At 32.7% G+C, this 115,343-nt stretch carries 105 protein-coding genes, 1 tRNA gene, 6 rRNA genes and 1 other RNA gene (2 of these 113 running past the window's edge); 62 read left to right on the forward strand and 51 right to left on the reverse strand.

What is annotated here, in order from left to right:
- The 8 genes from MEVAN_RS06150 to polC all read left to right on the forward strand — a co-directional run.
- Nucleotides 1-564, forward strand: the 3' end of a protein-coding gene (locus MEVAN_RS06150) for a ferrous iron transporter B (protein ID WP_012066007.1). 1,257 nt of this gene lie to the left of the window's left edge; the window shows 564 of its 1,821 coding nt (coding positions 1,258-1,821); its start codon lies off the left edge, out of view; it ends in the stop codon at nucleotides 562-564.
- 845 nt (nucleotides 565-1,409) lie between these two features.
- Nucleotides 1,410-3,194 (forward strand): KamA family radical SAM protein, encoded by a 1,785-nt coding sequence (locus MEVAN_RS06155; RefSeq protein ID WP_012066008.1) that lies wholly within the window; start codon nucleotides 1,410-1,412, stop codon nucleotides 3,192-3,194.
- A 315-nt stretch (nucleotides 3,195-3,509) separates the two neighbouring features.
- Nucleotides 3,510-4,976: ribosomal RNA gene (locus MEVAN_RS06160) — 16S ribosomal RNA — on the forward strand.
- Between the two features lie 56 nt (nucleotides 4,977-5,032).
- Nucleotides 5,033-5,105, forward strand: a tRNA-Ala gene (locus MEVAN_RS06165).
- A gap of 96 nt (nucleotides 5,106-5,201) precedes the next feature.
- Nucleotides 5,202-8,170, forward strand: a 23S ribosomal RNA gene (locus MEVAN_RS06170).
- A gap of 57 nt (nucleotides 8,171-8,227) precedes the next feature.
- Nucleotides 8,228-8,342: ribosomal RNA gene (gene rrf / locus MEVAN_RS06175) — 5S ribosomal RNA — on the forward strand.
- The 16S, 23S and 5S rRNA genes sit together here with 1 tRNA gene alongside, the layout of an rRNA operon.
- A 35-nt stretch (nucleotides 8,343-8,377) precedes the next feature.
- Nucleotides 8,378-8,617: RNase P RNA component (gene rnpB / locus MEVAN_RS08815), an RNA gene on the forward strand.
- A gap of 183 nt (nucleotides 8,618-8,800) precedes the next feature.
- Nucleotides 8,801-12,196, forward strand: coding sequence for a DNA polymerase II large subunit (polC, locus tag MEVAN_RS06180; protein WP_012066009.1), 3,396 nt, complete (start codon nucleotides 8,801-8,803; stop codon nucleotides 12,194-12,196).
- A gap of 116 nt (nucleotides 12,197-12,312) precedes the next feature.
- Here the strand turns inward: polC and MEVAN_RS06185 are convergent, their stop codons facing one another.
- Nucleotides 12,313-13,428: an AAA family ATPase gene (locus tag MEVAN_RS06185; RefSeq protein WP_012066010.1), complete on the reverse strand. Its 1,116-nt coding sequence runs from the start codon at nucleotides 13,426-13,428 to the stop codon at nucleotides 12,313-12,315.
- A gap of 184 nt (nucleotides 13,429-13,612) precedes the next feature.
- On the opposite strand from MEVAN_RS06185, the gene MEVAN_RS06190 reads away from it, so the two are divergent.
- Both MEVAN_RS06190 and MEVAN_RS06195 read left to right on the forward strand, forming a co-directional pair.
- Entirely contained in the window at nucleotides 13,613-14,464 is an 852-nt protein-coding gene (locus MEVAN_RS06190; RefSeq protein ID WP_012066011.1) for an SDH family Clp fold serine proteinase, read from the forward strand.
- Nucleotides 14,433-14,774, forward strand: a complete 342-nt coding sequence (locus MEVAN_RS06195) for a DUF192 domain-containing protein (protein ID WP_012066012.1) — start codon at nucleotides 14,433-14,435, stop codon at nucleotides 14,772-14,774. Before MEVAN_RS06190 ends, MEVAN_RS06195 begins: the two co-directional genes overlap by 32 nt.
- A gap of 3 nt (nucleotides 14,775-14,777) precedes the next feature.
- On the opposite strand, the gene MEVAN_RS06200 is transcribed toward MEVAN_RS06195, so the two are convergent.
- A complete protein-coding gene (locus MEVAN_RS06200; protein WP_012066013.1) occupies nucleotides 14,778-15,653 on the reverse strand; it encodes an MJ0548 connectase family domain-containing protein in 876 nt (291 codons plus the stop codon).
- Between the two features lie 106 nt (nucleotides 15,654-15,759).
- On the opposite strand from MEVAN_RS06200, the gene nikR reads away from it, so the two are divergent.
- Complete coding sequence (nikR, locus tag MEVAN_RS06205) at nucleotides 15,760-16,185, forward strand: nickel-responsive transcriptional regulator NikR (RefSeq protein ID WP_012066014.1); 426 nt, start codon at nucleotides 15,760-15,762, stop codon at nucleotides 16,183-16,185.
- Between the two features lie 87 nt (nucleotides 16,186-16,272).
- Nucleotides 16,273-16,497, forward strand: a complete 225-nt coding sequence (locus tag MEVAN_RS06210; RefSeq protein ID WP_012066015.1) for a DUF2798 domain-containing protein — start codon at nucleotides 16,273-16,275, stop codon at nucleotides 16,495-16,497.
- Nucleotides 16,498-16,517: 20 nt separating this feature from the next.
- Here MEVAN_RS06210 and MEVAN_RS06215 read toward each other — a convergent pair whose 3' ends face one another.
- Nucleotides 16,518-17,360 carry a helix-turn-helix transcriptional regulator gene (locus MEVAN_RS06215; protein ID WP_012066016.1) on the reverse strand — a complete coding sequence of 281 codons (843 nt, stop codon included), beginning with the start codon at nucleotides 17,358-17,360 and terminating at the stop codon, nucleotides 16,518-16,520.
- A 106-nt stretch (nucleotides 17,361-17,466) separates the two neighbouring features.
- Here MEVAN_RS06215 and MEVAN_RS06220 point away from each other — a divergent pair, with 106 nt between their 5' ends.
- The 4 genes from MEVAN_RS06220 (at nucleotide 17,467) to truD (ending at nucleotide 21,194) form a co-directional block, all read left to right on the forward strand.
- Nucleotides 17,467-18,531 (forward strand): radical SAM protein, encoded by a 1,065-nt coding sequence (locus MEVAN_RS06220; RefSeq protein ID WP_012066017.1) that lies wholly within the window; start codon nucleotides 17,467-17,469, stop codon nucleotides 18,529-18,531.
- A 179-nt stretch (nucleotides 18,532-18,710) separates the two neighbouring features.
- On the forward strand, nucleotides 18,711-19,202 hold the full coding sequence (locus MEVAN_RS06225) for a PUA domain-containing protein (RefSeq protein ID WP_012066018.1): 492 nt from the start codon (nucleotides 18,711-18,713) through the stop codon (nucleotides 19,200-19,202).
- 13 nt (nucleotides 19,203-19,215) lie between these two features.
- Complete coding sequence (locus MEVAN_RS06230; RefSeq protein WP_012066019.1) at nucleotides 19,216-20,016, forward strand: hypothetical protein; 801 nt, start codon at nucleotides 19,216-19,218, stop codon at nucleotides 20,014-20,016.
- Between the two features lie 8 nt (nucleotides 20,017-20,024).
- A complete protein-coding gene (truD, locus tag MEVAN_RS06235) occupies nucleotides 20,025-21,194 on the forward strand; it encodes a tRNA pseudouridine(13) synthase TruD (protein WP_012066020.1) in 1,170 nt (389 codons plus the stop codon).
- Between the two features lie 33 nt (nucleotides 21,195-21,227).
- Here truD and argH read toward each other — a convergent pair whose 3' ends face one another.
- Nucleotides 21,228-22,673 (reverse strand): argininosuccinate lyase, encoded by a 1,446-nt coding sequence (gene argH / locus MEVAN_RS06240; protein ID WP_012066021.1) that lies wholly within the window; start codon nucleotides 22,671-22,673, stop codon nucleotides 21,228-21,230.
- Between the two features lie 48 nt (nucleotides 22,674-22,721).
- Nucleotides 22,722-23,159 carry a CoA-binding protein gene (locus MEVAN_RS06245; RefSeq protein WP_012066022.1) on the reverse strand — a complete coding sequence of 146 codons (438 nt, stop codon included), beginning with the start codon at nucleotides 23,157-23,159 and terminating at the stop codon, nucleotides 22,722-22,724.
- A gap of 115 nt (nucleotides 23,160-23,274) precedes the next feature.
- On the opposite strand from MEVAN_RS06245, the gene MEVAN_RS06250 reads away from it, so the two are divergent.
- The 3 genes from MEVAN_RS06250 to MEVAN_RS06260 all read left to right on the forward strand — a co-directional run bounded on the left by MEVAN_RS06250 (nucleotide 23,275) and on the right by MEVAN_RS06260 (nucleotide 27,071).
- Nucleotides 23,275-24,084 (forward strand): AIM24 family protein, encoded by an 810-nt coding sequence (locus tag MEVAN_RS06250; protein ID WP_012066023.1) that lies wholly within the window; start codon nucleotides 23,275-23,277, stop codon nucleotides 24,082-24,084.
- Nucleotides 24,085-24,166: 82 nt separating this feature from the next.
- Complete coding sequence (locus MEVAN_RS06255; RefSeq protein WP_012066024.1) at nucleotides 24,167-25,276, forward strand: hypothetical protein; 1,110 nt, start codon at nucleotides 24,167-24,169, stop codon at nucleotides 25,274-25,276.
- 10 nt (nucleotides 25,277-25,286) lie between these two features.
- Nucleotides 25,287-27,071 carry a DNA-directed DNA polymerase II small subunit gene (locus tag MEVAN_RS06260; protein WP_012066025.1) on the forward strand — a complete coding sequence of 595 codons (1,785 nt, stop codon included), beginning with the start codon at nucleotides 25,287-25,289 and terminating at the stop codon, nucleotides 27,069-27,071.
- Between the two features lie 16 nt (nucleotides 27,072-27,087).
- Here the strand turns inward: MEVAN_RS06260 and MEVAN_RS06265 are convergent, their stop codons facing one another.
- The 3 genes from MEVAN_RS06265 to MEVAN_RS06275 all read right to left on the reverse strand — a co-directional run bounded on the left by MEVAN_RS06265 (nucleotide 27,088) and on the right by MEVAN_RS06275 (nucleotide 29,775).
- Nucleotides 27,088-27,852: a geranylgeranylglyceryl/heptaprenylglyceryl phosphate synthase gene (locus tag MEVAN_RS06265; protein ID WP_012066026.1), complete on the reverse strand. Its 765-nt coding sequence runs from the start codon at nucleotides 27,850-27,852 to the stop codon at nucleotides 27,088-27,090.
- 395 nt (nucleotides 27,853-28,247) lie between these two features.
- Nucleotides 28,248-28,643, reverse strand: coding sequence for a hypothetical protein (locus tag MEVAN_RS06270; protein ID WP_012066027.1), 396 nt, complete (start codon nucleotides 28,641-28,643; stop codon nucleotides 28,248-28,250).
- Between the two features lie 46 nt (nucleotides 28,644-28,689).
- Nucleotides 28,690-29,775 (reverse strand): 3-dehydroquinate synthase II, encoded by a 1,086-nt coding sequence (locus MEVAN_RS06275; RefSeq protein WP_012066028.1) that lies wholly within the window; start codon nucleotides 29,773-29,775, stop codon nucleotides 28,690-28,692.
- Nucleotides 29,776-29,892: 117 nt separating this feature from the next.
- On the opposite strand from MEVAN_RS06275, the gene MEVAN_RS06280 reads away from it, so the two are divergent.
- The 3 genes from MEVAN_RS06280 (at nucleotide 29,893) to MEVAN_RS06290 (ending at nucleotide 33,635) form a co-directional block, all read left to right on the forward strand.
- Nucleotides 29,893-31,479: a DUF2254 family protein gene (locus MEVAN_RS06280; RefSeq protein ID WP_012066029.1), complete on the forward strand. Its 1,587-nt coding sequence runs from the start codon at nucleotides 29,893-29,895 to the stop codon at nucleotides 31,477-31,479.
- 111 nt (nucleotides 31,480-31,590) lie between these two features.
- Nucleotides 31,591-32,469: an RIO1 family regulatory kinase/ATPase domain-containing protein gene (locus MEVAN_RS06285; protein WP_012066030.1), complete on the forward strand. Its 879-nt coding sequence runs from the start codon at nucleotides 31,591-31,593 to the stop codon at nucleotides 32,467-32,469.
- Nucleotides 32,470-32,543: 74 nt separating this feature from the next.
- Nucleotides 32,544-33,635 (forward strand): 2-oxoacid:acceptor oxidoreductase subunit alpha, encoded by a 1,092-nt coding sequence (locus MEVAN_RS06290; RefSeq protein ID WP_012066031.1) that lies wholly within the window; start codon nucleotides 32,544-32,546, stop codon nucleotides 33,633-33,635.
- 10 nt (nucleotides 33,636-33,645) lie between these two features.
- Here MEVAN_RS06290 and MEVAN_RS06295 read toward each other — a convergent pair whose 3' ends face one another.
- Complete coding sequence (locus tag MEVAN_RS06295) at nucleotides 33,646-34,719, reverse strand: TIGR03576 family pyridoxal phosphate-dependent enzyme (RefSeq protein ID WP_012066032.1); 1,074 nt, start codon at nucleotides 34,717-34,719, stop codon at nucleotides 33,646-33,648.
- Between the two features lie 38 nt (nucleotides 34,720-34,757).
- Entirely contained in the window at nucleotides 34,758-35,042 is a 285-nt protein-coding gene (locus MEVAN_RS06300) for a DUF2098 family protein (protein ID WP_012066033.1), read from the reverse strand.
- A gap of 253 nt (nucleotides 35,043-35,295) precedes the next feature.
- Here MEVAN_RS06300 and MEVAN_RS06305 point away from each other — a divergent pair.
- The 4 genes from MEVAN_RS06305 to MEVAN_RS06320 all read left to right on the forward strand — a co-directional run bounded on the left by MEVAN_RS06305 (nucleotide 35,296) and on the right by MEVAN_RS06320 (nucleotide 41,973).
- Nucleotides 35,296-36,762 (forward strand): 16S ribosomal RNA (locus MEVAN_RS06305).
- Nucleotides 36,763-36,911: 149 nt separating this feature from the next.
- Nucleotides 36,912-39,880, forward strand: a 23S ribosomal RNA gene (locus MEVAN_RS06310).
- Nucleotides 39,881-39,937: 57 nt separating this feature from the next.
- A 5S ribosomal RNA gene (gene rrf, locus MEVAN_RS06315) occupies nucleotides 39,938-40,052 on the forward strand.
- A gap of 223 nt (nucleotides 40,053-40,275) precedes the next feature.
- Nucleotides 40,276-41,973, forward strand: coding sequence for a cation:proton antiporter (locus MEVAN_RS06320; protein ID WP_012066034.1), 1,698 nt, complete (start codon nucleotides 40,276-40,278; stop codon nucleotides 41,971-41,973).
- Between the two features lie 11 nt (nucleotides 41,974-41,984).
- Here MEVAN_RS06320 and ablB read toward each other — a convergent pair whose 3' ends face one another.
- The 3 genes from ablB to MEVAN_RS06335 form a co-directional block, all read right to left on the reverse strand.
- Nucleotides 41,985-42,815 carry a putative beta-lysine N-acetyltransferase gene (gene ablB, locus MEVAN_RS06325; RefSeq protein WP_012066035.1) on the reverse strand — a complete coding sequence of 277 codons (831 nt, stop codon included), beginning with the start codon at nucleotides 42,813-42,815 and terminating at the stop codon, nucleotides 41,985-41,987.
- A complete protein-coding gene (gene kamA / locus MEVAN_RS06330) occupies nucleotides 42,815-44,116 on the reverse strand; it encodes a lysine 2,3-aminomutase (RefSeq protein WP_012066036.1) in 1,302 nt (433 codons plus the stop codon). Before kamA ends, ablB begins: the two co-directional genes overlap by 1 nt.
- Nucleotides 44,117-44,389: 273 nt before the next feature.
- Entirely contained in the window at nucleotides 44,390-45,112 is a 723-nt protein-coding gene (locus tag MEVAN_RS06335) for a hypothetical protein (RefSeq protein ID WP_012066037.1), read from the reverse strand.
- A gap of 104 nt (nucleotides 45,113-45,216) precedes the next feature.
- Between MEVAN_RS06335 and MEVAN_RS06340 the strand changes: the two genes are divergently transcribed.
- Both MEVAN_RS06340 and MEVAN_RS06345 read left to right on the forward strand, forming a co-directional pair.
- On the forward strand, nucleotides 45,217-46,575 hold the full coding sequence (locus tag MEVAN_RS06340; protein ID WP_012066038.1) for an MATE family efflux transporter: 1,359 nt from the start codon (nucleotides 45,217-45,219) through the stop codon (nucleotides 46,573-46,575).
- A gap of 148 nt (nucleotides 46,576-46,723) precedes the next feature.
- On the forward strand, nucleotides 46,724-47,950 hold the full coding sequence (locus MEVAN_RS06345) for an aldo/keto reductase (protein ID WP_012066039.1): 1,227 nt from the start codon (nucleotides 46,724-46,726) through the stop codon (nucleotides 47,948-47,950).
- 44 nt (nucleotides 47,951-47,994) lie between these two features.
- On the opposite strand, the gene glyS is transcribed toward MEVAN_RS06345, so the two are convergent.
- Genes glyS through MEVAN_RS06360 form a run of 3 tightly spaced genes read right to left on the reverse strand, consistent with a single transcriptional unit; the run spans nucleotide 47,995 to nucleotide 51,188 of the window.
- Nucleotides 47,995-49,719, reverse strand: coding sequence for a glycine--tRNA ligase (gene glyS / locus MEVAN_RS06350; RefSeq protein WP_012066040.1), 1,725 nt, complete (start codon nucleotides 49,717-49,719; stop codon nucleotides 47,995-47,997).
- A gap of 18 nt (nucleotides 49,720-49,737) precedes the next feature.
- Nucleotides 49,738-50,619 carry a triphosphoribosyl-dephospho-CoA synthase gene (locus MEVAN_RS06355; RefSeq protein WP_012066041.1) on the reverse strand — a complete coding sequence of 294 codons (882 nt, stop codon included), beginning with the start codon at nucleotides 50,617-50,619 and terminating at the stop codon, nucleotides 49,738-49,740.
- Nucleotides 50,620-50,627: 8 nt separating this feature from the next.
- Nucleotides 50,628-51,188, reverse strand: a complete 561-nt coding sequence (locus MEVAN_RS06360; RefSeq protein WP_012066042.1) for an XTP/dITP diphosphatase — start codon at nucleotides 51,186-51,188, stop codon at nucleotides 50,628-50,630.
- A gap of 110 nt (nucleotides 51,189-51,298) precedes the next feature.
- Here MEVAN_RS06360 and MEVAN_RS06365 point away from each other — a divergent pair, with 110 nt between their 5' ends.
- Nucleotides 51,299-51,709 carry a winged helix-turn-helix domain-containing protein gene (locus MEVAN_RS06365; protein WP_012066043.1) on the forward strand — a complete coding sequence of 137 codons (411 nt, stop codon included), beginning with the start codon at nucleotides 51,299-51,301 and terminating at the stop codon, nucleotides 51,707-51,709.
- 35 nt (nucleotides 51,710-51,744) lie between these two features.
- On the opposite strand, the gene MEVAN_RS06370 is transcribed toward MEVAN_RS06365, so the two are convergent.
- Complete coding sequence (locus tag MEVAN_RS06370; protein WP_012066044.1) at nucleotides 51,745-53,835, reverse strand: heavy metal translocating P-type ATPase; 2,091 nt, start codon at nucleotides 53,833-53,835, stop codon at nucleotides 51,745-51,747.
- 44 nt (nucleotides 53,836-53,879) lie between these two features.
- A complete protein-coding gene (locus MEVAN_RS06375) occupies nucleotides 53,880-54,224 on the reverse strand; it encodes an ArsR/SmtB family transcription factor (RefSeq protein WP_012066045.1) in 345 nt (114 codons plus the stop codon).
- Nucleotides 54,225-54,926: 702 nt separating this feature from the next.
- Here MEVAN_RS06375 and MEVAN_RS06380 point away from each other — a divergent pair.
- The 5 genes from MEVAN_RS06380 (at nucleotide 54,927) to hemL (ending at nucleotide 59,547) form a co-directional block, all read left to right on the forward strand.
- Entirely contained in the window at nucleotides 54,927-55,856 is a 930-nt protein-coding gene (locus MEVAN_RS06380; RefSeq protein WP_012066046.1) for a manganese-dependent inorganic pyrophosphatase, read from the forward strand.
- Between the two features lie 243 nt (nucleotides 55,857-56,099).
- On the forward strand, nucleotides 56,100-57,449 hold the full coding sequence (locus tag MEVAN_RS06385) for a sodium:solute symporter family protein (RefSeq protein WP_232179325.1): 1,350 nt from the start codon (nucleotides 56,100-56,102) through the stop codon (nucleotides 57,447-57,449).
- Between the two features lie 175 nt (nucleotides 57,450-57,624).
- Complete coding sequence (locus MEVAN_RS06390; RefSeq protein WP_012066047.1) at nucleotides 57,625-57,864, forward strand: hypothetical protein; 240 nt, start codon at nucleotides 57,625-57,627, stop codon at nucleotides 57,862-57,864.
- Between the two features lie 10 nt (nucleotides 57,865-57,874).
- Nucleotides 57,875-58,150, forward strand: a complete 276-nt coding sequence (locus tag MEVAN_RS06395; RefSeq protein ID WP_012066048.1) for an EMC6-like membrane protein — start codon at nucleotides 57,875-57,877, stop codon at nucleotides 58,148-58,150.
- Nucleotides 58,151-58,263: 113 nt separating this feature from the next.
- The gene (hemL, locus tag MEVAN_RS06400) at nucleotides 58,264-59,547 is read left to right on the forward strand and encodes a glutamate-1-semialdehyde 2,1-aminomutase (RefSeq protein WP_012066049.1); all 1,284 of its coding nucleotides are present in this window, start codon (nucleotides 58,264-58,266) and stop codon (nucleotides 59,545-59,547) included.
- 30 nt (nucleotides 59,548-59,577) lie between these two features.
- Here hemL and MEVAN_RS06405 read toward each other — a convergent pair whose 3' ends face one another.
- From MEVAN_RS06405 to nrdD, 4 genes are all read right to left on the reverse strand, one after another.
- A complete protein-coding gene (locus MEVAN_RS06405; RefSeq protein ID WP_012066050.1) occupies nucleotides 59,578-60,330 on the reverse strand; it encodes a DNA alkylation repair protein in 753 nt (250 codons plus the stop codon).
- A gap of 178 nt (nucleotides 60,331-60,508) precedes the next feature.
- Nucleotides 60,509-61,513 (reverse strand): iron-containing alcohol dehydrogenase, encoded by a 1,005-nt coding sequence (locus MEVAN_RS06410; protein ID WP_012066051.1) that lies wholly within the window; start codon nucleotides 61,511-61,513, stop codon nucleotides 60,509-60,511.
- A gap of 8 nt (nucleotides 61,514-61,521) precedes the next feature.
- Complete coding sequence (queC, locus tag MEVAN_RS06415; RefSeq protein ID WP_012066052.1) at nucleotides 61,522-62,223, reverse strand: 7-cyano-7-deazaguanine synthase QueC; 702 nt, start codon at nucleotides 62,221-62,223, stop codon at nucleotides 61,522-61,524.
- 111 nt (nucleotides 62,224-62,334) lie between these two features.
- Nucleotides 62,335-64,641 (reverse strand): anaerobic ribonucleoside-triphosphate reductase, encoded by a 2,307-nt coding sequence (gene nrdD, locus MEVAN_RS06420; RefSeq protein ID WP_012066053.1) that lies wholly within the window; start codon nucleotides 64,639-64,641, stop codon nucleotides 62,335-62,337.
- A gap of 257 nt (nucleotides 64,642-64,898) precedes the next feature.
- On the opposite strand from nrdD, the gene MEVAN_RS06425 reads away from it, so the two are divergent.
- Entirely contained in the window at nucleotides 64,899-66,068 is a 1,170-nt protein-coding gene (locus MEVAN_RS06425; protein WP_012066054.1) for a tRNA (guanine(10)-N(2))-dimethyltransferase, read from the forward strand.
- A gap of 149 nt (nucleotides 66,069-66,217) precedes the next feature.
- Here the strand turns inward: MEVAN_RS06425 and MEVAN_RS06430 are convergent, their stop codons facing one another.
- Complete coding sequence (locus tag MEVAN_RS06430) at nucleotides 66,218-66,904, reverse strand: HDIG domain-containing metalloprotein (RefSeq protein ID WP_012066055.1); 687 nt, start codon at nucleotides 66,902-66,904, stop codon at nucleotides 66,218-66,220.
- Between the two features lie 191 nt (nucleotides 66,905-67,095).
- Here MEVAN_RS06430 and MEVAN_RS06435 point away from each other — a divergent pair, with 191 nt between their 5' ends.
- The 11 genes from MEVAN_RS06435 (at nucleotide 67,096) to MEVAN_RS06485 (ending at nucleotide 76,784) form a co-directional block, all read left to right on the forward strand.
- A complete protein-coding gene (locus MEVAN_RS06435; RefSeq protein ID WP_012066056.1) occupies nucleotides 67,096-67,464 on the forward strand; it encodes a cysteine-rich small domain-containing protein in 369 nt (122 codons plus the stop codon).
- A gap of 12 nt (nucleotides 67,465-67,476) precedes the next feature.
- Nucleotides 67,477-68,517, forward strand: a complete 1,041-nt coding sequence (locus MEVAN_RS06440; protein WP_012066057.1) for an A24 family peptidase C-terminal domain-containing protein — start codon at nucleotides 67,477-67,479, stop codon at nucleotides 68,515-68,517.
- 1 nt (nucleotide 68,518) lies between these two features.
- Nucleotides 68,519-68,902 (forward strand): class III signal peptide-containing protein, encoded by a 384-nt coding sequence (locus MEVAN_RS06445; RefSeq protein WP_012066058.1) that lies wholly within the window; start codon nucleotides 68,519-68,521, stop codon nucleotides 68,900-68,902.
- A 134-nt stretch (nucleotides 68,903-69,036) separates the two neighbouring features.
- Nucleotides 69,037-70,185, forward strand: coding sequence for a DUF515 domain-containing protein (locus MEVAN_RS06450; RefSeq protein WP_048059168.1), 1,149 nt, complete (start codon nucleotides 69,037-69,039; stop codon nucleotides 70,183-70,185).
- Nucleotides 70,186-71,043, forward strand: coding sequence for a hypothetical protein (locus MEVAN_RS06455; RefSeq protein WP_012066060.1), 858 nt, complete (start codon nucleotides 70,186-70,188; stop codon nucleotides 71,041-71,043).
- Nucleotides 71,044-71,088: 45 nt separating this feature from the next.
- A complete protein-coding gene (locus MEVAN_RS06460) occupies nucleotides 71,089-71,505 on the forward strand; it encodes a class III signal peptide-containing protein (protein WP_012066061.1) in 417 nt (138 codons plus the stop codon).
- A complete protein-coding gene (locus MEVAN_RS06465; RefSeq protein ID WP_012066062.1) occupies nucleotides 71,483-71,935 on the forward strand; it encodes a hypothetical protein in 453 nt (150 codons plus the stop codon). Before MEVAN_RS06460 ends, MEVAN_RS06465 begins: the two co-directional genes overlap by 23 nt.
- Nucleotides 71,936-72,028: 93 nt before the next feature.
- On the forward strand, nucleotides 72,029-72,517 hold the full coding sequence (locus MEVAN_RS06470; protein WP_012066063.1) for a hypothetical protein: 489 nt from the start codon (nucleotides 72,029-72,031) through the stop codon (nucleotides 72,515-72,517).
- A gap of 1 nt (nucleotide 72,518) precedes the next feature.
- Complete coding sequence (locus tag MEVAN_RS06475) at nucleotides 72,519-74,393, forward strand: DUF2341 domain-containing protein (protein WP_012066064.1); 1,875 nt, start codon at nucleotides 72,519-72,521, stop codon at nucleotides 74,391-74,393.
- A gap of 9 nt (nucleotides 74,394-74,402) precedes the next feature.
- Nucleotides 74,403-74,927, forward strand: coding sequence for a hypothetical protein (locus tag MEVAN_RS06480; RefSeq protein ID WP_012066065.1), 525 nt, complete (start codon nucleotides 74,403-74,405; stop codon nucleotides 74,925-74,927).
- 9 nt (nucleotides 74,928-74,936) lie between these two features.
- On the forward strand, nucleotides 74,937-76,784 hold the full coding sequence (locus tag MEVAN_RS06485; RefSeq protein ID WP_012066066.1) for a DUF2341 domain-containing protein: 1,848 nt from the start codon (nucleotides 74,937-74,939) through the stop codon (nucleotides 76,782-76,784).
- 22 nt (nucleotides 76,785-76,806) lie between these two features.
- On the opposite strand, the gene MEVAN_RS06490 is transcribed toward MEVAN_RS06485, so the two are convergent.
- The 10 genes from MEVAN_RS06490 to psmA all read right to left on the reverse strand — a co-directional run bounded on the left by MEVAN_RS06490 (nucleotide 76,807) and on the right by psmA (nucleotide 81,786).
- Nucleotides 76,807-77,079, reverse strand: a complete 273-nt coding sequence (locus MEVAN_RS06490; RefSeq protein WP_012066067.1) for a hypothetical protein — start codon at nucleotides 77,077-77,079, stop codon at nucleotides 76,807-76,809.
- Nucleotides 77,080-77,088: 9 nt separating this feature from the next.
- Entirely contained in the window at nucleotides 77,089-77,469 is a 381-nt protein-coding gene (locus MEVAN_RS06495) for a dihydroneopterin aldolase family protein (RefSeq protein WP_012066068.1), read from the reverse strand.
- Between the two features lies 1 nt (nucleotide 77,470).
- Nucleotides 77,471-78,475 (reverse strand): DHH family phosphoesterase, encoded by a 1,005-nt coding sequence (locus MEVAN_RS06500; RefSeq protein WP_012066069.1) that lies wholly within the window; start codon nucleotides 78,473-78,475, stop codon nucleotides 77,471-77,473.
- A gap of 45 nt (nucleotides 78,476-78,520) precedes the next feature.
- A complete protein-coding gene (locus MEVAN_RS06505; protein ID WP_012066070.1) occupies nucleotides 78,521-78,862 on the reverse strand; it encodes a prefoldin subunit beta in 342 nt (113 codons plus the stop codon).
- 56 nt (nucleotides 78,863-78,918) lie between these two features.
- Nucleotides 78,919-79,188: a KEOPS complex subunit Pcc1 gene (locus MEVAN_RS06510; RefSeq protein WP_012066071.1), complete on the reverse strand. Its 270-nt coding sequence runs from the start codon at nucleotides 79,186-79,188 to the stop codon at nucleotides 78,919-78,921.
- Nucleotides 79,189-79,196: 8 nt separating this feature from the next.
- The gene (locus MEVAN_RS06515) at nucleotides 79,197-79,688 is read right to left on the reverse strand and encodes an rRNA maturation protein (protein ID WP_012066072.1); all 492 of its coding nucleotides are present in this window, start codon (nucleotides 79,686-79,688) and stop codon (nucleotides 79,197-79,199) included.
- Nucleotides 79,688-79,828, reverse strand: coding sequence for a DNA-directed RNA polymerase subunit P (locus tag MEVAN_RS06520; RefSeq protein WP_012066073.1), 141 nt, complete (start codon nucleotides 79,826-79,828; stop codon nucleotides 79,688-79,690). Before MEVAN_RS06520 ends, MEVAN_RS06515 begins: the two co-directional genes overlap by 1 nt.
- A 55-nt stretch (nucleotides 79,829-79,883) precedes the next feature.
- A complete protein-coding gene (rpl37A, locus tag MEVAN_RS06525; RefSeq protein ID WP_012066074.1) occupies nucleotides 79,884-80,174 on the reverse strand; it encodes a 50S ribosomal protein L37Ae in 291 nt (96 codons plus the stop codon).
- A 29-nt stretch (nucleotides 80,175-80,203) separates the two neighbouring features.
- On the reverse strand, nucleotides 80,204-80,908 hold the full coding sequence (locus MEVAN_RS06530; protein WP_012066075.1) for a ribosome assembly factor SBDS: 705 nt from the start codon (nucleotides 80,906-80,908) through the stop codon (nucleotides 80,204-80,206).
- Nucleotides 80,909-81,006: 98 nt separating this feature from the next.
- Nucleotides 81,007-81,786 (reverse strand): archaeal proteasome endopeptidase complex subunit alpha, encoded by a 780-nt coding sequence (psmA, locus tag MEVAN_RS06535; RefSeq protein WP_012066076.1) that lies wholly within the window; start codon nucleotides 81,784-81,786, stop codon nucleotides 81,007-81,009.
- A gap of 171 nt (nucleotides 81,787-81,957) precedes the next feature.
- Here psmA and MEVAN_RS09065 point away from each other — a divergent pair, with 171 nt between their 5' ends.
- Nucleotides 81,958-82,254, forward strand: coding sequence for an iron-sulfur cluster biosynthesis family protein (locus tag MEVAN_RS09065; protein WP_255296112.1), 297 nt, complete (start codon nucleotides 81,958-81,960; stop codon nucleotides 82,252-82,254).
- Nucleotides 82,255-82,370: 116 nt separating this feature from the next.
- On the opposite strand, the gene MEVAN_RS06540 is transcribed toward MEVAN_RS09065, so the two are convergent.
- Nucleotides 82,371-84,491 (reverse strand): acetate--CoA ligase family protein, encoded by a 2,121-nt coding sequence (locus MEVAN_RS06540; RefSeq protein WP_012066078.1) that lies wholly within the window; start codon nucleotides 84,489-84,491, stop codon nucleotides 82,371-82,373.
- Nucleotides 84,492-84,711: 220 nt separating this feature from the next.
- Between MEVAN_RS06540 and MEVAN_RS06545 the strand changes: the two genes are divergently transcribed.
- Nucleotides 84,712-86,229, forward strand: coding sequence for a bifunctional ADP-dependent NAD(P)H-hydrate dehydratase/NAD(P)H-hydrate epimerase (locus MEVAN_RS06545; RefSeq protein WP_012066079.1), 1,518 nt, complete (start codon nucleotides 84,712-84,714; stop codon nucleotides 86,227-86,229).
- A 20-nt stretch (nucleotides 86,230-86,249) separates the two neighbouring features.
- A complete protein-coding gene (locus tag MEVAN_RS06550) occupies nucleotides 86,250-87,137 on the forward strand; it encodes a PHP-associated domain-containing protein (RefSeq protein ID WP_012066080.1) in 888 nt (295 codons plus the stop codon).
- Nucleotides 87,138-87,206: 69 nt separating this feature from the next.
- On the opposite strand, the gene hisH is transcribed toward MEVAN_RS06550, so the two are convergent.
- From hisH to MEVAN_RS06585, 7 genes are all read right to left on the reverse strand, one after another.
- Entirely contained in the window at nucleotides 87,207-87,818 is a 612-nt protein-coding gene (hisH, locus tag MEVAN_RS06555) for an imidazole glycerol phosphate synthase subunit HisH (RefSeq protein WP_012066081.1), read from the reverse strand.
- Between the two features lie 12 nt (nucleotides 87,819-87,830).
- Nucleotides 87,831-88,376: a TATA-box-binding protein gene (locus tag MEVAN_RS06560; RefSeq protein WP_012066082.1), complete on the reverse strand. Its 546-nt coding sequence runs from the start codon at nucleotides 88,374-88,376 to the stop codon at nucleotides 87,831-87,833.
- A 127-nt stretch (nucleotides 88,377-88,503) separates the two neighbouring features.
- Complete coding sequence (gene rpl12p / locus MEVAN_RS06565; RefSeq protein ID WP_012066083.1) at nucleotides 88,504-88,803, reverse strand: 50S ribosomal protein P1; 300 nt, start codon at nucleotides 88,801-88,803, stop codon at nucleotides 88,504-88,506.
- Between the two features lie 74 nt (nucleotides 88,804-88,877).
- Complete coding sequence (locus MEVAN_RS06570) at nucleotides 88,878-89,888, reverse strand: 50S ribosomal protein L10 (protein ID WP_012066084.1); 1,011 nt, start codon at nucleotides 89,886-89,888, stop codon at nucleotides 88,878-88,880.
- 12 nt (nucleotides 89,889-89,900) lie between these two features.
- Entirely contained in the window at nucleotides 89,901-90,542 is a 642-nt protein-coding gene (locus MEVAN_RS06575; RefSeq protein WP_012066085.1) for a 50S ribosomal protein L1, read from the reverse strand.
- 161 nt (nucleotides 90,543-90,703) lie between these two features.
- Nucleotides 90,704-90,991, reverse strand: coding sequence for a DNA-directed RNA polymerase subunit L (locus MEVAN_RS06580; protein WP_012066086.1), 288 nt, complete (start codon nucleotides 90,989-90,991; stop codon nucleotides 90,704-90,706).
- Nucleotides 90,988-91,605, reverse strand: coding sequence for a DUF2067 family protein (locus tag MEVAN_RS06585; RefSeq protein WP_012066087.1), 618 nt, complete (start codon nucleotides 91,603-91,605; stop codon nucleotides 90,988-90,990). Before MEVAN_RS06585 ends, MEVAN_RS06580 begins: the two co-directional genes overlap by 4 nt.
- Nucleotides 91,606-91,782: 177 nt before the next feature.
- Between MEVAN_RS06585 and MEVAN_RS06590 the strand changes: the two genes are divergently transcribed.
- Complete coding sequence (locus MEVAN_RS06590) at nucleotides 91,783-92,712, forward strand: tyrosine--tRNA ligase (RefSeq protein WP_048059169.1); 930 nt, start codon at nucleotides 91,783-91,785, stop codon at nucleotides 92,710-92,712.
- A 23-nt stretch (nucleotides 92,713-92,735) separates the two neighbouring features.
- Nucleotides 92,736-93,794 (forward strand): mechanosensitive ion channel family protein, encoded by a 1,059-nt coding sequence (locus MEVAN_RS06595; RefSeq protein WP_012066089.1) that lies wholly within the window; start codon nucleotides 92,736-92,738, stop codon nucleotides 93,792-93,794.
- Nucleotides 93,795-93,902: 108 nt separating this feature from the next.
- On the opposite strand, the gene MEVAN_RS06600 is transcribed toward MEVAN_RS06595, so the two are convergent.
- Genes MEVAN_RS06600 through truA form a run of 3 tightly spaced genes read right to left on the reverse strand, consistent with a single transcriptional unit; the run spans nucleotide 93,903 to nucleotide 96,076 of the window.
- Nucleotides 93,903-94,541, reverse strand: a complete 639-nt coding sequence (locus MEVAN_RS06600) for a MarC family protein (RefSeq protein WP_012066090.1) — start codon at nucleotides 94,539-94,541, stop codon at nucleotides 93,903-93,905.
- Between the two features lie 24 nt (nucleotides 94,542-94,565).
- Entirely contained in the window at nucleotides 94,566-95,282 is a 717-nt protein-coding gene (locus MEVAN_RS06605; protein WP_012066091.1) for a hypothetical protein, read from the reverse strand.
- A complete protein-coding gene (truA, locus tag MEVAN_RS06610; RefSeq protein ID WP_012066092.1) occupies nucleotides 95,279-96,076 on the reverse strand; it encodes a tRNA pseudouridine(38-40) synthase TruA in 798 nt (265 codons plus the stop codon). Before truA ends, MEVAN_RS06605 begins: the two co-directional genes overlap by 4 nt.
- A 185-nt stretch (nucleotides 96,077-96,261) precedes the next feature.
- Here truA and larC point away from each other — a divergent pair, with 185 nt between their 5' ends.
- Complete coding sequence (larC, locus tag MEVAN_RS06615; protein ID WP_012066093.1) at nucleotides 96,262-97,479, forward strand: nickel pincer cofactor biosynthesis protein LarC; 1,218 nt, start codon at nucleotides 96,262-96,264, stop codon at nucleotides 97,477-97,479.
- Nucleotides 97,480-97,543: 64 nt separating this feature from the next.
- Here the strand turns inward: larC and MEVAN_RS06620 are convergent, their stop codons facing one another.
- From MEVAN_RS06620 to comA, 4 genes are read right to left on the reverse strand one after another with little or no spacing between them, the layout of a single operon-like run.
- Nucleotides 97,544-98,200 carry a (Fe-S)-binding protein gene (locus MEVAN_RS06620; protein ID WP_012066094.1) on the reverse strand — a complete coding sequence of 219 codons (657 nt, stop codon included), beginning with the start codon at nucleotides 98,198-98,200 and terminating at the stop codon, nucleotides 97,544-97,546.
- A 1-nt stretch (nucleotide 98,201) separates the two neighbouring features.
- Entirely contained in the window at nucleotides 98,202-98,906 is a 705-nt protein-coding gene (locus MEVAN_RS06625) for a GTP-binding protein (RefSeq protein ID WP_012066095.1), read from the reverse strand.
- Nucleotides 98,907-98,925: 19 nt separating this feature from the next.
- Nucleotides 98,926-99,714, reverse strand: coding sequence for an ATP-binding cassette domain-containing protein (locus MEVAN_RS06630; protein ID WP_012066096.1), 789 nt, complete (start codon nucleotides 99,712-99,714; stop codon nucleotides 98,926-98,928).
- Between the two features lie 18 nt (nucleotides 99,715-99,732).
- A complete protein-coding gene (gene comA / locus MEVAN_RS06635) occupies nucleotides 99,733-100,488 on the reverse strand; it encodes a phosphosulfolactate synthase (RefSeq protein WP_012066097.1) in 756 nt (251 codons plus the stop codon).
- Nucleotides 100,489-100,724: 236 nt separating this feature from the next.
- On the opposite strand from comA, the gene hypE reads away from it, so the two are divergent.
- Both hypE and MEVAN_RS06645 read left to right on the forward strand, forming a co-directional pair.
- A complete protein-coding gene (gene hypE, locus MEVAN_RS06640; RefSeq protein WP_012066098.1) occupies nucleotides 100,725-101,729 on the forward strand; it encodes a hydrogenase expression/formation protein HypE in 1,005 nt (334 codons plus the stop codon).
- Nucleotides 101,730-102,051: 322 nt separating this feature from the next.
- On the forward strand, nucleotides 102,052-104,547 hold the full coding sequence (locus tag MEVAN_RS06645; protein WP_012066099.1) for a NosD domain-containing protein: 2,496 nt from the start codon (nucleotides 102,052-102,054) through the stop codon (nucleotides 104,545-104,547).
- A gap of 42 nt (nucleotides 104,548-104,589) precedes the next feature.
- On the opposite strand, the gene MEVAN_RS06650 is transcribed toward MEVAN_RS06645, so the two are convergent.
- Nucleotides 104,590-105,732 (reverse strand): TraB/GumN family protein, encoded by a 1,143-nt coding sequence (locus MEVAN_RS06650; RefSeq protein ID WP_012066100.1) that lies wholly within the window; start codon nucleotides 105,730-105,732, stop codon nucleotides 104,590-104,592.
- 73 nt (nucleotides 105,733-105,805) lie between these two features.
- On the opposite strand from MEVAN_RS06650, the gene MEVAN_RS06655 reads away from it, so the two are divergent.
- The 4 genes from MEVAN_RS06655 to MEVAN_RS06670 are packed head-to-tail and all read left to right on the forward strand — an operon-like array spanning nucleotide 105,806 to nucleotide 109,640.
- The gene (locus tag MEVAN_RS06655) at nucleotides 105,806-106,267 is read left to right on the forward strand and encodes a CBS domain-containing protein (RefSeq protein ID WP_012066101.1); all 462 of its coding nucleotides are present in this window, start codon (nucleotides 105,806-105,808) and stop codon (nucleotides 106,265-106,267) included.
- 12 nt (nucleotides 106,268-106,279) lie between these two features.
- Nucleotides 106,280-107,257: a beta-ribofuranosylaminobenzene 5'-phosphate synthase gene (locus MEVAN_RS06660; RefSeq protein ID WP_012066102.1), complete on the forward strand. Its 978-nt coding sequence runs from the start codon at nucleotides 106,280-106,282 to the stop codon at nucleotides 107,255-107,257.
- An 11-nt stretch (nucleotides 107,258-107,268) separates the two neighbouring features.
- Entirely contained in the window at nucleotides 107,269-107,679 is a 411-nt protein-coding gene (gene hisI, locus MEVAN_RS06665; protein ID WP_012066103.1) for a phosphoribosyl-AMP cyclohydrolase, read from the forward strand.
- 56 nt (nucleotides 107,680-107,735) lie between these two features.
- On the forward strand, nucleotides 107,736-109,640 hold the full coding sequence (locus MEVAN_RS06670; RefSeq protein WP_012066104.1) for a PINc/VapC family ATPase: 1,905 nt from the start codon (nucleotides 107,736-107,738) through the stop codon (nucleotides 109,638-109,640).
- A 36-nt stretch (nucleotides 109,641-109,676) separates the two neighbouring features.
- Here the strand turns inward: MEVAN_RS06670 and purE are convergent, their stop codons facing one another.
- The gene (gene purE / locus MEVAN_RS06675) at nucleotides 109,677-110,147 is read right to left on the reverse strand and encodes a 5-(carboxyamino)imidazole ribonucleotide mutase (RefSeq protein WP_012066105.1); all 471 of its coding nucleotides are present in this window, start codon (nucleotides 110,145-110,147) and stop codon (nucleotides 109,677-109,679) included.
- Entirely contained in the window at nucleotides 110,144-110,929 is a 786-nt protein-coding gene (locus MEVAN_RS06680) for an EFR1 family ferrodoxin (RefSeq protein ID WP_012066106.1), read from the reverse strand. Before MEVAN_RS06680 ends, purE begins: the two co-directional genes overlap by 4 nt.
- A gap of 148 nt (nucleotides 110,930-111,077) precedes the next feature.
- Here MEVAN_RS06680 and MEVAN_RS06685 point away from each other — a divergent pair, with 148 nt between their 5' ends.
- The 4 genes from MEVAN_RS06685 to MEVAN_RS06700 form a co-directional block, all read left to right on the forward strand.
- Nucleotides 111,078-111,500 carry a nucleoside-diphosphate kinase gene (locus MEVAN_RS06685; RefSeq protein ID WP_012066107.1) on the forward strand — a complete coding sequence of 141 codons (423 nt, stop codon included), beginning with the start codon at nucleotides 111,078-111,080 and terminating at the stop codon, nucleotides 111,498-111,500.
- Between the two features lie 314 nt (nucleotides 111,501-111,814).
- Complete coding sequence (infB, locus tag MEVAN_RS06690; protein ID WP_012066108.1) at nucleotides 111,815-113,611, forward strand: translation initiation factor IF-2; 1,797 nt, start codon at nucleotides 111,815-111,817, stop codon at nucleotides 113,609-113,611.
- 131 nt (nucleotides 113,612-113,742) lie between these two features.
- Complete coding sequence (locus MEVAN_RS06695; protein ID WP_012066109.1) at nucleotides 113,743-115,206, forward strand: DHH family phosphoesterase; 1,464 nt, start codon at nucleotides 113,743-113,745, stop codon at nucleotides 115,204-115,206.
- 33 nt (nucleotides 115,207-115,239) lie between these two features.
- Nucleotides 115,240-115,343: the start of a DUF504 domain-containing protein gene (locus MEVAN_RS06700; RefSeq protein WP_012066110.1), read on the forward strand. Its footprint extends 145 nt past the window's final position; 104 of the gene's 249 nt are visible here — the first part of the coding sequence; the start codon lies at nucleotides 115,240-115,242; the stop codon falls past the right edge of the window.

Here is a 115,343-nt window from a genome sequence, read left to right on the forward strand (position 1 = left end):
ATCGCACTTTTTTTAGTGTATGCTTTTTCACTAGTACTTTTGATAAGTTCAGGATTACTTTTAAATAAACTACTGCCTGGAAAACGGCATCCTACAATAATGGAGATACCTGAACTTTTAATTCCCAAAAAAGAAGTTATACTTAAAAAAGTCTGGCTTCGAGCAAATCAGTTTTTAAAAGAAGGGGCACTACCAATGATGGGCATGATTGGATTAGCGGCATTACTTTATGAATCAGGAATAATGGATATAATTGGAAGGTTAATGAGTCCCTTGGTAGTTGGAATATTAAAACTACCTGCTGAAGCATCTGTCCCATTAATATTGGGAATTTTTAGACGGGAATTTTCAATTATTCCACTTATTGAAATGGAATTAACGACGATTCAGCTATTTACTGGTGCAATTGTTGGTTTACTTTATGTCCCATGTATCGCAATAATTGCACTACTTGCAAGGGAATTTAATTTAAAGGTTTCAATAATGGTTACATTACTTACAACTATTTCCGCATTTGTAATTGGTGGATTTATCGCTAATTTTGGCTCTCTTTTAATTAGATAATACTATAACGTAAAATACAAAATTAATATTTTTTAATTTTTAATTTTTTTTATGTTATCGCCTTAAACTTTAAAATATAAAATTTTTAAAATAGGAAACTTTATATAGTTTAAATGCAATTATAATATTTAAGCATACTTAAAAAGATTAAGAATGCTTAAAGACCACATGCAATATACTATAAAGACACACTTAGCAAGTAAGGTAACAATTAAAAAAAGGTAATATACATGGGATTAATAAAAATCGCATTTGACAGAAAACGAGAAAATTATTTAAAAAACTATTGAATTAAAATAACTACCAAAAACAGCTTTGATAAATAGATATCATAAAACCTTTAAAATACGTCTCTTTCAAAATAAGCCTATTGCCTCTATATACCATACTAAATTTCTTAAATCATTTAGGATATGCATTAATTACATTAAAAATGGTAACTCGATCCAAAGAATGTATTACATAACCACCAGACAACCTCTTTTAAAATTAAGGTTTTTTCCCCCAGATAACCTTAAATATACTTACCCTATAACTTGGGCTATTTTTAAGTATTAAATAAATTTTTAAAGCATTTAATAGCTATTGTTATTTTATAGAATTTATTTTAAAGCTTTTTATGATTATTATATAGCTATTATGTAGTAGTATATTTTTAATGGCAACTACAAAAATGTGAAAAATAACAATTTTTATATATTTTTTTAGAATATTATTATCTAGAATATGTTTTCAATTAATGTCGTTTGTTTTAGTAAAATTTAACAAAATTGGAAAAATTTAAAAATTTTATTAAATTTAGAATTTTTTTTAAATGGCCCTTTTTTAAATTTTGAGGTGAAAATATGCAAAACGACCATTTTCAATTAAAAATGGAACAATTACTTAAAACCGACACTAAATTTTACTCTATTTTGGTTAAAAGCAATGATTTAAACGATCTAAGGCATGAAGTTTATAAATATTTAAATTCCATTGAAAAAACACTCTATTTTGAAAATACGGAATTTCCAAAACTTGAAATAATTAATATGAAAGAATGCATTAAAGTTTTTAAAAATATTATTTCTCCAAAAAATGAAAAATTAGCAGAATTTTCTGCGATAAATGCACTTTGGAACATTTATAAGGGGGAAACCACTGGAATTTCACTTGGATTTTTAAATGAAATGATATATTTACTTCGGGGAATTAATGGAAAGTCCGGAATATATTCTAAAGATTTTCCAGAATTTCTAAAATTAAATGGGCGAAAAGCTGCAATAAATAGGTCTTTCGAACTGGATAAGCTGTCAAATCGTGCTGAACATTTTATAGGGCGTTATCCTTCTGGAATATCTAAAAAAGTTTCAAAAACAAGGGAGGACAATAAAAAAAGAATTTTGGATTATTTTAATGTTGGAATTAATGAATGGAATGATTGGAAATGGCATATTAAAAATATTGTTACAGATTCAAAAACTCTTGAAAATTTGGTTAGGGTATCTGAATTAGAGAAATATTCCATTGAAAAAGCACGTGAAAATAATATTCCATTTGGAATAACTCCTTATTACGTTTCATTAATGGATAATTCTTTAGATCGGAGAAACGACCATGCTGTACGGGCCCAAGTAATTCCTCCGGTAAGATATGTGGAAAAAACAATTGAAGCACGAAGCAGTGGCAAAAATCTTGATTTTATGGGTGAAAGTGATACTTCACCAGTTGACCTTGTAACTAGGCGATACCCGATGATTGCAATAATGAAACCATACGAAACTTGTGCCCAGATATGTGTTTATTGCCAGAGAAATTGGCAAATTAAAGATGTATTTTCAGATAATGTATTGGCTTCAAAAGAATCAGTAAATAATGCTATAAACTGGTTTAATGAAAATGAATGTATAAAGGAACTACTTTTAACTGGAGGGGATCCTGCAATACTTTCTAATGAATATTTAGATTATTTATTATCTGAATTTTCAAAAATAAAGCATTTAGAACGGATAAGGATCGGAACAAGAACTCCCGTAGCTCTTCCTCAAAGAATAACTAATGAATTTTCGGAAATTCTTGGAAAATATAATAAACCAGGAGTTCGAGAAATAGCAATATCTACCCATGTAGAGCATGTTTATGAGGTCACAGCAGATTTAAGGGATGCGATATCTAGGCTTAAAAATAGCGGAATAACAGTATATAATCAACAGGTATTTACAATAGAAAATAGTCGTAGATTTGAAACTTCAGCACTTAGGAAAGTTTTAAAATTAATTGGAATTGAGCCTTACTATTTATTTAATACAAAAGGAAAAGAAGAAACTACAAATTATCGTGTCCCAATAGCAAGGGCATTACAGGAGAGAAAAGAAGAAGCAAGGCTTTTACCTGGGTACTGTAGGACAGATAGTACTGTATTTAATGTTCCAAAACTTGGTAAAAACAATCTTAATTTCTATCAGGATCACGATGTTATAATGATAATGAATGATGGAAGCAGAGTTTATGAGTTTCACCCATGGGAAAAAAATATTTCACTTACAAAAACGTACATCTATAAGGATGTTCCAATTTATAATTATCTTTGCGAATTAAAAAGCCGTGGGGAAAAAGTTGAAGATTACAGTTCAATATGGTATTATTTTTAACATTAAATGAAGTTATTTTGATGTGATAACTTCTATTTTTTTTAATTAATATGTTTAACTTTATACGTTATTAGGATAAAAGTTTAAAATAAAACTCTAAAAAATTATTGTTACATACCTAAAAACAATACATATTACAACACGTTTTCATATTATGCAAATCAAAGTGATCGCCTGAACTAAATCACTCAGGTGTGATGTAAGCCCACAATCTAGGTGAAACCTAGATAGCGACCAAATAAAATGTCATTTCCTTTAATGTAAAAATGACGTACTCCACGAGAGTGTGAGCGTAAAATTCTTTTACGCCACAAAATTCCGGTTGATCCCGCCGGAGGCTACTGCTATTGGGGTTCGACTAAGCCATGCGAGTCTATGGTTTCGGCCATGGCGGACGGCTCATTAACACGTGGTTAACTTAACCTCAGGTGGAGCATAACCTTGGGAAACTGAGGATAATTCTCCATAAGAAAAGCAGTCTGGAACGATTCTTTTCTGAAAGCATATGCGCCCGAGGATAGGACTGCGCTCGATTAGGTAGTTGGTGGGGTAATGGCCCACCAAGCCTACGATCGATACGGGCCTTGAGAGAGGGAGCCCGGAGATGGGGACTGAGACACGGCCCCAGGCCCTACGGGGCGCAGCAGGCGCGAAACCTCCGCAATGCACGAAAGTGCGACGGGGGGACCCCAAGTGCTCATGCACAGCATGGGCTTTTATCAAGTGTAAACAGCTTGAGGAATAAGGGCTGGGCAAGTTCGGTGCCAGCAGCCGCGGTAATACCGACGGCCCGAGTGGTAGCCACTCTTATTGGGCCTAAAGCGTCCGTAGCCGGTCCAGTAAGTCCCTGTTTAAATTCTCTGGCTTAACCAGAGGACTGGCAGGGATACTGCTGGACTTGGGACCGGGAGAGGACAAGGGTACTCCAGGGGTAGCGGTGAAATGTGTTGATCCTTGGAGGACCACCTATGGCGAAGGCACTTGTCTGGAACGGGTCCGACGGTGAGGGACGAAAGCCAGGGGCGCGAACCGGATTAGATACCCGGGTAGTCCTGGCCGTAAACTCTGCGAACTAGGTGTCACCTGGGCCTCGAGCCCAGGTGGTGCCGAAGGGAAGCCGTTAAGTTCGCCGCCTGGGGAGTACGGTCGCAAGACTGAAACTTAAAGGAATTGGCGGGGGAGCACCACAACGGGTGGAGCCTGCGGTTTAATTGGATTCAACGCCGGGCATCTCACCAGGAGCGACAGCATGATGACGGCCAGGTTGACGACCTTGCCTGAAGCGCTGAGAGGTGGTGCATGGCCATCGTCAGCTCGTACCGCGAGGCGTCCTGTTAAGTCAGGTAACGAGCGAGACCCGTGCCCTATGTTGCGACTACTTTCTCCGGAAGGTAAGCACTCATAGGGGACCGCTAGCGCTAAGCTAGAGGAAGGAGCGGGCAACGATAGGTCCGCATGCCCCGAATCTCCTGGGCTACACGCGGGCTACAATGGCTAGGACAATGGGCTGCTACCCTGAAAAGGGACGCGAATCTCCGAAACCTAGTCGTAGTTCGGATCGTGGGCTGTAACTCGCCCACGTGAAGCTGGAATCCGTAGTAATCGCAGTTCATAATACTGCGGTGAATGTGTCCCTGCTCCTTGCACACACCGCCCGTCACACCACCCGAGTTGGGTTCAGGTGAGGCCTTGGCCTTTGGCTAGGGTCGAACCTGGGCTCAGCGAGGGGGGTGAAGTCGTAACAAGGTAGCCGTAGGGGAACCTGCGGCTGGATCACCTCCTAAAAAAAGAACATTTTGGTCGCTACTAGGCACTAAATGATTGTGGGCTTTAGTTCCGGGCCCGTAGCTCAGTTGGGAGAGCGCTGCCCTTGCAAGGCAGAGGCCGTGGGTTCAAATCCCGCCGGGTCCACTTTATGCAGTCTATGATATTTGATATTATAGATCAAGGACCAGATATTAATGATGGTCGTGCACAAGCTTTCATATCTGGTGTTATCCAGATGTCTAATTTTATCTATTACCCTACCTGGGGAATGGCTTGGCTTGAAACGCCGATGAAGGACGTGGTAAGCTGCGATAAGCCTAGGCGAGGCGCATACAGCCTTTGAACCTAGGATTTCCGAATGGGACTTCCTACTTTTGTAATCCGTAAGGATTGGTAACGCGGGGGATTGAAGCATCTTAGTACCCGCAGGAAAAGAAATCAACTGAGATTCCGTTAGTAGAGGCGATTGAACACGGATCAGGGCAAACTGAATCCCTTCGGGGAGATGTGGTGTTATAGGGCCTTCTTTTCGCCTGTTGAGAAAAGCTGAAGTTGACTGGAACGTCACACTATAGAGGGTGAAAGTCCCGTAAGCGCAATCGATTCAGGTTTGAAGTGTCCCTGAGTACCGTGCGTTGGATATCGCGCGGGAATTTGGGAGGCATCAACTTCCAACTCTAAATACGTTTCAAGACCGATAGCGTACTAGTACCGCGAGGGAAAGCTGAAAAGCACCCTTAACAGGGTGTGAAAAGAGCCTGAAACCAGGTAGGTATGGAATGGCGTGGCCCCAAAGGCAACTGTTCTGAAGGAAACCGTCGCAAGGCGGCTGTACGAAGAACAGAGCCAGGGTTGCGTCCTCCGTTTCGAAAAACGGGCCGGGGAGTGTATTGTTGTGGCGAGCTTAAGATCTTCACGATCGAAGGCGTAGGGAAACCAACAAGTCCGCAGAATCTTTAGGGACGGGGTCTTAAGGGCCCGGAGTCACAGCAATACGACCCGAAACCGGGCGATCTAGGCCGGGGCAAGGTGAAGTCCCTCAACTGAGGGATGGAGGCCTGCAGAGTTGTTGCCGTTCGAAGCACTCTTCTGACCTCGGTCTAGGGGTGAAAGGCCAATCGAGCCCGGAGATAGCTGGTTCCCCTCGAAGTGACTCTCAGGTCAGCCAGAGTTCAGGTAGTCGGCAGGGTAGAGCACTGATAAGATGGTTAGGGGAAGAAATTCCTCGCTGTTTTGTCAAACTCCGAACCTGTCGTCGCCGTAGGCTCTGAGTGAGGGCATACGGGTAAGCTGTATGTCCGAGACGGGAATAGCCGAGACTTGGGTTAAGGCCCCTAAATGCCGATTAAGTGTGAACACGAAGGGCGTCCTTGGTCTAAGACAGCAGGGAGGTTGGCTTAGAAGCAGCCACCCTTTAAAGAGTGCGTAACAGCTCACCTGTCGAGATCAAGGGCCCCGAAAATGGACGGGGCTAAATCGGCTGCCGAGACCCAAGGGCACCGCAAGGTGATCCCGTAGGGGGGCGTTCTGCGAGGGCAGAAGTTCGGCTGTGAAGTCGAGTGGACCTCGTAGAAATGAAGATCCCGGTAGTAGTAACAGCATAAGTGGGGTGAGAATCCCCACCGCCGAAGGGGCAAGGGTTCCACAGCAATGTTTGTCAGCTGTGGGTAAGCCGGTCCTAACTCTCGAGGTAACTCCTTTGAGGGGAAAGGGAAACAGGTTAATATTCCTGTGCCATCTAGATACGCGTGGCAACACAAGGTTAGTTTCCAACGCTTCTGGGTAGGCTGAGTGTTCTTGTCTGGACATTCAAGCTTATAAGTCCGGGGAGAGTTGTAATAACGAGAACCGGATGAAAGAGTGATGAGCTCTCCGTTAGGAGAGTTCGGCCGATCTCTGGAGCCCGTGAAAAGGGAACTAGCAAGGATTCTAGATGTCCGTACCCAGAACCGACACTGGTGCCCCTAGGTGAGTATCCTAAGGCGTAGCGGATGAATCTAGTCGAGGGAAGTCGGCAAATTGGCTCCGTAACTTCGGGAGAAGGAGTGCCAGTGATCTTGTTTAAATATGGGATCGCTGGTCGCAGTGACCAGGGAGGTCCGACTGTTTAATACAAACATAGGTCTTAGCGAGCCTGAAAAGGTGTGTACTAAGGCCGACGCCTGCCCAGTGCTGGTACGTGAACCCCGGTTCCAACCGGGCGAAGCGCCAGTAAACGGCGGGGGTAACTATAACCCTCTTAAGGTAGCGAAATTCCTTGTCGGGCAAGTTCCGACCTGCATGAATGGCGTAACGAGACCTCCACTGTCCCCGACTAGAATCCGGTGAACCTACCATTCCGGCGCAAAGGCCGGAGACTTCCAGTGGGAAGCGAAGACCCCGTGGAGCTTTACTGCAGCCTGTCGTTGGGGCATGGTTGTGAGTGTACAGTGTAGGTGGGAGCCATCGAAACCTTTTCGCCAGGAAAGGTGGAGGCGATCCTGGGACACCACCCTCTCATGACCATGTTCCTCACCCTTTTAGGGGACACCGGTAGGTGGGCAGTTTGGCTGGGGCGGTACCCTCCTAAAAATGCATCAGGAGGGCCCAAAGGTTGGCTCAAGCGGGTCAGGACTCCGCTGTTGAGTGTAAGGGCAAAAGCCAGCCTGACTTTGTTGCCAACAAAACGCAACGAAGAGGCGAAAGCCGGGCCTAACGAACCCCTGTGCCTCACTGATGGGGGCCAGGGATGACAAAAAAGCTACCCCGGGGATAACAGAGTTGTCGCGGGCAAGAGCCCATATCGACCCCGCGGCTTGCTACCTCGATGTCGGTTTTTCCCATCCTGGGTCTGCAGCAGGACCCAAGGGTGGGGCTGTTCGCCCATTAAAGGGGATCATGAGCTGGGTTTAGACCGTCGTGAGACAGGTTGGTTGCTATCTGCTGGATGTGTAGGCTGTCTGAGGGAAAGGTGGCTCTAGTACGAGAGGAACGGGCCGTCGGCGCCTCTAGTCGATCGGTTGTCTGACAAGGCACTGCCGAGCAGCCACGCGCCAAGAGATAAGAGCTGAAAGCATCTAAGCTCGAAATTCATCCTGAAAATAGACAGCCGTTTCCTTCGGGAACGAGAACTCCCGTAGAAGACGGGTTTGATAGGCTAGGGGTGTACGCATCAAGGTTCTTCCGAGATGTTCAGCCCGCTAGTACTAACAGTTCGAGAGATAATTTAGGCATCTGGACACTTAAAGATATGAAAGCTAAAATGCACTTTTAATTTAACACTTTGACATAACGGTCAAAGCGGAGGTGTAACATCCGATCCCATCCCGATCTCGGAAATTAAGCCCTCCAGCGATTCTTTAAGTACTGCTATCTAGTGGGAACAAAGTGACGCCGTTAGTCACTTTTTTAAATGTCTCAAAATTACCCTTTTTATGGTAAGGGGGCTGGTGACTATCCAACTGGGAGGAAGCTCTGCCCACTCAATTACGTAGATTTCCTGAGAAGGAATAAACAAAGTATAGAAACGACACGGTTCCAAAAAATATGACTATGATATTTTAAAATTGAGGATTTTTGGAAAATCGATGAAACGACTTTGTTTTGCGTGAGTGCAAGCATTATGCGCTAAGCTGAATGTCACCGAAATTACAGAAGGCAGGCTATAGCCCCGATGCCATTTTAATAAAATTTAAAGGCGAATATCCTATTTTTCGGATTTAGAATTTTTTAATTATATTTTTGTTTTTAAATAAAAATCACTGTCAATTTTTTTAACATTTTTTGTTAATTGTTAAAGGTATATATGTTTTTAAACCCTATTTTATCTATAGAATTTAAGAAATGGTTTGTGATAATTTATGCTCCATGTTTCAGCTTCAAAAAATATGACTGAATATTTTAAATCGATTTTAAATGATGTGAATAACCTGTATTTTATTGCGGAAGAATGTAGGAAACTTGGATATGATGTAGTGGATAAAGTAGAGATTCCCTTGGCAAAAGACATGGCAGATCGGGTTGAAGGTATTGTGGGGCCTCCAAAAGTTTCTGAAAGAATACGGGAATTGGTAATGGAACTTGGAAAAGAACCTGCAGCACTTGAAATTGCAAAAGAAATTGTAGAAGGTAGATTTGGAGAATTTGGGAAAGAAGAAGGTGCTGAACAGGCAGTAAGGACAGCTTTAGCAGTAATTACCGAAGGAATTGTTGCAGCACCTCTTGAAGGTATAGCCCACGTTAAGATAAAAAAAAATCATGACGGTACGGAATATCTTGCAATATATTTTGCAGGACCCATAAGGAGTGCAGGGGGAACTGCACAAGCTTTAGCGGTTCTTGTTGGGGATTATGTTCGGAAAAATATGAACTTAGATAAATTTAAGCCAACAGACGATGAAGTTGAGCGTTATGGTGAAGAAATAGACCTTTACCAATCCGAAGTCACTACTTTTCAATACCAGCCAAAAATAGAAGAAATAAGAACTGCTGTAAGAAATATTTCTGTTGAAATCACAGGTGAGGCAACAGACGATGTTGAAGTTAGTGGACACAGGGATTTAGAACGGGTTGAAACAAACCAAATTCGTGGAGGAGCCCTTTTAGCACTGGTTGAAGGAGTACTTTTAAAAGCACCTAAAATCTTAAGACACGTTGATAAACTTGAAATTGAAGGCTGGAATTGGTTAAAAGAACTTAAAAATAAAAAAGAAGAAATTAATGAAGATATTAAAGATGAAAAAGAAGATTTTAACTACGAAGAAGAAGAGGACTTATCTCAATACGATGACTGTGAAATAGAGGAAGTTACGAAATTTATCGGGGAAGTTATTGCCGGAAGGCCAGTATTTGCACACCCTTCAAAAAAAGGCGGATTTAGATTGAGGTACGGTAGAAGCAGAAATACAGGATTTGCAACTGATGGGTTTCATCCTGCAATAATGTATTTAGTAGATGATTTTATGGCAGTTGGGACCCAGTTAAAGACTGAACGTCCTGGAAAGGCAACATGCGTTGTTCCTGTTGATAGTATCGACCCTCCGATAGTTAAATTAAATAATCATAGTGTTTTAAAAATTGATACTGTAGAAAAAGCTATCAAGTATAGAAAAGACGTGTTAGAAATCTTATTTTTAGGAGATATTCTCGTAAACTATGGGGATTTTTTAGAAAATAACCACGTAATGCTTCCAAGTAGTTGGTGCGTTGAATGGTACGAAAAAATACTCAAAGTTAATAATATACCCTATTCAACAGAATTCATAAGTAATCCTAGCCCAAAAGAAGCGGTAAAGTTTGCAATAACGACAAAAACACCGCTTCATCCAGTTTATACTTACCATTGGCATGATATCTCCAAAGAAAATATTTATTCGCTTAGAAATTGGATTTTAAGAGGTAATTTTAATAAAAATAGTGATAAATGGGAGATTTCTTATGACCTAGAAAATCCTGAAGATATATCAAATAAGAGATTTTTAGAACTAATTGGGTGCTGTCACGAGGTAGTTGACGGTAAAATTTTTATTTTAGAATATTATCCATTACTCTATTCTTTAGGCTACGATTATGAAAATAGTTTTGATAGTGTAGAAAATCTTGAAGAAAAAGTTTCCAATGCCAAAAACAACATGCACCTAATAAACCTGCTTTCGCATTTTGAAATTCGAAGAAATACTTATATTTACGTGGGTGCAAGAATGGGTAGGCCAGAAAAAGCGGCTTCCCGTAAGATGAAACCGCCTGTAAATGGATTATTTCCAATTGGGAATGCAGGGGCACTCGTAAGGCTAATAAATAAGGCAGTTGAAGGGGGAAAAACTGACGAAATTGAAATTTCAAATGTAATGTGCAGTTGTGGAAAAGTTAGCCTTTATAAAAAATGCCCGTTTTGTGGAAAATCTGTTATTCCAACAGGCCCAACAAGAATAAAACTTCCAATAAAAGATTATTGGTACAATGCACTTGAAAATTTAAAAATAAATAAGCCAGGGGATGTAAAATGTATTAAAGGAATGACCTCAAAAGATAAAATAATAGAGCCCTTAGAAAAAGCAATTTTACGAGCTGTAAATGATGTTTATGTATTTAAAGATGGTACTACCCGATTTGACTGTACGGATGTTCCTGTAACTCACTTTAAACCTTGCGAAATTAATGTTAGTGTAAATCGGTTAAAAGAACTTGGTTATTTAAGAGATATAAATGGCAACTCATTAGAAAATGACAAACAGGTATTGGAATTAAAAGTACAGGATGTAATAGTTCCTGAGTCGTGTATGGATTATTTTTTAAACGTTTCAAAATTTATAGATGATTTACTTGAAAAATACTATAAAAAAAATAGGTATTATAACTCTTCAAATAAAGAAGACTTAGTTGGACACTTGATTATAGGAATGGCTCCTCACACTTCTGCAGGAATGGTTGGAAGAATTGTAGGATACAGTAAAGCAAATGTAGGATATGCACATCCTTATTTTCACGCATCAAAACGTAGAAACTGTGATGGGGATGAAGATGCATTTTTCCTGTTACTTGATGCATTCCTCAATTTTTCAAAAAAATTTTTACCTGATAAAAGAGGGGGGCAAATGGATGCTCCACTAGTACTTACAACGATATTGGATCCAAAAGAAGTTGACGGTGAAGTTCACAACATGGATTCAATGTGGGAGTACCCTCTTGAATTTTATGAAAAATCCTTAGAAATGGTTACTCCAAAAGAAATTAAAAAATTGATGGAAACAGTAGAAGATAGACTAGGTAAAGATGAACAGTATGAAGGAATTGGCTATACTCATGAAACTTTAAAAATTGATGAAGGGCCACTCATATGTTCATATAAAACCTTAGGTTCAATGATGGATAAAACTTCGGCTCAACTTGCAGTTGCAAAAAAGATACGTGCAACTGATGAACGGGATGTTGCAGAAAAAGTTATACAGTCCCACTTTGTACCTGATTTGATAGGTAATTTACGGGCATTTTCAAGACAGGGGGTAAGATGTAAATGTGGTGCAAAATATCGAAGAATACCTCTAAAAGGAGTATGTAGGAAGTGCGGCAGTAGGTTAATTTTAACAGTTTCAAAAGGGGCAGTTGAAAAGTACATGAATGTTTCACAAACCATGGCTGAAAAATACAATGTAAGTGACTATATAAAACAGAGATTAGAAATTATACGAAGTGGAATTGATAGCCTCTTTACAAATGATAAGAGAAAGCAGGTTAAAATTGAGGATTTTTTTAAATAAATTAAATTCTTTAAATTTAAAAAAAGGTGGGTTTATGATAGGTTAAATTTAAACAATAAAAACCTTTTTAAATAATTTTTATCTAATTTTTAAAATTTAAAAAAAGAATTAAGAAGTTACATGTAAAGATTTGTCGGTAACTCTGTTCTAATAATCTTTTTCAGCACTTCATCAAGATCTGCTTCTTCTATGGTATCTCTATCTTCAAGAATTGCTTTATGAAGGGCAGGCTTTAAAAATTTTTCTTTTATTGTTCTACCGTTCATATTTTTGGTTTTTTCAACGTATTTTTTAAAATTTACGTTTAAAGATATGGGCATTTTTTCAGCATAAAGTTCCATTATCTTGAGTCTTTCACTGTCATCGGGCATTTTAAATTCTATTTCTTCTTCAAATCGGCTTCTAATTGCAGAATCTAGCATTTCAGGGTTGTTTGTTGCAGCAATAGTTACAATTCCTTCGTTACTTTTGATACCGTCAAGTTCCGTTAAAAGTGCATTTACGACTTCAGAAACATCTCCTCTTAATGATTGAAACTGTCTGCTTAATGCAATTGCATCGAGTTCGTCAATAAAAATTATACAAGGGGCATTTTCTAAAGCTTCTTCATATAAACTTTGAATCTGTTTTGAACCGTCGCCAACATGGTCTCCAATAAGCTCAGTAGCTTTTATTAAATACAGGGGAACATCAGTTTCAGTTGCAAGGGCTCTTGCAAGTAATGTCTTACCTGTTCCCGGGGGCCCATAGAATAAAATATTTTTTGGAGCCCATTCTCCGAAAATTTCCGGATTTTCAAGATATTTTATTATAATTTTACACTTTTTCTTTGCTTCAAATTGCCCTATAACTTCTTCAAAACTGGTCTCTCTAAATTTAGGGTTTTTTTGTTTATCTAAGCTATTTTCAAGTTTGAAGAGAGTATCTTTTGTTATGATGCCTCCTTCTTTAGGATATAGTGAAATTACTTTAAATGCGTAATCGGGAATAATCGTACTGTCAAATAAGTAACTACCTTCTTTTACGCTCTCATTTTCCCACTGTTCTCTCGCATATGAATTGAAAAGCATATGGTCTTCTACACTAACCTTTAAATTCTCGCCATTAACCCTTATTGGAAATCCAACTGGTTCTAAAATTACGTATTTTAAACACATAGCTTCTTCAGGAATAACTGGTGATTTTTGCTGATTTTTTTTGAGTTTCAGGCTACTGATATTAATGTTGCTCATCAGTGCACCTCTTCTTAAATGTTAAAAAATTGTATACTTAAAAAAAGTATATTCTTACTATGGTAGTTTGTTATATAAGGTTAAGTAACTATGCCGATTTAATATATAAAGCATATATATTATGATATAGTAGATTATATAAAGAATTTTGACTAAATCGGCATTTTAGTGGAGGTAACTAAAAATGGATCCTTCTTCATTAATTTGGATATTTTTTATATTTATGTTTTTTTACCCTCAGGTATTATTTAGATATAAGCTTCTACAAAGGTACAAATTTATAAAAAACTTTGAAACGTCCCGAAAAGCAAGGGCAATTGTTATGATACACAGGCAAGAACAGCTTGCACTATTTGGAATTCCATTTTACCGATTTATAAACATTGAAGACAGTGAAGAAATTTTGCGTGCAATTAGGATGACTCCTGGGGATATGCCGATAGATTTAATACTCCATACTCCCGGAGGCCTTGTTCTTGCAAGTGAGCAGATTGCAACTGCATTAAAAGAACATAAGGCAAAAACAACAGTTATTATCCCCCATTATGCGATGAGCGGTGGAAGTTTAATTGCACTATCTGCTGATGAAATTATAATGGATAAAAATGCGGTAATGGGCCCAGTGGATCCTCAAGTTGGCCAGTATCCTGCAGCGTCAATTATAAGTGCAATAAATACAAAATATGTAGATGAACTCGATGATGAAACGTTAATTTTAGGAGATATTTCTAGAAAGGCAATAGATCAGGTAAAAGAGTTTGTTTACGACATATTAAAAGACAAACTTGGCGAAGAAAAAGCAAAAAATTTATCTGAAACTCTTTCAAGTGGAAAATGGACTCATGATTATCCATTAACTATTAAAAAATTAAAGGAACTTGGTGTTGAAGTAACTACTGATGTTCCAAAAGAAGTTTATGAACTTTTTGACCTGTACCGGCAACCTGTAAATCAAAGACCTTCTGTACAATATGTTCCCGTACCTTATAAGGGTGGATTTAAAGATGAAAAATCAAAAGGTAAACCTAAACGGTAAATTTTATTCAATTAAAATTGCAGATAATTTCTTTAAACGTGCTTTTGGACTGATGTTTAAAGATATTAGAAATAATGAAGGTCTTTTATTTAAATATGGAAATAGAAAACTCCATATCCATACTTTTTTCATGAAATACCCCATAGATGTAATTTTTTTAAAGGATGATTTTGTGGTGGATATTGTATCAAATTTAAAACCGTTTAAAACATATAATTCAAAAGTAAAATCCAATAAAATGTTTGAAATAAAGTCTGGAGCTTTAGATATTTCTAAACTACTTGGGAAAAAATTAGAATTTAATGATTAATTTTTAACGATTACATATTATTTTTTGAACAGAAACATAATTATTCGTTCCTTTAACAGTTAATTCCCCGTTTTGGATTTCAATAAGATCTCCTTCTTTAAAATTACCGTTTATATCTATTTCAGAGTAGATTTCGGGGTTTAAACAAATTTTATCAATTGCAAGGAAACTTTCATTTAAAACTAAGCTACCATTTTTTATAATTCCAATTTCGCCTGATTTTGCGATTTTGTTTACAATAGTCATTAATTTCTGCATTTCCGCCATTTTTATCGATAGTTCTTCCCGATATTCACGTAAATCATTTAAATCTTTTTTAATTATGCTTTCAATATCTTTTTCAGCATTTTGACAGTATAAAAAATCATAACCTTTACTCAATGTCGGGTTTTCAATTCCAACTAATATTTTTTCAAAAATTGTTCTGATTTTTAAAACATCCATCTTTGAAATTTCGGATAAGTATTTTTTAAGTTCTAATTCAACAATTTTTTTCACGTATTTATTCCCAAAAACAACTATTCCGGTTCCGGTTTTTACTGATTTTTTTACAATATTGTCGTTTTCAATATCGAGTATTACACAAATGTCCTTTGAAAGATACATTTTTTTTCGCTTTGAATCTTTTCCAATAGTTCTTACTTCACCAATAAGGGTATTTTCAAGCTGTTTAATTTTTTTCTGGTCATCAAGAATATGGACTTTTACAGAAAATTCGGCTGATTTTTCTGATAAATCATCATCGTTTTTTATTTTTCCAGAATAAAGAAGTTCTTCAAGCATTTCACGTTTTTTTTCTTCGCCATTAAATAAAATGGTTCTTTTATCTCCTGCAATCACTACGCCGTTTTTTCCATAGTAACCGATGATTACGCTCATGATTTTCACCTTTTTATTATATAATATTTAAATATAACTTCCATAATATTATTAAATATTACGAATACATTAACTACAACACCTAATACATATTTGGAGGTAAAACATGGTAGACATGGACAGAATAAGTATTTCGCTACCAACAAATCTTCTTGCAGAATTCGATGATATAATTGCTGAAAGGGGTTATGCAAGCAGGAGTGAGGCAATAAGAGATTCAATTCGTGATTACCTTATAAAACACAAGTGGATTCATAGTTTAGAAGGTTCAAGGGCTGGAACAATAAGTATTATTTACGACCACCACTCTACAGACGTAATGGAAAAACTGACAACTATTCAACACGATTACGAGAAAATTATCGTTGCAACAATACACATGCACCTTGACCACGACCACTGTATGGAGGTAGTTCTTGTAAGGGGCGATGCATCAAACATTAAAGAATTAACAGACAAACTTACATCACAAAAAGGCGTAAAGCAGGTAAAACTTACGGTAATGGTTCCAGGAGGAAACATTCCCCAATAATTATTCATACTATTTTAACTTTTTATAAGTATAAGTCTTACTTACTGATTTTATTTTAAACAAAATTTATACTAAAAAGGGACAACAATGGTAATTTCTAAAAAACATGAACAAATAGTTTTTGCACTTTTAATGTCATTTTCAATGGCATTTATAATATCCCTTGTAATGACACTAGTTAATAATGGATTTAGGTTAAATAGTTTATTATTTTGGCCAAAATCATTTTTAATAGGATATATTGTGGCATTTCCAACAGCGTACTTTTTATCACCCGTTATTAGAAAAATAACTTTAAAACTAATACGGTAGAATTTAGGGGCCCTAAACTATTATAATATTGGTTCAAAACCAGCCGATTTTATTTCATTATGTTTTTTCAAAACTAAATCTTCAAAATTTTCTTCAAAATTTTCTTCATTTGAAATAAAATTTATTGTATATTTCGTTTTTTCATAAAAATTGGGAGTTTCTATATTATACTCTTTTTTAACATATCTTAAAAGACATTTATTTATAAACATGCTATATCCTTCTTCAAGGAGGTCTATCGCATAAAATGGATTTTTTACGACTTTTGAAACCCTAAAATCAATTTTTTCATTTTTTAACGTTTTCCAAACGATTCTATGGGCAGAAAAATTTACTCCAAGCAAATTTTTAAAGTTGAAGTCGCCTTTTGATACCATTAAAAAATGGTCGTATGCAACAGGTATCGGGTCTCCAATTCGGTAACTCCAGTACGGGTCGTCAATTCCAATTGTATCGGTAAGATTTGATTTATGTAGTTTTAAAATATTTGAAAATGAAGAAACAAGCACATCATCAAAAAGAATTTTTCCAACCTCCCCACTTACAAACCCACACGCAATAAACTTTGTTTTAGAAACCCTTTCTTTAATGGCAGTATAATATTTTACAATTTGGTAAGCTTCTTCTGAAAGAACAGTTCCTGCAGGAGAGGCATACGCTAGATTAACTCCTAATTTAGCCTCTAATCTTTTCAACTGTATATTTACCGTTGATGGGGGGATATCAAGTAGTTGTGCAACTTTATTTTGTGATTTTGTTTCAAGTATTAACTTCAAAATTTCAGCTTGAGATGGAGTAATTACTTTATCCCTATAGTTTATATTCAATGTTACACTTAAATCAGATTCGTTTAGTTTATTCAAAAAATATCCCTTTTAAAACCAAATATTAGCAGTATAATTTTAAATAAATTTACATAATCTACATAAATATTATAAATTCAAGTATTTTAAACTATCAGGGGAAAATATGGATTCAGTAGCCACTTTAGAAAATTCAATAAAAGCATTTAAGTTAACAGAAAAATACCATGGAGATGCCGTTAGTTTAGAACGTGCTCTTTTTTTAGGATGGTATTGCAGTTTAAACGACCCTTGTAAGTTCTGTTTTATGTCGACACAAAAACAAAAGATAAAAGAACCATTAAGGGCAAGAAGGCGAATTGAAAGCATTTTGGCAGAAAGCATAATTATGAAAAGAATCGGATGGAAATTAGAGTTTATTTCTGGAGGATACGGATATACTACGGAAGAATTAAATGATACAATAGAAATGGTTTCTTATGTTCAAGGGTCAAAACAATACTTAAACGTTGGAATAATTGATTTTGAAAACATAAACTTGGAAAATATTGAAGGAGTAGTTGGGGCTGTTGAAACAGTAAATGAAAAACTACATAAAGAGATATGCCCTGGAAAACCAATTGATAAAACAAAGGAAATGCTTATCCATGCAAAAGATAATGGGTTAAAAACCGGAATTACCATAATATTGGGATTAGGTGAGTCTGAAAAAGATATTGAAACCCTTTTAAACATGATTGAGGAACTTGAACTTGATAGAATTACATTTTATTCATTAAATCCCCAAAAAGAAACTATTTTTGAAGGTAGTGCTTCAATAACAACTCTTGAATACATGAACTGGATTTCATCAGTACGGCTGAATTTCCCAAAAGTGAAAATTGCAACTGGTACATGGGTTGATAAACTAACAAACATCGGGCCTCTTATAATGGCAGGTTCAAACGTAATTACGAAGTTTCCATTATTTTCACTTTATGGTAAAAAGGAAGGTAAAACAGTTGAAAACGAAATTTATTCAACAGGCAGAAACTTATATGGGAGTTTTTCAGATATTGACGCACTAAAAGGCCTAAAACTTGCAAAAAACACGAAATATGTGGATGAAAAAATAAGTATTTCTAGCAAAAATTTAGATGCCGTTGAACGGATGAAAAAAGATGTTGACAAAAAAATTGAAGGATATATTAAAAAGGCTTTAAAAACTCCTTTTTCAGATTTTGGTGAATAATATTTTATTTATTGAACGCAAAATACACATTCTATTTTATATACAAACATGAAATATAAAATAGATAATTAAATTCTTAACTTTACATGTTAAACTTTACATGTTAAACTTTACATCTTTAAATTTTAAATATTAACTTTTAAACTTTAAATTTTAAATTTTAAATATTATGGGATACTATGAAACACAGAAAGCTTGAAGAAAACGAAAAATTGGCAGTAAGAAACGCCATTTCAAGATACATTGGAAAAAAAGTTGAAGAACTTGAATACAGTAATTTTTTAATCCTAAAAGGAAAGGCAAAAAATGTAATCTATGTAAGTACTGAAGTTTTAAAAGAACTCGATAAATTTGACGATATTTATAGTGCCGGAATAAATATCGGTGAATTGGAAGAAATTTCGGGCAAAGAAAAGTTTTTACCATCATTAGAAGGAGTTACATTAGTTTCAAGAGATATAGTTAAAAATTACGCAGTCATTAACCAAAAAGGCGAAAGTTTATTCTTGTATAATAGGGATGTATTTGACACGTCAATAATTGAAATTGTTGGTGACGGAAAAGTTGTAATTTTTAACGAAAATCGAGAACTACTTGGAATTGGAAAATATGATGGGAAAATTATAAAAAATACTATGGATCGTGGCTGGTACCTAAGACACGGCGGATAATACGGTGACTATAATGAATTCTAAGAAATTATTAAGGCAAATTTTAGTGGATATTTATAAAAATCTTGATGAATATTCAAAAGATCTCATAATGGCCGAAAATTTAGAAGTTGAATTTAAAGGGCTTAACATACAATCTTTAGATGGTAAAAGGCATTTTATAAAAAACCTCCACGATTCTGAAGAACTCTCTTCTTTTGAATCGGTAGTTCGCAAATACCATTTAAGAAAAGTTAACTTAAAAAATTCAGATGACGGACTTATTATTATTCATTTAACCTCAAGAAAGGCAAACACATACTCGTTTGAATTAGACAATGCATTTGAAGTTGTTAAAAAAACGTATGCAAATGTTTCATTTGAGCATAGGGATAGAATTATACAATGGAACGAACTTGAGGATGAACAATTAGATAAGGAACTTTCAAGATTTGATGTTAATTCTGAAAAAATTGTAAACGAGGTAATTGAAAATACTAAAATAAATGAAGTTTTAGTATACATTGATGTTTTCATGGACTTGGAAAAAATAGAAAATTTTATTGAACGAGAAGATGGTAAAATAATATTATGGATTCATCCAACTTTTTTATTCTCAAAAGAACCTGTTTTAATTGGACTTATAGCTTACGAACTTTCAAGATATGATTACGTGCTATTGGAACGAAATTATCAGAATATACTCGAATACTGTAAGGAATATCGGGAATTATGTAATAAAAACCTGAAAATAATTGAAAAAATTAGGGAAATAGCAGTTAAAAGAAATGATTCAGATGTTATAAAAGAAATTGACCGGCTAACTATGATTTAAGTGACAGCATGAAACTAAGACAAAAACCCGAAGACTTTATCGTAAATGAGATTTTAGAATATAAACTTGTAGATTATGGAAATTACTCCCTTTATAGGCTTAAAAAATTAGGGATAGAAAATTTAGCTGCAATTTCATATATTTCAAAGAATTTTAAGATTCCGTTAAATGATATTGGTTACTGTGGTTTAAAAGATAGACACGCAATCACAACCCAATATATAACTATTCCAAATGAATACGGCAGGATATCATTAGATGAAGAGAATTTAACTTTAGAATATGTAGGAACTATTGAAAAACCATTAAAAATAGGGGAACTTTTTGGAAATTCGTTTGAAATTGTTGCAAGGAATATCGATAAAAATGATTTTTTAAAATTTGCTGAAAATATCGACACTTTAAAGGACGGAATTCCAAATTATTTTGATGAACAGCGTTTTGGAAGTGTTTTTAATGGTAAATTTATAATAAAAGAAATTATCAATGAAAATTATGAAAGTGCAGTTAAAATACTACTTACCAATTATACAAAAAGTGAAAAAAAGTCATTAAAAGATTTAAAACGGTTCATAGCTAAAAATTGGGGGAATTGGGATGCATGCATAAAATACATTGAAAAAAAACAGATAACAAGCAAAATGTTTAAAAATATGATAAAGTCCCTTAAATATGAAAATGACTTTAAAAAATCATTTTATTACGTGGATAATCGATTAAAAGAACTTTTTATTTCCGCTTACCAGAGTTATATCTGGAATGAATGTTTAAAGGAAATTTTAAAAGAAAAACTCCAAAAAGATGACAGAAAATACATTGATTACTCTTGTGGAACATTTTTATTTTACAAAAATTTGGAAAAAGATGTTTTTGAAGATATTGCTAAAATCGAGTTTCCAACAATTGCAATTGATAAAGAATACGAGGAATTTGAAAATAGGATAATAAATTCAGTCTTAAAAAAAGAACGGATTAAAATTGCTGATTTTAAGAAGATAACCTTTGGAAAATTGAAATATTCAAAAAGGCCAATTATTTCAATCCCTAAAAATGTAGAAATAGGTAATTTTAAGTCTGACGAGCTAAATATAAAAAAATATAAACTTAATTTAAAATTTACACTTAATAAAGGAAGTTATGCAACAATGGTCGTCAAAAAAATATTTGAAACGTTTTAATATTAAAAAGTATATTTTAAAAATAACAGGTATTCAATTTAGCAAATTTTCCTCAACTGCTTCAATTGAACGCATTTTATCGTTTAAATTTTTTGAATGTAACTCCATTTTGTTTTTAAATGATAAAACTGCTCTTTCTACTTCTTTTGGAGCTGGACCCCCAATTACATCTCTTAATTTTACGTTTTCATAAGGGTCTAGTGCAGAGTCTATTTTTTCCTTTGATAAATGAAGCCCATTGGCCTTAAAGACATCTAAAATTATATCTTTAATTTCAACTTTTTCTTCAATCGAAGTCCTTACAAGTTCCCCAACGATCCCATGAGCCATTCTAAATGCAATATTACATTCCCTTACAAGGGTATCTGCAAGTTCTGTTGCGGTAGCATAATTTTTTTCTGCATTTTCTTTCATTCTTTCTTTATTTACTTTAATAGTTGAAACCATTCCATCAATCATTTTAATACAGTCTATTATGGTATAGGTGCTTTTCCAAAGATGTGGCGATATTTCTTGCAAATCTCGATTATATGTATTTGGAAGGGCTTTCATAATTGTTAAAACAGTTATAAGATTGCCATTTAGTGTTGAGAGCTTTGCACGGGCAATTTCTGCTACATCCGGATTTTTCTTTTGGGGCATTATCGAAGACGTGGACGTGTATTCATCTGCAATTTCAACGGTCTTAAATTCTGCAGTAGAGAATAAAATGAGTTCTTCACAGATTTTTGAGAGGTTTGTTCCAAGCATTGAAATATTTGCCATTGTTTCTACAATAAAGTCTCTTGAAGATACTCCATCCATTGAATTTTCGATTAATTCGTAAAATCCTAAAAGTTCCATAGTTCTTTTTCTATCGATATTAAATCCTGTTGTGGCCATTGCACCGCAACCTAACGGGGAGATGTTAATCCTGTTATATGCATCAAAAAATCTTGAAATATCTCTTTCAACTGCTGAAACGTGGCTTAAAATTTGATGTCCAAAGGTAACAGGCTGTGCCTGCTGCAAATGGGTATATCCAACAGTTATAGTTTCGCTATGTTCTTTTGCAAGGGAGAGCATATTTTCTTCCATGTCTATTAAGAGTTTTACTATTTCAAGAACTTTTTTTCTTAAAGAAAGTCTTAAATCTGTTGCAACTTCATCATTTCTACTTCTTCCAGTATGCATTCTTCCAGCAACGTCTTCACCTAATTTTTTTATCAGTTCACTTTCAATTACCATATGAATATCGTCAAGAGAAGGGTCTAAATTTAAGCTATCCATTCCTACTTTAGCTATTTTTTTAAGTTCTTCAATTACTTTTTCACCAAACTCTATGGAAACAATTTTTTGCTCCATAAGCATTGTTGTATGTGCAATATCACATAAAATATCGCTTTGAAAGATTTCTTTATCAAATTCAAGGCTAGTTGTAAATTTCATCACGTCTTCTTTAACGCTACTTCCAAGTCTTCCACGTCTTAAAATATTCATGTTTTATTCACCTAAACGGACTTTTTACTTTAAGATTAGACATCCAAACTATAAAAATTTTTGATATTCAGACATCATGCACCGTTCAAGCACTACGTTAAAATTATTTTTTAAAAGATAATCTACTGTAGACTCAAACGAAGTTCCTGGCTGAAACCATATTACGGGCTTTTTATCGCCAATATTTTTTAAAACATCGAAAGTTTTTTCAGGACTTATAAATACTGTAACAATATCAATATTATCGCCTATATCTAATAAATCTTTATAAACTGTCTTTCCAAGTATTTTTTCCCCAAAATATTTGGGATTTATAAGGTATATATTAAATCCCGCATCTTTTAAATATTTTGAAACGAAATAACTTGGTTTATCCTTATTTTTAGAAATTCCTATGATTGCAACGTTTTTTGAAGTTTTAATGATTTTTTCAATCATTTTACTATTTAATAACTGACTTTTGGTAGATTTAGCTGTAATCTTCATTTTATGACCTTAATTCTAATGTTTAAGTCCAATTTACTTATTCAGTGAATTTAAATAATATATTACATATACCAAAAGGCGAATAAATATTATTAATAAGTAACAGGTGGGATTAATGAACAATCTAAAAACCATAGATATGCTCGAAAATGATTCTATTAAAGTTGAAATTGTAACACATGAGAGTCTTAGCGGTTCAAAAACGGGACGGGGTGCCAAAACAATTTATTATCAGGAAAAAGCAGGAATAAAATTAAAAAATGTGAAGATAACTTTAAAAGGTGGTTCAGTAGCAATCGAAGCAGGCGCCCTTTACTTTATGAAAGGAAATATTGAAGTTAAAAGCGCAGTTGGAAAAGGATTCATGAAAAACCTTGGAACCAGCCTTCTTAGCGGTGAAAAACTCTTTAAACCAGAATATACTGGAACCGGAGAGATATGGCTTGAACCCTCTTTTGGCCACTATGCAATAGTTGAATTAGAGGATGATGAAATTATAGTTGACAAGGGTTTATTTTATGCATGTCAAAACACCCTTGAAGTTTCGGCAGTATCTCAAAAAAACATATCTTCAGCACTTTTTGGTGGTGAAGGGCTTTTCCAAACAAGAATTAAAGGTTCAGGAATAGCTGTTCTTTCAATCCCCGTTCCACAAAATGAATTGATAATCTATAAGTTGGAGGATGACACTTTAAGTGTAGATGGAAATTTTGCAATACTTAGAAAAGGAAAAATTGATTTTACCGTAAAACCTATCTCTAAAGGTTTAGGAACAATGGCTTCAGGTGAGGGACTGGTTCAAACATTTAAGGGAACCGGAGAAGTATGGCTTGCACCAACCCAGATAGTATACGAATTACTTGATATGGGATACCCTTTAAGTTCAATAAGTGGAGCTGGAAGTTCTAACACGAAAACAAAATAATTTAAAAACTTTTTTTATTTTTTAAATAACTATTTAATGGATATTTTATATAGTATGATAATTAAATTTTCACGTGTTTTTAATGTTTTTGGATAATTTAGACAGTATTCGGGATTTAGACTTAATTGAAGAAATTACTGATAGTTCCAACTTTAAACTGGTTAAACATCGGCTAAAATTATTATTTTGGAATAAAAATGAAAATAAAAATTTAGAATTATTAAATGAAGGATATTCAACGTATTTAAGGGAATATTATAATATTTTACATGTTTATAGCCCCTATAACACGCAAGAATTTGAAGATAAAATTGATTATTTAACACTGATTTTTGCATCGAATTCAAAATACCATAGTATATACATTAAAAAACTTGCAGAAGAGTATTCTATAAAAATTCCACTAGAAGAAGGTGAATCAAAGGTAAATGTTTGGGATTTTATCGATATTGCAGCAAATTCTAGAAACAATGATTTACACCTTGAAAGGATGATTCTTGAAGGAAATAATGTACTATTAAATGAAAAACGTCAAAAAATATTTAATTTTGAGAAAATACGGCTTAAAATTAAAAATTACGTTGAAAAAGTAAGAAACGCAGAAATGCCTAAGGAAATTAAGGAAATGCTTTTAAAAAAATCTGAAGAAATTTTTTTAGATATAAATGTGGACTTTAATGTAGAAAGCGGAATAAAGCTAAAAACAAAGGAATTTTCTGGAAATATTCCCGAAAATTGGCATCCTCCATGTATGCAGGAGATTTTAAATGACGTACTTTCAGGCGGTTCTCCTTCTCACTACGCTAGAAGAAGTTTCGTAGTTTATCGGTTTGTTTCCCAATTTGACCCTAATTTACGACCTATTTTGGATGGGACCCTGGTAAATAAAAATGCACTTGATATAGCGACTGAATCTGAAATTGAAGGGTTTTTAAATAATATAGTAAATATTTTTAAATCAATTGGGGATTTTGACGTTGAAAAAACTAAATACTATATAAGCCATAATATTGGGTATCGAGTTACAAACCACATAACTCACTCTGAATACTGTAAAAACTGGCGTGACGACGGCGGAAAAGGTCTTGGATACTACTGTAGGCCTGATTCAATATGTATGAGAAAAGATGTAATTCACCCACTTGATTATCTTTGCCATAATATCAATAAAAATTTAAAAAAAACAGACTAACAGTGAAATTATGATAACTAAATTTCTAGATATTGAGATTATATTATCCCCTGAATCGTATGAACGGATGAATGAACTTGATAAAAACGATTTTTCAGAATTATTTAATAAAGTAGTAGAATTTAAGAAGAAAAAAGATGAATTTTTACTTTTAGACTCTCATTTTTTAGATATTTTTTTAGGGAATAATCTAAAGTATATTTTAGAAACTTATGGAAACTTTGATTTTTTAGCTTACTATACATCAGGCGATTTTTTAAAATTGGAGAATAATACTAAGTTTGACACTAACGATTATGAAGTAAATAATATTGAAAACAACAACTTAGGGGCATCTAAAAAAGAAAACGTTAAAACTGAAATGGTTATTTACGACAGGGATTTTGATAGTGAACTAGAAGTTTTAACTGTTCCAATTAATGAAAATTTGCTAAAACTACAAGAAGAGCGTAAAAAAAGGATTTTTGAAATTAAAAGACTGAAAGAAGGCATAAATACTCGAATAAAGTATATTGCAAAGGATATTGAACCCCAAATTCATATTTACGATGAATATGATGTTACCGGAAAATCCACGTGTGAAGGGTCGCTTGATGATTTTGTAAAATATTTTAAAGACCGGTTTAATACTATAAAAAAAATAATAGAGTCAAAATTACAAAAAAAAGCATACCCTTTAAATCAACTTTCAAGGCGTAAAAAAGAAACAGGGGTATTTATTGCAGGAATAGTTTCAGATATAAATTCTACGAAAAATGGCCACAAGATTGTCGAGATAGAAGATGAAAACACGACTTTTAGGGTACTTTTAATGAAGGATAAAATTGATAAAGGCGATGTTCCAAACGATATTCTTTTAGATGAGGTAATCGCATTTGAAGGAACCCTAAACGATAAAGGCGATGTAATGTTTGTCGATAAAGCATTTAGGCCCGATATTACTCCAAAAAATCCTCCCAAATCTTCTGAAGAAAAGTTATTTACTGCATTTTTATCCGATGTTCACATTGGAAGCCATGAATTTATGGCTAAAACATTTGGAAAGTTTATAAAATTTTTAAATGGCGATGTTTCTTCAGGTCTTGAAGAAAAAATAGTCAGCAGATTAAAATATATTTCAATTGCAGGGGATCTTGTAGATGGCGTTGGAATTTACCCTGGCCAAGAATACGATCTTTACGACGTTGATATTATTTCACAATATAAAGAATTTGCAGCTTATTTAGAACAGATTCCAGAACATATAAAAATAATAGTATCTCCTGGAAATCACGATGCTTTAAGGCCTGCAGAGCCTCAACCGGCATTTGATGAGTCAATAACTGACCTTTTTCCAAAAGAAAATATTAATTTTATTGGAAACCCAGGATTAGTAAATATTCACGGGCTTGATTTATTACTGTACCACGGTAGAAGTTTTGATGATGTAATTGGCCAGATTTCATCGGCCCAATATACTGACCCACCGTCAATAATGCGAGAACTTTTGAAACGAAGGCATTTATGCCCAACATATGGTGGAAGATGTCCGATAGCTCCGGAACATATTGATTACCTTGCAATACATAAAGAACCAGATATATTCCATACTGGCCACATTCATATAAATGGATATGGGAATTATCGAGGGGTTACAATGGTAAATAGCGGTACGTTTCAAGAACAAACTGATTTTCAGAAAAAAATGGGAATCCGGCCGACTCCCGGAATTGTGCCAATATTGGACCTTTCAAAAACAAAAGATCATGTCATAGAATGGAATAATGGAAAAATCGTAGTGGTAAACCAATATTAAATTAAAATAGATTATTTTAATTTTTATTTTTTAATTTATCTTTTCCAGCTCTTTTTATCGCTTCTTTCATTTCTTTTACAGCATCTGGATTTTTTTCAGTAAGTGTACCTGTTACAATTACATCTGCGCCACTTATTACCTTTTCATATGCGACATCTGGAGACCTAATGCCTCCTCCAACTATTAAGTTTATCCCGCTTAACTTTTTTGAGATTAAAATCATTTCGTTACTTACGGGAAACTCTGCACCGCTACCTGCTTCTAAATATGCCCATCTCATTCCAAAGTAAGATGCAGAGAGACAGTATATGCTTGCAATTTCTGGCTTTTTTTGTGGAATTTCATTAACTTCTCCAACAAATCCAACTGCAGTTTTACTTATCGGCTCTATTCCTAAATATGCCATCGGAATTGCTTCAAGACCGTATTTTTTAATCGTAAGTGCCCCTAATGTTGGTGCAGTCATATTCCAGTATGTATTTTTTGAATTCATCAAAGACATGAATAAAACAGCATCTGCTTCTTTAGTAACTCCATCAACGTTTCCTGGAAACAGTATTACTGGAAGATTAGTAATTTTTTTAATGTTTTTTGTAACTTCATCAAGATTTGTAATCCCGATACTCCCACCAATTATTATTGCATCGGCATAATCTTTTACTTTTTCTGCAACTTCAGCGTAATTTTTTTCATCAGGGTCAATTAAAACAAAGTATAATGCCCCTTCTTTTTTTAGTATATTGTTTAATTCAGTTTCAATTTTTCCTATTTTTAGATCCATGATAATCCTCTAGCCTAACTATCTTTTAAACTTATATTTTAATTCAGTATTAAAATTTAATCATTTGATTTTTACCAATTTTTACCATAACATGCTAATTTTAGCAAAATTCAAATTTAAAATAAAAATACATGATATAAATTATATTAATACCCCCGTCTTAATATTTTTTGAACATAGCTTTATATATCGAACAGTGCTACCCTACTAGTCCAAAATTGGGCAGTTAGATGCGGTGAAAATATGGAACAAATTGTAATGGTAACTATCGCAGCTTATGCGGCATTTTTGGCTATAATGGCGCATGTAGCTTACAAGATATATCTTAAAAGATTTATAAAATTATAATTTATGTTAATTGTGCTAAATTATTACCAACCGATAAATATCAATATTTATTCTATTTTTTCAAGTTCCAGCTTTTCTTTTAATTCATAAAACAATTTTTGGGTTCTTTTAAAAGTTCCTCGAATTACTAAGTTTTCGTAGCCTATAAAATGAATTTTTATAGTATTATTTAGGTATCCTAATGCAATAATTATTAATGATGTAACTATGCCAACAACTAGGCCGTAAATACTGTACCCACTAACTAAAAGAACAAATGCGAACCATACTTCCCCAATTAAAATAGATAAATAAAATCCAAATACGCTAAACTCTATTCCCGAAACATATTCTATTTTCGCATGTTTTTCTCCTTTAAATGAGTAAACACTTACAAAGCCATTTTCAACTCTAACAATTTTTTTAAACGGATTTTGGACAAAAACAGTCTGACCTTTGACCATAGCTACACCATTAGTTAATTATAAAATTAAATATTTAGATATTATGTTATTTTTCAATAATTGATTCATTTATCGCCATTCCAAAATGCCTAGCATTTTCATCAGGTTTTATCAAAACTTTTAATCCTTCTTTTAAATCAACAACTGAAATGGGCTTTCCTTCATCAGAAACAAGTCTTATAGTTTCAGCATTTTGAAGAATAGTTCTTAATATTTCTCCATTGTATTCTGCTTCAACTAAAAATAGGGGCCTTTTTTCTATTTTTATGCGCCCGATAACAGTTTCCCTTGTTTTTCCATCTTTATTAACAATAAGTACTTTATCTCCGGCTTTTAAATCACTTAAATATTTAGTTTTATTTTCAGGGCATAATATATACGCATGAACAGGGCCTGCATTTACCCTAAACGGCCTTGTTGCAACGTAAGGGTTTTCAACGGACTCGGAATGTACTAAAAACATGCCCCTTGAATATGACCCAATTAACATGCCTTCCCCGATTTCCATAATTGAACAGGTGTCAATACAAACCCGATCGCCACTTCCAACTGGTTCAATTTTTTTAATTACCGCATAATCAAGAGCTACATTTTCAAAATTCATACTATCTATTAATTTTGAAAATTCTTTTACTTCATTGATATCTTTTGGTACAAGCACTACTCCATCAACGCCCTTTTCTAAAATTTCGTAAGCAGCTTTTGCATCATTTACATTATTTACTAAAGATACAATTTTTATATCTTCATTAAATAAGTCGGCAATAATATTTTCAAGAGGAATAATTGTCCAGTCTTTACCTTCTAAAATTATGTAATCTACAAAATCAAGTCTGCTTACTTTAGTTGCGTAAATTTCATCTTCTTTTGTTTCAATTGTAATATATACGCAAGTTTTTTTTCCAGAATCTTTTGCAGATTTTAAAATATCTAAATCATCTTTTTTAGTCACTAAAACAATATCCGCATCTAAACTATCTGAAATTATTTCAATGCTTCCTAATTCCCTTACTGTACTAATTTCATCTTTTTTAACAATAATTGCAGGAATTGAACTTTCAAGAGAATCTTTAACTGTATCTTTTCTTTCTTCAATGTCAGAGGAACTTGACATTATCCATCCAAATTTCATGAATTCACCACTGAATTTATTTTAAATATGTCCTTTGTTTACTGACTTAATATATGTTAATCTATATATTTTTATGTATTATTGGTATATTATATTAAAAATTAACTTAGTGATAATATGCTAACAAAGATATGTAAGGATTGTTTCATGCTAATGGATTACTATTTTTCAAAAGAATGGTTTCAATTACTGTTAATTGGTACCGCATCTTTAATTTTAGCATGGCATTCTCTTCCTTATTTCTCATGGGATGTTGGTTTTGACGAAAACTTAAAGTATATTTTAAGCACACTACCTCAAACCCAAGGTGCAATTGTTGGAATTGTAGCTTCAATTTCAATCGTTGCAATTCAAATGGTAAGCCAACAGTATTCAACTAGAATTACTCATTTACTACTTAATAAGACTTATTGGGGGCTTATAATTGTATATATAATTTCAATGAGCTACGAAATATTACTTCTTGGATTCATGCCTACAGCAAGGATTCCAGTTTATATTTGGGGTGTCGAGGTTCCTTATTACATTTTGATCTGGATTTTGTTTTTTTTAATCTATTTTGACTTTTTAATACTCCTCCCCTATACTAAAAACACAATAAATAGTTTGAAACCTGAAAATGTTATAGAAAACCTTATACAATCAATAAAAAGAGATGAAATAAATAATTATCGTTCAATTGACTCTGAAAATATTGATTATCGGTCTGCAAGGAAAATACCTAAAAATACCCTTAGAACTGTTTATTACATAATAGACCGTAGTTTAAAGGCTAATCATTATTTAACTGCAAGAAACGGGCTAATTTTATTGGGGTCAAATTACGTTCCATTATCAAACAATGGAAAATCGAAAAATAAATTTTTTTTCGAAAACTACATAGAAAATATTGAAAATCTTGGAATTAGCGCATATGGTGCACCATTTTCAATTTCAAGGGAGGCAATAATTTCGCTTGAAAAAATTTTTAAATACGAACTTGAAAGAAATACTGACCTTTCACTAAGGGCATTATTAGGGATTAAAAAAATAGGGCTTTTATATGCCCAAGAATTTGAATTAAAGATAGATAATGTGGATGAAAGAAAAATGCTTCTAACTGCTTTCAACCGGCTCCAAAATATTTTGGAATATTTACTTTTAAGGTTTAAAAATTGTGAAAAAGTATCTCTTGAAAAATTAGAAGCATGGATTGAAATATATTTTGAAATTTTACGCATAAACGAACAAATTTTATTTAAATTACACTCTAAACGAATTTTGAATTCTAAAGATGCAGAAATTTTAATAATGGAATCATTAAATTCATTTTCAAACCCATTCGTTAGATTTATTTTAGTTTTTAACAATGATGAAGTTATTAAAAAAATGCTTTTAAAAACATTAGAAACGTTAAAGTCTTACTTTAAATTAGTATTGGAATTGAAAAATGAAAATATAGGGGATTTTTCGGAATATTTTTTAAAATTAACCGCAGTTTACGGTAAACTATTGGATGAATTCTACGAAAAATCTAATTATTCCATAATACACATAATTATAAGTGATATGGTTGAAATAACGGAAAATTCTAATGGATACTGTACTTTTAACAATTTATTTGAAAATTATAAATTTAAAAACGAATCAGACGTTCAAAAAGCTGAATACTTTAAAGAACTGAAAAAAAGGTATATCTTAAATCTTTCAAAAAACACTGAATAAAAAAAATGATTAAAATTTTATATCATCAAGATGTAGTATCTTAAAAACACTAAAATCTAAAAACCTAATCGGGTGTAAAAAATCGAAAAAATTCTAGCTTCAATAAGGGAAATGGAAGAAAACGATTGGAAATTATTACGTATAGTTGAAATTTCAATGAAAAATCACGAATGGGTTCCAATTCAAGATTTAAAACGAAAAACGGGATTTCATGAAAAAGAACTTGCGTTTAGAATAAGTAGGTTAAATAAATTTCGATTCACAAATAAGTCAAATTATGGTTATAGGTTATCTCACTATGGGTATGATGCTTTAGCAATGAATGCATTTATAAAAAAGGAATTAATAACAGGAATTGGCGGTAAAGTTGGAGTTGGGAAAGAGGGCAACGTTTATCACGTTCTGTTAACTAACACTCGTGAAGCCGTTTTAAAACTTCATATCCTTGGTAGAACTTGTTTTTCCATGGGAAAAAGATATAGGGAATATCTCGCAAACAAAAGGCACATAAGCTGGCTTTATGCATCAAGACTGACTGCAGAACGGGAATTTAATATTTTAAGCCATTTATTCCCTATAGTAAAAGTTCCTGAGCCGATAGAACAGAACCGTCATGCGTTAATTATTGGAAAGCTTCACGGTGAAGAACTAAAGCGAGTAGATGTAGAAAAATTGGATGTAAATCCTGAGGAACTATTTATGAAAATTATCAAAGAAGTTAAAAAAGCATATTCCCTTGGATTTATACACGGAGATTTAAGTGAATTTAACGTATTAATCAATTCAGAAGGTGATTTTTTAATAATCGACTGGCCTCAAGCAATAGAAGTTGGAAAAAAAGGTAAAGTTGACAAACTGCCTTTTGAAGAGGTTGAATACGATGAAGAGTTTTATTTAAAAAGAGACCTTGAAAATCTTTTAAGGTACTTCAAAAAATATGGGGTTGATGAAAGTTTGGATAAATTATATAATTATGTTATTGAAAAATAAGAAAGTACTAAGAAAAGTAAGTACTATATTGAATATATTATATCATTACAACTTGCGAGATTTTGGTGATTTCCATGGTAAAAATTGATTTCATGCAGGGAAATATGGCCTGTGTTGAAGGTGCAATAAAAGCAGGATGCAACTTTTTTGGAGGATATCCAATAACTCCTTCAACAGAGGTTGCAGAAGGAATGGCAAAGAAACTTCCAAAAGTTGGCGGATTTTATTCCCAATTGGAAGATGAAATTGCAAGTATGGCTGCAGTAATCGGTGCAAGCTGGGCAGGAGCAAAATCAATGACTGCGACAAGTGGCCCAGGAATGAGTTTAATGCTTGAAAACATCGGTTATGCATTTATGACAGAAACTCCTTGTGTAATTGTAAATGTTCAAAGGGGCGGCCCTTCAACAGGGCAACCGACCGCAGCAGCTCAAGGAGATATGATGCAGGTTCGTTGGGGGAGCCAAGGTGATTATGAACCAATAGCGTTATGCCCTTCTTCAGTACAGGAGATGTATGATTTTACAATAATGGCATTTAATTATGCTGAAAAGTATAGAATTCCGGTATTTATAATGGCAGATGAAATTATCGGCCACATGCGAGAAAAGGTAGTTTTACACGATGAAATTGAAGTAGTAAACCGTAAAAAGCCTGTAGAGAAACCTTGTAAAAAACCATTTCCATTTGATAAACTTGTTTCAGAAATGCCCACATTTGGTGAAGGGTATAATATCCACGTAACTGGTTTAACACATGGGGAAAATGGATATCCTGACGTTTCTTCGGAAACACACGATAAATTAGTTAGGAGAATTTGTAACAAAATTTTAGACAGTACTGATGATATTGTACAATACGAAGGAAAATATACTGATAGCGAAACGATGTTTATTTGCTATGGGACGCCTTCAAGAACCGTTAAATATACCGTTGAATCATTAAGGGCAGAAGGAAAAGATGTTGGATATATACGATTAAAAACAGTCTTTCCATTTCCAAGAGACTTAATTAAAAACTTAAATGCTTCAAAAATAATCGTTCCAGAAATGAACTTAGGACAAATTTCAGAAGAAGTAATGAAGTACGCAAAATGCGATGTAGTATTATCTGGAAAAATTGGTGGCGAATTACATAGGCCCGAAGAACTAAAAAAATTAATTTAAATTTAAAATTTTATTTTTTTAATGGGTTAGATGCCAAAATTGCATTTATAATATACTCATCAGAGATTTTATCTGCATCTTTTGAACAAAAGTCTATTCTTAGAGTTTTACTTGCCCCGGGCATTCCCGCAGCAGCAATCGTGATAATGCCAAAATTTTCAAGAAGATTCATTGCTGAAGTAATGGCTTGTTCTTCAGAAATGCCTTTTATTAAAAATCCTGTGGGCGTCTTTTGATAAGAAACTCCTTCTTTGTTAAAAACATTTAAATCGATATGTTCTGCTCTTTTAAATGCTCTTTTTAATTCTTCAATGTCAAAATCTTCAATTGCTTTTATAACTGCAGCCATTATTGGAGATTGGGCTTCAAGTCCAAATTTTAATCCTTCAGAGTAAATTTTATCTACTAATTCTTTATTTCCAGCAAGTAATCCTGCTCTTGGGCCTTTCATTAATTTATCCATGCTTGTAACTACTAAATCTGCACCCATTTCAAGTGCCGGCGGTTCATTATGGAGTTTTCTAAGTCTTGCACCAGATGCATCGTCAAAAAATGTTATTGAACCCTTATTTTTTGCAATATTTATTAAATCCTCGGCAATATCTCTTGAAGTTATTTTATGATCCATCGTAGCTCCAGTAATTACCGTTACTGTTTCATTATCTATTTTTGAGATTATCTCATCTTTTAAATCACTTTCAAAGTATTTCATTCCAAAAATATTGCAACTTTTAGGAATTGAAGGGTGGGAGGGTCTTTCAGGAACAAAATGGACAACGTTTTTAAAAGATTTTGAAAGGGTCATAATCGTTGATAAAATTGCAGAAGATGTCCTGTTAAAACATGCTGCACCATGGGCCCCTTCATGTCCTGAAAGATGTTTTACTCCTAGCTCATTTATTTTCTCAGAAAATATTGCAGGCCCAACATAGGTTTCAAGTAAATTTAGATAATTTTTACTAATTTCAAATCCTCCGGAAAGGCCAGTCAGGTCATAAATTCCATTTCTTCCGCTACAATCTAATTTATTTTTAATAAGGGCCCTTGCCTTGTTTAACCTGTTTAACTCTTTGGAATCATCCATAAAACGCACCTTACATTTCAAAATTATGTACGATATAATTAACCGGCTCCACAGGAACCTTCACTTCCTCCAGAGCTTAAGTCAATATTTTCCCCGTTTATCCTTTTAATGAGTTCATCTTTATCGTATTTTTTGTCTAAATCTTTTTTAATACTGTCAACAACTTCTAAAAGATTAGACATATAAAGAATTCCGTTATTTAAAAGAATCCATTCCTTTTTACCTTCTATTTTAATAGATTGGACTGTTCCATACGTTCCGGTGTTTATATATTTTACATGGGATCCGATATCTATTTGCTTACCATTTCGGTCACTTACCATGAAATCACCTCAATGTATATTAAGAATTGCTGTAAATATATATTATTGTTACATACCTAAAAACAATACATATTACAACACGTTTTCATATTATGCAAATCAAAGTGATCGCCTGAACTAAATCACTCAGGTGTGATGTAAGCCCACAATCTAGGTGAAACCTAGATAGCGACCAAATAAAATGTCATTTCCTTTAATGTAAAAATGACGTACTCCACGAGAGTGTGAGCGTAAAATTCTTTTACGCCACAAAATTCCGGTTGATCCCGCCGGAGGCTACTGCTATTGGGGTTCGACTAAGCCATGCGAGTCTATGGTTTCGGCCATGGCGGACGGCTCATTAACACGTGGTTAACTTAACCTCAGGTGGAGCATAACCTTGGGAAACTGAGGATAATTCTCCATAAGAAAAGCAGTCTGGAACGATTCTTTTCTGAAAGCATATGCGCCCGAGGATAGGACTGCGCTCGATTAGGTAGTTGGTGGGGTAATGGCCCACCAAGCCTACGATCGATACGGGCCTTGAGAGAGGGAGCCCGGAGATGGGGACTGAGACACGGCCCCAGGCCCTACGGGGCGCAGCAGGCGCGAAACCTCCGCAATGCACGAAAGTGCGACGGGGGGACCCCAAGTGCTCATGCACAGCATGGGCTTTTATCAAGTGTAAACAGCTTGAGGAATAAGGGCTGGGCAAGTTCGGTGCCAGCAGCCGCGGTAATACCGACGGCCCGAGTGGTAGCCACTCTTATTGGGCCTAAAGCGTCCGTAGCCGGTCCAGTAAGTCCCTGTTTAAATTCTCTGGCTTAACCAGAGGACTGGCAGGGATACTGCTGGACTTGGGACCGGGAGAGGACAAGGGTACTCCAGGGGTAGCGGTGAAATGTGTTGATCCTTGGAGGACCACCTATGGCGAAGGCACTTGTCTGGAACGGGTCCGACGGTGAGGGACGAAAGCCAGGGGCGCGAACCGGATTAGATACCCGGGTAGTCCTGGCCGTAAACTCTGCGAACTAGGTGTCACCTGGGCCTCGAGCCCAGGTGGTGCCGAAGGGAAGCCGTTAAGTTCGCCGCCTGGGGAGTACGGTCGCAAGACTGAAACTTAAAGGAATTGGCGGGGGAGCACCACAACGGGTGGAGCCTGCGGTTTAATTGGATTCAACGCCGGGCATCTCACCAGGAGCGACAGCATGATGACGGCCAGGTTGACGACCTTGCCTGAAGCGCTGAGAGGTGGTGCATGGCCATCGTCAGCTCGTACCGCGAGGCGTCCTGTTAAGTCAGGTAACGAGCGAGACCCGTGCCCTATGTTGCGACTACTTTCTCCGGAAGGTAAGCACTCATAGGGGACCGCTAGCGCTAAGCTAGAGGAAGGAGCGGGCAACGATAGGTCCGCATGCCCCGAATCTCCTGGGCTACACGCGGGCTACAATGGCTAGGACAATGGGCTGCTACCCTGAAAAGGGACGCGAATCTCCGAAACCTAGTCGTAGTTCGGATCGTGGGCTGTAACTCGCCCACGTGAAGCTGGAATCCGTAGTAATCGCAGTTCATAATACTGCGGTGAATGTGTCCCTGCTCCTTGCACACACCGCCCGTCACACCACCCGAGTTGGGTTCAGGTGAGGCCTTGGCCTTTGGCTAGGGTCGAACCTGGGCTCAGCGAGGGGGGTGAAGTCGTAACAAGGTAGCCGTAGGGGAACCTGCGGCTGGATCACCTCCTAAAAAAAGAACATTTTGGTCGCTACTAGGCACTAAATGATTGTGGGCTTAATTTTTTTGCCCAGCTCGTAATTTTTAGATTACGATCTAGGGGCCGGATATTAATGATGGTCGTGCACAAGCTTTCATATCTGGTGTTATCCAGATGTCTAATTTTATCTATTACCCTACCTGGGGAATGGCTTGGCTTGAAACGCCGATGAAGGACGTGGTAAGCTGCGATAAGCCTAGGCGAGGCGCATACAGCCTTTGAACCTAGGATTTCCGAATGGGACTTCCTACTTTTGTAATCCGTAAGGATTGGTAACGCGGGGGATTGAAGCATCTTAGTACCCGCAGGAAAAGAAATCAACTGAGATTCCGTTAGTAGAGGCGATTGAACACGGATCAGGGCAAACTGAATCCCTTCGGGGAGATGTGGTGTTATAGGGCCTTCTTTTCGCCTGTTGAGAAAAGCTGAAGTTGACTGGAACGTCACACTATAGAGGGTGAAAGTCCCGTAAGCGCAATCGATTCAGGTTTGAAGTGTCCCTGAGTACCGTGCGTTGGATATCGCGCGGGAATTTGGGAGGCATCAACTTCCAACTCTAAATACGTTTCAAGACCGATAGCGTACTAGTACCGCGAGGGAAAGCTGAAAAGCACCCTTAACAGGGTGTGAAAAGAGCCTGAAACCAGGTAGGTATGGAATGGCGTGGCCCCAAAGGCAACTGTTCTGAAGGAAACCGTCGCAAGGCGGCTGTACGAAGAACAGAGCCAGGGTTGCGTCCTCCGTTTCGAAAAACGGGCCGGGGAGTGTATTGTTGTGGCGAGCTTAAGATCTTCACGATCGAAGGCGTAGGGAAACCAACAAGTCCGCAGAATCTTTAGGGACGGGGTCTTAAGGGCCCGGAGTCACAGCAATACGACCCGAAACCGGGCGATCTAGGCCGGGGCAAGGTGAAGTCCCTCAACTGAGGGATGGAGGCCTGCAGAGTTGTTGCCGTTCGAAGCACTCTTCTGACCTCGGTCTAGGGGTGAAAGGCCAATCGAGCCCGGAGATAGCTGGTTCCCCTCGAAGTGACTCTCAGGTCAGCCAGAGTTCAGGTAGTCGGCAGGGTAGAGCACTGATAAGATGGTTAGGGGAAGAAATTCCTCGCTGTTTTGTCAAACTCCGAACCTGTCGTCGCCGTAGGCTCTGAGTGAGGGCATACGGGTAAGCTGTATGTCCGAGACGGGAATAGCCGAGACTTGGGTTAAGGCCCCTAAATGCCGATTAAGTGTGAACACGAAGGGCGTCCTTGGTCTAAGACAGCAGGGAGGTTGGCTTAGAAGCAGCCACCCTTTAAAGAGTGCGTAACAGCTCACCTGTCGAGATCAAGGGCCCCGAAAATGGACGGGGCTAAATCGGCTGCCGAGACCCAAGGGCACCGCAAGGTGATCCCGTAGGGGGGCGTTCTGCGAGGGCAGAAGTTCGGCTGTGAAGTCGAGTGGACCTCGTAGAAATGAAGATCCCGGTAGTAGTAACAGCATAAGTGGGGTGAGAATCCCCACCGCCGAAGGGGCAAGGGTTCCACAGCAATGTTTGTCAGCTGTGGGTAAGCCGGTCCTAACTCTCGAGGTAACTCCTTTGAGAGGAAAGGGAAACAGGTTAATATTCCTGTGCCATCTAGATACGCGTGGCAACACAAGGTTAGTTTCCAACGCTTCTGGGTAGGCTGAGTGTTCTTGTCTGGACATTCAAGCTTATAAGTCCGGGGAGAGTTGTAATAACGAGAACCGGATGAAAGAGTGATGAGCTCTCCGTTAGGAGAGTTCGGCCGATCTCTGGAGCCCGTGAAAAGGGAACTAGCAAGGATTCTAGATGTCCGTACCCAGAACCGACACTGGTGCCCCTAGGTGAGTATCCTAAGGCGTAGCGGATGAATCTAGTCGAGGGAAGTCGGCAAATTGGCTCCGTAACTTCGGGAGAAGGAGTGCCAGTGATCTTGTTTAAATATGGGATCGCTGGTCGCAGTGACCAGGGAGGTCCGACTGTTTAATACAAACATAGGTCTTAGCGAGCCTGAAAAGGTGTGTACTAAGGCCGACGCCTGCCCAGTGCTGGTACGTGAACCCCGGTTCCAACCGGGCGAAGCGCCAGTAAACGGCGGGGGTAACTATAACCCTCTTAAGGTAGCGAAATTCCTTGTCGGGCAAGTTCCGACCTGCATGAATGGCGTAACGAGACCTCCACTGTCCCCGACTAGAATCCGGTGAACCTACCATTCCGGCGCAAAGGCCGGAGACTTCCAGTGGGAAGCGAAGACCCCGTGGAGCTTTACTGCAGCCTGTCGTTGGGGCATGGTTGTGAGTGTACAGTGTAGGTGGGAGCCATCGAAACCTTTTCGCCAGGAAAGGTGGAGGCGATCCTGGGACACCACCCTCTCATGACCATGTTCCTCACCCTTTTAGGGGACACCGGTAGGTGGGCAGTTTGGCTGGGGCGGTACCCTCCTAAAAATGCATCAGGAGGGCCCAAAGGTTGGCTCAAGCGGGTCAGGACTCCGCTGTTGAGTGTAAGGGCAAAAGCCAGCCTGACTTTGTTGCCAACAAAACGCAACGAAGAGGCGAAAGCCGGGCCTAACGAACCCCTGTGCCTCACTGATGGGGGCCAGGGATGACAAAAAAGCTACCCCGGGGATAACAGAGTTGTCGCGGGCAAGAGCCCATATCGACCCCGCGGCTTGCTACCTCGATGTCGGTTTTTCCCATCCTGGGTCTGCAGCAGGACCCAAGGGTGGGGCTGTTCGCCCATTAAAGGGGATCATGAGCTGGGTTTAGACCGTCGTGAGACAGGTTGGTTGCTATCTGCTGGATGTGTAGGCTGTCTGAGGGAAAGGTGGCTCTAGTACGAGAGGAACGGGCCGTCGGCGCCTCTAGTCGATCGGTTGTCTGACAAGGCACTGCCGAGCAGCCACGCGCCAAGAGATAAGAGCTGAAAGCATCTAAGCTCGAAATTCATCCTGAAAATAGACAGCCGTTTCCTTCGGGAACGAGAACTCCCGTAGAAGACGGGTTTGATAGGCTAGGGGTGTACGCATCAAGGTTCTTCCGAGATGTTCAGCCCGCTAGTACTAACAGTTCGAGAGATAATTTAGGCATCTGGACACTTAAAGATATGAAAGCTAAAATGCACTTTTAATTTAACATTTTGATATAACGGTCAAAGCGGAGGTGTAACATCCGATCCCATCCCGATCTCGGAAATTAAGCCCTCCAGCGATTCTTTAAGTACTGCTATCTAGTGGGAACAAAGTGACGCCGTTAGTCACTTTTTAATTTAACTATATATATTTGTATATATTGATTGATAGATTTTACTTTTTATTACTTTTTTATATTATGTAGGGTATAATTTTCACCAGTTAATAACGGGTTAATACTTAAACTATATAATCCATGAATAAAATACATGAAACAGGTTTTAATAATAGAATTTTCGTTTTAATTGTTTATAACATATTATCAATTCTTAAGAGTAACGGGGCAAATTATGCTAGAAGTATTTGTTGAAATGAGTTTGGTTTTATTAGTTGCTTTTTTAGTATCTTTGGTCATGAGAGTACTAAAACAACCGTTGATTATAGGTTATATTTTAACAGGAATTTTAGTAAGCCCTTATTTTTTAAACATTGTCAGATTTGAAGAATCAATCTCAACTCTGGGACATTATGGGGTAACCTTACTGCTTTTTATGGTGGGCATAGGATTAAATCCCGGCCATTTTAAAGAAATTGGTAAAATTTCCCTAATTACGGGACTTGGGCAGATTATATTTACTTTTTCAATCGGATTTTTAATATCGCTATTTTTGGGGTATTCTTATGTTGAATCAGCATACATTTCAATTGCATTAACGTTTAGTAGTACAATTATTATCATGAAATTAATTTCTGATAAGGGAGATTTGGATAAATTATACGGTAAAATTTCAATAGGGTTTTTAATAGTTCAGGATATTGCTGCAATGGCTATTTTGATATTTATATCTGCTTTTAGTGTTCAAGCGAGTATTGGGTCGTTAATTACTGGAATGGTATTAAAATTAATATTAATATTAACATCACTATATATATTTACAAAGTACATATTAAGGAGTTTTATGGATTATGCTTCTAAAAATCAGGAATTTTTATTTCTTTTCTCAGTAATGTGGTGTTTTAGCCTATCTGCAGTATTTTATCTTTTAGGATTTTCAAGCGAAATTGGAGCGCTAGTTGCAGGAATAGTTCTTGCAATTTTTCCAGAAAGATATGAAATTGCTTCAAAATTAAGGCCTTTAAGAGATTTCTTTTTAATACTATTTTTCGTAGTTTTGGGGGTTCAAATGACATTTGAATCTTCAGGAATGCTGATAATTACAGCAATAATTCTTTCAATTTTCGTTTTAATTGGAAATCCGATAATCGTAATGATATTAATGGGATTTTTTGGATATACTAAAAAAACGAGCTTTTTAGCAGGACTTACCGTTGCACAGATAAGTGAGTTTTCACTAATTGTTGCAACAATGGGGCTTAGAAATGGCCATATTTCAGAAGAAATCATTTCAATGATTACACTTGTCGGTATTTTAACAATTGCAGGTTCAAGTTACTTTATAACTTATGCAGAACAATTGTACCCTATGCTTTCAAAATATCTTTCGGTATTTGAACGAAAGAATAAAAAAGATGAAAAAGATTTTAAAAATGGAAATTCTGGAGAAATAGTTATTTTTGGTGCAGATAGGACAGGTAAAACTATAATGAATGAATTAGAAGACTATAAGGATAAATTTTTGATTATGGATCACAATCCAAAAATTATAAAAAATCTGTCTAAAAAAGGCTATAATTGTATATATGGTGATGCATCAAATTTTGAACTATTGAATGAATTAAACTTTAATGATACTAAAATGGTAATTTCAACTATTTCAGACATTGAAACAGACACTTTACTTATAAAATACATTCTTAAAAGAAACAAAAATGCAATAATAATTTCAATTGCACACAAAATTGATGATGCAATTAAATTATATGAAGAAGGCGCAAGTTACGTTATAATGCCTCATTTTTTGGGCAGTTTTCATGCCGCACAAATGATTGAAAAATACGGGCTACACATTGATGAATTTTTAAAAGAAAAATATAAACACATAGAATCATTAAAAAAATCAAAAGAATTATTTATTCATACAAAATAATTTTTTAGTATTTACTGTATAACTTTATACCAAAAATTCATGTTTTCAAGATTTCCGCAAATATTTGTATTGTTAATTGCGGTTCCTCCATAAATATAACCTCTTTTTTTAAACGTAATATTCATTCCATGAGATATGCTTCTTGAAATCGTATAAAATACTCTAAAACCATTATCTGACATTACTTTTTCCATAATATGGAGAAGATAACTTGAAAGTCCTTCTTTTCGATTTTCAAATAGTACTGCAAAATCAGTCATTTCAACGCATTTATTTTCATTATCCATTTCACAAGAAGATGCAGCAATGATTTTTCCAGAATCTTCTATTATAAAGTATTTTACGTTAGCCGATTGAATAGTTTCCCTTATGTAGTTTGGATTATCTATTGGGAAAGGATAAGTTTCAAATACTTTTGAATAGTGTTTTGCTAAATTGACTGAATCGTTTTTATTTGCAATTCTTACTCCGTATTTTTTATTAATTGGGATATTAGAAACTTTTGAAATACTTTTAACATAATTTAGTACGTTTTTAGTCTCTTTTGAAAAGTTAGGTACTTTTCTAGACTCATTAAAAAATTTTGACATAAAATATGCACTTCCATCTAAAAAATAGTTTTCAATCAACCCTTCAATAATATAACCATTTTTTTCAAATATTTTTTTGTCATGCTCATGAATTTTTAAAAATATCTTTGAAAGCTTTTTTTTAAGTGCAATTTTTTCAATTTCTTCTAAAGTTTCTAAAATGGAATTTCTTCCAAATTTCATTACGTATATTCTGTCACTTAATTCGCTTATCTGGACAATGGAATCGTTAATCTTAACTATTTCCTCCATTACTTTTCCCTCCTACACATTCTTTTATTATTGGATGGCACGAGTGAAATTGAGGTATCCACATTTGTTATTAATTTTTCAATTCCAGTCTGGTTGATTTCAAAGTCATCAATAGATAGCCTACTACATTTATTACAATTTTTACTGCATCCTTCATAGTTTGAAGGTTCTTTATACGTTGTAATTACTCCTTCATAGTTTCTTAGAATTACCCTATCTGAACCCCACGAAACCACGTAATTAGGCATAACTGGAATTTTTCCGCCGCCCCCCGGTGCATCAACAACGTATCTAGGAACTGCAAAACCAGTTGTATGTCCAATTAAGCTTTCAATAATTTCAAGACCTTTACTTATTGAAGTCCTAAAATGGGATATTCCTTTAGAAAGGTCGCACTGGTAAAGGTAGTAAGGCCTAACTCTTGAAGAAACAAGCTTTTGATTTAATTTTCTCATAACATATGGACAATCATTTACTCCTGAAAGCAAAACAGTCTGGTTTCCAATTGGTATTCCTGCATTAGAAAGTTTATCAAGAGCTTCTACTGAGGTATCTGTAATTTCTACAACATGGTTAAAATGCGTATTTACCCATATTGGATGGTATTTTTTTAATATATTGACTAAATTGTCAGTTATTCTTTGTGGGAGCACCACTGGAACTCTTGAACCAATTCTTATAAGTTCAACATGTTCAATACTGCTTATTTCTGAAAGAATCCAGTCTAAATAATCGTCAGAAAGTAATAATGGGTCTCCACCAGAAAGTAAAACATCTCTAACTTCCGGATGTTCTTTTATATAATCAATCGCCTTTTGAATTTCTTCTTTTGATGGGTTACTTTCACTTTCTGAAACTTTCCTTTTTCTTGTACAGTGCCTACAATACATTGCACAGTTTGGATTTACATAAAATAAAACTCTGTCTGGGTATCTATGGGTTATTCCTATGACAGGAGAGTCTTTATCCTCTGCTAAAGGGTCTTCCATTTCAAAATCTTCCATTATTAGCTCTTTTTTAGAAGCTACACTCTGTTTATAAATTGGGTCTTTTTTTAAATTACTAATGTCAATCAAACTTGCATAATATGGAGTTATTGACATTGGGAAAACTTCAATCGCCTTTTGAATTTCTTTTCTTTCGTTATCTGGAAATTTTATTTCAAGTACGTTTTCAAGCATGTCAAGAGATTTAATTGAATTAGAAATCTGCCATTTATAATCATTCCAATCATTATATGTTACATCTTTAGAAAATTTTTTTAAAAATTTTAAGTCAACTGTATTTTCAACTTTATTCAATATATCACCTAATATATCTAAATATTCAAACTAAAAAATTAAAACCCGTCCTTGATAGTACCTTTAGGGGTATCCTAAATAGAAAATTAAAAAACCGAAAACAAAGACATCTAAATTTAAAAAGGCTTTCATATCCTTTTTTTAAAAAAATAATATATATAGTTAACTGAAAAATTTTATATACTATCTATATTATCTCCAGATTTATTTAAAAACTAAAAAAATGAAATTTAATTAAACCAGTTAAAATATGTCCAACAATTAAAAAAGTATTTAAATATTATTTAAATACTTTTCATAATTTTTTAAAATATCTAAGTCATCCTCATTTTTTGGTATAAGTACGCTTATTTTTACTATTTCCCTTGAAAGACCCCGATTAACAGGCATTTCAACTTCAAAAATAATATATCTTAGCTTATTTTTTTCTTTAATGTATGCATTTTTTAATTCATTTATTCGTCCATCAAATATAATATGGTAGTTTTCATAGATTATCCCGTTATTAAAAAACCAAGCTTCTGTAGGCACTGATTTTTTTAATTCGATTAATGATGCAATCCACATAATTGAAAATATAACCGCACCTATTCCAAACATCATGATAAAATACCATATATCTGCTGAATAAAATAATCCAACAAAAATACCAACGATGCTTAAAAGTATCCAAATTCCTATTGAAAAGTATTTTTTAGCATAATAATCCGCCAATTTTTCACTTTTTAACTTCTTTAATTCTTTATCATCATAGATGAATTTTCCAATAAATACGCTATTTTTTAATGCAGGCTGAATTTTTAACTTTAAATGTAAAAATACAATGTTCAAAACTACAAAAGAAAGTATTAGCCATATTGAAACGAAATAAATGGCAAAGCCTCCATCCATTCCATCTATATTAAAAATTAACGGTGTCAAAAATAAAATGCTGCTGAAAAGCAGTAAAATCATTGAAGTATTTAAATAGTTTGAATAAGGATTTTTTAAGTTCATTTTAACCACTTTTTTATTTTTAATTATGGTTTTTAAGGTATACTTAAATAATAAGATTACTAATGTAATAATTTAAAACTTCATAAATATGTTAAGGTAAAGTTATGAAAAACACGGAACTGGCCACTGAAAGTATCAATAAATTGATATTAAAATACGCACTACCGTCAACAATTGGATTTGTAGTTTTAGGGATTTATATCATAGTTGATGGGATATTTCTTGGAAACTACGTTGGTTCAGATGCAATTGCAGCAGTAACCGTTGCAATTCCATTTAGCTTCCTACTAACAGGATTTGGATTAATGTTTGGAATAGGGGCTTCCTCACATATTTCAATGAATCTTGGAGCAGGAAATCAAAAAGATGCAGAAAATATTTTAAAGACTGTATTCTACTTAATTTTTATTACCGGAATAATTTTAACATTATTAAGTTTGATTTTTATTAAGCCCCTTCTTGCACTTTTCGGAGTTTCTGAAAATCTTCTTAATTTATCATATGATTACCTTAACCTCATATATTTATTTGGAATATTTATAATGTTTAAGGTAGGACTTGACCCAATTATTAGAAATGACGGCTTTCCAAAAAAAGCAATGTATGCAATTATTTTAAGTTCATTATTAAATATATTATTTGATGCAATTTTTATAGTGATATTTGGCTGGGGTGTTTTTGGGGCTGCATTAGCTTCAGTTATCGGTGAAACTTTTGGTGCTTTAATATATATTCACCACTTTTTAGCGGGTAAATCAAATTTAAAAATCAAGCTGTTTGAGAAGGTTTCCGATATAAAATATGAAATAAAAAATGTTAAAAAAATACTTAGCGTAGGTTTTTCACCATTCATTCTCGAAATGTCAGCATCAATAGTTATGTTAATTCATACTATTCAATTTTTGAGATACGGTAATGAACTAGACGTTTCAGCATATGGTATTGTAAGTTATATCTTTGCAATTATAATGTTGATTTTTATTGGGTTAGGTAATGGAGTTCAGCCAATAATAAGCTATAATTTTGGTGCAAAAGAGTATTTTCGTGTAAAAGAAATAATTCGAACGTCAAGCATACTTTGCAGTATAGTTGGAATTTTAGTTTTTTTATTGTTTTCAATTTTTCCAAAAATTCCAGTAATGCTTTTTAATCAAACTGATAGCTTGTTAATTGAAACTTCAATCTTTGGATTAAGGTATTTTGCATACGGTTTGTCCGTTTTCGGTTTAAATTATTTAATAATCACGTATTTTCAGTCTATTGGAAATAGTATCGTTTCAAATACCCTATCTTTAATCAGGGTTTTTGTATTTTTAATTCCGCTCTTAATAATACTTCCAAAAAATTTTGGGATTAATGGGATATGGGCCTCACAACCTTTAGCAGAGATTTTAACATTAATAGTAGGGTTTATATTTATTAAAGTAGCAATTAAACGTACATTAAATACAGTTAATGTTTGAAAGTTGTATTTATGGCCATAATATTTTTTTAAATTAAAGGGCAGGTTTAAAATATTTAAAAACATAATACTAATTAGTTAAAAACTAGAAACTATACTTATAAGTTTAAATTTAAACTTAATCAGAAATTTAAAAATAAGGTATTTTTATGAAATATCGTAAGATTAATAAAACAGGCGATAAAATCTCGGTTTTAGGGTTTGGAGCAATGAGGCTCCCGACAAAAAACGGATTTATAGACAAAGAAAGTGCAAAAGAACTTATTTATTATGCAATCGAGAACGGCGTAAGTTTTATCGATACGGCATTTCCATATCATGGCGGATTTAGTGAGTCTTTTTTAGGTGAAATTCTTTCAAATGGATATCGAAATAAAGTAAAACTTTCAACAAAGCTTCCACAGTGGTCAGTTAAAAAATATGAAGATATGGAAATGTACCTTGATACCCAACTTAAAAATTTGAAAACAGACTATATCGACTATTATTTTATCCACAGTCTTTCGAAAGGAAGTTGGGATAAAATGAAAAATTTAGGCGTCTTAGAGTTTTTAGACGATGCAAAGAAAAAAGGAAAGATAAAAAATGCATGCTTTTCATATCACGATAATTTAGAAACATTCAAGGAAATTATTGATTCATATAACTGGGATGCATGCATGATCCAGTATAACTATTTGGATGAAAAAAATCAAGCCGGAAAAGAGGGTTTAAAATATGCCGCATCAAAAGGAATTGGCGTATTTATAATGGAACCGTTATTGGGCGGTAATCTTTCAAAAAATATCCCAAAAGAAGCAAAAAATATTTTTAATTCATATACTACTAAAAGAACACCTGCAAACTGGGCTTTAAGATGGGTAATAAATCATCCGGAAGTTACCTGTATATTGTCTGGAATGAATACTAAAAATCAGCTAATTGAAAATATTTCTATTTTAAACGAAGTTAGTGAAAGTTCTTTATCAAACGAGGAATTAGGAATTTATGAACAAGTAAAGGAAGTTTATCGAAAACAAATGAAAATAAAATGTACAAAATGTGGATACTGCATGCCTTGCCCATTTGGTGTTGATATTTTGGAATGTTTTTCAATGTACAATCAAAATGCAATGTTTAATGATTCAGCAGTTAAATTTCGTTATCTGATGAATTTAGGGGGAATTATCAGTAATAAACCTTCTCACGCAAAGTTATGTACAAATTGCGGAAAATGTGTTAAAAAATGTCCTCAAAAACTCCCTATTCCTAAACTTCTAAAGGATGTTTCAAGGGAACTTGGTGGAAAAGGGTTTAATTATAAAGTAAGAACGTTAAAACTTATTATGCCGATTTATGATTTAATCACTTCAGTAAAGAATAAGGCATTTAATTAAAATGTTTTTATACTAATAATTTAATTTAAAAAGATAATAATAAGTTAGAGTTTTTCTTTAATATAATCAACAACACCGTCTAACGGAATTCTAAACTGTTCTCTTGAATCTCTTTCCCTAATGGTTACAGTATTATCCTTTAAAGTTTCCCCATCAACCGTTACGCAGAAAGGGGTTCCAATTTCGTCCATTCGCATGTATCTCCGTCCAATTGCACCACTGTCGTCATATTCTGCAATTATCCCGTTTTTTCTAAATTTGTTCTTTAAATTTTCTGCAATTTCGTCCATTCCTTCTTTATTAACGAGTGGGAAAACACCGACCTTTACTGGTGAAACGGTGTTTACAAAAGCAAGAAGGGTTCTATCGTCTTCCTCTTTAAAAGCATGTTCAATTACGCAGTAAGTAATTCTATCAATACCGTATGAAGGTTCAATTACATGTGGAACTATTTTTTCCCCCGTAACATTCTTTTTAACCTTTTTAACAGTCAAGTACTCATTTAACACTTCAAAATCTCTTTTACACGTTTTTAAAATATACTTTTCATTATTTTTGAGTGTTTTAATTAATTCTTCCATTTTGTCATTTGAAAGTTCTTTTAAGGATTCTTCTAATATTTTAGCGTCCCCTTTAAACGTCTTACCAACTAATTTATAGTTTAATTCAATTTCATAAACTTCAATTTCCTTTGATTCATCAAATTCAACAAATACGGATAAATCTTCACCACTGTTTTTCATGTGTGCTCTTAAGTCGTAATCAGTCCTGTCAGCAATACCTACACACTCTATCCAGCCGTATCTGTCAGTATATAATTCTGCATCCCAGCAATCCGCTGCATAATGGGCCATTTCATTTGGAAGGTGCTGCCTGAACCTTAATTTTGTTTCGTCAATTCCAATGTCCATCAAGAACTTTTTAGTAACTGCAATGTAGTATGCAATTGCTTCGTGAGCGATTATTTTATTTTTAACTGCATCACCTAAGCTCATTCTAACGATTTTTTCTTCAGAACTTAAGGATTCGTTCTCTTGGTTTTTACCTGGAAGCAATGGTAAAATCAAGTCTTTTACGCTTTCAAATTTTTCAAAATTCTCTTTTTTCCTTGAATCAATAAAAAATTCTGCTTCAGCTTGGGTAAACTCTCTTAACCTTATCACGCCCTGTCTTGGCGAAATTTCGTTTCTGTATGCCTTACCAATTTGAACAGCACCATATGGAAGTTTATTTCTAAAAAATTGGCTTATTCTTTTAAATTGGATAAATATGCCTTGTGCAGTTTCGGGCCGCATAAATGCCGCTCTTTTTCCGCCTGGGCCAATTGACGTTGCAAACATTAAATTAAACGTATTTACTTCTTTAAATTCCCCACCGCATTTTGGACATTTTATATTATTCTTTTCAATCATTTCTTGGAGTTCGTTTAAGGTTTTACCTTCTGTATCAACTTCTATATTTTCCTCAATAATATGATCAGCCCTAAATGATTCTAAACATGACTTACATTCAACGAGCGGGTCTGTGAAGTTTTCAACGTGGCCGGATGCCTTTAAAACTTCGTAAGGGTTTACTGTGGGGCTATCAATTTCATAAAACCCTTCGTTAATGATATAATGTTTTCTCCACGTGTTTATCACGCTACTTTTTAAAATTGCACCAAGTGGCCCGTAATCAAAAAATCCTGCGATGCCACCATATATTTCAAAAGAGTTCCATAAAAAACCCCTTCTTTTAGTTAAATCTATTATTTTATCGTATTTATCCATTAAATCACCTTATAACACTTAATAAATTATCGTTTTTTCGCTACTTATTCTATCGAGTAAAAATATTAAAAGGGACGATGCTATTAAATCTGCGGTAGTTCCCGGATTTAACTTATTGCCATCTTTAGATAAAAATTTATCGAAATCAATTACATTTTCTTTTGTAAAGTCATTTAAAACCCCTTTAGCTTTTTCTGAAACCATTTTTGAAATGTCTATTCCTTTTTTTCTTGCAATTAGTGTGTCAGGATATTCTGAAAGTAAGTTTATAAATGTCTTAGTTACTGAAAGATTGATATTATTTAGTTCTTCATAGTACTCTTTTATCAAATTATAACCTTTATATGATATTTTAAAATTTTCTGTCCATTCCTTTGAAATATTATCCCAAGAGGAAGATATTTTAAATACATCATAAAGTGTTAGATTTTTATTAATTAATTCTTGTTTGGCATTTTTATTTTTTAAGTCAGGGCCTTCCTTTGGTGAATCGACAAATGCAAGTGCAATTTCAATTGCATCATAAACTGAAATGGCATCATAAACTGAAGTCGACTTTGTAATCAATTTCGTTTCTTTTTTAAGTAAATTTTCGTCAAATTCGCCTATTTTTGATGCGGCAATTGAAATTGGCAAGTGAAGCATTATTATTCCAAGATTAGCGTTAGTTGGAGACCATCGTTTTGATTCAATAACTGCTTTTTTAATGTAATTTCCAATATTGTTTTGATGCATACATGCATCATGGACTACATCTCCAAATGCAATTCCTGAACTTATAAAATGGTGATATTTTATATCGTCGTAATCCCTGTTTTTATGGACGTTTCCAGGTTTAAAACTTCCTACTTCAAAACAGCAAGCAATTTGAGATGCTTTCATGATTTCAAACGGTTTCATATTTTTCACTATTTTACTTTTGATTCTAAATAACTTTTAAATTTGTAAAATGCAAGTTTTCTGTGTGAAATATCACTTTTTTCTTTTGTAGTCATTTCTGCAAAAGTTTTATTCTGCCCTTCTGGGATAAATATGCTGTCATATGCAAATCCAAAACCAGAAGTTTTTATCTCCTTAGAAACGCTTCCAAAAATTTCACCCCTGAATAATTTTAAATCTATACCGTCAAAATAACCAATTATAGTTTTAAAATATGCTTTTCGGTTTTCTTCGTCTTTTAGGAGTTTTAAAATTTTTTCATTTCCAAGTGTTTCCTGAACGTACTTTGAGTATGTTCCAGGAAATCCGTTTAATGATTCTATAAAAAAACCACTATCTTCTACAATTACGGGTTTTTTAATTTTATTATATATTTCTTTTACTCCAACTTTAGAAACTTCTTCAAGAGTGCCTTGAATTTCAGCATATGGAATTTTCAAATGTTCTAATTCGTAACCTTCAAGGCCTTTTAGAATAATATTGGCCTCATTTACTTTGTTCTGGTTTCCAGTTGCAAAATAAATCTTCATAAAACCACCAGAATTAATTTTGGATTTTAACACTAATTCTAACTTGCAACTATTTATATTCTTATAAAAATAATTTTTAACAGGAATTTAAATTAACGGGGGGTTGGAAAATGACTAAAACTACAGCTAGTGAATTAAGTAAATTTGAATTGAACCTTTTATCGGCTTTTGATGGCGTTAACTTGTCACCTGAAGAGGTAGAAGAGATATTTTTAGAATATAAATTGAAGCGTTATGGTGAAGACCGAGAAATGATAAAAGACCTGATATTTGACCTTGAAAAAGGCTTTTTTGACTTAAACCGAGAAGTTGTCAAGGAATACGTTGAAATTTTATATGGGGTATATAATAGTCCGTGTAAGGAGTCTGTAGACCGTTATAAAATGGTTTTAGAAGATATTGGTTTTAAAAAAGTTGAAAAATACATTAATGAGTTATTTAACGGAGGATACATCTCAAAAATCGGGGACGGATATACAATAACAGATAAAGGTTTAGAAATGTTAAAACACAGGAAATAAATATTTATTTTTATTCTTTTTAATTATTTATTTTTTCATTTTAGAATCCTAAGGGAGTTTAAAACTGAAATAATGGTAATTCCCACATCTGCAAATACTGCTTCCCACATTGTTACCCTACCAAATATTGAAAGAGTTATGAATGCTATTTTAACTCCAAAAATCATGAAAATATTTTGCCAGACGATATTTTTTGTTCTTTTTGATAGTTTAATTGACTGGGCTACTTTTAAAGGATTATCATCCATAATCACAACGTCTGAAGATTCAATTGCAGCATCGCTTCCAAGAGTTCCCATTGATATCCCTACATCTGCCCTTTTAATTGCTGGAGCGTCGTTAATTCCCTCCCCTACAAAAACAATTGATTCATTTTTGTCTTTTTTTCTTTCAATTTCTTCTAAAAGTGTTACTTTATCCTTTGGAAGTAAATCTGAATAAAATTCATCAATTGAAATTTCCTCTGAAATTTTTTTAGAAACAGGATAACTATCTCCCGTAAACATTGAAATTTTTTTGATTCCAAGCTTTTTTAATTCTAAAATGGCGTTTTTTGAGTCTTTTTTTAATTCATCAGAAACTAAAATGTATCCTGCATACTTTTTATCAATTGCAAAATGCACCGCTATATCGAAAGAATCCATTGGTTTTACATCAATTCCGCTTTCTTCCATTAATTTTTCATTTCCTGAAATCACTTCAAAACCATGTATCTTTGCAACAATACCTTTTCCAGGGATTTCCTTATATTCGCTAAACTCGAAAAATCTATTTGTTCCATATTTGGATATAATGGCCTTTGCAACGGGGTGGTTAGATCGTGATTCAGAAGTTATCGCAATTTCGATTAATTCTTCTTTAGAAAACCCGTTTTTTGGAAATACTTCCTTGACTTTTAAGCTACCTTTTGTAAGTGTTCCTGTTTTATCGAATATTACATAGTTAGTTTTACTCAACATATCTATGTAATTTGAACCTTTAACCAGTATTCCATCCTTTGAAAGTTTACCAATTCCTGCAAAGTAACTTAAAGGGATGGATAAAACTAGTGCACAAGGGCATGAAATAACCAAAAGAACAAGAGCTTTATAAACCCAAGGAATTATTGGTTCATTAAAAGCTAGTATTGGTATTGCAACGACTAAAAATGCTAAAAATACAATAAAAGGGGTGTAATACCTAGCAAATTTGGTTACAAATTTTTCAGTTTTTGCCTTTTTTACATTTGCAGTTTCTATTAATTCAAGAATTTTATAAACTGTTGATTCTTCAAACTCTTTAGTTACTTTTACAGTAAGTGGCCCTGTAAGGTTAACCATTCCTGATAATATTTCATCACCATCTTTTAAATATCTTGGTGAGCTTTCACCAGTTAATGCCGAAACATCTATCGATGAATTTCCGTTTAAAATTATCCCATCTAAAGGAGTTTTTTCTCCAGGATTTATTATAATTATTTGGCCCTTTTTAACGGTTTCAGGACTGACCTTTAAAAGTTTGTCATCTTTTTTTAAGTTTGCATACTCTGCTTTTAAAGACAATAATGATTTTACAGAACTTCGAGATTTTGAAACCGCTAAATCCTGTAAAAATTCACCTATTCGGTAAAAAAGCATTACTGCAACGCCTTCAGGATATTCGTGAATTAAAAATGCACCAACTGTTGCAATAGTCATTAAAAAGTTTTCATCAAAAAAGTCTCCTCTTTTTACATTTTTGAATGTTTTTTTAAATACCTTATTTCCTGAAATCATGTAGCTAGTTAAAAAAATCATCAATACTATAAACGGTTCAAAATTTAAATAACTTCCAAAAATACCAAAAATAAACAGGATAAGCGAAAATATGATAATTTTTAATTCCTTAAAATCAACAAAGTCTTTAAATGTTAAATTGGAACTTAATTTATAATCTAAGTTTTCTTTTTCTATTAATATAATTTCTGGTTCTATTGAATGGATTAATTTTTTAACAAAGTTAATATCAACGCTTTTTTCCGCGAATAACAGTTCTGAAGTTGAAAAATTAATTCTTGCTGAAGGATATCCGTTTTCACATAGGATTCTCTCGATTTTTAAAGCACAATTTGCACAACAAAGCCCTTTTAGTTCATAATGTCGGTACATTTTACTACCTTTTTAATACTTTTTTACAATTATATAATACATTTTTATTTATTTAATTCAAGGATTACTTCTAAAAACTTCTTAATTTTTTCATCGTAAAGTTCGTAATATACAAATTTGCCTTCTTTTCGATATTTTACAAGCTTTCTATCCCTTAAAAGTCGAAGCTGATGGGAGGTTGCAGAAATGGATATTTTAGAGATTTCGGAAATATCGCAAGAACATAATTCTCCTTCTTTTAAAGACAATAATATTTTTAAACGAGTTGGATCTCCAAAAGAATTCATAATATTTGAAATTTCTTTAATTTCGTCTTCTTTTGGTAAATTATCCCGTACCCTATGGACATTTTCTTCATGAATACAGAATTCTTCACACATTTTACGCATGATTCTCACCAGAAACCTTTATTTTTAATTTAAGAATATTGACAATGATTTATAAATTATAACCTATAATTGAATAATTGTTCAAGTATTATATATAATTTTTTATAAATGGCGCTAAAAACTAGCGTATTAACCCTTATTAAAAAAAGTTTTCCAATAAACGATTAAAATGAATTTTAAACTTTTTAGTAATTATTTTTAAACTTCATGCATTCAAAACCGGCAATTTCAATATTTAGCTGTATTAAAATAATATTTTTAATATTTTCAATATTTTTATTTATTCATAGGTTTAAATTTTAGAATTATTGCACGTTATTTAAAAAAATGTCCCTCGACATTAACACCGATTTTCATCCTTGGAATATACCATGTCTGTCAGATAACCCTTTATGTCGAGAGCAATGTACGAACTTTTGCTGTATTGTTTTCACAGTAAGGATCCTACCAACTCTTACAACTCGCCCAAAAATTCGATTAAAAGCGTGTTACTCCAAATTCGAACCCGCTATCATTGCGAGAAGATTCACAAGCTCCATGTAGGTCGGTTTATTGGAGATAGTAATAATTGTACTACTTTATATTTATAGTCTTTCCCAATTTACGGTTTTTCAATTTTTTCTTTAAAGTATCACTATGTATTTATAGTCTTTATCAGTTTAAATAATACAAAAACCTTAAAATTTGACTTTGGTGATATTCATGAGATATGTTGTAGGGCACAAAAATCCTGATTCTGACAGCATCTGTTCAGCAATTGCTCTTGCTTACTTTTTAGATGCATTTCCAGCAAGATTGGGTGAATTAAATCCTGAATCCCAGTTTATTTTAAAAAAATTTGGAATAATGGAGCCCGAATTAATCAAGTCTGCTGAAGGAAAGGAACTTTACCTTGTAGACCACTCTGAAAAATCCCAAAGCTTAGATAATTTAGAAAACGGAAAATTACTTGGAATTATCGATCACCACAAAATTGGAATTACAACATCTGAGCCTATAATCTATATTTCTAAGCCAATCGGATCAACTGCAAGTGTTATTTCTGAACTATATTTCAGGGGAATAATGGATTATATTGGCGGAAAAAATAAGGAATTAAAAGAAGATATTGCAGGGGTTTTACTTTCGGCAATTCTTTCAGATACCTTACTTTTCAAGTCCCCAACAGCAACCCCTCTTGATAGGGAACTTGCAGAAAAACTTGCAAAAATTGCAAACATTTCAGATATAAAAGCGTACGGAATGGAAATGCTAACTGCAAAGTCAACAATTGGTAAACTGGGCCCTTTAGAAATTTTAAATATTGATTATAAGGATTTTGAAATGAATGGTAAGAAAATTGGAATTGGGCAAGCTGAAATGATTGATATTAAAGAAATTGCAAGTAAAAAAGATGCAATCCAAAACTTAATTGATGAAAAGGTTAGTTTGGAAAACTACGACATGATTTTATTCCTTGCAACAGATATAATGAGGGAAGGAAGTGAAGTTTTAGTTGCCGGAAATAAAGAAGCATTTAAAGAAATATTTTCTGTAAACTTGAATGGAAAAAGCATATTTATTGATGGAATGATGTCTAGGAAAAAACAAGTTGTTCCAAACCTTCAAAAATACTATGACGGCCATCAATAATAATTTTTTAATTTTTATAAAGTTTTAAATCATTGCAAAAACTTAATATCGTTAAAATACATAAAATTTGAAAATTGAATGTTCTTAAATCCGGTTTTCATAATATTTTCGAGGTTAAACATGTGGCACTATTTGTTTTTAGCAATATATGTAGCTTTAATTATTACAATTGCAACGGTAACTAAGAATAAGGTAAAAGGCGTTTCTGACTTTTTACTTGGGGGTAGAAATGTAAATCCTTGAATGTCAGCATTTTCTTATGGGACTGCTTACTTTTCAGCAGTTATATTTATTGGATTTGCAGGTAAAATGGGATGGAATTTTGGACTTTCAACATTTTGGCTAATTCTTGGAAACACCATTATAGGAAGCTTTTTAGCATGGCAGGTTCTCGGTAAAAAAACAAGGGAAATAACACACCGGCTTTCTGTATCGACGATGCCGAGCTTTTTAGGTAAAAGGTATAAAAGTAAAAATCTTGAATCCTTAACAGCATTTATAATATTTTTCTTTTTAGTCCCGTATTCAGCATCAATATATAAGGGATTGAATTATCTTTTTGAAGGATTTGGAATACCTTCATTTTTCGCATACTTAATGATAGCTGCATTAACTGCAATATACCTTTATTTTGGGGGATTCGTTGCAGCAACTCTTGCAGATTTTGTTCAAGGATGTATTATGCTTTTAGGGGTATTTTTAATGGTATTTTTCTTAAGTAAAAATCCTGAAGTTGGAGGATTTTCAAATATACTTTCAAACCTTGGTACAATAGACCCGATGCTTGTTACCCCTATAAATGAAGTAAGCCTTATTCCTGTAATCGGGATAGTATTACTCACAAGTATCGGTAGCTGGGGACTTCCTCAAATGATACACAAGTTTTACACCATAAAAAGCGAAAAAGCAGCAGTTTCAGCGAAATGGGTTTCAACAGCATTTGCATTTGTAATAACGTCTGGGGCAGTATTTATTGGAATGGTAAGCAGAATATTTTTCCCAGACGAAGCTTCAAAACTTGCAAATGGAATTACTAATCCAGATATGATAATCCCAAAAATAATGAGCATCGCACTTCCAGAATGGGTTTCTGCACTGATACTTGTCCTTGTAATTTCTGCATCAATGTCAACGTTAGCATCATTAGTTCTTGCATCAAGTTCAGTAGTTACCTTAGATGTTTTAAAAGGGCGATTAAAACCGGAACTTTCTGGAAGGCATACAATGGCGACAATGAAAATACTTTGCGTTTTATTTGTAATACTTTCATTCATTCTTGCTGTAGTTCCAAATAATTACGTTCTTTCATTAATGGCACTTTCATGGGGTCTTGTTTCAGGATGTCTTCTTGCTCCGTACTTACTTGGACTCTATTGGAGGAACACTACAAAATCAGGCGTATGGGCAGGCATTATTTCTGCACTTTCAATCATGCTTGGCGGGGCTTACTATTATGGAATAAATAGCGTTTATATGCCAGCAGTTGGTTCTTTAGCAATGATCGCACCGATATTTGTTATAATACTCGTAAGTTTAGTTACAAAGCCGTTTGACCAGGAGCATATTAATTACATATATAATGATAAAAAATAATTATTTACCCTTTTTATTCGATTTTTTCAAAATTTGTATATATCATAATTTAGATAGTTTGGTAAGCCAATTTTTCAAAACAAATTGACTCTACAATGTCAAAATAATTACTAATAAATATGATAATTACTAAATATACTTTAGAACTACTAAAAATTTTTATTTTCGGGGTATTATGCACTATTCCTGTATTAATCCGGTTTTAACGGAAGAAAATGCCATAATAGATAAAGGTTCTCTAAAAACTAAGAAAAAATTCGCTTTTTTACTTGAAATAAATGATAGGGTAACCGTTAACCGCAATTTTTATGTAAATGATGAAGTAGATGTAATTTTGGACTATGAATATACTAATAGCAAGAGACCAAAAGAAAATATTAAAATATATACAATTCATGAATTAATACGAGAATAAGGTGTAAAAAATGGAATTAGATGCAAAAGTTACGATAATTCATGCAGTATTTGGTGCAGTATTTGGCTATCTTACAAACTACGTTTATACATATGGTTTAGGTATATTTAGCGGAATTTCTTCATTTGTGTTCATGTTTATAGCACTTTTGATTACTGGGCATATAACTGCTTTTATTTTTGGAAAGGAAAGTATGAATCAAAAGGACTGGCTTGGTAGTGGGTTAGTGCCTTTTTTCTTTATAGGAATGGTATTTTGGGTAATGTCTTATAATGGAGTTCTTTAATAACATAGTTTAACGGTTATTCAAAGTAACCTTTAAAAAGTAACCTTTAAACTTTTAATTTTAAAATCTCTAGACTTACGTTTTATTATTTTATAATTATATCAGGTGATTTAGTGGACTTAAATATAAAATTGGATAAATCTGGAGAATTATTTAATGAATCAAAAAAGTACCTTGTAGGTGGAGTAAATAGTCCTGTAAGATCCTTTAAACCGTTTCCATTTTTTGTAAAATCTGCTAAATCCTGCTTTTTATATGATGAAGATGGAAATGAATTTATTGATTACTGTTTAGCATACGGGCCAATGGTTTTGGGTCATGCAAATGAAAAGATACTAAATGCAGTAAAAGAACAAATGGATTTTGGAACGGCTTATGGAGTTCCAAGTGAAAAAGAAATCATTCTTGCAAAGGAAGTTATAAATAGAATTCCCTGTGCAGAAATGGTTAGATTTGTAAATTCTGGAACAGAAGCTACAATGGGCGCTATAAGGCTTGCAAGGGGAGTTACAAAAAGAAATAAAATCATTAAATTTGAAGGTGCATTCCATGGTGCACACGATTATGTGCTCGTAAAAAGCGGAAGTGGTGCTTTAACACACGGGGCTCCAAATTCGCCAGGAATTCCGGAAGATACAACTAAAAATACACTTTTAATTCCATTTAATGACGAAGGTGCGGTTAGAAAAGTAATCTCTGAAAATAAAGGCGAAATTGCATGTATTATTCTTGAACCTATGATGGGCAATGTGGGATGTATTTTACCAAAAGACGGATATTTAAAATTTTTAAGGGAAATTACGGAAGAAAACGGAATAATATTAATATTTGATGAAGTTATTACTGGATTTAGGCTTTCAAAAGGTGGTGCTCAAGAATATTATGGTGTAAAAGCAGATATTGCAACACTTGGAAAAATCCTTGGTGGTGGATTTCCTATCGGTGCAATTGCAGGTAAAAAAGAATTAATGGAACAATTTTCGCCAAAAGGGCAGGTTTATCAGGCAGGAACATTTAATGGAAACCCTATTTCAGTTACTGCCGGAATTGAAACACTTAAAAATCTTAATAATGCATTTTATAAAGAAACTGCTAAAAAAGCGGAAATTTTATCTAATTATTTAATTGAAACGACTGAAAAATACAAAATTCCTGCAAGGGTTTATAGTGTTGCTTCAATATTTCAAGTCTACTTTAACGACAAAGATATACTAACGTATGACGACGCAAAATCGAGCGATACTGAAAAGTTCATGAAGTACTTTTACAGTTTGTTAGAAAATGGCGTATTTATTCCCCCGTCCCAATTTGAATGTTGTTTCACGTCAATAAAACACGACGATTTTGTTTTAGAAAAAACAATGAATGCAATAGATATTGCAATGAAAAAGCTTTAAAATTATATTTTTTACGTTTTTTTCTAAGTTTTAAGTTTTTATATATAATAAATTTATTTTTTCAACTTCTTCTTTTAATTCTTTTGACATTTTTTCTATTGAATATCGAAGCGCAGTTCTTGGCATATTTGATTTATTTTTTATCACGTATTCAAAAACTTCTTTTTCATGAGATTCACTTGCAGCTTTTAACATCCAGCCGTACCCTTTTTGCACCAAATCTTCTTTATCGCTAAATAGGTTATTTGCAATCTGAAAAATTTCATCAATAAATTTTCCTTTACGGGCAGGAATTATGAGCGTTACTGCAGCCCCTCTTCGAAGCCAGCGGTTATTTGATTTTGTCCAAGTTATTATATTTTGTATAAAATTTGGATACATTTCAATAAATGTTCCAATTGTGTGGTTACATGGTGTGTCACAAGAAGCCCAATTAGTAACATACTGATTTAACCGCCGTTCAAAAGTGATAAAATCATCCATACTATACTGGTTTTTCAAATAGTACGACCAATTGCATGCAATAAACTGTTCTTCCAAGTATCCTGATGAAAAGAGCGTTTCACAAAGGGATAAAATTTCATTTTTATCGCAGTTTTTTATATATTCAAAATATTCTTTACTAATTTTTGTGACAGTTGAAACTTTTACCCCGTGAAGCTTAATTTGTTCTTTAAAGAATTTAGACCCACTTAATTTTGTTTTTTCATCGGAATTTTGTCCTAACACCTGAATTATTACTTCTAAAATATTATCGTTATCAATAAATTTTTGTTCTATCACTTTATTTCAACCCCCTCCAACCTATAAATTTTATATATTAAGTTTTAGAATCATGGTTTTTAAATCTCGGTAAAAAATAAAAAAAGGTATACGAAATAAAAAATGTTTTAATGAAAAATATTCTTTACTAATTTTTAAATAACAACTATAATTTTTAATTTCAAATTTTTAAAATAAATTAAATAATTTCAGACTTTTCAAGAATTTCTCTTGCTTTTTCTTTTGAAAGTCCGTTTCTTAAAATGGTATGCCTTTTTCGAACTTTATGGGCCGAAGAAAGTGCTTCTATTAATAAATCTTCGTCAAATCCAAGTTTTTTTCCAGTAACTGGTGCATTAACTGCTTTTAGCGAATTTTTTACTTTTTCAACAGTTTTAAAGTCAATCCTACCTTCTTCATAATACATTTGGGATATGATAATCGTTCCTAATCCACACTGTTCTCCATGAAGCGAATTTATATTTAATTCATACTTATTTTTAAGGTTATCAAGGGCATGGGAAAATAAATGCTCACTCCCTGATGCAGGCCTTGAAGAGTGTGCAATTGCGATTGAAATACCGCTTCCAATAAGTGACTTTACAAGTTTTTTTGGATATTCCTTTAAATCATAGTTTAAAACGTAGTCTATAAGTTCAATTGCAATTGTTTTTGAAAAAATTCCTGAACTATCGCTATATTTTTCATTCATTTCTATTTTACCTAACTCCCAATCCAAAACCGCAGTAATATTTGAAACAATGTCTCCCATTCCTGCAGAAAGGAGTTTTTTTGGAGATTCTCTGATTATATCAATGTCTGCTACTATTGCAATTGGAGACTCTGCAAGGTATGAAGGTTGGGTCAATGATACAATGGGGGAGGCAATTCCATCATTTGAAGCAGTAGTTGGGACGCTTACAAAAGGTTTTTTGGATTTATTGGATATTATTTTTCCAATGTCGATTGGTTTTCCCCCTCCAATTCCAATAATTGAATCGTATTCTTTTCCAATTTTTTGAAAGCCTTCTTCGTTATATATGTCGATTTCATCATAATAAATAAATTCAAAACCTTTACTGTATTTTTTGGTATTTTTTCCAGTAATTACAAGAGGTTTTTTTAAATTAAGATTTTCAAGAAGTTCAGGCAGTCTTTCAGATGCTTTTTCTTTAATTAGAGAATATCTTGGGATTACAATCATTTTTTCACTTATTGAAGAATATAGTTTGTTGGGTCAACGATTCCGGCAGATTCAAACGCTCTTTTTCGTCGCATACAGCTTTCACAAGTTCCGCAGTGTAGGTAATCTTTTAAATTATCTCTGTAACAAGAGTAACTGTATTTTAAAATGTCCAAACCTAATTCGTCTTCTAATCTTTTTCCAAAAGTTGCTATTTCAACTTTATCGAGATTATAAAGTGGAGCATACATTTTAACTTTATTTAGTGTCCCATATTCAAGGCTTTTATTAAAACTATTTATAAATTCAGTAGAATTGTCTGGAAAGGTTACTCCTTCTTCTTTATTTAATCCTGAATATATTTTTTCTGCATTTATCCCTTCTGCAAAGCCTGAAGCAATTGAAAACATTATCATGTTTCTTGCAGGAACCCAAACTGATTTCATAGTTTTTTCAGACTCTTTAAAATCATCTAGGTCATCTTTTTTTGGGTTAGGAATATTTCCAGTATTTAGGCCACTTTTACTAAATTCTTTTACAAAAGATATGTCAAATACCTGATTTTCTGCACCAAGTACTTTAGAAATTTTTTTAGCAGATTTTAGTTCTTTATCAAGGGCCATCTGCCCGTAATTAAATGTAACTGTTGCTATTTCAGAATTTTCCTTTTTTGCAACCATTGAAGTCACTAAAGAATCGAGTCCCCCGCTTAATACCGAGATAGCCTTCATTAAAACACCTTTTATGTTAAATCATTCACTTTATATATTTAAGAGTATTTAAAATTATAGAAATTATATGTCATATAAAAATTACTTTAAAAAAATTTAAAATTAAAAAAGCTAAAATTTAATTAAATTACTTTTTCTATCGGTTAGTTCTTTCTGTTTTGCTTTGTTCCAGTTTGAAACATTTTGTAAATATCCCGTAATTCTTGAAAACCTTTCAATCGAATTACTTCCGCACCCATTACAGTTATCTTTCAAGCCACCCATTGCAAGACTGCATTTTTCACAAATACTCAAATTTTTAGTGTACGTGAAAAAACCAATGTTTGTTTTAGCCATTTTTTGAGTAATTTCCATCAATACTTCTGGATTTGCATACGCTTCAGCATTCCAGAAGTGGCCGATATGCCCACCATTACATAATGAATGGAATTTTTCTTCAATACTTACTTTTTCCCCAAGTGTAACGGGTGCATTTACCCTAACGTGTGACGAATTGGTGTAGTAGATGCTATTTAAATCGCTTAATTCCCCATTTACAACGGATTTAGTCTCTTCCCGGTAGTATTTATAATCTAACTTTGCAAATCTTCCCGCCGTACTTTCTGCAGGCGTTTGAGTTACGGTCCACCTAAGCCCAGTTTCTTTTTTAAGTGAATCTGCATAATTTCGAATAAATGAAATTACTTTTTCCCCAAAATCTAATGAATCCTTTGTATCATGAATTTCGCTTCCAACGTGGTATTTTAAAAGTTCGTTTAATCCTACAAATCCGAAAGTTTTTGTCGTGTTGTCGTATCCATAGTACTGCTCATCATCGAATTTTTGAGTTAAAAATGGATGTGTCTTATCATGATATAGCCTTTTTTTCGTAATTTCGTGTTTTAGTTCAAGACCGTGTTTTATAAGGCTCAATTTTTCTTCAAGAAGTTCAAAAAGTTTTCCATCGTCCCCGTCTGCTTCATAAGCAATTCTTGGAAGATTTACAGTATACCACTGCATGTTTCCGGTTCTAAGGGAACTTTCTTCAACGCTATTCCCCCAATCTCCACTCAACCGGGTTCTACATCCCATTGCATTAGTGTTTTTGAACTGATAATCTGCAAACATATTTATAAAGTACGGAAGTCCCCATTTAGCACTTAATTCGTGTATTTTTATCATTAAATCTTTATTTTCATCTTTAAATGCATTTTCTCTTAATTTAAAAATAATGTTTGGAAATAAGAATGGTTTACCATACGCATCACCTTGCATTAATACATCAACAAGTGCTTTAGCAATTAATTTGACTTCATAATCGTATTCTTCGTATGCTCCAACTATTTGACCTGCTTTTACAGCAGGTTTACCTTTTAAATATTCTGGAACTTCTAATTCAAGATTTATTGAACTAAATACGACTTGGCCACCTCTTGCAGCATATATCTGGTTCATTTCATAAATAAACAATTGCATAAGCTGTTTTACTTCATCATAAGGAAGTCCTTTAATATATGGTGCAATCCATACATTAAATTCATCAATTGATTGTCCACCTGACATTTCACACTGTGCAGCACTTAATACTTTTGCAGCATGCTGTAACGCCACATCTGGATGTTTTGCAGGTTTTGAAACACTTGTATGTCTACCGGTTCCATCTACCTTTAAACCGTGCATGAAAAATTGCCTTAAATCATGCTGACAACAAACTGTTCTTACAGCAGCATATTCAAGGTCGTGAAGGTGAATGTCTCCTCGCATATGGGCATCTGCAATGTATTTTGGGAATACATTTAAAAGTGCAAACTGTTTCATTGTTTCATCGGCAACCCATTTATGAATACTTTCCGGGTTGTGCATAAGGTTTGCATTGTCTTTAGAACCTTTTTCAATTAATTTAATAATGTCATAAACCGGAATTCCAAGTCTCGTGTGTTTATGTCGGAATTCTTCTAATCCATGTTCTATAAGTTTAGTATTTACAATTTCTCTAATCATTGGGGCAGTAAGATAACTTAAATTTAAAGTTTTAACTTCCGATTCTACTTCTAATGCAATTCGTTCAGCGGTTTTTAAATCTGCTCCTGCTTCCTGAATTAACGCTTTTACGATTTTTTCTTTATTAAACGATTCAAATTCTTTTTCGGAAGTTCTTATTTTTAGACAGTTTTCAGACATGTACTTTTTAGAGTAACTTTTTCCGGTTTTTTTATCATATTCTTTTAGAATACTATATACCACAGACTTTAAGTCTTCAGTCGACATTCCATTGTAAAATTTCCCTTGAATTTCTGATAATATTGTATCAACGTTTTCGTAATCAACACCGGATGTTATGAGCGATTTTACGAACTTATTTACATTGAAGGATTCTTCATTACCGCTTCTTTTTACAACACTTATTTCTAAATCCGCATATTTTGAGCCAGATGCCAACAAAATCACCTAAAAGAGTATAAAAAAATAAAAATGGTATGAACAAAAAGTTTTGATTTTTAAGGCTTGAATAATCATAAGTTGCAATTTTTAATATACTAGCCTATGAAATAACTTGTAGCATATTTATAATAAATAAACAATATTTTTGTTATTATCCTAGGAGTAGGTATGGAACATATATATTGTTATCGATGCGAAATTCGGATATTATTATTTAAAAAATAAACGGTTTTAATACGATCTGGTGAATTAATATGGACGAAATATTAAATAATGAGGATTATAAAAAAATAAATTCTAAAACAAAAGTGATTACTGAAGGAAGAACTAATCTTATAGTTTTGGAAGACTCAAAAACGTCAAAAAAAGACATAGTATTTTATAATCCTGTAATGGAGGCCAATAGGGACTTATCCGTATCTGTAATTCAGGCTTTTTTAAACGAATTTGATAGAGAAGAATTTTTAATATGCGACCCATTAGGAGGCAGCGGAGCAAGGGGGCTTAGGTACGCTAATGAATTAGAATTTAAGGGGGAATTAAAAGTTAATATTGGAGATATTAATCCAAGTGCCGTAAAAATGATAAATCAAAATTTAAAGTTAAATGGACTTGAAAACGTGACTGTATTTCACGAAGATGCAAACGTTCTTTTATCAAAAAATTTTAAATTATTTAATGTAACTGATTTAGACCCATTTGGATCCCCTGTTCCATATCTTGACAGCGGAATTCGGGCAACACTTACAAAAGGGGGGCTTTTATGCATGACTGCAACCGATACCGCAGTGTTATGTGGAGCATATAGAAAAACATGCATTAGAAAATACGGTGCAGTACCCCTTAGGGCCGATAAAGAACTTGCAGTAAGACTTATGGTAGGATGTGCAATAAGAATGGCTTCAAAATATGATGTAGGGTTAAAACCTATATTTTCCCATGTAACTGACCACTATGTAAGAACATTCCTAGTTACTGAAAGAGGGGCTGGAAAGGCAGATTTAGCAATAGAAAATCTTGGATACGTAACTTTAAATGGCGAAGAAAAATCCTTTAAATCTTTTGAAGAAGGATATGAAAAAGGATACGGTGGCCCTTTTTATATGGGCTCAATCAACAACACAAAAATAGTTGAAGATGCATTAAACACTGCAAAAACGAGAAATTATTCAAAAAAAGCAGTGAATTTATTGGAATATATTTTAAATGAGTCAAAAATTGAACAAGTGGGCTGTTATGATATTCATGAAATATGCAGTTTCATAAAAAAGCTTGTTCCCCCAATAACTGAACTCATGGAAAAACTAAGAGAAAATGGATTTATCGTTACAAGGGTTCACTATAACCCGTATGGAATTAAAACAGATGCTAAATTATCCGATATAGCAGTTTTAATTTCAGAATATAATTTAAAAAAGATTTAGGCGTTTTACCAAAAAAAATTTTATTATGAAATTTTTAGTCCTAATTTTAGTCATTAATATTTGAATTAATAACTATCTTATTATTACTTTCATTTTCATGCAATTAGTCTATACTAAATAAATATTTTCAAGTTATAACTTTATTTTAATTATTCTTCCGTTATTTCTAACTGTTCTTTCAAAAATTCTTTTAATTTATCTTTACCGGATTTTGAACGCATTTCATAAGCTTTTAACGGAGTTACTTTTTTATAGATTGCACTATCATCAATTCCAAACTCTCGTGCCCTAGCTTGGCATATTTTAACCGCAATATCGTTAAGTGATGCATCTATATTGTCAGCGTAATGTATAATCCATGCTTCAATTGAATCTGGACTAACTGGGCCGTGTTCTCCGTGATGACTTGCAACAACTTTTATAACATTAAGTGGAAAATCTCGCTTATAAAGCTCTGACACACAAAGGGTCAAATGTTCTAAATTAGAATCTGAAACATGGTCAAATTTTTCGTTATTTGTTTGATAATTTTGGGGTTTCATTAAGTCATGAAGTATTGCCCCCGAAATCAATAAATCACTATCTGGAATAATTCCATAAGTTTCTCGAAGTGCTTCGGCTATTTTCAAAGAAAGCGTTACTACTGATGCAGTATGTTCGATTAACCCGCCCTCGTACTTATGATGCCTTTTGATACTTGCAGGAGAGTTTTTAATACTGATTCCGCTTTCTTTTATTTCAGAATGTGTTGACGCAGGATTTTCAATAAATGATATTACTTTTTCCCTTAAAATTTCATTTTCAATTTTCCTTGCAAGCAAAATAAGTTTATTCATTAATCCACCTCGAAGAATATAAAACAATAAATAGATTAAATTACTATATATTTCATTCGATATGCTCAAAATTTTGTAAAGTAAGGGATTTTCAATAAAAATTAGGGTTATGAACTTTATAGTTCTAAGTATTTGATATAAATAAAAAATTCAAATATTATTCAAAAATATTTTAACAACGGGGTGCAGTTATGCATGGTCTTGCAAAAAACCATTTGAAAAAAATTCTTTCAACATGTAGTGCAAATCGAGATTGTGAATATTACCCCTGCCACTACAACAATCAATCGTGTTTATGGTGCTATTGTCCATTTTATCCATGCGAAGATGAAGTTTTAGGAGAATTTGTTAAAAGAAAAGACGGAACATTAATATGGAGCTGCATGAAATGTAACTGGATTCATAAACCCGACATTGCAGCGGAAATTTTAAGGGAAATTACCGAGCTAACCCTTGATAAGACGACTGAATGTTCAATTGACTACCTTGAAAATAGGGAACTTTTAATGCAAATAAAAAACAAAATAGAAAAAAAGCTTGGAAAGAGTAATGCGATATAAAAGGGAAAAATCATGTTTGAACCAAATAACTTACTTTTTATTGCCTATATATTTAATTTTTTACTGATATTAATTTCAACTGTAACGGATATAAAAGAAAGAATAATTCCTCATTTTGTTATAATTTTAATGTTAATTGTTAATGCACCTATTGGATACTATTTATTTGGATTTGATGCGATTACGTCCTTTTTTGCAACTCTTTTGTTATGTTTAATACTTGGTATCGGCATGGGCGGGGGAGATGTTAAATTATTTACTGTTCTTTCGCCATTATTTGCATCAGAAACTTTTTATTTTATACCAAAGTATATTTTGATACTAATTGGGTTAAGTGCAGCTTTTGCAGCGTTTTTCCCGATGACAAAAATATTGAAAAGTTACTGGAAGGAGATTCTTCCTTCAGCGTCATATCTTGCAATGCTTGTTGGGATAATCGTATTTATCACAGAAACATATGGGTTTCCTTATACAAAAACTATACTCTGGATCTACGTAATTTTTTCAATATTTATATCTAGAAAAATTCCAAAATACAACCTAATTTCAAAGAAAATAGGTTATTTAGCACCAATTTATCTTTTAGGAGTATATATTTTTGATAAGGTTTATTTTATTCAGGAAAACGTTATTAGTTTATTTTTAGTTTCTGTAGGGCAGCTTTCTTTAATTTCGCTTGTTATATATGCTTTAACTGGTGCAGAAATATCCTCAAAAAAATCAATACCTGAACTAAGGGAAGGGGATATTTTAAGAGATATTATCACGATTAAAGATAGTGGGGAAGTATTTGTAGAAAATGCAAATCTTTTCAAGCGATTTAAGCAAATGGTAAGTCAAGAAATGGGAAACTCATTGGAAAAAACTTTAATGACTGATGGAGAAGGCCTTTCTCAAAAAGATATAGAATTTTTAATTAAAATGCACGATGAAGGTAAAATTAACAATGAATTAAATGTTTTAACGACGTATCCATTTGTACCATTTGTGTTACTGGCATATATTGTAATTATTGGGCATAGTTTAGGAATTACAAGCTATTTTGGAGGGTAAAATGTTTAAAAATTTAAAAGGGCAAATATCCTTTGAATTTTCAATAATAGTTCTTGCAGTACTTTTAATGTCTACAATAACTCTCTCATACTTTTTAGGGGATTCATTTAGTGAAGACACAAGAACACTTGATAAAATTGATTTGGGGGCAAAAACAGCTGTTTCACTTGTAAATTCTGGATATAATGGAACACATGTTAATGGAACTGTAATTTATGCAGGTATGACTTTTGAAGAATCCGGTGGAAAATATAATGTTACATTATATTTGATAAATACTTCTTCGCTTAACTTTGTATCTAATTTTATAGTTAATTATGTAGTAAATAGTCAAAATATTGATAATACTAAGTTTAACATAACTTTATCAACTTTAAATTCATAAATTAATTTTTAATGACGTTTAATTCCAAATTCAATTGATAATATATTTAAAAGATGGTTTTAATACATATAATATCCATATATTACCCACATAATATTGATTTTGTTGTTATCGTTTATTACGGGAGGGATTTTATGCCTGCTGAGGAATATAGTGATAAATTAAAGAGTTTAAAAACTAAATCAAAAAAGTCTTCTAGAATACCTCCAAAACAACTTAGAATAGCGTTAGTTCTTGTAGTTTCGGTTATTGTAGTTTTTGAAGTTTATAATATTTATTTTACTGCAAAAAATAGAGAAGTAGAGGAGTTAACGTATAATAAAGAAGTTGCAATTGATACTATCGACAAGCTATTTTTTGAATACCCAAATGATCCGCAAAAAATATCTTATATAATTCAGGTTCAGCAAAGTAGTAATAAAAACGATATTTCAAAAATACTTTCTGAAGTAAGGGATTACTTACAAATAAAACGTTATAAGGCACTTGCAGTAGATCAGATTAAGAGTATGTATGGGGAATACTATAGGAGTAGTTTAAAAGCAAATGAACTCGAAAGAAAAATAAATGATGCAAAGACTACGTCAGAAGTAGATACTCTATTTAAACAAGCAAATGTTGAAGAAGAAATAAAAGAAATTCTTGAACGGTCTCTTCAAAGGACAATAGGTTCTGGTGACAATTATTTCTATGTTAAAATGGCAGGACAATCTTACTTTATGACAAAAGAAAATGTTTTAGATATAACAAAATCAATGGGCATAATGCAGTTAAAAGAGTTTACAATAACTCCTGTTTCAAATTTAAATAAGCTCACTGTTACAGTATCTTCAAAACAATGTGGTAAAATGCCACTTTCAGGAGATTCGGTTTTAATATATAATAAAAATACTCCTGAATCCCCTATGGGCTATGCGATAATTGATAGTTCATATGTAATTCTTCCAAATATCGGGTACAGTGAAGAACGGGCAGTATCAAATAAAATAACTGATGATGATGTTTCATCAAACCTTGAAACCACATCTTCAATTTCTTACAGTTTAAATAATCTGCCTGGCGTTTTACATGCAACAGCAGCGGATAAGTTAGATATTGCAACCGTAAACGAAAAATTTGGGCGATACGGGGAAAAACTTAATAAAATTTCAGAAAATACTCAGATATTTGATGAAAATGTAAAATATATGTTAATTATAGCAGTACCATCAGAATCGGTTTCTGCAATTGTTTCACAAAAAAGTGAAGACTTATACATTGTAAAAGCAGCAGGTGGTAACTAGATGAAGGCAGCTTTTAAATATATACTCATAATTTTATTTTTTTCAATTATGGTTCAGAATATAACTGCACAAACAACAGTTGCATCAGTTGAAACTTATTGGATATTAGACGGGGAAATTACAAACTTGTACCCTTATTCAGTATTTATATCGGTTCCTGAAGAAATAGAATATGTTACAAAAGATTTAAGATCATCAAAAAATTTTGTTAAATTAACAAGTGGGGAAACTAGTGATGTAAGAGACAAAATTACCGTAGATATCTCTCCAATGGCTGAACTAAATGGTCAAAAGGGTTTTTGGCTATACCCATATACAAAAGTAAATTTTAAGATGTATTCTAACCGTACAGATACGCTATCAACTGAAAATGAAGATGGCGACGGAGTTACAAGAACAATGGAAATTGTTGGCCCTTCAATCTATCCCAAAACTCAACTTATCGATTTAAATGAACTAATTCCTGCATCAAAACAGACAGGGATAAAAATTGACAATTTTAAGCTTACCGTAACAGGTTCAATTAAAAAAAGAGATACTGAAGTAATGAGTATAATCGTTCCTGCACCTGTAGTTTTAAAAGACTACAGTAGATTTGATAAATTTACCGGTAGGTACTCACTTAACCGGTGGGTTGATTCATATTCGGATTATATTTTTGGACACAAAGAGACAAGTAATTATGGTTTAGCACTACTTGATAATTCCCTTGTACCGATACTTGATTTTGGAATAAGTTATAACATTTTTGATGTTCCAGCAATAGTTTATACTACATCATCTGGAAATGAATTTGACTTTTTTTACCAAATGTATTGGTATGAAAAGAATCAGAATTATAACATACAATGGATTTAATCTTTTGAGTTAATCTTTTTTAATTTTTTGATGGGGTATGTTACAATGTCAAAAGGACAGGTTTCAGTCGAATTTATTATTTTATTTCTCGCACTTCTTGTAGCAATTGTAATCTCTACAATGACTCCAGGAGTATTTGGACTTACAAAGACAGTAGAATTATCTTCTGCAAGTTTAGCACATGCTGCACTTTCAAAGGTTAAAAGTAACGTTGAAATGCTTTCAGTATCTGATGAAGGGTCTTTAAAACTAGTATATGTAAAATCACCATCTTCAAAATGGGAATTTAATAATAAATCAATTAATGTAGTTGGAGATGGGTTTAACATTTCAACAACTACTTCAATAGGGGTAAAAAAGAGCGATGGTAGCAGTTCTTTTAGTTATACTGTTCCAACGTTAAAAATAATAACTGTTGAACTAGAAAGGAAGGATAGTTATGTACAAGTTAATATCAGCTAAGAAGGGCCAGTTTTCATTTGATTTCATTCTTGCAGTACTTTTTTTATTAGTTGTTTTTGCATTTATGGGTCAAAACGTACTGAATATGGCAAAAAATTTTAGGGAATCTGAAGTTGCTGAAAGAGGACATTCAATTTTAGATACCTTTGAAAATTATGCAATTACTGCATATGCTAAAGATGTAACAATCAATGCAACCTTTGAACCTGTTGGTAACTTAAATTATACAATACATATTTCAAATAAATCTATCCATGTAAATTCTACAACAGATATTATTTTTAGGCCAGAATCTAGTCTAACAGGAAATTTTGTAAATATAACAGGTTCAAATGTAGATGATGTATCAAATTCAATTCCATTAAATAATGTAAACATATCTTTTGGACACTTTTACGTTTCAAAGAAATTAAGAGTGAATATTAAATAAAATCTTTTTTAAATTTTAAAATTCAAATGGCTAAATTTATAATTTAGATTACTTATATTAATTGATTAGTAAAAAACATTTTAAGTGCTAAACATGTTTCAAAAAAAGCCAATAGTATTCAAATTTTTAATTACAGTATTATTATCTTTAATGCTATTTTCATCCGTAAATGCATTAAATTTAGGAGATCTAACCGTAAGTTCGACTAATACGATAGTAGTTAAGTCTTTTAATATTCATAAGGTGGAAAATTATACCTATCTCCTATCGTATAGTCCTTGGGGAACGTTAAATGAATCTTTCACTGCTACAGTTTATCTTAATGATAATGAAATTGAAACCCATATGCGGGGAAATCAAAGGTCAAGTATCTCAAAGGATGTTTCAAATATATTAAAAAATGGCAACAATGAACTAAAAATTGTTTCTGATATTCCAAATGGATATACGGTATCTTTAAGGCTTAGAAACATTCAAATTTCAGAACCGCCTAAATCTTTACTAAAACTCCCGATAAATTTACCGATGAATATTTTACCAGCAATTTTAATCCTGTTTATTTTAAAAAAATTTAAGGGATAATATGACTTTAAAATCAAAATTAAAATCAAATCGTGGATATGTTTTTACTTATGAAGCTGTAGCTGTTGTAATTATATTTGTTGCAGTATTTTACATGGGTTACTTTACATTTACTCACGTTAATTTAACAAATCAGGAGCATAAAAGAGATATTGAACGATTTGAAAAAGCAAATTTAGTTTCGGATATGTTATTTAAAATGCACGAACTTCCATCAAATTCATACGTTCCAGACTATATGAATTTTTTAAAGTCCGTATCTAATCGATATTATGGATTGGATAAAATTCCTGGAACGTTTGACCCAAATGCACTAAATGAACAGCAATTTTCATATACTGAAACATGGCATTACGATATAAACATAACTAACCCTGGAACAACTGATTTAACCGACTTTCAGGTTTTCGTAGTACTAAATCCATCAAATTTTAACTTTGATTTTTCAACAGATGGATCCGGTATCAGTTTTTGGAATGGGAACACACAACTTAATTATTGGATAGAAACATGGGAGTATAATAAAGAAGCAAGAATATGGATAAAAGTAAATAGCCTTCCAAAAAATTCCGTTACAACAGTTGAACTTAGGAGAAATCAAGCTGGTTCGTATCAAAGTAACGGTGAAAATACATTTATATTTTTTGATGATTTTGAAAACGGCCTTTCAAAATGGACTAATTTAAGGGGAACATGGAGTACCCCTCAATCTTCCGAACTTTCGTTTTATAATGGCGGCTCAGGTATAAATCGTGTGGCCTATGTAGCACCAAATAGCCAGGGAAAAATGAGTTTACGGTCTTCAAATCCTTTGAATGTAGGTAATAACGATATTTATATATTGGAAGGGCTTGCAAAAGGATATGCTGGTGCATCAACAGGACAAGCGGATAGTCCCGATACAATGATTGGATTTTATTCAAATGCAGGCACTACTGTTAATAACATACGGTGTTATAATTCATTTACTGGAGACTATCAGGTACTTTCAATAAGTAGAAATTATGACCAATCCCCAATATATTCTTCAATGTTTACCGGAAATAACGTATGGTATTACCATAAATATATTTTAGGATATCGAAATAATAACAATAAACGGTGTGATGTTTCATTATGGGAGTTTAATAATGGTTATATGGGCGATCCAAATCCAAATTTAAATACTAATTCAAATACTAATTCAAATTTTTTAACACCTAATATTCCAAACTCAAACGTTCAAGGTAATTATATTTTAATTGGGGCTGCACAAGGAACCCACGATGAAGAATTTTGGTTTGATAACATCAAAGTTAGAAAGTATGCTCCAAATATTAATGTAGACGTTTACGAAATGCTAGAATACAATGCAGGGCAAAATGCAGTAGACGTTTTAAAATATAATTTTGAAGGAATTCCAAATATTCTTTCATCAAATGTAAATCTTGTAGAAATAGAATATAATTATACGGTAACTCCAAATACTTATGTAAAAACAAGAAACTTATATGTTCCAGTCAAAACGTGGAGATATTCAAATGTAAAATCAGTTACTGAATCAATAAATTCTGGAGAAATACTTTACTTTGCAGTAAGAAGGCCATCAACACTTTCAAATATATCTATAAAATCAAATACAAATTCAAATACCAAATTTTTAGTTAATGGCGTTCCTTTTGAAATAGCTAGCACTACAAACGATAAAATCACAAACTTTGGAAAAGTTATTTCAACAAATAACTGGGAATACTATGAACCAAATGAAATAAAGCTTTTAAATGCTACAAACAATGCAAATATAACATTAACAATAAATTACGATAGTGAAGCTACATTTTATGTTTTAAAATTAAGACAATATGAAATTTCTTGTATTTTAGATATGGACAGCTAAGGTGTTTTAATGATATTTGACAGTGATTTAGTAATTGCAGTAGTAATTCTTACTATTGGTATGGCATTTTTTACAACATCTCTAGTTGAACATACTGGAGGTTACCAAGACGTTGTAAAATCAAACATATTACATGGTAAGGCATCACATGATTTAAAAACAATAATTTCTGATGGAACTGTTGAAACCGCAATTCTTTTAATGAATAATAATGAAAATCAGCTTGCAAATTCCCTTTTATCAAATAGGATTTCCGTTAAAAACTATGAATTTATAATCGGTGATGAGGTAGTTTTATCCAAAGGAAATAATCAAAACCAAAATATTGTAATTGCTTCATCAGTGGTTATTATGAATAGGACTGAAGGTTGGTATGGGGTAGCATGGAATACTAATGGGGCAATTACTGTCAAAGGGCCATATTTTTCGGAATTAAATGCTTATAACAGTGTTTCAGGAGAATATAAAAAATCAATTTATTATTTTAATAATAGTGAGCCCGTAAAGGTTTTTTTAAAGGTATACGGTAGTTAAGGTGATTTAATGTATCTATCTCAAAGTACTACTACTCTTGTTTTAATTTTAATGCTTACAGCAACTCTTACTTACCACACTCTTGATTTACAGCGAAATCAAGTTTTAACAGAAATGGAAGCGTCTTCAATAGATTTAAAATCTTCTTCATTAGAACATGTAATTGAAACTTCAATTCCAGTAATATTTAATAAAGCTTTAAATGATGCACAACTTGAGAATATAGGGCGCTATAATGGTGGAAATTCAAATCCGTTTTTTAGCACTCCTGAAGATGTATTATTCTATTTAAAAAATGAAACTGAAAAAACGATAGTCAAAAATTATATTGAAAATGTAACAAGTGAATATTCAAAATCAGGCTACAATGTAACTTATAATTTTAATATAACAAATATTTCAATGGTTGATGGTTTTACATTTAAAATAAATTATGATTTCTACTATAAAATCGATAGAAATGATGGAAATGTTTTTAAGGAGCAAAATATCTCTTCTTTTAAGTATTCAACTGCAAAAACGGTACTTGATTCGTACCAATACATTAAACCGACTTACGTTGGAATAATAAATGTATCAAATCCAAATAATCAGATTTTAAATGATTTTCAGGTAAAGGTGGTCTTTAATAGTACCAATTTTAATTATGCAGTCGAACCAACTGGAGAAGGGCTTAGATTTTTTGATAGTAACGGAAATTATGTTCCATACTGGGTTGAATTATGGGATTACAATGTTACAACTAATAAAGAACGAATATCAATATTATGGCTAAAAGTTCCAGAAATGCCTCAAAATACAAATACTTCAATTTACATAGTATCAACATATCCAAAAATTTCAGAAAGTAACGGAAACTTAGTATTTGAAATGTTTGATGATTTTGAAGATACAAATTCAAAGTACACAAAATGGACAGAAACTCGTGGAACATGGACTTATGCTTCTAGTGACAATCCTTTTCAAAATAGTAAATACAATCAAAAAATGGTACAGTGTTTAAATGCTCCCGCAGTTTCAAGAATGATTTCAAGAAATAATATCAGTTTAACTAATTATACTATAGAAGTTGATTCTAAGGGCATGCATACTCAAAGTGGAAATAATGTGGCATACACATTTCTTGGATTTTTTGGGAATCCTCAGTACTATGGCTACACTACAAGACACCCTGATGCTTATTATTCATTAGATCTTGGTGGCAGAGTAAACTCTGGAAGTAACCACGCTTTACATATTAGTGGGGGGGAAGTATCATGGCGTTCGTCTTCAAATTACAATGATCGTCAATACCTTATAATATCTAGAACAGAACCTGTTAAAACAGTTACGGGTATACCTTCAGGAATACCTTCAGAAATAAGCTATGTAACTAGGCCACAAGTTACAAGTTCTTCATCAAATACGCCTCAAAAAAATATCTGGTACAGAACAAAAGTTCAAATTGTTGGAAATACTGTTTCTGGAAAATATGTTACCAATGCAAATTACATACTTCAAAATGAACCTAATTGGATGATTACAACTACTGTTAATTCTAATAATCAATACGGTAGCTACTTTGCAATTGGTACTTCTAGAGGTGGTACTAATACCCAAAACATATACTTTGATAATTTTCGTGTTAGAAAATATGCAGCAATTGAACCTACATCAAAAGTTTACCCCTTATCAAAAACAATAGGTTTAAACTACATTTCACCAAAAAGGTCAGATGGAACAAAATATACGCTTTCAACAGATTACAGCATTTATTATGAAGAAGCAGATGGCTATCCTTCAATAATAGACAGGCTTGCCGGAAAAGACGTTAAAACATGGAACCTTGGCTATGGAATTAAATTAATGGGTTATTAAAAAAATAAATTAAAAATAAATCTTATTCAATTTTTTCTAATTTTCCTTCGATAAATTCCAAAATGCATTTATCGACGTCTTCAAATTCGCAAAAATAACTTTCAAATTTAGCGTTTAATTTTTTCTGTTCATTTAAAATAATTGCGTTAGGTTTTTCTTTTAGCATTTCTTCAAAGGATAGTACAGTCTTTGTATCAACCACTTCTTTTTCTGAAATTTTAAATATTAAGAAATAATTTGCAGATTTAACGCTTGAAATAGCATCCATATCCATTGGAACTGCAACATTAATCATTTTTCCACCTTAAATTTTTTCAACATACATCAAAGGGTAATCAAGTTCTTTAATGTATTTTAATCGTAAAATTACTGAATTTTCTTCTTCTTTTGTATTTACCGTTAACGATACATCAAGCATGTTTCCATCAAGGGATACATATTTTCCTTCTTCAATATCAAGAATAATTGAAACAGAAATGTCTTTAATAAATGGCTGGTTTTTTAAGGATTCTGAAATTGCAAGTTCTAAACTTTTTTTAGTTTTATTACTTACTGGAGTTCCAACAAACTGGTGAAATAATGCCCCAAGAGATATTCCTCCTTCAAAAACGGCTCTTTCTCTTTCAGTTAGATTTTTAAAATATGAATTAAAAATTTCACTATTTTCAAGTTTTTTTTCTGCCATTTTAACACCTTAATTCTTCTTTAAGTGTTTCTATACATATCGAAAGTACTTCTTTTACTGCTTCTTCTTTTGATATTTCCTTGTTCCATGGTGCATTTAGTCCAGCAGCTTCTTCATGGCCTCCGCCTTCACCACCTAACTTTTTAGCAACTTTTTCCATCAAACTTCCCATATGAACTTTTTTTGAAACTGACTTTCTACTCCTAACACTCACTCGTATTTCTTTATCTTTTTTTCTTGCGGCAACAACAAATGAAACATCCGCACCAATACTTACAATAGTTTTTGCACACGATGCTTCATGTGAACTTGCATTTGAAATTGAAATTACATAATTTCCCAAATCGATTATTTCCATTCTACTACATGACTTTAAATGGGCAATTCTTTTACTTGGGTCACTTTCCTGACTTAAAAGATATAGTATTTTTTGAAAACTGATTTCTTTTATAAGCCATGAAATAGTGTTAAATGTTGATTCTTTTGCAAGCTTTAAATGTTTTGTATCGTACAATATCCCTAAAAGAAGTGCAGTTCGAATATTTTTTGGAGGATATATATTCATTTCCCGAAAAATATCTGAAACGATTTCGCAAGTTGAAGTTGAATTTTCATCAACAATTAAAACCTTACAAAGGCTTGATAAATCTGTTTTTCTATGGTGGTCAATTAAAATTACGTCTGAATTTAAAAAATCTTTTTTATTTACTGTAATTTGATTTAAAGATGAAGTATCAATTAAAAAAACGGTTTTTGGTAATTTTGGATACTCGATAATTTCGATATCCTCATTTAATTCGGTTAAAATAGCTCTTGAAAGTTTGCTTACGGAGTCAGCTGATATTCTCACGTTTTTTTCTTTCAATTTTTTTTTCGAAAAACTGTTTGCAAGGTATTTTAAACCAATTGCAGCACAAACTGCATCGGGATCAGCGTTATGGTGGCATAATAGTAAAATATCTTCTTCTTTTAAATAATCTTTTAAAATTTCTAAATCTTTTTTCATAACGAGAACCCTAAAAAAATAATTAATATATATTAAAAATAGAAATTAATGGCCTTGACCGATAACCTTTTGAAGGTTTTCTTGTAATTCGGCGTATCTTTTCTGCATCTTTTCTTCCTGTTTTTCAAAAGTTGCAACTCTTAACTTCATTGTTTCCATTTTTTCGCTTAATTCTTCTTTTACTTCATCTTTATTTCTTTTAACGAGTATTCCGCCTGCCATTTTGAATACTTCGTCTGAAGTTGACTTTTCCATTTCTTCAACGGCTTTTTCCATTTCTTTTAACTGGGTTTCAAACTGCTGTTTTTGATACATTATCATTTGTAACTGTTGTTGAAGCTGTTGAAACTGCATTAACTGATTTTGAACATTTGGAGGTAATTCCATGATTTCAATCCTCTTTTTAATTTAATCATTTTTAAACTCATTTTATTTATCGACTATTATTCATTTTCAGTTAGTTTATATATACCTTCTGCAACGTTTATCCAACGAAGGTATGAATAAATGGATGCTTTTAAAATGCTTAATTCATCTGAAACACAAACTATTTTTATTACGCAATTATCTAAGCTCATTTCACATTTTGATTTTATTTGTGAGTCACTATGCTCTAAAAAAACAGAATTAAAGATAATTTCGGCTTTTTTTGGATTTTCAAAAACCAGTTCCAAATCGAATTTTGGCAGGTTACTGATATTTTTACAGTTCATTTTTTCAACTATTCAATATCCATCAAAACAACGGTTTTTACTTTTATACTTGGGCCGATATTTTCCAAACCATCATGGATTTCAATATAAAATGTGGAACTATCAACGTATTTAAAGTGCAATGCGGTACTAAAATTACATTCATCGTACTTTAATTTGCTAAATAGGAAATCGTAAAATAAGCCTTTTAAGTGCTCTGTTTTTTTATCGAAGAGTGAACCAATATTTCCAGATGTTTTAAAAACTTTTCCTGAAACTTCCCTTTGCAGTTTTAAAGAAATATTCATTGATAAAATTTTATTTAGCTTAAAATCGTATAATTTTAACCTTGCAGGGTTTCCTTTAAATTCCTCAATGATTACAATATCCTTTTTATTTTCTACAATTTCTGAGAGAGCAACTTTGCCCCGATTTTGGACTTCAAAGTTGAAAACTCTTGCAAGGTCATTTACAAAACTTCTAGTACGCTGTGAAGGTTTTCTTGAAGTTGTAATTATCATTATCTAGCCTGTACTTTCTTGACTACTCTGGGCCTCAATTTTATCAATACCCTGTTACTACAGTGAGGGCATTTTGCCTTTAATCCAATTTCCTCAAGAGTGACGATTTTTCCGCAGTTGGAACACCTGTACTCTGCCATAAATACCACCTAAAAAAAGCTTAAAATAAAAATAAATGGTTTAAAAATAATTAAATTAAATTTCTCTACTTTTACTTTCGATAACTCTTCGGATAGCCTTTGTAACTACCTTACCAGCACCGGTTTCTGGAGTGTATGCGCCACCTGCAATTTTTGCACCGCATTTGTCACATACCCAAATTGAAGTTCCTGCTCTTTTTAATTTAGGGAATGCACAAACAGGGCACTTGTATTCTTTGTTCTGTTTAATTTCAACGTCTCTTAATCTTACTCTGATTTTTCTACCGTATCTTGGTCCGAATCTTCCAGCTGAACCAATTTTCTTTGTGTGGCTAAATTCTACCATTATTTCACCTGTTTCTATCCGCAAATTGATTAGTCGTATTTTTTAAGTACTTTTGTTTGAACAGTTCCTTTCGTAAGTTTATTTAAGTGTAAGTAAAATTCACTTTCGATACCGCTTGGAATTTCAATTACAAAAACAAGGGAGCCGTCCCCCGACCATTCTTCCTGTTTGGTACTGCCGTATTCATGAATTGTATGGTATGCAGTCCCTGCAAATTCACCAGGGATTTTAACTACAATATCCCTTTTTTCAAACTTAATGGGTAAAAGTTTCCTCAATTCCTTTATAATTTTAGGGACCTGTTCTTCAGCGCTTTTATAAATATCAACGCTAATTCTGGCTTCTTCCATAGCATTTTCAATCCTTTTTGGCGGATGGGGAGCATCAGTCTGGGGGTTAATCGTGTTTCTTGAAATCAATGACACGATCTGTTTTCGCTTTTGTTCATGTATTTCTTTCCTTTGATTGGCGGTTAACTGGACCTGTCCTTTTATTAAAATCTGTTCTGCTATTTCCAAAGGGTTTATCGTTTCAAAAATCTTTAGTAGCATTTCATCTGGAACTTTTTCTCCCTTTCCAGAGTCCTTGTAGACTGCCTCAGCAGCTAAGATTTCCGATATTGCTATTGGCTGACCTTCTTTAAATTTGGCTGCCAAATATGGATCAACGAGTATTTCGAATTTTTCCCCATGTGATTGAAGTCGTGCTATAACAGCATTGTCCAATGACACCATATGTATCCCCTCTTTTATTTATATACCTTTCCACGCATTAAACAAAACACGAATATAAGATTTTATTACAAAATTAGCATAATTTGAGGAGATTATTTCTATTCTATATTTTCAGTAGCCTTCTTTTTTTCAGCCTCTTCGTTTTCTACTTTTATTTTATCATATACTTTTTTTACAATTTTTTCAATTTCAAAAACAGTTATTTTTTCGACCAATTTTCCGGTATCTTTTACAATTGCCATGTCTATATTTTCAGGCTTTAATTCTTCAGTAGTTTTACTTAAAGCGTAAATTGCAAGTTCCATACCTTCACTAACGCTCATATTTTCGTCGTATTTTTCTTCAAGAATTTCCATTGCAACAGGCCGTCCTGAACCGATTGCAGTAGCTTTGTATTCAATTAAAGCTCCACTAGGGTCAGTTTCAAAGAGCCTTGCACTGTGTCTATCAATTCCGGTTATCAAAAGTGCCAAACCAAAAGGCCTTGCACCTCCGTGGTGAGTATACGCTTGTTTAATATCGCAGATTTTTTTTGCAAGTGCTTCGACAGTAATCGCTTCGCCATATGATATTCTATTTACTTGAGCTTCAACCCTTGCCCTATCAATTAAAACTCTTGCATCAGCAACCAGACCTGATGTAGCAGCTACAATATGGTCGTCAATTTGAAATATCTTTTCAATTGATGAAACATCAATTAATTTACTTGTAATTCTTCTGTCAACGGCTAAAACAACACCGTCTTTACATTTAATGCCTACCGCAGTAGTTCCTCGCCTTACGGCTTCTCGTGCATATTCTACCTGGTAAAGTCGTCCTTCTGGGCTGAATATGGTTATTGCCCTATCGTATCCTGATGCTGGAACCATTTGTTGCATGTAATTTCCTCCTCTGTTTAAATTATTAATTTTAAATTAAAAATCAACGGATATAATTACTACTTTTTAATGAATTTTTATATATATCTATCCTTTTTATACTGAATTTCTTGTCTAACAATATTAATATATTAGAAAATCTAATGTATTTACATATAGGAAGGTGAAATTATGATACCTGTAACTATATCCGATGAAGCATTGGAATTTATTTCCGAAAAATTAAAAAATGCTAATAAAAAGGATATTATAGTTTTTTTTGAGGGCTTCGGCTGAGGAGGGCCTAAATTTGGAATAGATGTAGCAAGCAAAATCATGGATACGGATGAAAAAATTTTTGAAGGCGAATTTAATATCTATATTGATAAAATGGCAAAACAGGTATTAAATGAAGTCTATATAATTGTTAAAAAGTCCGTATTTAGTGGTAAATACCTTGCAGTTAAGGGAGCTGGCGGCTGCTGTTAATTAAAAACCTGAAATCAGGATTAATAACTTAACCGCCATTAATATTTATTTTTTTAATTTTTTTAATCGTTGTAATTTACCGATGTTATTTTATTAAATTTAATTTAGATTATAATTTACTTTAACTTATTTTGAATGACGATTAAGGCATCCCCAACAATTCCCCCGTGGCCTTCTTCTTTTATAAATGCAGGGTTAATATCGATTTCAAGTATTTCATTGTAAACTTCCATTAAAACGCCAACTCGAACCATAAGTTCTTTTAAGTAATTTATATCGCTTCTTTTTTCGCCCCTGACTCCCTCAAGTATCTTGTAGGATTTTAAAGACTTTATAATTTCTTCTGCATACTCTTCAGTTATTGGTGAAATTCCAAAAGACACGTCCTTTAAAACCTCTACAAATATTCCTCCAAGTCCTGTCATAACAACAGGGCCAAATACGGGGTCTCTTTTTGCGCCTATTATTATTTCTTTTCCTAAAATATATTCTTCCACTAAAACGCCATCGATTATTCCATCAACATTTTTTTCACTTAGATACTTTTCTCCATTTTTAATAATAGTTTCAAAAGCCTCTTTAATATTCGCAGGATTTATTATTACACAGCCTGCGTCAGATTTATGCGGTATGTTTGATGAAACAACTTTCATTACAACTTTTCCTAAACTTTTAGCGTAAGTTTCAGCTTCTTCAACCGATTTTGCAACAAACTTTTTAGGAATATTAAAACCGTTTAACTTTAAAAATTCTTTTGAGTTACTTTCATTTGGATTTTCAAGTAATTCTTTAATTAAGACGTGATTATCTTTTTTAACACTTGAAACTTCTTTTCTAATTTTATTTAGATATTCTGGACTGTCATATTTGTCACGTAATATACTTTGCCGGTATAAACATGCTAAAGCTTTAACTGCAAGTTCCGGGCATATAAATGCTGGAATTCCTTTTTCTTGTAGGTAACTTCTAGATTCCATCACTGAACCTCCGCCTACAAAAGATGCAACAATTGGCATTTTTTCATTTTTACATATCATGTAGTTTTTAAGCTTTACAAGTTCCCTTGAAACTCCTAATGAATCAGTCATTCCTTGTGGAGTTAGTATCACCAGTAAACCGTCAATATTTTTGTCTTTTTCAATTAATTCAAATGCATGCCGGTATCTTTCAACATCTGCATCACCAATTAAATCAAGCGGATTTGAAATTTTGGACGTTTCGGGTAAATATTTTTTTAATTCTAAAACCGTCTCTTTAGAAAATTTTGCAAGTTCAAGTCCGTATTTATCAACAGAATCAGCTGCTAAAACTCCAAATCCCCCCGCATTTGTTACAACGGCAATTCGATTTGACTTCATACGGGGTTGGACTGAAAATATTTTTAAAAGGTTTACAAGGTCTTCAAAGCCTTCAACGTTAAAAACACGGCTTTTTTTAAATGCTGCATTATATACTTCGGAATTTCCAGCAAGACTTCCAGTATGTGAGGATACTGCTTTTGCACCTTCTTTAGACCTTCCGCTTTTTAATACTATAACTGGCTTTTTTCTTGAAATTCTTTTTGCAGCAGAAATAAATTTTCCGTCTTTTAATCCTTCAATGTAAAGGGCAATTACTTTTGTATTGGGGTCATTTTCAAGGTACCTTAATATTTCATCCTCTTGAATATCAATTTTATTTCCCATGCTAACTATTTTTGAAAAACCTAAATTGGAATACTCTGCAATATCAAGTAATGCAGTTAAAATAGCTCCACTTTGAGATATAAATGCAATATTTCCTATTTTTGAAAATTCTTTACTAAACGAAGCATTAAGATTACTGTAGAGGTTGATAACCCCAAGACAGTTTGGCCCAATTGTTCTAATTTTATATTTATCGATTACATTTTTTAGTTTAAGTTCTAAATCTTTATTATCTGATTCCGAAAATCCTGCGGTAATTATTATTGCAGATTTTATGCCTTTTTTTCCGCATTCCTCCATTGCATCAACGGTGTATTCTGCAGGTATTGCTAAAATTACTAGGTCAATTGCATCTTCAATATTCAAAATAGAATTGTAACATTTAATTCCATAAATTTCATTGTATTTTCTATTCACAGGAAATAGTTTTCCGCCGTGTTCTTTAAATTTCATTAAATTTTTCATTACGGATTGACCAACTTTTCCTTCTGTTTCTGTTGCACCAATCAATGCAACGGATTTTGGGTTGAATATTCCTTCAAGTTCGCTCAAAAAATCCCCTCTTAAAAAATTAAACAGGCATTTAAATACTCTATTTATAGGTTATCGGTTAATAACTATTTTTTATAATTAATCAGTTATATTTTAATCAAGTTTTAACAAATATTTAATCATTATATTGAATACATAATTATCTTAGAGCATATAAGTATTTTTTGAAAAATCTATATTATTAAATTATATGGACAAAAAGGCTGTTTTGGGTGATTTTATGGTTATAAATCATTTAAGTCAAAATCCAGAGGTATTTTCGAAATTTAATTTGTTAAAAGAAAAATTGAAAATATATGAAAAATCCGTTTTAACTGCAAATGAAATTTCTTTAATTGACGAAAATTCAAAATATTTTGGATTACCTAAATCTAAATTAATGGAGAATTCTGGTACTTTAATATTTGAAGAAATAATGAAGCTGGATTTTAAATTTTCAAAAGCATATGTTTTTTGCGGTACTGGAAACAATGGTGGAGACGGCTTTGTTATTACAAGACATCTTTCAAATATTTTAGAAACTTCCCTTGTATTTATTGGGGATGAAAAGAACATAAAGTCACCTGAAAGTAATGAAAATTTTAAAATAGTAAAAGATATTAGTTTTTTTGGAAATTTGGATTATTATAATGTATTAAATAGTGAAAATGTAATGGAAATTATGTCTTTACTTGAAAAAGACCTAAAATTAGGAAATATTCTTTTAGTCGATGCGATGCTTGGAACAGGTAGTTCTGGAAAGTTAAAAAACCCTTATCAGATGATTGTTGATTTTTTAAACGTTTTAAAATCTAAATATTATGAAAAATTAAAGATTTTAAGTGTTGATATTCAAACAGGAAATTTAAATTCGGACATTGAAGTAATTTTGCATAAGAAAAAGACCAACAATAATTGCAAGAATTTTATTATAAAATCAATTGGAATTCCAAAATATATCGAGTATACCATTGGGCAAGGGGACTTAAATCAACTAAGCCAGAAAAAAATAAAAAAAAGTTCTCATAAGGGTCAAAATGGCAAAGTTCTCGTAATTGGCGGTTCTAGTGAATATCACGGGGCTCCTGTTCTGTCTGCTCTTTCAGCATCTAAACTTTCTGACATTGTATCTGTAGCTTCAGTTTCAAAAGTTATAAAAACAATTAGAAATTTCCCTGAATTAATTCCCTATGAACTACTTGGAGATTTTATTAATTTAAATCATTTAGATAACCTCTTAGATTATTCTAAAAAATTTGACTGCATTGTTTTAGGTAATGGAATATCTTTAAACGATGATACAGGGGATTTTATAAACTCCTACATAACCGGACTAAATAGAAAAGTAGTTATTGATGCAGATGCAATAAAATTAATAGATTACAATAGTTTTGAATTTAAGCCAAACTTTATCTTTACCCCCCATAAGCGAGAATTTGAGTATATGGAAAGATATATATCGACTCCAGACTTTAAGTCAACGGTAGTTTTAAAAGGAAGTTATGATATAATATTTGATTCAGAAAATATTAAATTAAACATTACTGGAAACCCCGGAATGACTAAAGGAGGCACCGGAGATATTTTATGCGGACTTATTGGTGCAATTTATGCAACTAATGATGCATTCCTGTCTGCATGTGCGGGCGCCTATATAAATGGTTACTGTGGCGATAAATTACTTGAAAGTAAGGGGTATTTTTACAATTCTATAGATATTGTAGATAATCTTTCTTACACATTAAAAGAACTACTATAATTAATATTCCGAGGGAACTCATGGAAAAAGAAATTTCTAGGGCTGATTTGCATATCCATACTAAGTATTCGGGAATGATGAAATATATGGGTTTAAAATTTCCTGATTCTGTTGAAGAACCCTTAAAAGTTATGAAATATGCAAAAGCCAATAATATGGATGTTATTGCAGTTACGGATCATAATTCTATAAAAGGGGCACTTGAAACAAAGAAATTTGAAAAAGAGTTCGGTATTGAGGTTGTTGTCGGTAGCGAGATAATGTCAACAGAAGGGGAAATATTGGGACTTTTCTTAAATGAAGACATTCCAAAAAGACTATCTCCTGAAGAAACTATTGATAAAATTCGTGAACAGGGCGGACTTTCTATATGCCCTCATCCTTATAGTCCGATATGTGAAGCATTAGGTGACAGAATTTTTGAACTTAAACTTGACGGAATTGAAGTTTATAATGCATACCATAGGGATGGTATAGTAAACAACATTGCACTAGAAAAGGTTATCAAAAACTATCATAAATCCCCCTTTGCATTTTTAGGAAATAGTGATGCACATTTAGCTAGGATGATTGGAAACGGAAACACTAAATTTACTGGAAATTCTGCAGATGATTTATATTATGCAATAAAAAATAGGAAAACAACGTTTGAAGGAAGCCCTACACCCCTTTCAGACATAATTCTTTGGAGTTATAATGTTATCTATGCATCAGAAAAGGCACTTATAAAATCGATGGTAAAAAAAGAAGACCAGATTTTAAAATACAATGGTTCGCAGTTTAAAAAAGGAATAGCTGCATTTGGAGGGTTAGTTTATATTGGAACCCCACTTCCAATTGTTGCAGGGGTTTTAGGAAATATGTATCTTAAGAAAAAAGCTAAACAAAAATTAAAAGAAGTTATTTAATTATAGAATTTTAATTAAAATTTATTTAATTGTAATTCTTTTTAGTAGTTTTTAAGTTGTTTATAAGTATTAAATCAATTCTACGAAATTTTCTATCATTTTTAGCCCGTTTTTACCACTTTTTTCAGGATGAAATTGTGTTGCATAGATGTTTCCTTTAGTTAATACTGATGGAAATTCGTAAACGTAATCGGTAATTCCAGAAATTGTACTGTTATCTACTGGATTTACATGGTAGGAGTGTACGAAATAAAAATATTCATTATTATTTATTCCTTCAAAAATCGGGATGTCTTTTACTTGATTTACAGTATTCCAGCCCATATGGGGGATTTTTCGAACATTTTTAAACCTAATTACGTCCCCATTTATAACTTTTAGTCCTGAAATTTCTTTTTGTTCTTCGCTCCTATCTAAAAGTAGTTGCATACCAAGACATATGCCTAAAAAAGGTACTTTACCAACGCAGCGACTTATTACTTCAATTAAAGAATAATCGCCAGTTTTTTGAGCTAGATTTTTCATTGAATCTCCGAAATTTCCAACTCCTGGTAAAATTAGTTTATCTGCGCTAAATATGGTTTCAGGATCATTTGTAACAATTATATCTTTAGTGTAAAGTTCAAAAGCCTTTTCAATACTTCTTAAGTTTCCCGCATTGTAGTCAATTATTGCAATCACGAATATCCCGTTTTAATATAATTCCTGTTCTAATTCTTTTAATGTTGCAGATATTTTGTCAAATGCAATATATGCATCTTCAATTACTTTTAAACCCGTAATTACGACTTTTCCACTGCCAAATATTAGTACTACTACTTTAGGGTCGCTTAATCTATAAACAAGACCTGGGAACTGCTCAGGTTCGTATTCGGTGCATTCTAAGGTTGAAATATCATCTAAATTTGGTTCCATACCAAGTTCTGTTGTTGCAACCATGTTTTGTACACTTACTACGGGATTATCTATAATTTCCATTCCAGCTTCCTTTAGTTCTTTTATTATTTTTTTAATTGCAATTTCCGCATCTTCTTTACTTTTTGCACCCGTACAATTTAATTTGCCACTTCTAAATATTAAAAGTGCAACCTTAGGATCACTCAATCTACAAACTAATCCTGGAAATTGTTCTGGTTCATATTCTGCGTTATCTAAAATGTCCGCAGCATATTCTAAATCGATATCAGTACCTATCTGGGTGGATACAACCACGTTTACAATCTTAATTTCAGGCTCCATTCTTTCACCAGTTTATATATATGCTATATTTTTCTATTTATATAGTATATAAATATTTATATATAGTTTATACATTTAAATATATAAATTAATTTTGGTAAAATAAAAAGAATGGAATTTAGCTTTATTACATGAATAAAGCGCCAAGACCTGCAGCTGCAGCAGCCGTTGTGTCTTCCTTCTTTTCTTCTTTTTTAACTTCAGCTGGAGCAGCAGCAGCTGCAACAGGAGCAGCAGCTGCAACTGGTGCGATAGCAGCTTTTGCGATAGCTTCTGCAATGTCAACGCCTTCCAATGCTGCAACTAATGCTTTAACTCTAGCATCGTTAGCTTCGATACCGCCTGCAACTAAAACTGCTTTAACTGCTTCTTCGGTTACTTCTTTGTTTGCTGAATTTAATAATAATGCTGCGTATATGTATTCCATAAAGTACACCTCCAAGATGTATGAACTCTTTTTTGAAATTATTTATTTCCATATATATTTTTTTCGGTAAAATTTTAGAAGAGTAATCCAAGACCTGCAGCAGGAGCAGCTTCTTCTTTTTTCTCTTCCTTCTTAGTTTCTGCTTTTGGAGCTTCTTCAGTAGCTACTACTGCACTGGATGAGATTTGTTCTTTTAAGTCATCATCTAATGCTTCATCGCCAGCTAATTTAGCAACTGCAATCATTTGAGCATGAGCTTTTCCAAGGATTGCATCAGCAGTTTTTTCTGTTATGAATGCACTTTCAACGGATACTGCTTTTGCATCGTTGAATGCTTTTTGAACAATTGTTTCAATTGTTGCACTCGTAGGTATAACCGCATTAACTGATAAATTAAATGCGTTAGTGTACGCTTTTTGAAGTTTACCTAAGAATTCTTCTTCATCGATTCTTAATACATCGGATGTATAGATTACACCTTCTTCGTAAACTCCGAGAACGTTCAAACCAACTGTAACTGGTTTAATACCTAATGCAGAAAGTACTACTGCAAGTTTAGGTGATATTACATCGCCTTCTTTTGCAACGACTTTGTCTTCTTTAATTCCAATTTTACCTTTATCGATTGCAGCCGGGATTCCAACTGCCTTTAATTCACTTAAAAATGGCCCCGGTGGCATTCCAGTTGAACCGGATTTAACTTCGATATCGCATGGTGCAATAGCGCCTCCTTTTATTGGAGCAGGACTTTTACTTTCTTCAAGTGTTTTAAATAATTTGAACGGATTCATTTCTGTAACAACGATTGCCGCCCCTTTGTCCAAGTAATCTACTAATTTAGCAAATTCAGGGTTGCCAGTTTCTTCAGCAACTTCCTCAACTGCTCTTTTAATCAAAGTGTTTCTTGACATTTTTAATGTCATTTGGTCTCTGATTTTGTCCCTAATTTCTTGGAGCTGTACTGCAGGAACTTCCATCATGTCAATTAATGCAATAACATTCGCACTTTTAAGTAATTCTTTTAATGCATTAACTTCTTCAATTTTCCAAGGGGCAATTTTATGCTCTGATTTTGCGTCGATCATACTTTCAACCCCTTATTTTGATATGGGGGCTGCTGCACCCATAGTGAGTTTTGTAAATGCACTCTTTACGTGGTAGAGGCCTTTTTCGTATTTTTTAGCCACTACGTTTAAAATTGCTTCCGCATTTGCAGCGATTTCTTCATCACTCATAGCTTCAGTTCCAATGTATACTTGGAATAACGATTTATCCCTTGTATTTATGGCTACTGTTTTTTTGAATCTAGCAACCAATGGAGCCAAATTTGCATTTCCAGGCACTGGTTGTGGCATTTTACCCCTAGGGCCTAGAACTGGACCTAATGATTTACCTACCAATGGCATCATGTCTGCTTGAGCAATAAAGAATCCGTGCTCGTTAGCAATTCTTTTAGCTGCTTTTTTATTTTTACCTAATTCTTCTAATTCTTCCTGTCTTATTACAGTGAGGCCCATTTCTGCTGCCTGTGCCGCTAAGTCACCTTTTGCAATCACAGCGATCTTAGTGTCCTTACCTTTTCCGCTAGGTAAGACGATCTGTTCTTTCAACCTGTTTTCAGGTCTTGTAAGATCTAACTCTTTCAAGTTTACAATAAGATCAACGGACTGTGTGAAGTTTCGCGGCTTAGCGAGAGTTCGAGCCTCCTTCACTGCTTTTTGTATTTGTGCACTGTCCATGTTGTTGCCTCCTGTAATTATTTAACCGCACCAATGCGATCTATACATGGAGCATACGTACTATTGTTACATATTATAAATAAGTTACTGAGGTTTAAATATACTTAAAAAAGAGTTTATAAATGATATTTTTTTATAAGAATCGTAGTTGGGTATAAAGGTTATAATTCTTCTAAACAATTACTACAAAGGTCAATTATGTCCCTTAAAGCTTCTTTTAAAACTTTTTCTGCAAGTACCCCTTCAGTTTTTAGGACTAATGTTGGGTTTGAGATATATCTTCCTGTTTCAGGGTGTAAAACTGGATGTTCTACACCATAAGATGCAATTACAACTCCTTTTTTTGAAAGCAATGATTCTTTTAATGCATTACTTAATGAATGATCATCGTTAACAAGTTCCAATTCTATAGAATTTTCGCTTTTTTCAATAATATTAATATAACTCATTTTTTCACACTCAAAAGTTCTTTTCTTGTTAAATCTATATCCTTATTCAGGACGATTTTTTCGTTTTCTTCCCGAAATAATTCTTTTTCTAGGCCTTTTTCAAGTAATATGTTAACATCATTTCCTGTAATATATGAAGCAAGCGCTAATACATTTTTAACAGGTTTTGATCCGAGTTTATAAACGTTTAGTTCGGAATATATTTCGAGTATGTTTTTCAAAATGTCATTTAACTCTTCGACTTTTAATTCACACTTGATTACGTTTTCATCTTTTAAATATTTAAAATTAATTTTAAGTGCACTTAGGGTGTCTAGAACTAGGTCTTTATTTACAGGGTATTTCAAATCACTTAATTTGTATTCATATAACCCTTTTACGTCCACATTATATTTATTATGGACATGCTCAATTATTGAAAGAATATTTTTATAATCTTCAACCAATTTATTCTTATCTTCACCAAATATTTTTATTCGTGCACTATTATATGCTTTATTTTCCGAATAATTGGCTTTAGCATCAAAAGAATAATCTATGCCCATTTTTGATATTCTTTCACATATTTCGATTACTTCTTTTTCAGTACCCTTTATAGAAATTATTTTTTTCACTTATCTCACCAAAAATTCCCTCATCTCATAAATCATTTCTCATAAAATCATATTAATTTAATAAGATTATAATGAAAAACTGTTTAGACACAATCATTATATATAGTCTTATATATTGTTATTTCTACCGTATATACAAAATTGTAAATGTTTGAATATCAAGTATCAGGCGAAAATATGTTAGAAAGTATATTAAAAAACACTTCTGAAATAGTGTCAATTGAAGAAATGAATGAACTTTTAAAAAAAGAAGGCGAAAAAATTGCATACATCGGATTTGAACCTAGTGGAAAGATTCATTTGGGCCACTATCTTCAAATAAAAAAAATGATAGATTTACAAAAGGCAGGATTTAAAATAATTATTTTGCTCGCAGATTTACATGCTTACCTAAACCAGAAAGGCACGATGGAAGAAATAAGGGCATTAGGGGAAGAAAATAAAAAAGCATTTGAATCAATGGGCCTTATTGCAGATTACGTTTACGGAAGCGAATTTCAATTAAATGAAGAATATACTATCGATGTATATAAATTAGCTCTTGCTACAACACTAAACCGTGCAAAAAGGAGTATGGAAGTAATTGCAAGAGAAGATGAAAACCCAAAAGTTGCAAGCGTAGTCTACCCTTTAATGCAGGTAAACGATATAAAACATTTAAATGTCGATGTTGCAGTCGGAGGAATGGAGCAGAGAAAAATCCATATGCTTTCAAGAGAGATTTTGCCGAATATGGGTTATAAGGCACCAATATGTATCCACAACCCCATATTAACGGGACTTGATGGCGAAGGAAAAATGTCTTCTTCAAAGGGAAATTTAATTGCAGTTGATGACGATGAAGTAACTATAAAAAATAAACTTAAAAATGCGTTTTGTCCAATGAAGGAAGTCTTTGGAAACCCTGTTCTCGAAATTGCAAGGTATTACTTGGATTATCCTGTAAATATAAACCGACCTGAAAAATATGGTGGAAATTTGGTTTTAAATAACTATGGTGAATTAGAAACTGCATATATTGAAGGTCTTCACCCGATGGATGTTAAAACTCTTGTTGCAGAACAACTGATTGAAATTTTAAATCCTATTCGAGAAAAAATTAAATAAAAAAATTAAATAATAGTGGAAAAATGATATTAGATGTAATTTACCAAGGGAATACACTTCATTCTTACTTTATTTTTTTAATTTTCATGTTTTTCGGAATATTTTTTGGAAAATTATCCTATATTGTAATAAACAAATACGTGAAAACATTTACTAAAAAAACAAAGACAAAACTTGATGATATATTTTTGAATGCTATTGAATTTCCAATTATAATTGTATTATTCGTGATATTTACTCATTATGGATTAAATAATCTTGTTTTACAGGATTCAGTATATTTTTGGATTAATGAGTCTTTAAAAGTTGCATTAACGTTTGCAGGCATAATTTTTACAATTAAAATAGTAGATGATATCCTTTTAAACTATATGCTACCTTTAGTTGAAAAATCAGAAAATAAACTTGATGACCAGTTACTACCGATATTTAGGAAATTATTAAAGATATTTATATTTTTATCAGGAATTCTTTTGATACTTTCAAATATCGGGTACAATATTTCTGCCCTTCTTACGGGACTCGGTATAGGCGGTCTTGCAGTAGCACTTGCTGCAAAAGATACAATTGAAAACTTTATTGCTGGAATTCTAATAATAATTGATAGGCCTTTTACATTAGGCGACTGGATAAAATGGGGTAATCAGGAAGGTATTATCGAAGAAGTTGGAATTCGAAGCACAAGGATAAGGTCTTTTGGTGACACCCTAATAACAGTTCCAAATGCAAGGATAATCCAAGCAGAAATAGAAAACTTTTCTGCAAGGCGAAAAAGACAGGTAAAAACTACAATAGGCCTTACTTATGATACCCCGGTAGAAAAGGTAGAACTTGCAAAAGAAATAATTAAAGATATATTAACTGAACATCATGGTGTTTTAGATCCAATAAGGGTTTCTTTTGTAGAATTTAGTAGTTTTTCACTTGATTTACGGGTTGAATATTTTATAAGGGATTTTGGATTTGATTTTTACTTAAATACAAAAGATGAAGTTAATTTAAAGATAAAAGAAAGATTTAATCGTGAAAAAATTGAGTTTGCATTCCCAACTCAAACGATATATTATAAAAAAGATGATTAACTCCTAAATTTAATTTTTTAATGTATTTTAAAATAAAAATATTAATTTTTTAAGTTATTTTTTTAAATTAGTTAGGTATATATCATCAATCAGAAATTTAATCAATATTTATCTTACAACCATTAAAATACCATCAAGGGCCATCTGGATTGAAATTGCAGTAAGCACAAGACCCATCATTTTTGTAAGAATCTTAAACCCTATTTTTCCAATAGTTTTTTCAAGGTCTTTTGAAAACTTAAGTACGAAGTAAGAAAATATTATACAAAGTGCTATTGCAATTACAACCGAAATTTTACTGTCAAAATCCTGAGATTGTGCCATCATTGCAATAACGGTACTTATTGAGCCAGGGCCCGTAAAAAGGGGAACTGTAAGTGGAATTATTGCAATTTCATTTAATTCTTCGATATTTTCGCAAGTTTTTATCTGAGATTCTAATTTTGGGGCTTTTTCAACCTTTGAGGTATTTCCTTGAATCATATCGAGTGCAATGAGGAATAATAAAACTCCTCCAGTTATTTTGATTGCAGGAATTGAAATTCCAAAAAATGAGATTATCTGGTTTCCAAGAAGTGCAAATGTCATCAATATAATGAAAGATGCAATCATGGATTTCCTAATTACTTTTAGTTTTTCAACCTTTGAATAATGGCTTGTAAGGCATAAATATGAAGGAATTACTCCAAAAGGGTTTAGTATTGCAAACAGTGAAGTGAATGTTAAAATTGTGAAGTGAATGTCCATATTTTCACATCTAATACGTTTTTCTTAAGGTAAATAATTTTTTCTTTTAATACCGGGATAAAGGTCGATAGAGTTCCCATTTAAAAATGCAGACATTGTGTATATTACTCCCGGAGGTAAAATGTTTGTTGGAGAACCTTTCTCAACGAAATAAACGTTTTCAAACCCCAATAAACCGCCATAGATAAGTCCTGCAATTTTTGAAAGGTCGTTTACGTTTTTAAGCGTAATTATAACAACTGGATCATCAGTGGTAGCTCCGGAATACCCTATTCCTGGAATTTCCTTAGGATATTTCGAAACGCTTGTAGAAGTGTCGTAGCCAAATTTTTGCCCGATTTCTTCGACAAAAAGAGCTGCATTATTTACAAAACTCTCCCCGCAATACGTATCAAAACTTACTATTATTGAATCCCCATATTCAGAATTGGTTTTTGCAATGGCGTAAGAAACACCTTCCCCTGCATCTTCAGGAGTATTTGATACCCCATTTAAATCTTCAAATCCTTCAGCATGCTTATGTAGCAATTTAAACACAATTTTATTTACTAATTCTATCTTATCTTCTGAAAGAAACGAAGATATTACTATATCGTCCCCAGTAACATTTGAAATAGTTGATTTTACGCCTAATTTTGAAAATTCTACTTGAAGTTCTCGCTCAATTTTTTCATTAACGACCGGATTAGTTTCAACGTCATTTGAAGAGATATCTACGCTTATTGAGGAAATATACTTCATAAACTCACCTGATTTTTGGATAGCATGGTTTTTGAAAGACCCATATTCATGGAATGGTTGTTTAGGGACTTTTTAAAATACTGATCAAATTTTTTAACCGTATATTCATCAATTTTAAATTCAGTATTCGTTTTAACATCGACGAGTATTAAACCTTCTGCACTTGCAGGTTGAACTCCCATTCTTACATCCCTATCCAATAAATCATCAATGAATTTTTCAAACTCTTTGTATTTGCTTAATCCAACATTAGAAAGAAGCCTTACAATCTTTCGAACCATGTTCCATAAAAAGCTCTTTCCAAAAATTTCAATGGTTATAAAATACTCATTTTTAGCAATTTTAATATTATAAATCGTTCTTATGGGACTTCTGTTCTTAGTTTTATCTCTTTTTGATAGATTATGGAAAGAATGCGTTCCAATTAATTTTTCCGATGCCTTTTTCATTAATTCAATGTCTTGACCCGTATTTGGGAGAATATATCGATAATGTCGATATTTTACATCGGGAAGCTCTTTTAGTTCATTAAAACCCAGTATCCAGATTCCGTGTTTATGTAATTTCGAGTAAATTCTTGAAAGCACTGGTTTTTCAGTTATATTGTAAACAATATAGTTTCCAAGTGCGGATACCCCTAAATCAGTCCTTCCACCATATGAGATAGGTATTTCACCTTCTTTTAAATAACCGCACTCTAAAAGTGTATCCGTAATCTTATCACATACCGTATTTCTATGGGGTTGGGATTGAAAGCTGTAACGTCCATCATACGCAATTTTGAATATATACATTTTATCACGATTAATTAGGAATTTTGGCTTCGAAGTGTCCTTTTTTGTATGGTTTTCATATATATAAATTTTTGGAGGACTTTTTAATGTTGCACAATTAAAATTTTTAAAAATGTTTAAATTTTAATAAGTTATAAATTACTTTAAATTTTAGTTTAGAATATTTAAAATTATAGTTGAGTGTTATGACAAAAGTACTTGTAATCGACCCTAAGATAGCCGGAATTTCAGGAGATATGTTTATATCCTCTTTAATTGCCCTTACGGGCTCTTATGAACTGGTTGACATGGTAGCGCATGAATTGAATCAACTTAAGTGCTGTAATTCATTTAGTGTAGCAGTTTTAGATGAGAAAGTAAATGGTATTTCTTCTAAAGAGCTTGAAATTCAAATTGATTCTGATACTATCGAGAATCCTGATGAATTAAAGGATACAATTATTAATATTTCAAAAAATTTAAAAATGAGGGAAAAGTCTATAAAATTATGTGAAAATATAATAAATGATCTAATATTTGCAGAAAAAAAGCTTCACGGGGATAAATTTCATTTACACGAGATTTCCTCTATTGACACAGTATTTGACATAGTCTGTTCAATACTTATTCTTGAAAGAAACGGATATTTAGATGGAAAAATATATTCCACATGCCCTTCAATTGGGAATGGCAGGATTAAAATGGCCCATGGAATCATTCCAAGCCCCGCTCCTGCAACACTTGAAATTTTATGCAAATATAACATAAAATGTTCAAAACTAGATTTAGAATACGAACTTTTAACACCTACTGGAATAGCCATACTTTCAAATATTACCGATGAATTTTTAGATTCTTACCCGGAAATTATTTTTTTAAAAACGGGATATGGCTCTGGAAAACGGAGAATGGGGGACTTTCCAAACGTTTTACGAATTATTGAAGGAAAGACGGATGAAAAAATAATTGAAAAAACAATAATGCTTGAAACTAACATTGACGATATTTCAGCAGAAATAATATCTTATGCTACCGAGCGGCTTTTAAATGAAGGTGCATCTGATGTATTTATCACCCCTACATTTGGAAAGAAAAATAGGCATGGAACAATGATTTCAGTAATTTGTCCATATACAAACTTTGAAAAATTTGTTAAAATTATAATGGAGGAAACCGGAACTCTGGGAGTTAGGATTAACCATTATGATAAAATTAGGGCAAAAAGAAAGTCTGAAAAAGTATTTATAACATTAAATAATTGTAAATTTGAGTTTGATGTTAAAATATCAGAATTAAATGGGAATATTATAAATATAAAACCAGAATTTGAAGATTTAAAAAAAATAGCTAAAAAGTTAAACATTCCTTTAAGGGAAGTTTTAAAATATGCAAATATTGAAATAAATAAAACTTATGGTTTTTAAGGTTTTAATGCAGGATTATGTACTAACTTTAGCACTTAATTATTATTTAGGTACTTAATTTTAATTACCAGACTTTTAAATCAATTCCCTCAATTAAGACCCTATTTCCTTCTACCTCTACAACTACTCCACTATGCACTTTTTGCATCATACAGTGCGTCGGAATAAATTTAACGGTTTTTCCAACTTCAGGAGGTTTTCCTCTATAAATACCTTCAAATGCAGCTATAAGTGCAATTCCTACTTCTTTATACTCTTTTTTTGAATCCGAAAATCGATTACATGGCCCTTCAAGATGTACTACGTACATTCCATGGCTTTCACCTATAATCTCTGCAAAATGCGGTATGGGGCATGCAAGAGGCCGATATTTTATGTGGTCACCCATTTTTATAGGTGTTTTTGAAAGTATTATTAAAGTTTCCCTACATGAATGCTCTTTTGGAAGCGGATCTAATAAAAAATCTGCCTCATATCCATCAAGAAGTCCTTTTAATTTACCGCTACTGCATAATGGTACTTTAGGAGTCTCTTTTAAACTACCTTTTATATCGTTAATTTTTTGTAAATTGCCCTTAAATTCTTCTTTAAGTAGAAATGGACAGTCATTTACGGATTTTCCTTTAAGAATATCTTCTGCAAAAGTATCGCATCTTTTGTATCCGCAAGCCCCACAATTAAACCCTGGAAGCAGTTTTAAAATTTTTTTAACATTTTCCATACTATTCACCAATATATTTGGTAAAACCATCTATTCTTCTTAAAACGCCTCTATGGTGTTTTTTAGCAACTTTTGTTTCGCCTACGCACAATGTACAGACACAAAGTGGGGCACTATGCCTTAATTCTTCGTTTTCTAAATCGGATAGTTCTTTTGCAACAATGATTTCTTCTGAAACTTCTCCACATCCTTGGCCACTAAGTCCGTTAACATCATGTATTGTACATTTTGGATTCATTTCAAGAACTCTTTCCCTAAAAACTTCCCTTTCAGCTTGAGATATTATATCTCCCTTAGTGATTGCAACAATATCCGCACTTGTTAAAAATGGACCTACTTTTCTTGGAGTATTTGGGCCAGATGTAGCGTCAATTACGCAAATTCCAAGGCTATTTTTTGTATATGGGGCACACCTATGGCAAAGTCCGGCGGTTTCAATAATTAATGTGTCAACATTTTGATTTTTTGCCCAATCTGCCATTTCTTCAATATTATATATTGCAAAATGGTCAGGACACATGTCTTTACTTAACCCGATTAAGGTTGGAATTCCTAATTTACCGTATCTTTTGTCATCGTCAGTATATAAGCAATCAACTTTAACTACAGCAGGTTTTTTACCTTTATTTATAAGCTGTTTTATAGTATGGATCATTACTGAAGTTTTTCCAGCTCCAGGGGTTCCCGCAACAATTACCATCTTCATTATTTCACATCCGTAAATATTATTCAAGTACTTTCTGAGCTTTAATATCATTTAAACTAAGTTTTTGGCCGTGCCTTACTTTTTCCCTCATTGAAAGCATCCAACTGTCGATATTACTTAATTTTTTTGAAACTTCCTTTTCTTCATCCGTAGTTTCAATAATTTCCATCATTCCACCGTTTTTCATAACTACTCGTCTTGTAGTCATCAAAGCAAGAACTGGGTCATGGGTAATTACCATCACGATTTTACCATATCCTGAAAGAAGTTCAAGTGCTTCATGCTTTTTAATTCCTGCATTTTCAATTTCATCAATTAATACAATCGGTGAATCACTAATTACTGCTACATCTGCAACCATAAGACTTCTAGACTGCCCCCCGCTTAGAATTGTTAAGTTGTAGTCTTTTTTAATCGGTTCACCGGTAAGATTGTTTGCTAAATCAATTACTTTTTCAACAATGCCTTCAGAAGTAATACCTCTACTTTTTGCATGCATTATAAGGAATTCTTCAACAGTCATGTCTGCTAAAAAGTTCATGTTTTGTGAAAGTTGTGCAATTCTTCTTTTTCTAGGATTTCTCCTCATTTCAGTTTCAGGAATTTCGCCATTTATCAATATTTTTCTTTTTGAAGGAGTATCGCCTTGTGAAAGCTGTTCGATATCACTTATTAAATTAGATTTTCCACTTCCAGTTGGCCCGACTACCCCAAAAATCTCTCCTCGCTTAACAATAAGTTCTTTAACGTTTTCTGATTCTCCACACTTATTAACTCCGCCAATTATTTTTATTTCTTTGATATCCATAATACCACGCTCTTTAAATTAACTTTTTAAAAAAGTATCTCCTCTTAATCCTTTTCTAAGCGTTTCAAGAGAAATAACCTCCTCAAAAGATATATTTCCTAAATTTACTCCATTTCCAAATCGAAGTATAAAATCAACTTGCTGATTTTTATTTGGTGCTTCAAAGATTATTTTATTAACTGGAACGTTTTCAGCCAGTATTTCAAGTTCTTCCTTTTTTAAATTTCCTTTATCGTCAAATAAGCCTATAGATTTACCACTTTCTCTACCTTCAATAATTACGAAATCGGCACCAGATTCAATATCCTTTTTTACGAGTTCAATTCTTTCTAATATTTCAAATTCACTGTCTTTTTCAATACTTTTTTTTCCAACTTCCGAAAGCACGATAAAACCGTATTCTTTTGCCATTTTTATTGCATAATCTTTATCTTTTGGATTTAAATCCATTGATCCATCGGAAATTTCGATACATTCAAAACCTAAATTTTTACATTCAAGCAAATACTCTTCAAAAAATCCTTTTGAAAAGCAGTATTCAAAGAGAGTTCCACCTGGATACGTTTTAATCCCGTATTTTTTGTAACTTTTAATTTTTTCAGATACTATTTCTCGTTCCTGAACGGCACTTGTTCCCCAACCAAATTTAATAAATGTAATGTATTTTCCACAAACCCTTAAATAATTGTCAATAAACTCTGGAGATTGCCCTTTATCGATTACCATCGTTTGTTCAGTGCCTGTTTTTAACTTTAAAAAAGAAAATGCATTCATGGTTCACAACCTTTTTCTTATAAGGAAATACTTTTAAAATATATGTACTATAATCTAATTTTAAAATACTATGAGAATAATATATTATATAATTTTTTATTTATTTTTGAAATTTAATTTCCAATAATGAAAAAAACGTAAAAACGTAAAAACTGTAAATCGCAATTAATAAAATATAATAGTTCATAATATAAATGGTTCAAAAGTTCAGTTTAAGTTTTGGAGTTGGTTTTTCTATGAAAATTACACGAATGCACGGTGCAGGCGGAACGGTAATGCAAAAGTTAATTAAGGAAACAATACTGGGTAATTTAGAAAATACCTCAGTCAATGGTGGTATAGGTCTTGAATCACTTGATGATGCGTCAACAATTCCATTAGGTGATAAAGAGATAGTTTTTACGGTTGACGGACATACTGTAAAACCCATATTTTTCCCAGGCGGAGATATTGGCAGGATTTCAGTTTGTGGAACGGTAAATGACCTTTCAGTAATGGGTGCAACGCCTATTGCCCTTTCTCTTTCAATAATCCTACCAGAAGGCTTTGATATTGAAAACCTTGATAAAATAATGAAATCAATAAATGAAGCCTGTAAGGAAGCAGAAGTTTCTGTAATTACGGGAGATACAAAAGTTTCAAACGTGGATGACATAATTATTTCTTCTGCAGGAATAGGGATTGTAGGACTTGGAAATGCAGTAAGGGATTCGGGAATGAAAGAAGGAGACGTTATAATCGTTTCTGGAAATATTGGAGAACATGGATTGACAATCTTACTTACAAGAGAAGGATTTGAATTTGAATCAGAATTAAAATCAGACGTAGCCCCAATAAATGGCCTTGTAAAATCAGTTTTAGATGCTGGCTTTAAAATTAATGCAATGAAAGACCCAACAAGAGGAGGACTTGCTGATTCATTAAATGAAATGGCAGAAAAAAGTGGTTTAGGAATACTAATTCACGAAGATAAGCTTCCAATAAGTAATGAAGTGCAATTTATCGGTGAAGCACTTGGGATTGATCCGTTAACTGTTGCAAATGAAGGTAAAGTTGTAATGGCAGTTAGGGCTGAAGATTCAGAAAAAATTTTGGAAATTTTAAAGATACACCCTCTTGGAAAAAATGCTAAGATTATTGGAACAGTCACATCTGAACACAAAGGCGTTTTAATGGAAACATTAGTTGGAAAAAGAATAGTAGATACTCCTTTGGGCGATCCAATTCCTAGAGTATGTTAATTTAGAATTTAAATATTAAATAATTTTTAGTTATTTATTATTATTATTATTATTATTATTATTATTATTATTATTATTATTATTATTATTATTATTATTATTTTAAAATAATATACTATTTTTTAAGGTCTTTTAGGACTATATTGATAAATTATTGTTATTTGTACAATTAATTATTTAAAAATGGTTTAATCCAAATTATTGCCACATTTAATAGTTTTTTTTGACAATAATCTATAATAAGGGCTTTTTATAAATTTAGAATTATGTAAGGCATGTAAATTTTGGATAAATTTTTCATGTTTATTCGGGGGTGGTTTTAATGAAAATTTTTGGGATAATCCTGCTACTTTTAGCTTTAACTTTAATTCCCGGAATTTATGCTAGTGAAAGTACAATATACGTAAATAATACTCACTACTGGTATTTTGAAGCAGAATCTTTTGAATCAAATAATTCTCTTCAGTCGGCAATAGATATTGCAGAAGAAGGTTCAGTAATTTTGGTTACCAAAAACTCAAAATTTTTTGAAGGATTAAAAATTGCAAAAAATAATATTACTATCGATTTAAATGGTTCTACAATTGAAGGAGAATATTCTGGGAAAGGAATAGCTATTTTAGGGGACGGTGTCAAACTAAAAAACGCTAAAATTCAAAAATTTGAATACGGAATCTTTCTTGAAAATACAAAAAACTGTAAAATTTTAAACAATGATGTATCTGAAAATATTTATGACGGAATTTACCTTTCAAATTCAAACTATAACGAAATTGCAAAAAATAATGCATATAAAAATGGCGTTATAGGTATAATTACGGCAGGAATATTTTTAGACGGGTCAGATTGGAATAATGTATCTGAAAATAGTGCAAACAATAACATTTACAATGGAATAGAGTTGATAAACTCGGAAAGCAATACTATTTCAAGGAATACTATATTTGAAAATGAAGATAATGGAATATTTGTCTGGAATTCAAAAAATAATTCCATATCTGAAAATAAAATTTTTAAAAATGAAGATAATGGAGTACTTATCAGGGAATCTAGTTACAATACCTTTTTAAATAATACTTTAACTGAAAATAGGGATTCAGGCTTTTATATATGGAAATCTTTTGAAAATAACCTTATTAGAAACGAAATTTCAGAAAATTCCATAAATGGGATACGACTTTGGAATTCAGAAAGTAACGAAGTATCTGAAAATAAAGTTTTGAGTAATGGAAAGTCAGGAGTTTCACTTGAAGTAATGTCATTTGAAAATATGTTATATAACAACATTTTTAATAACTCGATAAATGCCAATTTTAAAGATTCAGGTAAAAATTATTGGAATACGTCCATGGATAATGGAACAAATATTTTAAAAGGAGAATTTATCGGTGGAAATTTATGGTGCAGTCCAAAAGGAGATGGTTTTAGTCAAAAAGCAGAAAATCAGGACTCAAATGGGGACATGTTTAGTGAAAACCATTACAGAATTAACTCAGAAAACACTGACTTTTTACCAATTGCGCCAGATAATACCCCTCCAGAAGTGACGATACTAAGCCCTAGGGAAAATTCGATATTTAATGAAAATGAAACAATACTAATTAATGTTTCAGCAATAGATAATTCGGGCGTAAAATTAGTAATGGTTGAAATTAACGGAGATTATAAAGAGATAATGAAGATAAATGGGAGTAATTTTGTACACGAACTTTCAGGCTTAGGCTATGGAAGACATACATTGAAAGTATTTGCAACAGATAATGCTGGAAACATAAATTCTGGAGCATTAAGGACATTTTCAATTATCCCTCCTGATAATACCCCTCCAGAAGTTAAAATAATATCTCCAACAGCTAGGGGTTACGCTGAAGATACCGAAATATCGATTAAAGTTCGAGTAACAGATACTTCAGGAATAAAATCAGTATATGCGAAAGTAGGTAACTATAACGTAGAACTCATAGAAAGTTCTGGATACTACATAAATGTTATAACGGGTCTTGGAAGGGGTGTTCATTCGCTATGGGTATTTGCAACAGATAATGCTGGAAACATAAACTATAACGAAAAAGTTACATTTGAGGTAAATGATGGGGATACTACCCCTCCAAAGGTAGAAATAATAGAGCCAGATAATAAAAATATATTTAGGGAAACAAGCGTGACAATTAAGGTAAACGCAACAGATGAATCTGGAATAAAGTCCGTAAAGGCAGTTCTTGATGGAAAAATAAATTTTAACATGAATTATGATGGATCAGAGTATTATATAGTTACAATAAATGACCTTGCTTATGGGACACATTCTATAAGAATATATGCTGAAGACAATGAAAAAAATATAAACTCAAAAGAAACTTTAACATTTAAAATTGAAAATAAGGAAGAACTTAAAAATCCTATAAACAATACAGTAGATCCTATAAACAATACAGTAGATCCTATAAACAATACAGTAGATCCTATAAACAATACAGTAGATCCTATAAACAATACAGTAGATCCTATAAACAATACAGTAGATCCTATAAACAATACAGTAGATCCTATAAACAATACAGTAGATCCTATAAACAATACAGTAGATCCTATAAACAATACAGTAGATCCTATAAACAATACCGTAATTGAAGACAATAATAAAACAAACAGTACTTCTTTAGAAAATAACACAGAAGAAAATAACACAGAAGAAAATAACACAGAAGAAAATAACACAGAAGAAAATAACACAGAAGAAAATAACACAGAAGAAAATAACTTGGAAAAATCCGATACTGATTTAAAAAACGACAAAATTGAAGAAAATAAGGTTTAAATTTCATTAAATAGTATTAACCTTTTTTAATTTTAGTAATTACTAAATAAATCGGGGGACAAAATAAAGAGTTCCAACTGTACTACCAAGATTTGCAAGTGCTGCAACAAGTAAGACCCTCATTGCCTGATTTGACATCAGTTCTTTGAAACTTTCAGTATTTATCATCTTTGAAATATCCTCAAAGGCTACGTCTCTAAATTTCAACTCTACGAGCCCTGCAACGTAACCTGCACCTATAATTGGAATTAAAGAAGTTATTGGGGCTGCTAAAAACGCTGCAATAATTGTTTGCAATTTCCCCCTTGCTAAAACAACGCCTAATGAAGAAAGAACTCCATTTATTAAAATCCATTCGAAAGTAAGGCTCTTTAATGCTTCTAAATTATTCGATACACTGTAAAACCCATAAAGAATAATCATCAGTATTACAATAGAAACTAATTTTCCCATTATGTTACTGTTTTTTTTTACTTCCAGGAGTTCTTTAATGTCAATTTCATGGCCTGATTCAAGTTCTTTTAAATATTTTTTAATTCCGGCTAAGTGGCCTGCCCCAACAACTGCAAGAATTCTTTCTTTCCCCTTACTTGCTTCAAAAATATTTTTAGCCATGTATTTATCTCTTTCATCAACCAAAGTTAGGTATATCGATGGTGAAATGTCTTTTAAGATTAATATCATGTCTTCTGCATTTTCTACCATTTCATTAATTGCCTTTTCATCAAGTTCAACATTTTTTTCAGTTAATAATCCTAGTAAAAACCGAAATTTTTCTTTAAATGACATTTTACTAACAGTTCTTGAAAGGGTAATTCCAATCGGCCTGTCTATCAATGAGATGGGTTTTTGATACTGTATTGCAAGTTCGGTGGCTTTTTTCATTTCGCTTCCAGGCTTTATTCCAAACTGTTCCCCGATATTTTTTTGAAAATTTGCTAAAATTGAATGGATTAAAAATATTCCTACCTTACCTTGCTTAATTACTGCCTTTAAATCAACGTTTTCCTTTTTATTTTGAAGCATTGAGATGAATCTATCTTTATCTAGTTCAATAGCAACAAGCTCAGGATCCATTTCTATAATTGCGTTTTCAACGTAAGCAATACTGTCATCAGATACGTGGGCAGTTCCAACAAGTCTGATTTCGCATTCTGTAACGCCATTGTTAACACTTATATACATTTTACCACCATATAACTACTAGCTATATCAATTATGGATTATATATATTTGTTGATAATTAGTGGTGATTGCAATGATTTTTGTAAAAAATGTAATGAAAACCCCAATAACACTAAATAAGGATGACAGTATTGAAAAAGTAATCAAACTATTTCGGGAAAAATCAATAAGCGGAGCCCCAATTGTTGAAGGAGAACGTATAGTTGGAATAATATCTGAAAGCGATATAATTAAATCTATAACTTCACACGATGAAAGAGTTAGTTTAGTCTTACCATCGCCATTTGATTTAATTGAATTACCTTTAAAAACAGCCCTAAAGGTTGAACAATTTATGGAAGACATTGATAATGCTCTTAAAATAGAAGTATGGGAAGCAATGACCGAAAAGGTAATTACAATTTCTCCAGAAACAACAATAAATAAAGCAGCTGAAACAATGGTTAAAAATAAAATTAAGAGACTTCCTGTCGTTGAAAATGGAAAATTGGTTGGAATTATTACAAGGGGCGACTTGATAGAGGCAATGGTTTAAAGGTGAATTTTAATGAAACTGACTTCTCCTTCAAGAATTCACATGGGGTTAATTGACTTAAATGGAAATTTAGGTAGGGTAGATGGCGGATTAGGGGTAGCAATTGATTATCCTAATTTTAAAATCGAAGGATTGGAAAGTGACGAAATAGAAATCGATTTTAAAGTAAAAATTGAAGAAAAAGATAAAATAGACATTGAAAGAAGGATTTTAGATTCTGCAAGAAAAGTTTTATCTAAAATTGGGGAGAATGGAATTAAATTGACGGTAAATGGCGTAATTCCTGCACATTCGGGCCTTGGGAGTGGAACACAGATTTCCCTTTCGACTGGAAAAATCACGTCCTTAGTATACGGTCACGAAATAAATGCGGAAAATTTAGCAAAAATTACTGGACGAGGAGGTACCTCTGGAATTGGCGTAGCTTCTTTTGAAAAGGGAGGTTACATTATTGATTCGGGGCACTCCTTTGGAATTGGAAAAGACAAATTTGACTTTCAACCGTCATCTGTTTCTGAAAATGTAAGGCCTGCACCTGTAATTTTTAGACACGACTTTAATTGGGATATTGTTTTAACAATGCCAAAAGGTGAACAGATATATGGTGAAAGAGAAGTAGACATGTTTAAAAAGTATTGCCCCATTTTAGAATCTGAAACTGAAAAAATTTGCAGGATAATTTTAATGAAGATGATTCCATCCGTAATTGAAAATGACTTAGACTCATTTGGTTTTTGTATAAACGAATTACAAAAATTAGGATTTAAAAAGGCAGAAGTTAAATTACAAAGCCCTGCAATAAAAAACATGCTTGAAAAACTTCAGAAGATTTCTTACAGCGGCATTTCAAGTTTTGGCCCAACAATATATTCTTTGGGCGACAAAAAAACTATAATTGAAGCTTCAAATGAGTATTTCGATATTCATGGAATTGACGGCGAAATAATTTCAACAAGGGCAAATAATACAGGATTTGAATTAACAAGGTAAATAGTGAAAATATGGGCATTAAAGACATTGATATCAAAGAAAACTTTGGAAAAATAGTTCAAAATATGGATTTAAAATTTAGAAAAATTGATGACAAAGAACTTTTAATTGCAATTGCCATCGATAAATATAAAAATGTACTCATGACGGCATTCATGGATAAAGAATCGCTTAAGATGACGCTAAAAACTGGTTTAATGCATTATTTTTCAACCAGCCGGAATAAAATATGGATGAAAGGAGAGGAAAGTAAGAACGTTCAAAAGGTACTTGAAGTATTTAAAGACTGTGATGGTGATGCCCTCCTTTTTATCGTGGAACAAACTGGATGGGCATGTCATGAAGGATATATGTCATGTTTTCATAATAAAGTAGATTTAAATACCGGCAACTCAACAGTTATTGGAGATAAACTAGATTAATATTTATTTTTATATTATTTTAACAAAATTTACATTTTATTTTTTTGGTGATTGATATGCCGATTTTGGAAGCTATAAAAAAAGATGATAACGCCGTTGAAGGTATTGAACGGTTTGAAGACTGTAAAATTACAGTAGACACGTGTGTAATAATTGATGGACGGATTACTGAATTTATAGAAAAAGGTTTAATTGAAAATTGCAAGATAATTGTTCCAGAAGCAGTTATATCTGAGCTTGAAGCACAGGCAAATAAGGGCCGGGAAATTGGATACTTCGGAATTGAAGAATTGAAGAATCTAATAGATATTTCAAAAGAAAAAGGAATTGAAATAGAATATTATGGTGAAAGGCCTTCTATTGATGAAGTTTCACTTGCAAGGGGCGGAGAAATTGATGCAATAATTAGGAAAGTTGCAAGGGAAACAAAATCTATACTTTTTACAAGCGATAAAATTCAGTACAATTTGGCAGTAGCACAGGGAATACTAGCTAAATTTTTAAAAGTAGTCGAAAAAAGAGTAGATTTATTTATTAAAAAGTATTTTGATGAAATTACAAGTTCGGTTCATTTAAAAGAAGACTGTATCCCGTATGTAAAACGTGGAAAACCGGGAAATGTAAGGTTAATTCCATATATCCCAGAAACACTTACAAAAAATGATTTGAAAGTTCTTATTGATAATATTTTAAAATATACCGAACAAAATAATGGACTTATCGAGATAGAACGGTTTGGAGCAACTGTAATCCAGCTTGGAAACCTAAGAATATCTATTACAAGGCCTCCATTTTCAGAAGCTCTAGAAATTACGGCAGTTAGGCCAATTACAAAGGTATCTTTAGAAGATTACAACCTTTCAGAGGACTTAAAAGAACGACTTGATAATGCAGAAGGTGTTTTCGTCTCAGGAGCTCCCGGAAGTGGTAAATCAACTTTTGTTGCAGCTCTTGCAGAACGCTTTAAAAATATGGGAAAAATTGTAAAAACAATGGAGAGCCCAAGAGATTTACAAGTTGGAAATGAAATAACTCAATATGCCCCACTCGAAGGTAGCATGGAAAAAACATGCGATATTTTGCTTTTAGTGCGCCCCGACTATACAATATATGATGAAGTAAGAAAGACAAAAGATTTTGAAATATTTGCAGATATGAGAATGGCAGGAGTTGGAATGGTTGGGGTAGTTCATGCTTCAAAACCAATAGATTCTATTCAAAGGTTAATTGGAAGAGTAGAACTTGGAATAATTCCTCAGATTGTTGATACGGTAGTATTTATAGAAAAGGGTAAAATTGGAAAAGTTTATGATGTGGAGTTTAACGTTAAAGTTCCGCATGGGATGAAAGAAGCAGACCTTGCAAGGCCAGTAATTGAGGTTGTTGACTTTTTAACAAGGTCGCCAGAATACGAAATATATACTTATGGAGAACAGGTTGTAGTAATGCCTATAAGAGAAACTGCAACTAAAAAAGGGCCTGTTTTAAAATACGCTGAAGAAAAAATTTCCGAAATTTTGAAAAAACACCTTCCAAAAAAATCAAAGCCAGAAATAAAAGTTATAAACAACGATACAGTAGAAGTAAAAGTTTTGGAAAAGTTTATTCCTTCAATAATTGGAAAAGGTGGAAAAGAAATTTCAAAAATCGAGGAATTAACGGGCCTTAGAATAAGTGTTCGGGAAAAAACGGAATTTGAAGAAATTGATAAAATAGGGGGGAGTTACGAGTTTATAAATGACTATGAAACTACTAAATTAACGGAAACTGGAAAACATATTGTAGTTGAAGTTGGGGAAGACTTTATCGGTGCAAATATTAAAGTTTATGTTGAGGGGCAATACGTATGCACTGCAACCGTTAGTTCTAGTGGAAACGTAAATATCAGCAAAAAAACGGTAATTGGTAAAGAACTTGAAAATGCAATGAGAAAAGGAAAAGATATCTATGTGGAAATTTAAAAACTTCAAATTTTTATTTAGTTTTTTAGGCATTATCTAAAACATTTTTGAAACTTCAGAGTCGTCTGAAATTACTTTTTCTTTCTGTTTTTCCCTAAATTCTGCTAATTTTTTTGAAAGGTTCTCATCAGACGTTGAAAGCATTTGAACAGCTAAAATCGCCGCATTTTCTCCCCTATCGATTCCAACACATGCAACAGGAATTCCTGGAGGCATTTGAACAGAACTTAAAAGTGCATCAAGTCCATCCATCTTACTTTCAACAGGCACTGCAATAACTGGCTTTGTAGTCATTGAGGCAACTACTCCGGGTAAATGTGCTGCAAGACCTGCAATTGCGATAAATACTTTTGACTTTGAATTTTTTACAATATTTTCAACCAGTTCTGGAGTCCTATGTGCTGGAGCTACTCTAACCTCAAAAGGGATTTCAAAATCTTTTAAAATTGAACATGCTTTTTTTGCAACTTCTACGTCACTTTTACTGCCCATTAGTATTGTTATCATTTGATATCACCACGCATATATTCAGCGGTTGAAATTCTAGGGTTAAAGTATTGCCGGTTATATTTACTTAACCATCTAGAAATAGCTTTTTTGTTACAAATTTGTATACATGCCATGCAATCTTGGCACCCGTGTTTCCATATGATATGTCCATCTTTTATATCAATATTTCGAACAGGGCATACTAATTTACATGTTCCACAAAGGTTACAATTTTTTGATACCTTAAAACTTTTATCGAATTTCGAAAGATTACGCTTCCAAAATGGATAAATTACTTTATATCCTATTTTTTTAAATAACTGCATTCCAAAATTATTATTTTCGCTAGCATCTATTGACTTTGCAACTTTTTCTATCATTATATCGGCATTATCCAGTATTTTTTCAATATTATGCTTTTTTGGAGAATTTAATAAAACAACGTAATTATCAGGCATTTTTATTCCAAAGTTTGCAGATAAAATTTTACCTTTTTTATTTAATAATTCAGACAATTGAAAATAAGCTCCCCCATATTCGCCACCATAATTTGCAATACAAAAAATATAGGGATTATTTTCAATATGAATATTTTCAATAAATCTTTCAACAATTTCAGGAATTCCAAGACAATATACTGGAAATATAATCCCTATTTTTTCACAATTACAAACGTAATCGTTATTTTGAACTGCATTTTTAATAGATTTTACTTCAAAATCTTTGAGGCGTTCTGCTAATTTTTTTGAGAGATAAAGCGAATTTCCAGTTCCAGAAAAGTAATAGATCGTATTTTTCAATGATTCCACCTTAGTGCATTTTTTATTATTTAAATTTTCACTTAATCTTCAATATTTTGTTCTATTTTGTTAGTAAAATAATTATATCAATTAAAATATACTGTTTTTAGATTATTAATTAATTGGAATGTTTAAAAAAGGGGATGTTATGAGATGCGAGGATGAAATTCAACAAACTTTTGTAGCATTAAAACCTGATGCAGTCGAAAGAAAGTTAATTGGAAGAATTATACAGCGATTTGAGGATAGGGGATTTAATATTATTGAAATTAAAATGTTGAAACTTTCAAAAGAACTTGCGGAAGAATATTACTCCGAACATAAGGGAAAAGAATTTTACGAGCGCTTAATAACTTTTATGACTTCTGGAAAAATTGTTGCAATGGTAATCGAGGGTGAAAGGGCAATAAATACGGTTAGAAAAATGATTGGAAATACCTGCCCTTATGACGCTTTTCCGGGAACTATTAGGGGAGATTTTGGATTATACCTTCCTAAAAACATTATACACGCATCGGATTCAATAGATGGTGCAAAAAAAGAAATTGAGTTATTTTTTGATAGCAAATAATTTAGAATTGATAATTTAAATAAAAAAATGGACGTGGATAAATATTTAAAAGTGAAAACCGTTCTCACAACAAAATAAATTTATACCATAATACAATTTAAATTTATCAAAAGCTATTTACAAATATTGGATTAATTTAAAAACAGTACTAAATTGAAAAATCAGACTACGATAAATATGCGATAAAAATTTTTATTTTTAGTAAACTATATAATCTGTAGATTACTAATTTTTGATTCGGATTTTTTATAATTTTGTTATCTTTGGATGAAACACATTTTTAGTTTTAGAAATTAAAATTGATTGGTGATATTATGGCATTGAGATGTCCAATTGTGAGTGTTTTAGGTCACGTAGACCACGGTAAAACTTCACTTCTTGATAAAATACGGAGTACAAGAGTTACACAGAGAGAAGCTGGTGGAATAACCCAGCATATCGGTGCAAGCGAAATTCCAATAAACACGATAAAAAAAGTTTCAAAGGATCTTTTAGGGCTATTTAATGCTAATCTATCTATTCCTGGACTATTAGTTATAGATACACCGGGACACGAAGCATTTACTTCTTTAAGGAAAAGGGGCGGAGCATTAGCAGATATAGCAATTTTAGTAGTGGATATAAACGAAGGATTTAAACCCCAGACAATTGAAGCAATAAATATATTAAAACAATGTAAAACTCCGTTTGTAGTTGCAGCTAATAAATTAGACAGAATTCCTGGTTGGAGTTCAAGTAATGGGCCATTTATTCTAAATTTTAATGAAAAAGTTCAACACCCAAATGCAATGACTGAATTTGAGATAAGGCTTTATGAAAATGTTATCAAGCATTTAAATGAATTAGGTTTTGATGCCGACTTATTTTCAAGAGTTAAAGATACCACAAGAACAATTAACGTGGTTCCCGTATCCGCAATTACGGGTGAAGGAGTTCCTGACCTTTTAATTATTATTGCGGGACTTGCACAGAAATTTTTAGAACAAAAACTTGCTTTAAATGTAGAAGGTTATGCAAAAGGAACTGTTTTAGAAGTAAAAGAAGAAAAAGGACTTGGTAGAACGATTGATGCGATAATATACGACGGAATTGCAAGAACCGGGGATTACATTGTTATTGGTAACCCTGATGGCATTGTAACGTCCAAGGTAAAGGCACTTTTAAAACCAAAAGAATTAGATGAAATGAGGGATCCTAAAGATAAATTTAAGCCTTCAAGGGAAATTTCAGCTGCAACAGGGGTTAAAATCTCTGCCCCCGAATTAGAAATGGTTGTATCGGGAAGTCCATTAAGAATCGTTCCAAAGGAGCATATAAATAAAGCAATGGATGAAATAACGGAAGAAATTGAAGAGTTTACGATAAAGACTGACGAAGAAGGAATAATTATAAAAGCAGATACAATGGGCTCATTAGAAGCTATTGCAAATGAATTACGAAAAGCAAAAGCAAATATTAAAAAAGCAGAAGTTGGAGACGTTTCTAAAAAAGATATTATTGAAGCATCATCTTATTCATCTTCAGATCCATTAAATGGCTTAATAATTTCATTTAATACTAAAACATTGCCCGATGCAAAATTAGAGCTCGAAAAAACAGACGTAAAATTACTTGAAGGTAAAATTATATATAAATTAGTTGAAGACTATGGAGCATGGTTAAAAGAAATGGAAGAGCTTTTAAAGTCTGATGAACTAAATAAGCTTACAAAGCCTGCAATGATTAAAATTCTTCCAAATTGCATTTTCCGGCAGAAAGGCCCCGCAGTATGTGGTGTTGAAATTTTATATGGTACATTAAAAATTGGGAGCCATATAATGTCTGATGACGGTAAAAAACTTGGTTATGTTAAAGAAATTCGGAATAATCAGCAGGAAAATATAAAGGAAGCTAAAGTAGGGATGCAAGTTCCAGTTTCGATTGATGGAAACATGATTCTTGGAAGAAATGCAAAAGAGAATGATATATTATATGTCGAAGTTTCAGAACCTGAAGTTAGAAAACTTTACCACATATATAAGGACGAATTAAGGGGCGATGAAAAAGAAGCTCTTTTAAGATACATGGAATTAAAACAAAAGCTCGAAAAAAGTATATTTTGGGGAATGTAGTATTTTTAAATTTAATTATACAAATGACGTAGCATTACAAATATATACTCTGTACGTTAAATGTAGTCATAATAAAACTTTTGGAACACCATATAACTTAATTAATTTCGAAATTTTTTCGGAGGCATAAAATGATTTTGGTCATAGGGTATGGTTCTTTAGGACGTAAAGTCGTAAATAACGCCAAAAATGTTGATAAAGTAACGGTGATTGATAAAAATGATGCTGTTTTTGAATCTCATGAAAATGGAGATTTTAACTATGTAATTGGCGATGCTTCCGAACCTGATGTTTTAGAACGGGCAAAAATAAAAGATGCTGATACAATAATTGTTTTAACAAACGATTTTGAAGTTAATAAGAAAATTGTAGGACTTATTCCTGAAATTAATGCAAAAGCATACTTAATAGTTCGAGGAATGGTTAGATATCCGGAAATATACAACGGACTTACTATAAACAAAGTTATTTATCCACTTGAAAGTGCTGCAAGAGACGTTGTAAATGAAATTGAAAAGTCAAAACTCAGGCGGAAATTAAATGAACTAAAGGAAATAGCAATAGATGCTAAAAATTCATTTAAAAACTATTATACTCCAGAAGAAACTCCTGTAAATAATCATAAAGCTCCTTTTTTAATATTAATGCATAAAAACCCAGACCCTGATGCAATGGCAAGTGCAATGGCGTTAAAAGCGATTTTTGAAAAATGGGGTGTATCTTCAGAGATTGCTTACGGCGGAAAAATCGGTTATGATGAAAATAAAGCAATGGTAAATCTTTTAGGAATTAAATTAAATCAAGTTGATGAATTAAACGCTTTAAATTACTGTTCTGTTGCAGTAGTTGATTTATCTTCATCTAAAACACTTCCAATTGATGTAGACCGCTCTAAACTTTCGGTTATTGTTGATCACCATGATAATGGGGATTTAACTGCAAGATATATGGATGTTAATCCAGAAATAGGTGCAACTGCTACTATTTTAACTAAATACTTAATTGAACTTGATATCGTACCGAATAGAAATCTTTCAACAGCCCTGTATTATGCAATTACTTCTGATACAAACTATTTTAAACGGAAAACTTCTAAAAAAGATTTTGAAGCTGCAAGTTATTTACAAGGCCTAATGGACCCTAAAGTTTTGGAAATGATTGAAAATCCCGATATAGATACTGAAACAATGGAAATTTTAGGAAAAGCCATAATGAATAGAAAAATAGTAAAGGGAAGTATTGCTTTATCTTATGTTGGAAATATCAAAAATAGAGACGCTCTTCCAAGGGCAGCGGAATTTTTACTAAAAACTGAAGGGATAAATACAACTTATATATTTGGAATTTCAGATAATGAAATACATATAAGTTCAAGAACAAAAGACTTAAGGATTGACGTTGGAAACATAATGAAGTCTGCATTTGGTGGCGGAGGCCATCAAGCTTCCGCTGCTGCAAGTGTTGAACTTGGAATCTTTCAGTCAGTATCTGACAAAAGTGCACTTAGAAAACTTGTAGAAGAAGCAATTCAGGCAAAAATATTTGAAACTATGGGTATCGAAGAAGAAGATATGTCTTCACAAGATAAGCAGTAAGTAAAGATTTTATTAAATTTTATTCTGGATATTATGTTAAAGGAACTGATAAATAGGTTATTGTGGCATCCTAAAAGTAGCCCTAAAGACTATGTTATAATTTACCTCCATAGGGGCGCACCAGATAATAAAAAATC

Source organism: Methanococcus vannielii SB (genome assembly GCF_000017165.1).
Classification (GTDB): Archaea; AGJL01; Methanococci; order Methanococcales; family Methanococcaceae; genus Methanococcus; species Methanococcus vannielii.

What these genes read in the sequence shown, in the direction of transcription:
- MEVAN_RS06155 (WP_012066008.1), top strand. Translation starts at nt 1,410, where the DNA reads ATGCAAAACGACCATTTTCAATTAAAAATGGAACAATTACTTAAAACC.
- polC (WP_012066009.1), top strand. Translation starts at nt 8,801, where the DNA reads ATGCTCCATGTTTCAGCTTCAAAAAATATGACTGAATATTTTAAATCG.
- MEVAN_RS06185 (WP_012066010.1), bottom strand. Translation starts at nt 13,428, where the DNA reads ATGAGCAACATTAATATCAGTAGCCTGAAACTCAAAAAAAATCAGCAA.
- MEVAN_RS06190 (WP_012066011.1), top strand. Translation starts at nt 13,613, where the DNA reads ATGGATCCTTCTTCATTAATTTGGATATTTTTTATATTTATGTTTTTT.
- MEVAN_RS06195 (WP_012066012.1), top strand. Translation starts at nt 14,433, where the DNA reads ATGAAAAATCAAAAGGTAAACCTAAACGGTAAATTTTATTCAATTAAA.
- MEVAN_RS06200 (WP_012066013.1), bottom strand. Translation starts at nt 15,653, where the DNA reads ATGAGCGTAATCATCGGTTACTATGGAAAAAACGGCGTAGTGATTGCA.
- nikR (WP_012066014.1), top strand. Translation starts at nt 15,760, where the DNA reads ATGGTAGACATGGACAGAATAAGTATTTCGCTACCAACAAATCTTCTT.
- MEVAN_RS06210 (WP_012066015.1), top strand. Translation starts at nt 16,273, where the DNA reads ATGGTAATTTCTAAAAAACATGAACAAATAGTTTTTGCACTTTTAATG.
- MEVAN_RS06220 (WP_012066017.1), top strand. Translation starts at nt 17,467, where the DNA reads ATGGATTCAGTAGCCACTTTAGAAAATTCAATAAAAGCATTTAAGTTA.
- MEVAN_RS06225 (WP_012066018.1), top strand. Translation starts at nt 18,711, where the DNA reads ATGAAACACAGAAAGCTTGAAGAAAACGAAAAATTGGCAGTAAGAAAC.
- MEVAN_RS06230 (WP_012066019.1), top strand. Translation starts at nt 19,216, where the DNA reads ATGAATTCTAAGAAATTATTAAGGCAAATTTTAGTGGATATTTATAAA.
- truD (WP_012066020.1), top strand. Translation starts at nt 20,025, where the DNA reads ATGAAACTAAGACAAAAACCCGAAGACTTTATCGTAAATGAGATTTTA.
- argH (WP_012066021.1), bottom strand. Translation starts at nt 22,673, where the DNA reads ATGAATATTTTAAGACGTGGAAGACTTGGAAGTAGCGTTAAAGAAGAC.
- MEVAN_RS06245 (WP_012066022.1), bottom strand. Translation starts at nt 23,159, where the DNA reads ATGAAGATTACAGCTAAATCTACCAAAAGTCAGTTATTAAATAGTAAA.
- MEVAN_RS06250 (WP_012066023.1), top strand. Translation starts at nt 23,275, where the DNA reads ATGAACAATCTAAAAACCATAGATATGCTCGAAAATGATTCTATTAAA.
- MEVAN_RS06255 (WP_012066024.1), top strand. Translation starts at nt 24,167, where the DNA reads ATGTTTTTGGATAATTTAGACAGTATTCGGGATTTAGACTTAATTGAA.
- MEVAN_RS06260 (WP_012066025.1), top strand. Translation starts at nt 25,287, where the DNA reads ATGATAACTAAATTTCTAGATATTGAGATTATATTATCCCCTGAATCG.
- MEVAN_RS06265 (WP_012066026.1), bottom strand. Translation starts at nt 27,852, where the DNA reads ATGGATCTAAAAATAGGAAAAATTGAAACTGAATTAAACAATATACTA.
- MEVAN_RS06270 (WP_012066027.1), bottom strand. Translation starts at nt 28,643, where the DNA reads ATGGTCAAAGGTCAGACTGTTTTTGTCCAAAATCCGTTTAAAAAAATT.
- MEVAN_RS06275 (WP_012066028.1), bottom strand. Translation starts at nt 29,775, where the DNA reads ATGAAATTTGGATGGATAATGTCAAGTTCCTCTGACATTGAAGAAAGA.
- MEVAN_RS06280 (WP_012066029.1), top strand. Translation starts at nt 29,893, where the DNA reads ATGCTAACAAAGATATGTAAGGATTGTTTCATGCTAATGGATTACTAT.
- MEVAN_RS06285 (WP_012066030.1), top strand. Translation starts at nt 31,591, where the DNA reads ATGGAAGAAAACGATTGGAAATTATTACGTATAGTTGAAATTTCAATG.
- MEVAN_RS06290 (WP_012066031.1), top strand. Translation starts at nt 32,544, where the DNA reads ATGGTAAAAATTGATTTCATGCAGGGAAATATGGCCTGTGTTGAAGGT.
- MEVAN_RS06295 (WP_012066032.1), bottom strand. Translation starts at nt 34,719, where the DNA reads ATGGATGATTCCAAAGAGTTAAACAGGTTAAACAAGGCAAGGGCCCTT.
- MEVAN_RS06300 (WP_012066033.1), bottom strand. Translation starts at nt 35,042, where the DNA reads ATGGTAAGTGACCGAAATGGTAAGCAAATAGATATCGGATCCCATGTA.
- MEVAN_RS06320 (WP_012066034.1), top strand. Translation starts at nt 40,276, where the DNA reads ATGCTAGAAGTATTTGTTGAAATGAGTTTGGTTTTATTAGTTGCTTTT.
- ablB (WP_012066035.1), bottom strand. Translation starts at nt 42,815, where the DNA reads ATGGAGGAAATAGTTAAGATTAACGATTCCATTGTCCAGATAAGCGAA.
- MEVAN_RS06335 (WP_012066037.1), bottom strand. Translation starts at nt 45,112, where the DNA reads ATGAACTTAAAAAATCCTTATTCAAACTATTTAAATACTTCAATGATT.
- MEVAN_RS06340 (WP_012066038.1), top strand. Translation starts at nt 45,217, where the DNA reads ATGAAAAACACGGAACTGGCCACTGAAAGTATCAATAAATTGATATTA.
- MEVAN_RS06345 (WP_012066039.1), top strand. Translation starts at nt 46,724, where the DNA reads ATGAAATATCGTAAGATTAATAAAACAGGCGATAAAATCTCGGTTTTA.
- glyS (WP_012066040.1), bottom strand. Translation starts at nt 49,719, where the DNA reads ATGGATAAATACGATAAAATAATAGATTTAACTAAAAGAAGGGGTTTT.
- MEVAN_RS06355 (WP_012066041.1), bottom strand. Translation starts at nt 50,619, where the DNA reads ATGAAACCGTTTGAAATCATGAAAGCATCTCAAATTGCTTGCTGTTTT.
- MEVAN_RS06360 (WP_012066042.1), bottom strand. Translation starts at nt 51,188, where the DNA reads ATGAAGATTTATTTTGCAACTGGAAACCAGAACAAAGTAAATGAGGCC.
- MEVAN_RS06365 (WP_012066043.1), top strand. Translation starts at nt 51,299, where the DNA reads ATGACTAAAACTACAGCTAGTGAATTAAGTAAATTTGAATTGAACCTT.
- MEVAN_RS06370 (WP_012066044.1), bottom strand. Translation starts at nt 53,835, where the DNA reads ATGTACCGACATTATGAACTAAAAGGGCTTTGTTGTGCAAATTGTGCT.
- MEVAN_RS06375 (WP_012066045.1), bottom strand. Translation starts at nt 54,224, where the DNA reads ATGCGTAAAATGTGTGAAGAATTCTGTATTCATGAAGAAAATGTCCAT.
- MEVAN_RS06380 (WP_012066046.1), top strand. Translation starts at nt 54,927, where the DNA reads ATGAGATATGTTGTAGGGCACAAAAATCCTGATTCTGACAGCATCTGT.
- MEVAN_RS06385 (WP_232179325.1), top strand. Translation starts at nt 56,100, where the DNA reads ATGTCAGCATTTTCTTATGGGACTGCTTACTTTTCAGCAGTTATATTT.
- MEVAN_RS06390 (WP_012066047.1), top strand. Translation starts at nt 57,625, where the DNA reads ATGCACTATTCCTGTATTAATCCGGTTTTAACGGAAGAAAATGCCATA.
- MEVAN_RS06395 (WP_012066048.1), top strand. Translation starts at nt 57,875, where the DNA reads ATGGAATTAGATGCAAAAGTTACGATAATTCATGCAGTATTTGGTGCA.
- MEVAN_RS06410 (WP_012066051.1), bottom strand. Translation starts at nt 61,513, where the DNA reads ATGATTGTAATCCCAAGATATTCTCTAATTAAAGAAAAAGCATCTGAA.
- queC (WP_012066052.1), bottom strand. Translation starts at nt 62,223, where the DNA reads ATGAAGGCTATCTCGGTATTAAGCGGGGGACTCGATTCTTTAGTGACT.
- MEVAN_RS06425 (WP_012066054.1), top strand. Translation starts at nt 64,899, where the DNA reads ATGGACGAAATATTAAATAATGAGGATTATAAAAAAATAAATTCTAAA.
- MEVAN_RS06430 (WP_012066055.1), bottom strand. Translation starts at nt 66,904, where the DNA reads ATGAATAAACTTATTTTGCTTGCAAGGAAAATTGAAAATGAAATTTTA.
- MEVAN_RS06435 (WP_012066056.1), top strand. Translation starts at nt 67,096, where the DNA reads ATGCATGGTCTTGCAAAAAACCATTTGAAAAAAATTCTTTCAACATGT.
- MEVAN_RS06440 (WP_012066057.1), top strand. Translation starts at nt 67,477, where the DNA reads ATGTTTGAACCAAATAACTTACTTTTTATTGCCTATATATTTAATTTT.
- MEVAN_RS06445 (WP_012066058.1), top strand. Translation starts at nt 68,519, where the DNA reads ATGTTTAAAAATTTAAAAGGGCAAATATCCTTTGAATTTTCAATAATA.
- MEVAN_RS06450 (WP_048059168.1), top strand. Translation starts at nt 69,037, where the DNA reads ATGCCTGCTGAGGAATATAGTGATAAATTAAAGAGTTTAAAAACTAAA.
- MEVAN_RS06455 (WP_012066060.1), top strand. Translation starts at nt 70,186, where the DNA reads ATGAAGGCAGCTTTTAAATATATACTCATAATTTTATTTTTTTCAATT.
- MEVAN_RS06460 (WP_012066061.1), top strand. Translation starts at nt 71,089, where the DNA reads ATGTCAAAAGGACAGGTTTCAGTCGAATTTATTATTTTATTTCTCGCA.
- MEVAN_RS06465 (WP_012066062.1), top strand. Translation starts at nt 71,483, where the DNA reads ATGTACAAGTTAATATCAGCTAAGAAGGGCCAGTTTTCATTTGATTTC.
- MEVAN_RS06470 (WP_012066063.1), top strand. Translation starts at nt 72,029, where the DNA reads ATGTTTCAAAAAAAGCCAATAGTATTCAAATTTTTAATTACAGTATTA.
- MEVAN_RS06475 (WP_012066064.1), top strand. Translation starts at nt 72,519, where the DNA reads ATGACTTTAAAATCAAAATTAAAATCAAATCGTGGATATGTTTTTACT.
- MEVAN_RS06480 (WP_012066065.1), top strand. Translation starts at nt 74,403, where the DNA reads ATGATATTTGACAGTGATTTAGTAATTGCAGTAGTAATTCTTACTATT.
- MEVAN_RS06485 (WP_012066066.1), top strand. Translation starts at nt 74,937, where the DNA reads ATGTATCTATCTCAAAGTACTACTACTCTTGTTTTAATTTTAATGCTT.
- MEVAN_RS06490 (WP_012066067.1), bottom strand. Translation starts at nt 77,079, where the DNA reads ATGATTAATGTTGCAGTTCCAATGGATATGGATGCTATTTCAAGCGTT.
- MEVAN_RS06495 (WP_012066068.1), bottom strand. Translation starts at nt 77,469, where the DNA reads ATGGCAGAAAAAAAACTTGAAAATAGTGAAATTTTTAATTCATATTTT.
- MEVAN_RS06500 (WP_012066069.1), bottom strand. Translation starts at nt 78,475, where the DNA reads ATGAAAAAAGATTTAGAAATTTTAAAAGATTATTTAAAAGAAGAAGAT.
- MEVAN_RS06505 (WP_012066070.1), bottom strand. Translation starts at nt 78,862, where the DNA reads ATGGAATTACCTCCAAATGTTCAAAATCAGTTAATGCAGTTTCAACAG.
- MEVAN_RS06510 (WP_012066071.1), bottom strand. Translation starts at nt 79,188, where the DNA reads ATGAACTGTAAAAATATCAGTAACCTGCCAAAATTCGATTTGGAACTG.
- MEVAN_RS06515 (WP_012066072.1), bottom strand. Translation starts at nt 79,688, where the DNA reads ATGATAATTACAACTTCAAGAAAACCTTCACAGCGTACTAGAAGTTTT.
- MEVAN_RS06520 (WP_012066073.1), bottom strand. Translation starts at nt 79,828, where the DNA reads ATGGCAGAGTACAGGTGTTCCAACTGCGGAAAAATCGTCACTCTTGAG.
- rpl37A (WP_012066074.1), bottom strand. Translation starts at nt 80,174, where the DNA reads ATGGTAGAATTTAGCCACACAAAGAAAATTGGTTCAGCTGGAAGATTC.
- MEVAN_RS06530 (WP_012066075.1), bottom strand. Translation starts at nt 80,908, where the DNA reads ATGGTGTCATTGGACAATGCTGTTATAGCACGACTTCAATCACATGGG.
- psmA (WP_012066076.1), bottom strand. Translation starts at nt 81,786, where the DNA reads ATGCAACAAATGGTTCCAGCATCAGGATACGATAGGGCAATAACCATA.
- MEVAN_RS06545 (WP_012066079.1), top strand. Translation starts at nt 84,712, where the DNA reads ATGGTTATAAATCATTTAAGTCAAAATCCAGAGGTATTTTCGAAATTT.
- MEVAN_RS06550 (WP_012066080.1), top strand. Translation starts at nt 86,250, where the DNA reads ATGGAAAAAGAAATTTCTAGGGCTGATTTGCATATCCATACTAAGTAT.
- MEVAN_RS06560 (WP_012066082.1), bottom strand. Translation starts at nt 88,376, where the DNA reads ATGGAGCCTGAAATTAAGATTGTAAACGTGGTTGTATCCACCCAGATA.
- rpl12p (WP_012066083.1), bottom strand. Translation starts at nt 88,803, where the DNA reads ATGGAATACATATACGCAGCATTATTATTAAATTCAGCAAACAAAGAA.
- MEVAN_RS06570 (WP_012066084.1), bottom strand. Translation starts at nt 89,888, where the DNA reads ATGATCGACGCAAAATCAGAGCATAAAATTGCCCCTTGGAAAATTGAA.
- MEVAN_RS06575 (WP_012066085.1), bottom strand. Translation starts at nt 90,542, where the DNA reads ATGGACAGTGCACAAATACAAAAAGCAGTGAAGGAGGCTCGAACTCTC.
- MEVAN_RS06580 (WP_012066086.1), bottom strand. Translation starts at nt 90,991, where the DNA reads ATGAGTTATATTAATATTATTGAAAAAAGCGAAAATTCTATAGAATTG.
- MEVAN_RS06590 (WP_048059169.1), top strand. Translation starts at nt 91,783, where the DNA reads ATGTTAGAAAGTATATTAAAAAACACTTCTGAAATAGTGTCAATTGAA.
- MEVAN_RS06595 (WP_012066089.1), top strand. Translation starts at nt 92,736, where the DNA reads ATGATATTAGATGTAATTTACCAAGGGAATACACTTCATTCTTACTTT.
- MEVAN_RS06600 (WP_012066090.1), bottom strand. Translation starts at nt 94,541, where the DNA reads ATGGACATTCACTTCACAATTTTAACATTCACTTCACTGTTTGCAATA.
- MEVAN_RS06605 (WP_012066091.1), bottom strand. Translation starts at nt 95,282, where the DNA reads ATGAAGTATATTTCCTCAATAAGCGTAGATATCTCTTCAAATGACGTT.
- truA (WP_012066092.1), bottom strand. Translation starts at nt 96,076, where the DNA reads ATGTATATATTCAAAATTGCGTATGATGGACGTTACAGCTTTCAATCC.
- larC (WP_012066093.1), top strand. Translation starts at nt 96,262, where the DNA reads ATGACAAAAGTACTTGTAATCGACCCTAAGATAGCCGGAATTTCAGGA.
- MEVAN_RS06620 (WP_012066094.1), bottom strand. Translation starts at nt 98,200, where the DNA reads ATGGAAAATGTTAAAAAAATTTTAAAACTGCTTCCAGGGTTTAATTGT.
- MEVAN_RS06625 (WP_012066095.1), bottom strand. Translation starts at nt 98,906, where the DNA reads ATGAAGATGGTAATTGTTGCGGGAACCCCTGGAGCTGGAAAAACTTCA.
- MEVAN_RS06630 (WP_012066096.1), bottom strand. Translation starts at nt 99,714, where the DNA reads ATGGATATCAAAGAAATAAAAATAATTGGCGGAGTTAATAAGTGTGGA.
- comA (WP_012066097.1), bottom strand. Translation starts at nt 100,488, where the DNA reads ATGAATGCATTTTCTTTTTTAAAGTTAAAAACAGGCACTGAACAAACG.
- hypE (WP_012066098.1), top strand. Translation starts at nt 100,725, where the DNA reads ATGAAAATTACACGAATGCACGGTGCAGGCGGAACGGTAATGCAAAAG.
- MEVAN_RS06645 (WP_012066099.1), top strand. Translation starts at nt 102,052, where the DNA reads ATGAAAATTTTTGGGATAATCCTGCTACTTTTAGCTTTAACTTTAATT.
- MEVAN_RS06650 (WP_012066100.1), bottom strand. Translation starts at nt 105,732, where the DNA reads ATGTATATAAGTGTTAACAATGGCGTTACAGAATGCGAAATCAGACTT.
- MEVAN_RS06655 (WP_012066101.1), top strand. Translation starts at nt 105,806, where the DNA reads ATGATTTTTGTAAAAAATGTAATGAAAACCCCAATAACACTAAATAAG.
- MEVAN_RS06660 (WP_012066102.1), top strand. Translation starts at nt 106,280, where the DNA reads ATGAAACTGACTTCTCCTTCAAGAATTCACATGGGGTTAATTGACTTA.
- hisI (WP_012066103.1), top strand. Translation starts at nt 107,269, where the DNA reads ATGGGCATTAAAGACATTGATATCAAAGAAAACTTTGGAAAAATAGTT.
- MEVAN_RS06670 (WP_012066104.1), top strand. Translation starts at nt 107,736, where the DNA reads ATGCCGATTTTGGAAGCTATAAAAAAAGATGATAACGCCGTTGAAGGT.
- purE (WP_012066105.1), bottom strand. Translation starts at nt 110,147, where the DNA reads ATGATAACAATACTAATGGGCAGTAAAAGTGACGTAGAAGTTGCAAAA.
- MEVAN_RS06685 (WP_012066107.1), top strand. Translation starts at nt 111,078, where the DNA reads ATGAGATGCGAGGATGAAATTCAACAAACTTTTGTAGCATTAAAACCT.
- infB (WP_012066108.1), top strand. Translation starts at nt 111,815, where the DNA reads ATGGCATTGAGATGTCCAATTGTGAGTGTTTTAGGTCACGTAGACCAC.
- MEVAN_RS06695 (WP_012066109.1), top strand. Translation starts at nt 113,743, where the DNA reads ATGATTTTGGTCATAGGGTATGGTTCTTTAGGACGTAAAGTCGTAAAT.